Source organism: Agrobacterium sp. rho-13.3 (genome assembly GCF_033957765.2).
Lineage (GTDB): Bacteria > Pseudomonadota > Alphaproteobacteria > Rhizobiales > Rhizobiaceae > Agrobacterium.
In genome coordinates, this window is the sequence record NZ_CP192774.1 from 2,655,687 (window position 1) to 2,771,029 (window position 115,343).

The following is a 115,343-nucleotide window of genomic DNA, read 5'->3' on the forward strand; positions in this document are numbered from 1 at the left end:
ACATCGCGCCAATCACTCCACAGGCGGCAGAAGCACTGGAAAAGCGGCTCCGCTTCGTTTTGTCGCAGGTCCAGTGGGCCTTTGATGACTGGAAGCCGATGCTCGCAAAACTGGACGAAGCCTTCGGGGAGTTGAAGGAGCGTGGCTCCAGCCGTCGCAAAGCGGAACGCAGCGAGGCAGAAGCCTTTCTGGAATGGTTGCGCAACGACAACTTCACCTTCCTCGGCATGCGCGAATATAGCTATTCCGGCAAGGGCAAGGATGCGAAGGTCGAGCGTGGCGAAGGCACCGGACTTGGCATTCTCAGCGATCCCGATGTACGTGTCTTGCGTCTTGGCAAGGATGCCGTGACGACGACGCCGGAAATTCTGGCGTTTCTGGATGGCCCCGACTTTCTGATTGTCACCAAAGCCAATGTGAAATCCACCGTCCACCGCCGCGCCTATATGGATTATATCGGCATCAAGCGTTTCGATGCGGATGGCAATGTCATCGGTGAACTGCGCATCGTCGGCCTGTTTACGGCCACGGCCTATACCCATTCGGTCAAGCGCATCCCGCTTCTGCGCGCCAAGGTGGCCGAGGTGGAGCACCATTTCGGCTTCGACCCAAACAGCCACTCCGGACGCATTTTGCAAAACACGCTGGAATCCTATCCGCGTGACGATCTTTTCCAGATCGAAGAGGATCTTTTGATCCGCTTCATCGAACAGATCATGGAACTCAGCGACCGCCCCCGCGTGCGCGTTCTGCCGCGTATAGACCGTTTTGACCGCTTCGTGTCCGTCATCATTTTCGTGCCGCGTGAGGAATACAATTCTTACGTCCGCGAAAAGATCGGCGACTACCTTGCCCGCGTCTATGACGGGCATATTTCCGCCTATTATCCCGCCTTCCCCGAAGGTGCCGTTGCCCGCGTGCACTTCATCGTCGGTCGCACCAATGGCAAGACGCCACGTGTTGCGCAGGACAAGCTGGAAGATGCCGTCAGCGATATCGCCGCGCGCTGGATCGACCATTTCGTGTCGCTGTCGCAACCCGGCTCCCCGGTTCTGGATGTCGATCAGGCCTATCAGGAAGCGTTTACGCCGGAAGAGGCCATTGGTGATATTGCCGATATCGCTGCCACCGCAGCCGGTGAACCGGTGCGGATAGAGTTCTATCGCACCGCAGATCAGGCAGACGGCGTGTTGTCGCTGAAGATTTTCCACCGTGATGGCCATCTGCCGCTGTCGCGCCGCGTGCCACTGCTCGAAAATCTCGGTTTCAGCGTCATCAGCGAACGCACCTTCGATGTTGGCGTGGTGTCTGGCGATGAAACCCGCACCATCGTTCTGCACGACATGGAGCTCAAGGTTCAGCAGGGTGTGAAGCTTGACCTTGCGGCCAACGGTCCACGGCTCGAGGAGGCATTTCTGGCGGCCTTCGATGGCACGGTGGACAATGACAATTTCAACCGCCTGATCCTTGCGGCTGGCTTGAGCGTTCGCGAAGTCTCCGTGTTGCGTGCCTATGCCCGTTATCTGCGCCAGACGGGCATCGTCTATTCGCAGGAGCATATTTCCGAAACTCTTTATAAATACCCGACCATCGCGACGAAGATTTTCGAGCTTTTTGCTTATGGCTTCGATCCGAAGCTTGGCGAAAAGCCGCGCCTGCGTAAGCTGTCCGATATTCACAAAGCCATTGAGACGGCGCTATCCGGCGTGCCCAATCTGGATGAGGACCGCACGCTACGCCGTTATGTCAACGCGGTGGATTCGACGCTGCGCACCAATTATTTCCAGCGCAATGACGATGGTTCGACCAAGGCCATGCTGGCCTTCAAGTTCGATCCGAAACTTCTTGATGGCCTGCCGGACCCGCGCCCGTTCCGCGAAATCTTCGTGTACGGCACGGAAGTCGAAGGCGTCCATCTGCGCTTTGGCAAGGTCGCCCGTGGCGGGCTTCGCTGGTCGGATCGCGGACAGGATTACCGCACGGAAGTGTTGGGACTGGTCAAAGCCCAGCAGGTCAAGAACGCGGTGATCGTGCCTGTGGGTGCCAAGGGCGGCTTCTTCCCGAAGACCCTGCCGGTTGGCGGCAACCGCGATGAAGTCTTCAACGCGGGCAAGGACGCCTACAAGACCTATATCCGCACCCTGCTTTCTATCACCGACAACATTGTCGGCGATGACATTATTCCGCCCGCAGACACCCTGCGGCTGGATGGCGATGACCCGTATTTCGTCGTCGCCGCCGACAAGGGCACGGCCACGTTCTCCGATACCGCCAATGGTTTGGCGCGCGAAGCAGGCTTCTGGCTGGATGACGCCTTCGCATCTGGAGGCTCTGCCGGTTACGACCATAAAAAAATGGGCATCACCGCTCGCGGCGGCTGGGAAACGGTCAAGCGGCACTTCCGCGAGATCGACACCGACATTCAAACGACGCCTTTCAAGGTGGTCGGCGTGGGTGATATGTCCGGTGACGTTTTCGGCAACGGTATGCTGCTGTCTGAAAAGATCGAACTGATCGCCGCCTTCGACCATCGCGATATTATCATCGATCCAACACCGGATACCGACAAGTCCTTTGCGGAGCGCAAGCGCCTGTTCGATCTGCCGCGTTCCAGCTGGCAGGATTATGATGGTGCTGCCCTTTCCAAAGGCGCGATGATCATTTCCCGCTCGGAAAAGTCCGTAACGCTGACACCGGAAGCGATGGCCGCCATCGGTCTTGATAAGGCCGTGGCAACGCCGTTTGAAATCATGACGGCGATTTTGAAAGCGCCCGTCGATCTTTTGTGGTTCGGCGGCATCGGCACTTACGTCAAGGCCGCGGTGGAAACCAACGCCGAAGTGGGCGACCGCGCCAATGATCCGATCCGCATCAATGCAACGGAGGTTCGTGCCAAGGTCATCGGCGAAGGTGCAAACCTCGGCATCACCCAGAAGGCGCGTATTGCCTATGCGCTGGGGGGCGGACGATGCAATTCGGACGCCATCGACAACTCGGCAGGTGTCAATTCTTCAGACGTCGAGGTCAATATCAAGATCGCACTGGCCTCCCCCGTCAATGACGGACGCCTGACCTTGCCAAAGCGCAACCAGCTTCTGGCCTCCATGACAACAGAAGTGGCGCAACTCGTTCTGCGCAACAACTACCTCCAGTCACTGGCCATTTCGCTGACTGAGCGTCGTGGCACGGAAAACCGCGAGGAACTTGGCCGCCTGATGAGCGCGATGGAAACCGCTGGCCTGTTGAACCGCAAGGTGGAAACCCTACCCAACGACGCGGAATTCAGCGAACGTTACGCCGCCGGAAAGCCGTTGACCCGGCCAGAAATCGGCGTGCTTCTATCTTACGCAAAACTCACGCTGTTCGATACGCTGGTGGCCAGCACCCTGCCGGATGAGCCTTATCTCCAGCATCTTCTGACGGATTATTTCCCAAGCAAGATGCAGAGAGCTTATGCGGCTGACATCACCAACCACCGCCTGCACCGCGAAATCGTTGCGACATCCCTTGCCAACCAGGTGGTCAATCGCGGCGGTCCGGGCTTTGTGCAAAAACTGGTGGATGCCAGCGGTCTGTTGGCTCCGGCTGTCGTCAAGGCAGCGATGATCGTCGAAGATGGCTTTGGCCTGAAACGCCTGTGGAGCGAAATCGACAAGCTGGACGGCCAGATTTCCGGTCAGGTCCAGAACGGACTTTACGCCACTATCGCCCGTATCTTCACAGATGCCACACGGCTTTATCTCCAGACGAGCAGCGTCGCTGCCGGCTCTATGACAGATGAAATCGAGCGTTTGAAAGTGGCGATCAAGACGCTTTCGCCCGCAGCAACGAAGTTCCAGGACGAGATTGGCATCAACGAGATCGACGGCGTGGCACCGGCACTGGTGCGAGAACTCGGCACGCTTTCGCTGCTGGTTTACGTGCCGGAAATCATGCTGATTGCAGAACAGGCAAAAACCACGCTTGCCCGCGCTGCCGAAAGCTACGCCGCAGTGTCCGCAACCTTCCGGGTCGCAAGGCTGCTCGATGCAGGCCAGCGCGTCACGCCTGCGGACCACTATGAGAGCCTTGCCCTGCTGCGCAGTCAGGACCAGATCGCATCGTCCCGCCGCCGCATCGTCATCTCGGCGCTGACGGAACATGCCAAGGAGAAGAACCCGGTGCAGGCGTGGTATGCAGCAGACCGCGTCCGCGTCAACCGCATCGTCTCGGAACTAGGGGGCCTCAGCGATAGCGGCGAGACAAACCTCGCCCGCCTCACGGTTGCCGCCGGTCTGCTTTCGGATATAGTCCAGTCTCGCAACGTCTGATATTCAGGCGCAAGATTTCGTTCTTTCGTCATGCTCGGGCTTGTCCCGAGCATCTACAACGTCTAATTTTTATTGAACGTTGGCAGATCCTCGGGTCAGGCCCGAGGATGACGTGGAGCGAGACCAAGCGCCATTTTCATATCCTTATACCACCGGCCGAAAGGGTGACGAATGGACGCCTCCTCCCCCACGACCGGAGCAACCGTGACAAAACGCGGTATCTGGGGTTGGATGCTGTTCGATTGGGCCGCTCAGCCGTTCTTTACCGTCGTCACCACCTTCATTTTTGGCCCCTACTTCGTTGCTCGACTGACGGCAGACCCGATTTCTGCGCAGACGACGTGGAGCAACGTGGCAACGACATCCTCGCTGATAATAGCTGTTTTCTCGCCCATTCTTGGCTCCATCGCGGATCAATCCGGCTCGCGAAAACCATGGATCGCCTTCTTCGCTGTTATCAAGATCATCAGCCTGTCGATGTTGTGGTTCGCGGCCCCCGGCTCGGCGATCCTTTTGCCCGTCACCTTCATGATTTTGGCGTCGATAGCGGCGGAGTTCTCTATCGTCTTCAATGATTCCATGATGCCGCGATTGACCACTTCTGAAAATGTCGGGCGCATATCCAACACCGCGTGGGGGCTTGGTTATCTCGGCGGCATGGTGGTGTTGATTTTCGTTGTGGTATTTTTGGCCGCAAACCCAAGCACAGGCGTGACGATTATCGGCATTCCTGCGCTATTCGGGCTTGATCCGGCGACGGGTGAAGACGCCCGCATCACCGGCCCGATTTCCGCGCTCTGGTATTTCGTGTTCATCCTGCCGATGTTCTTTTTCACACCGGATGTCAAAAAAGGCCTGCCGCTGGCGAAGGCTGTTCACTCAGGCATATCAGAACTGAAAACGACGCTGAGAGAGCTGAAAAGCCGCCCCATCATCACGCGGTTTCTGATTGCGCGTATGCTCTATCAGGACGGCGTCAACGGCGTTCTGATCCTTGGCGGCGCGTTCGCGGCAGGCATGTTCGGCTGGGGCACGATGGAAATCGGTATCTACGGCATCATCCTCAACATCGTGGCGATTGGCGGCTGCCTGATAGCGGGCCGTCTGGATCAACGCCTCGGCTCACGCACCATGATCCTGATAAGCCTCGCGCTACTCCTCGCCGCCACCGTCGGCATCGTCTCAACACAGAAAGAGTCCACCCTATTTGGGCTGCTTCATCTGCCAGCATCCACCAGCGAAGGACTGTTCTCCACCGCCGCAGAAAAAGCCTATCTCCTTTACGGCGTGCTGATCGGCCTTGCCTTCGGCCCGGTGCAAGCGTCGTCACGCTCCTACCTCGCACGCAACATCACGATAGAAGAGGCCGGACGATATTTCGGCATTTACGCGCTGTCCGGTCGCGCCACCAGTTTCATGGCAACGCTGTCCTTTTCCATCGCCACATACGCAACAGGCTCCGCGCATGTCGGCATGGCCATGCTGACCATATTTCTCGGCGCGGGACTTCTATTGTTACTTCGCGTTCCCGAAAAGGCCGCTTAGAGCATTTCCGCCTTTCTTCGAAACGCGAAAACGCTCTATTTATTTGTTTTAACGCATTATCCGGACGCAAAACCGCTTCGCACTTTGCTGGAAATGCTTAGAGCTGATCGAGTTTGGTCTGAAGCGTGCGCAATTGCGCCTTCAGATCATCGATCTCGGAAGCATCGGGTTTCCTTGCCTCTTTAGGCACTGGCGGCATGGGAAACGGCGTAAACACCTGCATGGCTTGGCGGAAAAGCTCGGTATTGCGCTTCACCTGCTCTTCCATGAAACCGAACGGCGAGGAGAAGTTTTTGACGCTTGAGGCATCTCCAAACGCTTTGCCCATATGCTCTTGCATCTGGCTTTGCTGCTCGGAAAACGCTTTCATGGAATGCTCCAGAAAGGTTGGCACCACCATCTGCATCTGGTCGCCATAATAGGATATCAGCTGTCGCAAAAACGCGGTCGGCAACAGCGTATTGCCGGTTTTGCCTTCCTGCTCCATGATGATCTGCGTTAGAACCGCATGGGTGATGTCCTCGGACGTCTTGGCATCCTGAACCTTGAATTCCTCGCCGCGCTTGACCATTTTCGCCAGATCTTCCAGCGTCACATAGGTGCTGGTGCCGGTGTTATAGAGCCGCCGGTTGGCATATTTCTTGATGATGGTCTCGCCATTGTGTTTTGCCATGCTCGCCTCCTCGCGATCCTGGTATTTTCTTTTTATCAGGTGTTTTTGCTCTTCCCGATTTCAAGTTTATGCTTAAATAAAGCCATCTGACAAATGTTTTGTGCAATGCAGCAGTCAATTTTTTGCGCAGCATTCTCTGAGATTATTGTCGCCACGGCGCGTAATCTGTTTTCCAGTTCTTTTCTCATGATTTCGGTCTTATGTTTTTCGCATAGCCCTATGAGGGAACATGATTTGACTTGATTTCAAAGCTTTGCCAGTCTCCCGCCGCAACACGGGAGATTTCAATGCCTTCATCGTCAATCGTCATCGTCAGCGCTGCGCGCACGGCTGTCGGCTCCTTCAACGGCAGCTTTGCCAACACTTCAGCCCATGAGCTTGGCGCAACGGTCATCAAAGCCGTGCTGGACCGCGCCGGCATTGCCGCAAACGAGGTCGATGAGGTCATTCTGGGTCAGGTTTTGACGGCAGGCGAAGGCCAGAATCCGGCACGACAGGCAGCGATGAAGGCAGGCATTCCGCAAGAAGCCACCGCTTTCGGCATCAACCAGCTTTGCGGCTCCGGCCTTCGCGCCGTGGCACTCGGAATGCAGCAGATTGCCGCCGGCGATGCCTCCATCATCATTGCGGGTGGGCAGGAATCCATGTCCATGGCACCGCACTGCGCCCATTTGCGCGGCGGCGTGAAGATGGGTGACTTCAAGATGGTGGACACCATGTTGAAAGACGGCCTCACCGACGCCTTTTATGGCTATCATATGGGAATAACTGCGGAAAACATCGCCCGCCAATGGCAAATTTCACGTGACGAACAGGACCAGTTCGCCGTCACATCTCAAAACCGCGCAGAGGCCGCGCAGGCCGCTGGCCGTTTTGCCGACGAAATCGTGCCTTTTAACATCAAGGGCCGCAAGGCCGACGTCATTGTCGATACCGATGAATATATTCGCGCTGGCGCCTCGCTCGAAACCATGTCGAAACTGCGCGCCGCCTTCGACAAGGAGGGCACAGTCACCGCCGGTAATGCCTCCGGCCTGAATGATGGTGCAGCCGCCGTGTTGTTGATGACGGAAGCCGAAGCGGCAAAGCGGGGGCTTCAGCCCTTAGCGCGGATTGCCTCTTGGGCGACAGCGGGCGTTGATCCGCAAATCATGGGCACTGGACCCATTCCTGCCTCGCGAAAGGCACTCGCCAAAGCCGGATGGACAACGTCCGCGCTTGATCTCGTTGAGGCAAACGAAGCCTTTGCCGCTCAGTCCTGCGCCGTGGTACGCGATCTTGGTCTTGATCCAGACATCGTAAACGTCAATGGCGGCGCCATCGCCATCGGCCATCCCATCGGCGCATCCGGCGCACGCGTCCTGAATACGCTGTTGTTCGAGATGAAACGCCGCAGTGCAAAAAAAGGCCTCGTCACGCTGTGCATCGGCGGTGGCATGGGTGTCGCCATGTGTATCGAAGGTCTGTAATCGTCCTTCATCATTGAAATGCCATCATGGGAAATCTAAAGGCTTAACGAGATAAAATAAGGAGCCTTCAGATGAGCCGGGTTGCGTTGATAACAGGCGGTACAAGCGGCATAGGCGCGGCCATTGCCAAGGCGTTTCATGCCGCGGGCTACACGGTCGCGGTCAATTACGCCTTCACGGAAGATCGCGCCGAGCAGTTTCAAAACGAAACCGGCATTCCCGCCTATCGATGGGATATTCGTGACTACGATGCCTGTGTTGCTGGCATCGCCGAGGTGGAAAAAGCCTTGGGGCCGATTGAAATTCTGGTCAACAATGCTGGAATTACGCGCGATGCGATGTTTCATAAAATGACGCCACAGCAATGGCGCGATGTCATCGACACCAATCTCACCGGCGCTTTCAACATGACGCACCCCGTTTGGCCGGGCATGCGCGAACGCGGTTTTGGCCGCATCGTCAATATCTCTTCGATCAACGGCCAGAAAGGGCAGGCGGGGCAAACCAACTATTCTGCCGCAAAGGCAGGCGATATCGGCCTCACCAAAGCCCTGGCGCAAGAGGGCGCATCCCGCAATATCACCGTGAATGCCATCTGCCCCGGCTACATCGGCACCGAGATGGTGCGCGCCATTCCAGAGGCCGTGCTCAACGACCGCATCCTGCCGCAGATTCCAGTCGGGCGGCTGGGGGAGCCAGAGGAAATCGCACGCTGCGTGCTGTTTCTTGCCTCCGACGACGCTGGTTTCATTACCGGCTCCACGTTGACGGCCAATGGCGGCCAATATTTTGTTTGAGGTAGAGAGGCTGGCTCACAGCCCTCACGCCGCCGTAAGTCAGTAACATTTTCGTGATCACGTTGCGTTGATTTTGCCACGGTGACAAAAACTTGATTACTTTAGTCTGGCTGCGAATTACGACTAACCAGATGAAAATACGAGGATTTTCGTTAAGTTTAGAATGAGTCTAATATGTGCGATTGTTCAATATTAGATGTTTTTCTTGACAGCCGATGTCCTGTTTTGGTTTAAGAATGAAAACAACGTGTTGCGTCACACAGGCAATGAACCATGCTCGTTTGCAGCTGCAATTACATTACGGATAAAGAGATTCGCGACGTCATCAACGAGATGCTCGACGATGACTGTTGGCAGCTTATCGTGCCTGCCAAAGTGTACCACGCCATGGAAAAACGTGGCCGTTGCTGCGGCTGTTTTCCATCCGTTGTGGAACTGATTATTAAGACCACCGAAGAATATCATGCCCGTCGCCACTCGACGGAAGCCGATGTTTTTGATTTTATGTCACGCCTCAGACAATTGCATGAAGACAACAGGAGAGCGGACATTGAAAGGCGACAAAAGAGTCATCGAGCAGCTTAACGAGGCTTTGTTCCTCGAACTCGGTGCAGTCAACCAGTATTGGCTCCATTACCGGCTTCTGAATGACTGGGGCTACACAAAGCTTGCTAAAAAAGAGCGCGCTGAGTCCATCGAAGAGATGCAGCACGCCGACAAGATCATCGACCGCATCATCTTCCTTGAAGGCCACCCGAACCTTCAGACCGTTGCGCCCTTGCGCATTGGCCAGAACGTCAAGGAAGTGCTGGAAGCGGACCTTGCAGGCGAATATGACGCGCGCGCGGCCTACAAGAAGTCACGCGATATCTGTCATGACGCAGGCGACTACGTTTCGATGAAGCTGTTCGAAACACTGCTCATCGATGAAGAAGGTCACATCGACTTCCTCGAAACACAGCTCGAACTTCTGGGCAATATCGGCGAAAGCAAATATGGCCAGCTCAACGCCGACTCTGCCGACGCTGCTGAATCCGAGTAAGCTTCTCGACATTAAACTGAAAAAGGCGGCATTTATGCCGCCTTTTTGTTGGTTTATTCTCCAGCCAAATGCCGGAACTGCGCCACCACCTGCTCATAAACCCCGCGTTTGAACGGCACGATCAGGTCTGGCAGGCTTTCCATCGATTTCCAGCCCCACTCGTCGAATTCCGCCGTATGGCCGGTAGGAGGCGGGTTGATCTGGATTTCACTTTCCTCACCGTCGAAGCGGAAAGCGAACCAGCGTTGCGTCTGTCCACGGTATTTGCCACGCAGACCGATGCCGATGAGTTGCGGCGGCAGGTCGTAATTGATCCACTCAGGCGCTTCCGCCAGAAGCGTCACGGTCTTCATGCCCGTTTCTTCATACAGCTCACGGATCGCTGCGGGCAGAGGGTTCTCGCCCTTGTCTATGCCACCCTGCGGCATCTGCCACAGTTGCGGAGAGCCATCGAACTCGGAGTTTTCCGCAGAAATACGCCGCCCGGCCCACACCAGTCCTTGCGCATTCAGAACCATAATTCCCACGCAGGGGCGATAGGGAAGATCGTCTGCTTTGATCGTCATCTTGGGAACCTCGTGAATGAAACTGTAGGAGAGGCTTACTGTCCAGCCTTGTCGGACACAAGCGCGGAAACACCGACGATTTCGATGCCGCGGCCTTGCGCTTCCACGGACCATTTCGCAATCGCCTTGATGCTTTCATCGAACGCGGACGCAACGCCGATCGCAGAGCCATTGCGCCGCGCGATCCGCTCCAGATCATCCAGCTTTCGCAAGATGGCGTTTTCGTTGACCTGATCGTCAAGCTGCAAATCTGAAAACCCCGCCGGTGCGGACAGTGCCTTGGCAATCGTTGCGCTTTTGGATTGTGCAGACGAGCCATCGTCAAGGAACAGCAGACCGCGCTTGCCAATATCACGCATGACCGGCTCCAGCGCCTTCTCATCGGCCATCATACGACCACCGAGATAGTTCATGATGCCGGTGTAATTGGTGATTTTCGCCATGGAGCGGTGCAAGCGTTCCAGATTGAGTTTGACCGGATCACCGACCAGCAGCGTATCCGGCCCCGGATTGGTGCCGGGATAACCAAACGGCTCGAACGGCACCTGAAGCAGAATTTCGTGACCCTCGCGGCGGCCTTCCTGCATCCAGCGTTGCAGGCTGTTGCCGCTCGCGGCGAAACCGAGCGTCACCTCTGGCGGAAGGTCGCGAATGGCTTTTTGCGTGCCGGTCTGGCTCAGCCCCAATCCGCCAACGATAATGGCGATGCGCGTTCCTCTGGCACCAGACCATGGGCGCGCATATTGCTCCATCGGTCGTAATCCGTCGGCGCTGACCTTTGGAATTCTGCCGAAAGCATTGTCTTCCAACAGATCTTCATTGGGTTGCGTCGCGACGCGCAAATCCTGCCCATAGGTCTGGCCGCTCATCAAAACGGGGCCGTCGCCATCGCGGGAACGCGGAGAAAACACCGAGACGACGTTGCCGTCGTCCATCGTGTTTCTCTGAACATGGGCACCGGAACGACCGTTTTGCAGAGAAAGTGGGTCGATGGCCGTATCGTTCTTTGCCTGAGCCGATGCAGCCGGATCAGATGCATTATCGCTCAGCACAACATTCGGTGCAGTGGAACTCCGCTCCAGATTGCCGGGAGACAGTGCGGTGTAAACGGAAAACCCGCCAATGCCGCCCACCGCAATCACGGTCAGAACACCAAGCACAGAAAAGCGCCGGAGCGATCCGGCGCTTTTTCTTTTTTGTCGACCCATGAGCGGTTTGCGCAGGTCTGAAGACAATGATCTATCCGTGACTAATGCGAGCCGAAAGAAAGAGCACCGGAATATCCGATGCTCTCAACTCTTACTGCTTGTTGACGACAGCCTTATCGGGATTCGGCGGGAAGGACGGGTCGGTCTTGCTGCCACGCATCAAGTCGAGAGCGTAGTTGAGCTGAAGATCGTCCTTGGCTTCCGGCGGTACATAGGCTGCCGAACCTGAACCTTCATCCGTCTCGCTCTGGCCCTGAATGTGACCACGCAGGCTGGATTCGCCTTCGGCACGCACACGGCCCTGAAGTTCCGGCGGCAGCGGCTGATCGACCTTGATATCCGGTGCGATGCCCGTGCCCTGAATGGACTTGCCCGATGGCGTGTAATAGAGCGCCGTCGTCAAACGAAGCGCACCGGCATCACCCAGCGGAATGATCGTCTGCACGGAGCCCTTACCGAACGAACGCGTACCGACAACCGTTGCGCGACGCAGATCCTGGAGGGCACCGGCCACAATTTCCGAAGCGGAGGCCGAACCACCGTTGACCAGCACGATAACCGGCTTGCCATCGGTCAGATCGCCAGCCGTCGCGTTGAAGCGGCGGGTTTCGTCCGGGTTACGACCACGGGTCGAAACCACTTCTCCACGCTCAAGGAAGGCGTCGGACACATTGATGGCCTGATCCAGCAGACCGCCCGGATTAAGACGCAAATCGAGAACGTAGCCCTTCAACTTGTCGGCAGGCACGTCTTCCTTGATCTTCTTGATCGCTTTTTCCAGATCGTCATAGGTCTTTTCGGTGAAGGAAATCACGCGCAGGTAACCGACATCACCGCCTTCGACGCGGGACTTGACCGCACGAACTGCAATCACGTCACGCACGACCGTGATATCGAGCGGCTTGTCGGCACCCTGACGGATAACAGTCAGCTTGATCGGTGTCTTCACCGCGCCGCGCATCTTTTCGACGGCTTCTTCCAGCTTCAGACCACGAACCGGCTGACCATCGATTTCCGAAATGAAGTCGCCAGCCAGAATACCGGCCTTGGCGGCAGGCGTGTCATCCATGGGCGAGATGACTTTGACCAGCTCGTTTTCCATCGTCACTTCGATACCGAGACCGCCGAATTCACCCTTGGTCTGGGTGCGCATATCATTGGCGTCCTGGGCATTCATGAAGCTCGAATGCGGATCAAGCGACGTCAACATGCCGTTAATGGCATTTTCCACCAGCTTACTGTCGTCCGGCGGCGTCACATATTGAGCACGCACGCGTTCGAACACGTCACCAAAAATCGACAGCTCCTTATACGTCGAAGGACCGGCAGCCTGTGCCGGCATACTGGCCGAGTAGATAACGCTCATCGCTGTGGCACCCATAAGTCCACCGATGATGAGGAGTGAAGCCTTACGAATCATTGCGCGCCCTTCCGGTATTTTTTGCGGTCCACCATGGTTGAGAATCAACTGGTACGCCGTCTTTCCTGAATTCAATGTAAAGTGTTGGTCTGTCAGTTTCCAGCGCCAATGCGGCTGCACTTGCCACTCTTTTTGCGCCCATGGACGCAATGGGTTCGCCAGAGAACACAAACATGCCCTGCCTCGTCCTCACATTGTCCATGCCTGTCAAAACCAGATGATAACCGTCACCGGCATTGAGAATAATCATGCGGCCATAACTGCGAAATTCTCCGGCAAATACCACGAAGCCATCCGCAGGCGCCGTCACCAACGCTTCCGGGCCCGTCGCCACCACCATTCCCTTTGAAAAATGCCCGGTTCCATCGGCATCGCCGAACCTCCGCAGCACATCGCCAGAAACCGGCAGCACCAGTTTACCCTTCAGACTCGAAAACGGATATGCGGGCGCAATGCGGTTTTTATCGGGCATTCCAGCCTCGGTTTGGGCCTGCACCTTGTCCCGTTCCGACTGCGAAAGAGCGGCCATCCGCTCCTCTTCCAGACGCTCCTGCTCCTTGGCATCGCGCACCGAAGAAATCTCGTTTTCGAGCGACGCCACCAGGCCTTCCAGACTGGTCGCTTTGCTCGCAAGTTCTTCAGAACGTTTACGTTCTGCTTCCAGATCGCTCGCCGTCTGCCTGTTGCGTTTCTCGTTTTCGATGCGCAGCAGATCGAGCCGTTTTTCTTCTTCAAGGCTGGAAGTCATCGCCGTCGTCAGCTGCTCTTTTTCGCCTGCGATGGCTTGGCGCACATCGGTCAACTCTTTGAGAGCGGAAACAAGCTTATCCGTCTCGCCGCGAATGCCGGGAACGACGGCGCCGAGAAGAATGGCGCTGCGCACGGATGCCAAGGCATCTTCGGGTGAAACGAGAAGGGCAGGCGGCGGATTGCGCCCCATACGCTGCAAGGCGGCCAGCACTTCTGCCAGCACACCACGGCGTTCTCGCAACGATGCCTTTACCTCATCATCGCGAATACCGAGTTTGGCCAGCCGATCTTCACCATCATTGATCTTGGCTTCCAGATCCTTGCGGCGCTGAGCAGACGCGATCAATTCATCCTTGATCCGGGTCGTATCCAGATTGAGAGCGGCGATGCTCTCCTGCATCTGCCGTGATTTGTCTTCGGAAAGACCGATGCTATCGACCAGTTCCTGCAAATCCTGCCGGTTCTGGTCACGGCGTTTTTCAAGCGCGTCAAGCTCTCCCGGCTGCGCGGGCTGCTGCACGACAGGCGGTGTTGATGGTGGAGCATCTTCCTGCGCGAATGCCGAAAAAGACGGACAGGAAAGCGACATGCAGGCAGCAAGCAGCACGCTCGAAAGAGCCGTCCACCTGTCTCTTCTGCGCGCCTTTGTCATAAGGACTGTCTTTACTGTCAAAAAGATGCGCGACCATACGATGCTTCGCTGCTTCGCGCCAATAGGGACTTGTTGCACCGCGACACAAAGCCGTGTTTTGCGCCCAAAACGAGGCGACCCATCAAACACGATGATAAGGATGACCGGAAAGGATCGTCACCGCCCGATAAAGCTGCTCGGCAATCAAAATCCGCACAAGCTGATGCGGCCAGGTGAGTTTACCGAGACATAAAACGGCCGACGCTTTGTCGTAAAGAGCAGGGTCAAGCCCATCTGCGCCGCCAATGGCAATCACCAGATCGCGCTTGCCGCCATCACGGAGGGTGCCGAACAGATCGGCAAAGGCGGGGCTGTCGAGCGCTTTGCCGCGCTCGTCGAGCAGAATAAGCGCGGCACCATCGGCCAGATGCTTTTCCAGCATGGCCGCTTCCTCGCGCTTGCGCGTTTCAGCGTTGGACGCGCGGCTTTCGGCCACTTCTATTGTGCGTGAAAACTCAAAGCCGATCGCTGGTCCGCTCTTGGCAAAGCGGTCCAGATAACGCGACGCAAGATCTTTTTCAGGGCCGGATTTCAGCCGCCCCACCGCAAAAATTGAAATCCGCATTCACAATTCCATCCGTACCGCAACATATGACCGTTGCGCTCTTATCAGGACAGGCTGCGGATTTCTATGTGGCCGATCCGTCAGATCGGCTTTAGAACCGCATCAATGACGGGTTTCTTCCTCGATATCGGGCGTCGCCCACATCTTTTCGATGTTGTAGAACGCGCGCACTTCGGGACGAAACACGTGGATGATCACATCACCGGCGTCGATCACCACCCAGTCACCCAGCTCAAGGCCTTCGACGCGGGAGTGGCGGAAACCATCATCCTTCATGTCGCTGATGAGGTGTTCGCAGATCGCAGAGACATGTCTGCTGGAGCGCCCGGAAACTACAACCATGTAGTCCGCAAGCGCCGATTTTCCAGTGATGTTCAGGTAAACGATATCTTCTGCTTTTGAGTCCTCGACACTGGCGAGAACGGTTCCGAGGGCACGACGGGCGGCATCAACGCCACTCTCCAGACCCTTTGGGACAGCGCTGAAAGCTCTTCCCTTGGTGTGTACTGTTGTCAGTGGTTTTCCTTTCCGAAAATGACAAAACAGGTACCGCGTGACGCGAATCTGCGCGCCACACGATAAAGTTGGCACCAAAGTGTTAACTTTTCAAGATGTGGGACGGTAACTCTGTCGATATACCCTATGTATGGCAATTGCGCAGTGCGGTAGAACTCAGTGTCGAGCGTGGACCGTGAATAAACACCCATGCTGGAGCGGTCTTTTTCCACAAAACTCCGGCATCTTCTTCATCGATGCGCGCATTGCTGAAAGCCTGCGCCATGGTGGAAGAGAGATAAGCAAGGGTCGCCCCCGGCCTGTCGATCACCGCAATCGGAAAAGTCTCGGCAATCTTGCGCCATTTCTGCCAGCGATGGAAATTGCGCAGATTATCCGCACCCATGACCCAGATGAAATGCACATGCGGATTGCGCGCCTTGATCTTGGCAAGCGTGTTGGCGGTGTAACTCATGCCAAGCGACTGTTCAAACGCAGTCACCTTGATCCGCGGATCGGAAATCAGTTTTTCGCACGCATCGATGCGGGTTTTCAGCGGCGCAAGCTCCGCCTTGCTTTTCAGCGGATTACCGGGCGTCACCATCCACCAAAGCTGATCCAACCCCAGCCGACGCAAGGCAATTTCCGCCACCAGCGCGTGGCCCGCGTGCGGCGGATTGAACGACCCGCCAAACAGGCCAATCACCATGCCGCGCTCTGCGTGCGGCATGGTCAGGTAGCGCCTGTCTAGACCGGGATCGGCAGTCAAATTCAGGTCCGTGTCTGGCCGGTGCCATGCACACGGTATTTGAAGGAAGTCAGTTGTTCCGCGCCCACCGGTCCGCGTGCATGCATTTTGCCGGTGGCGATGCCGATTTCCGCACCCATGCCGAACTCGCCACCGTCGGCAAATTGCGTAGAGGCATTGTGCAACAGAATGGCGGAATCGATTTCATTGAAGAACCGCGCCACGACGTCAGCATCCTCGGCAATCACCGCTTCCGTGTGGTTGGAAGAATATGTGCCGATATGCTCGATCGCACCGGAAATGCCATCCACAACAGCAACCGAAATAATCGCGTCGAGATATTCGGTACGCCAGTCTTCTTCCGTCGCAGCTTTCACGCCATCAACCGCGCTTTGCACGACCGCCGAGCCGCGAACCTCGCAACCAGCCTCGATCAAAATCTTGACCAAAGGCTCCAAATGCGTCGAGACGGCAGCGGCATCCACCAGCAGCGTTTCGGCAGAGCCACAAATACCGGTGCGGCGCATTTTGGCGTTGAGCACAATGTTTTTTGCCATGTCCAGATCGGCAGATTTGTCCACATAGACGTGGCAAATGCCTTCCAGATGCGCGAAAACCGGCACACGCGCTTCTGTTTGCACACGCGCCACAAGGCTTTTGCCGCCGCGAGGAACGATCACATCCACCGTGCCACCAAGCCCGCCCAGAAGACTACCGACAGCTGCACGATCCGTCACCGGCACAAGCTGTATGGCATGTTCTGGAAGCGCTGCAATTTTCAGCCCTTCGACAAGGCAGGCATGAATGGCACGCGATGAATATTGCGAATCCGAGCCGCCACGCAAGATGACGGCATTGCCCGCCTTCAGGCACAAGGCACCTGCGTCCGCCGTCACATTCGGGCGGCTTTCATAAATCACCCCGATCACGCCAAGCGGCGTGCGGACACGCTCTATTTTCAGACCGTTCGGGCGGTCCCATGCGGCGATGACTTCGCCAACAGGATCGGCGAGCGAAGCGACGGACCGAATGCCATCGGCGACGCTTGCAATGCGCGCTTTGTTGAGTGTCAGGCGATCGATGAAGGAGTCCGCAACGCCAGCACGTTCTGCGGCGGCCACATCCTTTGCATTGGCCTCCAGAATCTTCGGCACAGATGCTTCGATGGCGGAGGCCATGGCAAGCAATGCGCGGTTTTTCTGGTCCGGGCTGGCAATGGATAGAGGTCGCGAAGCAGCTTTCGCCTGAGCGCCGATGGTCATCATCAACGCATCGATATCATGGCTCTGCTTCACGGCCTGCTCAGGCATGGACCTCATCCTTTTTTGCACTTTTTACTTTGACGGACACACCCGTCATCACCAGATCATCGCGATGGATCATCGCGGCCCGTCCAACATAACCGAGAATTGCCTCGATCTCGTTGGACTTGTGGCCGTTGATCTGCCGCGCTTCGTCAGCATCATAACCGGCAAGACCACGGGCAACTTCCCGGCCTTCGGCACCGATGATGACAACGGCATCACCGCGACCGAAATTGCCCTTCACCAGTGTCACACCGGCAGGCAGCAGGCTTTTGCCCGCATACAACGCCTTTTCCGCGCCGACATCCACATGCAGTTCTCCGGCGGGCTGCAATTGACCGGCAATCCATGTCTTGCGGGCCGTAACGGGCGTGCCAGACGGTGCAAACCATGAGGAACGCGCACTGTTTTCAATGGCTTTCAGCGGATTGAGCGTCTTGCCGGACGCGATAATCATGCCGCAACCGGCAGCAGTTGCGATTTTGCCCGCATCGATTTTCGTGCGCATACCGCCGCGAGAAAATTCCGATGCCGCCCCACCGGCCATGGCCTCGATCTCAGGCGTAATTTCCGCAATCGTGTCGAGAAACCTGGCGCCCGGATCGAGATGCGGCGGGGCGGTGTAAAGCCCATCAATATCCGAGAGCAGAACCAGAAGGTCCGCACCCGTCATCGTCGCCACACGCGCCGCCAACCGATCATTGTCGCCATAACGAATTTCGGTCGTCGCCACCGTGTCGTTTTCGTTGATGATCGGGATCGCACCGATCTTCAACAATTGATTGATTGTCGCCCGCGCATTGAGATAACGGCGGCGCTCTTCCGTATCGGATAGCGTTAGAAGGATTTGCCCGGCAACGATCTTGTGCTTCGAAAGACTTTCGGACCAGGCCCGTGCCAGCGCAATCTGGCCAACCGCCGCCGCTGCTTGGCTTTCCTCCAGCTTCAATGCGCCCGAGGGCAGATCAAGCACGGCGCGGCCCAGCGAAATTGCTCCGGACGACACCACCTGCACATCGGCACCATTGGCTTTCAGCGCCGCGATATCCTCGCAGATCGCATCCAGCCAATCTGTTTTCAAACCGCTCTTGCGATCCACCAGCAAGGCAGAGCCGATCTTGATGACGATGCGGTTATGTTTGCCGATGGGCTTTCGCGCCAATGTCGCAATCGGCGTCATAGCCGGTCGTCTCCATCCTCGATCACGTCGTCAACCGGCATGGAGCGGTCCGGCATGGCAGTATCGCCACCACGGCTATTATCAACGATAATGTCACGCAGCTGACGAAGGGTTTCGAGCATGCCGATATGGGCAGCAGCAGATAGAAGAAGCGGTGGGCGGCCACACGCCTTCTCCAGTTCCTTCGCCTTCTTCTTCAATTCCTTTTCGTCCAGCACGTCGATCTGAGACAGCGCCACGATTTCAGGCTTGTCGGTCAACCCGCCACCATAGGCACTCAGCTCACGTTTGACGGTCTTGTAAGCCTTACCGACATTCTCTTCCTGCGCCGAAACGAGGTGCAGCAGAACACGGGTGCGCTCAACGTGACCAAGGAAACGGTCGCCAATACCAACGCCCTCATGCGCACCTTCGATCAGGCCGGGAATATCGGCCAGAACGAATTCGCGGCCATCAATGGTCGCCACACCCAGATTGGGGTGCAACGTGGTGAAGGGATAGTTGGCGATTTTCGGACGCGCCCGCGTAACGGTCGCGAGGAACGTGGATTTGCCCGCATTCGGAAGCCCAACCAGACCGGCATCGGCAATCAGCTTCAGGCGAAGCCAGATCATCTTTTCCTCACCCACGAGGCCAGGGTTGGCGTGCGTGGGGGCCTGATTGGTGGAGGATTTGAAATAGGCATTACCGAAGCCGCCATTACCGCCGGCAGCCAGACGGAACCGCTGGCCTTCCTTGGTCAGATCGATAATCAGCGTTTCGTTGTCTTCTTCAAAAATCTGTGTGCCCACGGGTACGCGCAACACCACACTCGCACCTTTTGCGCCGGTACGACCCTGGCCCATACCGTGCTGGCCGATGGTGGCCTTGAAGTGCTGCTGAAAGCGGAAATCGATCAGCGTGTTGAGGCCATTGACCACTTCCACCCAGACGTCACCGCCGCGCCCGCCGTCACCGCCATCCGGGCCACCGAATTCGATGAATTTTTCACGCCGGAAGGAAACGGCACCTGCGCCGCCATCACCAGAGCGAATATAGACTTTTGCTTCATCGAGAAATTTCATCGTCGTGCCGTTCTGTCAGCTTAGTGGCAACACCGGCAAACGCTTTGCGGTCTTGCTTTTAAAAAAAGGATCTACCGCTCCAAATATAGGCGCTCGTCTTCAAGGTCAAAGATTATCGTCACCAGAGAGCCTATAGAACAAGGCCGGTTGCGGTGGAACCGGCCTTGTTTTGATGTTCATCACGGTCGCGGAAGAGAAAATGCCTCTGCAACCAGAACCGTATCGAGATGCGCAACCATGGCGGCCCGCGCCACGGCGTAGATTTCGTGGCAGCCGGTTATGCGAAAACCAAGCTTTTCCTGCACCCGAAGCGAAGCCGGATTGTCGGCAAACACACCGGAATGCAGCTGTTCGCCGGGCATACGCTGGAAGAAACGACCCGCTACAGCGGCAACCGCCTCTGTCATATAGCCTTTGCCCCAATAAAAGCGGTTCAGCCAATAACCGAGGTGCCATTCCCCATGACGGCGTTCAATGGAAACGACACCGATCAAGGTGTCGTCGCCAGTGGTAATGGCAAAATCCCAGCCCGGCAACGTGCCGGAGGTTCTCAGCACAAGCCATTCCAGCGCATCCTGCCTGTGATAAGGCGCGGGCACTCTCGCCAGCATCCGCGTGACCTGAAAATCGCTGAGCGATTCCGCAATGCTTCCGGCATCGCCCAAGCGCTGCGGACGCAGCACAAGACGACGGGTTTCGAGTGTCGGGCAGGGGCCGGGCGGTGCGATGGGGGCGACCGCCGTAGGACGCATCAACTGAGCCGTGCTCATCGCATATCTCCCCAGCTTCTCAGTGATACCCATGTCTTGCGATCCAGCCTGTACCATTCGACCGGAACCATGCCGCCAAGCGCCAAAGAACCAACCATGCCGGAACCCTGAAGCTGGAAACCGCACTTTTGTATGACACGGCGTGACGCGATGTTGGTGACGCGGCACCGCGCATCGATCTGGTCGATGTCACGGGTCCGAAACGCCATGTCGATCAAGGCATGAGCAGCCTCGGTGGTGTATCCCTTGTTCCAGTAGGGTTCGCCCAGCCAATAGCCCATTTCGAGGGTCTTTTCGTCCGCCTGCGGTTCCAGCCCGCAGCAGCCCATAAACTCGCCGTTTTCCATGCGGGTAATCGCATAGACGCACTTGCCAATCTCGCCCACTTTTGCACGTCGCACGAAATCAGCGGCGTCTTTGGCCGTGTAAGGGTGCGGCATACGCGACACCATGGTCGCGATGTTGGCATTGTTGGCAAGATGGGCAAGGGCGTCGATGTCTTCTTCGTGAGGCGCGCGCATAACGAGCCTTGACGATAATAAGACGGGGCAATCGGTCCTTGACCGTTCCGACCTTGGCCGGTCTTCGGGTGACCGTGATTGGTCAGCCCTTATCAATTCGTCTTGCATGGTTCAGTCCCTCCATGAGGTTAAAGAAAAAAGGGGAGTTGGGTGATGCCCCAACTCCCCTTTTTTAAAGACTGAACCTGTTACGTCTCAGCCGGGTCATTGGGACACCGGCTGCATATGACGCTACCGGCTTATTCTGCTGCTTCCGCTTTCGGTGCCACAGACACGTATACGCGGCCATTGGCCTTCGAACGGAAGGACACATTGCCGGCGGTCAGCGCAAAAATCGTGTGGTCTTTGCCGAGGCCGACATTGGCGCCCGGATGCCACTGCGTGCCACGCTGGCGCAGAATAATGTTGCCTGGAATGACGGCTTCGCCGCCGAACTTCTTTACGCCAAGGCGCTTGGAATTCGAATCGCGACCGTTACGCGATGAACCGCCAGCTTTTTTATGTGCCATTGGATTTCTCCTTTAAACCTGGTTTCCCGTGTCGCGCCGATTAGGCAGCAACGATGTCCGTGATACGGACGACGGTGTGATGCTGACGATGACCGCGCGTACGCTTGGAGTTCTGACGACGACGCTTCTTGAAGGCGATGACCTTCTTGCCGCGATTGTGTTCGACAACTTCAGCCTTAACGGTTGCGCCTGCAACGAAAGGTGCGCCGAACTGTGCGTCAGCGCCAACGCCGATCACGAGAACTTCGGTGAATTCTACAGTTGCGCCAGCGTCTGCTTCCAACTTTTCGATAGTCAGAACGTCGTTGGCCGCTACGCGGTACTGCTTACCGCCGGTCTTGATGACTGCGAACATTTTTTATCCTTTCATGTTCGTTCCGGCTCTGCCCGCAAATGCGGTCTGGCCGTCTTTTTATCAGTCGAAGTAGCGGAAATTCTTCGAGACTTTGCCTCTGAAATGTCTGCCAGTGAGCCCCGCTTTTTAAAAGCGAAGGGAATTGAAGACGCAATACGCCACCAATTCGGGTGCGGGATACGCGACAGTCCGGATTATGTCAAGGTGGAAAGCCCCTGAAAAACAGCGCCTGCGTCATGATTCTGAGGCGAATTTGACGCGTGAAGCAATCAGGTCTCGAAATTTCCATCACACATGTTTATATGAGCGCGAAACAAGGAGCAGAAATGGCCCGTATAGACAAGACCGACGATTGGCGGGACCGCCATGCGCCGACAATTTCAGCATTCGAATCTCTGGCCATTGAGGCATACGGGCACCTGCCGGCAGAGTTTCGCGCCCTGACCACGGACCTCATCATCGAAATCTCCGATTTCCCGACCGATGAAGTCTTTGAGGACATGGCGCTGGAAACGCCTTTCGATCTGCTCGGCCTGTTCGAAGGCCGCGGCATTTCGGAGCGTTTCACCATGGAAACCGGCGAGATGACCAACCGCATCACGCTCTACCGCCGCCCCATTCTCGATTATTGGGCCGAAAACGAGGAAACGCTGGGCGATATCATCACCCACGTCCTCATCCACGAAATCGGCCACCATTTCGGTCTGTCCGACGACGACATGGAGCGCATCGAAGAAAGCGCCGACGAAGCAGCAACGGATCGTTGATCCACTGATAAGCTCTGCGTCGTCATGCTCGGGCTTGTCCCGAGCATCTTTTACGTCGAGGTTTTGGAGACGTGATTAGATCCTCGGGACAAGCCCTAGGATGACGCCGATGAGCGTTCCGCCACCTAACAAATCTTACTGCTCACCCAACTTCATATCCGGATGATATTCCTTGCCCTCAACGGTCTTTGTCACCGGCTGGCCGCACTGCATCACACCTGTTGCTGCATTGAACGCATAGGTCGGCGAACCCGCAAGTTCCCAGCCTTTGTTGAGCGCTTCCGTGACGCGATGACAAAACTTTGCATCATCTGGACCGGTGATAAAACGATAGACCTTCATGCCTTTTCTGCCTTTCGTTGGTCGATGATCGCAGCGAGTGCGACAAGCCTTGTCGCTTGGCCAACATGCAGCCGCTCGATCATCCGCCCGTTGGAATTGATGACGTTCAATCCCACAGATTCGGGTTTTGCGAAAGCCGCAATAATCTCGTGTGCCTCTGCCAAAGCATCTTCATCCGGTGCAAAAGCCCGGTTCGCGGGTTCGATTTGGGCGGGATGGATCAGCATCTTGCCATCAAACCCCATGGCGCGACCCTGCGCGCACTCGGCAGTAAAACCATCAAGATCACGAAAATCATTCGATACACTGTCGATGACCTCCAGCCCATAGGCGCGGGCGGCCAGCACGACCTGCATCAGCCATGGCACAAGGTAGGTCCGTCCCGGTTGGGCAGGCACCCGCGTTTCCTTGCGCAGATCATTGAGGCCGATGACAAAACCACCCAGCCGCGCACCGAGCGTATGCGAAGCCTCGGCAATGGCGGCAACGTTCAAAATGCCTTTCGGCGTTTCGATCATCGCCCAGATTTTGAGTGTGTCCGCCGCATCCGCTTCGGCCAACACATCAGCGACATCGTGAATATCGGAGGGCTGCTCCACCTTGGGCAACAGCACCGCATTCGGCTGACACGCGATAACAGCCTTCAGATCATCCCGCCCCACGTTGGTCGAGACAGGATTGATGCGGATCATCGTCTCGCGACCGATCAATGGTGTTTGCGTAAAAAATGTGAGGAGGTTGTCGCGTGCCTCGTCTTTCATCTCCGGTGCGACCGAATCTTCCAGATCAAAAATCACGCCATCGCAATCCAGCGAGCCAAGTTTTGCCAGTGCGCGCAGGTTTATAGCGGGCACTGAAAGCAGCGAACGGCGCGGGCGGACAGTATTATCGACATAAAATTCGGCCATGCCGCACTTGTGTCAAGCTTTTGTGACATTCACAAGCAGATAGGCGGTGGGAATCCTCTTGCAACCACGTTGAAGAAGGCCCACATTCGTCTGGACAGAAAGGTTTTGACCATGCAGGGCATTCGTACATTCTTCATCGCGGCTTCCAGCATCGCACTTCTGGCTCTCGCCGCACTTTTCACCGCATCGTTGACGATTGCGCTGGTTGGCACCTTGGCTGTTATCAGCCTCGCGCGGGTCTTTTCAGCCCGCCTTAAACCCGCTCCGATCCCGGTCAATCCACGCCATCGCCAGACCCATGAAAACATGCGCGTTTGGAACGATGGTCGGGGCACGATCATCGATCTCTGATCCGACAGCGCAGCGCGTTTTGATGGGGCGTACCGCCTTTGCACGGTTCGCCCTTCAAATATGTCCGCTTTTGCGCTATTTGGGCAGAAAGCCAGCGCGATATCGCGCGCCGTTCACAAGATTTCGGAGTGACAGATGGACAAGTTCACCAAGCTGACGGGCGTTGCCGCCCCCATGCCGGTCGTCAATATCGATACCGACATGATCATTCCGAAGGACTATCTCAAAACCATTAAGCGCACTGGTCTCGGCACCGGTCTGTTCGCGGAATCCCGTTATCTGGAAGATGGTTCGCCAAACCCGGATTTCGTCCTGAACAAGCCAGCCTATAAGAACGCGCAAATTCTCGTCGCGGGCGATAATTTCGGCTGCGGGTCTTCGCGCGAACATGCGCCGTGGGCGCTGCTGGATTTTGGCATTCGCTGCGTGATTTCCACCAGCTTTGCCGATATTTTTTACAGCAACTGTTTCAAGAACGGCATCCTGCCCATCGTCGTCAGCCCGGACAATCTGGAAAAGCTGCTGGACGACGCCTCGCGCGGTTCGAATGCCGTTTTGACGGTCGATCTTGAAAATCTGGAAATCAGCGGCCCTGATGGCGGCACGATCACGTTTGAGCTCGACGAGTTCAAGCGCCACTGTATGCTCAATGGGCTGGACGATATCGGCCTGACGCTGGAACATGCGGGTGCCATCGATACATTCGAGAAAAGCAACGCATCGGTTCGTCCCTGGGCTTGATCGTTTTTTAGCACACCTCTTTAAAGCCGATTTGGTGCATAGCCCGTACCAAATCGGCTTTTGCCTTCCTTGAAATACCCAATCTCCAAGGCTAAGAAGCCTGCACCCTGCAAGGCTTGCCGTTGCGGGACACGAATTTTGTCGAAGCGCCCGCCGTTTTAGAAACCAGCTATGGTTTTCCGGCGTGCCAAGGAGGGTTTTCATGACTGTGCGCACGCTTTTCCTGCTCCCCGGTGACGGTATTGGCCCCGAAGCCATGGCGGAAGTCCGCAAGCTGATCGATTATCTGAATAGTGAGAAGGCCGCAGGCTTCAAGACCGAAGAGGGCCTCGTCGGCGGTTGCGCCTATGACGCACATGGCGTGGCGATCTCCGATGCCGACATGGAAAAGGCGATGGCCGCAGATGCGATCCTGTTCGGCTCGGTCGGTGGACCGAAGTGGGATGGTGTTCCCTATGAAGTGCGCCCGGAAGCCGGTCTTTTGCGCCTGCGCAAAGATCTGGAGCTTTTCGCCAACCTTCGCCCCGCCATTTGTTACCCAGCCCTTGCCGCTGCCTCCTCCCTGAAGCATGAGCTGGTGGAAGGCCTCGATATCCTCATCGTTCGCGAATTGACCGGCGGTGTTTATTTCGGCGAGCCGAAGCAGATCATCGATCTCGGCAACGGCCAGAAGCGCGGCATCGATACGCAGATTTATGACACGTTCGAAATCGAACGCATCGCCAGCGTGGCTTTTGAGTTGGCCCGCACCCGTGACAACCGCGTCTGCTCCATGGAAAAGCGCAACGTCATGAAGTCAGGCGTTTTGTGGAACCAGGTCGTTACCGAAACCCATGCGGCGAAGTATAAGGACGTACAACTGGAGCATATGCTGGCGGATGCTGGCGGCATGCAGCTGGTGCGCAAGCCCAAGCAGTTCGACGTCATCGTCACCGACAACCTGTTTGGCGATATGCTGTCTGACGTCGCCGCCATGCTGACCGGCTCTCTCGGCATGTTGCCGTCAGCCTCACTCGGTGCACCCGATGCCAAGACCGGCAAGCGCAAGGCGCTTTATGAGCCTGTGCATGGCTCCGCACCGGATATCGCCGGCAAGGGCATCGCCAACCCGATCGCCATGATCGCCTCTTTCGCCATGTGCCTGCGCTATTCGTTCAACATGGTGGACGACGCCGCAAAGCTGGAAACAGCAATCGCCAACGTTCTGGACAAGGGCATCCGCACCGCCGACATCATGGCGGAAGGCAGCCGTCAGGTCAGCACGTCTGAAATGGGCGATGCGGTTCTGGCAGAGTTCAAGGCGCTTTCGGCGTAAGACACACGCCAACTTTCGTCATGCTCGGGCTTGTCCCGAGGATGACGCGAGGTGGAAGATGACCTTTAATTGCCTGCCGCTTTCGGCATAATCGACGCGGGCTGGACGGCCGGCGTGGCATCGTCATTCGGCAAAAGATGCTCATATCTCTTGTCGGTCAGCGTTTTTAAAAACGCCACAACGGCATCCACCCGCTTGTCATCCATTGCAGGCGCAGACGTCAGTTCCGTCATCGCGATATTGTCGGGCACCTCGGGGGCATCCCACGTCACGCCGGTTTCCGGGTTGATCTGACGGCTCGGCTTTTTGCTTTTGTATTTCACATAAAACAGCACGACCGTGCGCAAATCCTTGAACACGCCATTGTGCATGTAAGGTCCAGTCACAGCGACATTGCGCAATGTCGGCACCTTGAACTTGCCACGTTGGGCCGGATCACCCGCCACAGCCGGGTTTTGCGCCAAACCGAGATCAACCGCATCTGGCTTGGAGCCATTCGCCGCGCGTACCGCCTTGTTCGCCGGAACGCCGATATTGAAATATTTGTGGTTGGTGAAAAGCCCGTCGGAAAGCCCGTTTGCACCCCTGATCTCATGGCAGGTGTTGCAGTTGGTGAACTGTGTGGATGAAATCAACACCCGGCCAAGCTCTTCCTGATCGGTCAGCTTTTCCTCACCGCGCAGGAAGCGGTCATATTTCGAATCGAAGGTCGAAAACTCATCGGAGCGCTCGAAAACGGCCAGCGCCTTGGTCATCGCCGCAAAGGCATCATCGTCTTTTTTGAAAACATCGCCGCCAAATTGCGTGCCAAAAGCGCTCGCATAATCCGGGTTTTCCTTCAGGCGTTTTACGACAGCGGCCTTGTCCGGCATGCCCATTTCTATCGGGTTCAGGGGCGGGCCAGCAGCCTGATCTTCCAGCGCAGATGCACGACCATCCCAGAACTGCCCGCCGATATATTCGCCAGCAGCATTCTTGCCAAACGGCGGTGTGAACTTTGCGTAGGCAGCGCTCGGCGCGTTACGATCTCCCAGCGACGTGCCATCGTCACCCAAGGAAACATCACGCCCCACTTTGTCGCTATCACGCGCATCGGTAAAACCCGCCGCCTGCATGTGGCAGGTGGAACAGGCCATGGTGCGGTTTATCGAAAGGTTGGGGTCGTTAAAAAGTGCGGCACCCAGCTTTTCCAACGTCGCATAATCCTCGCCGCCATGCGCAAACTCCCCCGTGCCAATGCCAGCGGGCAGCAAGGTAAAAGCGCATGCAGCGACAACGCAGAAAAAATGTCTGACCATGGCGAGACGCCGGAATAGATGAAACTGGGGAGCTCTATAGCACTTCGCGAATGCGAAGCACACAAACTTTCGTTGCCCGCTCCACTTTGCCGCAGACCATCACCTTCGAGTTAAATCTCGAAATAATTCTCAAACGATTCCGGGAAATTCTGCCGTGCCAGCCGTTCGTCGATCACCAGCATCGACTGATAGGACAGTGGATCGAAATCCTTGTCCGCAGGCAAAACCTCGCGCCCGAACAGCAGGCTAAGACGCGCCGCATCCAGATTGCCACGCTCGAAGGGCTCACTGCCGAACTGGTGCCACAGCGCATGCATGAACGCGGCATCGATTTTGTGCGTGGCGGAATTGTCGCGGGCGCGGCGAGGGATGAATTTTACAGGCGTGACGCCGCGCGGGTTTGCGCGGCGTATGGTGAATTGTATGCCCGTGCTCGGCATGCCGGATGGAAAACCGCGGTGTTTTGTCATCTCAGGCAGCTTTGCCATACTCTTCTTCCTTATGCTGTGCCGATTTTGTCCTGTGTCTTCGTGTCGAAGTCGGACGCATCGTGGCGTTCGTGCAATTGTTCCGATAGCTCGCCGGTTGCCTTGTTGACCATCCGACCGCGCTTTACCGCAGGACGTTCCGCAATCTCAGCCGCCCAACGTTGAAGATGCTTATAGCTTTTCACGTCAAGGAAAACATCGGCCTTCGGATAAGATTGTCCGCGCGCCAGATTGCCATACCATGGCCAGACGGCAATATCCGCAATCGAATATTCCGAACCGGCAAGATACTGGTTCTCTGCCAGATGGCGGTCCAGCACGTCAAGCTGTCGCTTGGCTTCCATCGCAAAACGGTCGATCGCATATTTGATGTGAATCGGCGCATAAGCGTAAAAATGGCCAAATCCACCGCCCAGATAGGGGCCGGATGCCATCTGCCAGAACAGCCAGTTGATTGCCTCCGTGCGGCCCTTGTGTTCTTTCGGCAAAAACGCACCAAACTTTTCTGCAAGATACAGCAGAATGGAACCGCTTTCGAAAACGCGCGTCGGCTCTGGCGTGGAATGGTCCACCAATGCCGGGATTTTCGAATTCGGGTTGGCCTTGACGAAATCCGAGCCGAATTGCTGACCTTCGCCGATACGGATCAACCACGCATCATATTCTGCACCTGTATGGCCTGCGGCCAGCAGCTCTTCGAGCAGAATGCCAACCTTCTGACCATTGGGTGTTGCCAGCGAATAAAGCTGAAGCGGATGCTTTCCGACAGGCAATTCCTTGTCATGCGTCGGGCCAGCAATCGGGCGGTTGATGTTGGCGAACTGACCGCCATTGCCCTTTTCCCATTCCCAGACGTCGGCTGGTTCGTAACCGGCGGGAAAGTTATTTTCGGGGGATTTCTCGGTCATGAAAATCTGTCCTTGTTCAGTGGATCGGGCGCGAGATACCGGCGCACGCAAAGCAATATAGGTACGCTGTGACGTTTCCTCCACTGCAACATCGAACAGAAGAATGCCGCCAATGAAAAGAACAATCTAACCTTTGGCGATGGCGTGAAAAAACGTACCCGTCACCATGCCGCGCCTGCCACCGGAAGCGCCGAGCGGCTTGCCCTGCCCATCGGCAATGTCCGCAAAGGCCAGATCATGACCCGGATCAATAACGCGCGCGTAATGAAACTCGTGGCCGCGCAAAACATCGCCAGCGCGACCAAGCGGGCCATCTGCGGCAATCTTCGCCTGCCGATACCCAAGGTTCATCTTGCGTTGGGCAAAACTTGTGGCGTGGGAGAGAAGTCCGGTCATTGCGTGCGTCACGCCGTCTGCATCTTCCAGAGCTGCACCCAGCACCATGTAACCACCGCATTCGCCATGCACCGGCTTTGTTTCTGAAAAGCGGGCAAGGCCTGTTTTGAAAGTGTTGGCCATGGCAAGTTGTCCGGCATAAAGCTCAGGGTATCCCCCAGGCAACCAGCACACATCGCAAGACGCATCCGGCGCTTCATCGGCGAGTGGTGAAAACGGCATAATTTCCGCACCGGCCTCATGCCAATGGCGCTGATGGTGCGGATAAAGAAAAGTAAAAGCAGCATCCTGCGCTAGCGCAATACGCTGACCGGGCGGCGCAATCGCCGCTTCCACCGAACCCTGCGGCACATCCACCGGACGCGCTAGCGAGAACAGTGCATCGAGATCGATCGCCTTTTCCATCGCATCGGCAAGTCGTTCGATATGCGCGTCGATTTCGGGGTGTTCGCTGGCCTGCACCAGCCCCAGATGCCGTTCCGGCAGCACCAAAGATGGATCACGCATAACGCAGCCCGCCACCGGCAGACCAATCTTTTCAATCGCCTCGGAGCAGAGCGTACGATGCCTTTCGCTGCCAGCCCGGTTCAGCACCACCGCAGACATCTTTACCGCTGCGTCATAATGGGCAAAACCATGGGCAATGGCCGCCGCCGTCTGTGATTGGCCGGATATATCCAGTACCAGAAGTACCGGAATGCCAAACAGCCGCGCCAGATCAGCCGCCGAACCCGTGCGATTATCCGGCACCACAATGCCATCGAACAGCCCCATGGCGCTTTCGATCAGCACCAGTTCCGCATCACCCGCCTGCTGCGCAAACAAATGCCGCAGCAAATCCGGCTGCATGGCCCAACTGTCGAGATTAAGTCCCGGCGTTCCCGCCGCAAAAGCATGAAAGCCCGGATCGATATAATCCGGTCCTGTTTTAATACCACGAACCTTGATGCCACGCCGCGCAAAAGCCCGCAAAAGCCCGATGGTAACACTCGTCTTGCCGGAGCCGGAACGCGGCGCACCGATGATGATTGCCCGCGCCGTCATACGAATTTTCCCTCAGTCCTCTGCTTGTCACAGGAATCCAACCCGTCCAAGTCCTTGGGCTGAAAAGAGTCTTTCCGCCGCACAGACGCGGTTCGACTGGATTGCTGTGACAAGCACAGGAATGAGGATGGAATGTTTTTCAAAATAAGCGGTCTCGACATTCGCACTGCCTGTTGTTTCCCGATGACGGCCAAACCCGTAACCGCTATAGAAACACGATGGAAACGGATGGAAAAAATCTGCGTCGCGGCTGGACGACCGGCGCTTGCGCCACGGCGGCGACCAAGGCCGCCTGCGCCGCGTTGCTGACCGGTGATTTTCCATACCCCGTCGAGATCGAACTTCCAAGCGGCAAGCGTGTCGGCTTTTCTTTGGCAACCCAGCAAAAAGGCGATGGCTTTGCCCGTGCAGGCGTCATCAAGGATGCAGGCGATGACCCGGACGTGACCCACGGCGCATTGCTGGAAAGCACCGTGCGCCCCGGAAAACCCGGCACCGGCATCACGTTTAAAGCGGGAATCGGTGTCGGCACCGTCACCCGCCCCGGCCTGCCATTGGCCGTGGGAGAACCCGCCATTAACCCTGTGCCGCGCAAAATGATTGAAGCAGCTATCCGCGAAGTAGCAGGCGAAAATGCCGATTTTGAAGTGGAAATTTCCGTGGAAGACGGCGAGAAAATCGCCGAAAAAACCTTAAATGGCAGACTTGGCATTCTCGGCGGCATCTCCATTCTCGGCACCACCGGAATCGTCATCCCGTTTTCCTGCTCGGCATGGATCCACTCCATCTGGCGCGGCATCGATGTCGCCCGCGCCGAAGGCTTGCCGCATCTTCTGGGTGCCACTGGCAATGCCTCGGAAAAAGCCGGACAGGCGCTGCATGGCTTACCGGAAACAGCGCTGATCGACATGGGCGATTTCATCGGCGGCATGTTGAAATATCTGCGCACCCACCCCGTCGAAAGAATCACCGTCGCCGGCGGTGTTGCCAAAATGACCAAGCTGGCGGAAGGCATGTTGGACGTGCATTCCAAACGCGGCCTTGCCGATCTGGATGCCTTGGCAAAGCTGGCGGTAGAAGCGGGCGGCGATGAGTCTTTGGCGAATTTTATCCGTCAGGCCAATACGGTCGCCCACGCCTTCACTATGGCCGGTGAGGCGGGCATACACCTCGGCAACATCGTAGCCCAAAACGCATGGAAAACCGCAGCGGCGGCCCTCAACAAATCAGAGATTTCACTGGAAATTCTGGTGTTCGACCGTGACGGCACACTCAAAGGCCGCGCCGGTTTCACACCGTCCAATCAATCCTCCGCAGTCCCTTGAGGCGAGCGGAAACGCCGCACATAATCCGTGCTGTAAAGCGCGCTTTCACGAAAATCCTCTGACGCCAAACCCTTGCCGACAAAAATCAGCGCCGTGCGCTCCACCGGCTCTTCCGCAAGCTTGGCTTCGATATCGCTGAGCGTCCCGCGAATAACCCGCTCTTCCGGCCATGATGCCCGCACGACTATTGCCACCGGACAATCGGCCCCATAAAGCGGCGTCAAATCTTCCACCACCTTGGCAATGGCATGGATGGCAAGGTGAATGGCAAGCGTAGCGCCCGTTGCGCCAAATGCCTTCAACGTTTCCGTCTCCGGCATTTTCGAAGCGCGGCCCGAAATGCGCGTCAGCACAAGGCTCTGCGCCACCTCCGGCACTGTCAACTCACGGCGCAATGTTGCAGCAGCGGCGGCAAAGGAGGGGACGCCGGGCGTGACGGTATAATCCAGCCCCAGCCGTTCCAGCCGGCGGATTTGCTCACCCATGGCGCTCCAAACCGAAAGATCGCCGGAATGCAGCCGCGCCACATCCTTGCCGTCACGGGCAGCGGCTCCATATTCCGCCTCGATGTCATCCAGCGAAAGCGCTGCCGTATCGACAATCCGCGCACCATCAGGGCAATACGCCAGCAATGCCTTCGGCACCAGCGATCCCGCATAAAGGCAGACCGGGCAGGCCGCGATCAAATCGCGCCCGCGCACCGTGATAAGATCAGCCGCACCCGGACCGGCGCCGATAAAATGAACCGTCATTCTTCGTCTCCAAAAGTGGCAAGCGCCACCGTAATATCGCCCATCACCATACGCGGGGCGACCAGCCTCGAACCTGTTCCCAATGCCGCGAGAGCCGAGGCTTCACTGAGACTAGGCGAACCGGAATGTTTCAGGCTCGTTTCCGATTGGGTGGTCGTGCGCCCGCCCGCATCCTCGAAATCCGCCTGCGCCACCACCACAAAGGCCAAGCCAAGCCGTGTTGCTGCTTCCATCAAACCCGGCTCGTCCGCTTTAATCGGTGCCGTTGCGATGAAATCGATCTTCACACTATGCGCCCGCGAAACCTGCTCCAATGCGGCAATAATCGCATCCGCGCTGGCACCCTTGCGGCATCCTATGCCAGCGACAATCACAGCTTGACCGCCGACTTTATCCAGGCCCATTGCGTCACCGGCATAGCTGGACGCCAGCCCCGCATGTTGCCCACCGGCGAGGCACGCGCAACTTCAAGCCGGATCAACGAACCGCCGAGCTTGTGTTGCGCTGCCAGCAAAACGGCTTCCATTTCCAGCGTCACCGCATTGGCCACCAGCCGCCCGCCGGGTTTCAGCGCCGTTATGGCACCATCCAACACCCCGGCCTCGCTGCCGCCACCGCCAATAAAAATCGCATCCGGCGTCGGCAGACCGTCGAAGGCATCCGGTGCCGCACCAATCACCACCTCCAGCCCCGGCACACCGAAAAGCTCGGCATTGCGGGTGGTGCGTTCGGCCCTTTCCGGATGCTGCTCAATGGCAATCGCCCGAAGGGACGGATGCGCCAGCATCCACTCAATACCGATGGAGCCTGACCCGGCTCCGATATCCCACAGCAATTCACCGTGGCGCGGAGCCAGTGATGACAATGTCACCGCCCGAATTTCCCGCTTGGTGATCTGCCCATCATGCTCGAACAGCGCATCATCCAACCCTTGCGCATAGGGCAGAACACGCGCCTTTTCATCCGCAACAACATCAATTGCCACGACATTCAGCGGGTCGATATACGCAATAGAAAAATCCGCTACGTTACCATGCTGAACCTTTTCACGCGGCCCACCCAAAGCTTCCAGCAGAATAAAATCCGAACGGCCAAACCCTGCTTCCGACAAAAGCTTAGCCAAAAGGGCAGGGGCTTTTTCATCCGATGTCAGCACGATGAGTTTCGCGCCGTGATGCAGATGCGGGCGGATGAGATCGATGGAGCGGCCATGCAGCGATACACACTCCGCATCCTGTAATGCCCAGCCAAGCCGGGAAGCGGCCAACGAAAAGGCGGATGGTGCCGGGTAAGACACAGTTTCTTCCGCCGCCACATGCCGCAGCAACGTTACGCCGACCCCGTAAAAAAATGGATCGCCAGAGGCCAGTACACAAACCTTCCGTCCCCGCAGCGCCATGACATCGGCCATCGCCAGATCAAACGGCACCGGCCAAGGCCGCGCTTCGCCCGTAATTCCATCCACCACCAGCGCCAGATGTCGCTTACCACCGAACACAAACTCAGCCGCTTCGATGGCGCGCCGCGCATTCTCACCAAGCCCGGAAAGCCCGTCCTCACCAATGCCGACGATGGAAAGCCACGGCGCAATCGCCTTTTCGGTGGATGCGCAGTACATTCCGGCATATTTAGAAGCCATGACACGCTCCATACTTATTCTCGGTGGCACGGCGGATGCCCGCCTTCTGGCCGGAAAATTGGCTGACGAATCCGGCTATCGGATGTTGCTGTCCATGGCAGGCCGCACCCGCGATCCCGTTCCGCAACCCGTGCCGATGCGAACCGGCGGTTTTGGTGGCGCCAGCGGCCTTGCCGCTTTCATCACCGAACATGCCTTCGATATTCTGGTGGACGTGACCCACCCTTACGCGGCGAGCATTTCCGCCAACGCCATGAGGGCAGCGGCAATTGCCAACGTGCCGCTGGTGACGCTGGAACGCCCGGCGTGGAAAACACAGGCTGGTGATGACTGGCAAAGCGTTGCCGATGTCGAAAGCGCCGTCAAAGCCCTCGGAACCGAGTGCAAAAACGCATTCCTCGCGCTGGGTCGTCAAGAGCTCCTGCCCTTCGAGGCTGCACCGCAACACAATTACCTTATCCGCAGCGTCGACCCTGTTGAGCCGCCGCTGACCGTTCCCAGTGCGCATTACATTACCGCGCGTGGACCCTTTGCGGTGGAAGACGAAATCAACCTGCTGCGTGAAAACCGCATCGAGTTCATTGTTTCCAAAAACTCCGGTGGCACGGCGGCCTATGCTAAAATCGAAGCGGCGCGGCAGCTTGGCATCACAGTTTTGATGATCGAGCGACCGCCGCTTGCCCGCACCGCCACCGTGCCTGATATCGATGCTGCACTGTCCGCCATTCGTCATCAGCTTTCCCTTTTGGAAGAGCGTGGTGAATAGACGATCGGCTCTTGTCCCTTGCGTTCGATCAGACGTGTTTCGACCGAACCAACGATGATGCAGGTCGCCATATCCGCCATATCGCTTGCGGCATCTGACAGCGGAACGACGCGAATACGCTCATCCACCCGCCCGGCCGCACGCCCAAAAATCACCGGCACCGACCCCGGCAGATGGGCTCGAAGCACATCAAATGCCGTTGCCAACTGGTGCGGGCGCGCCTTGCTGACGGGATTATAAAACGCCATCACGAAACCTGCCTCAGCCGCTGCAATCAGCCGTTTTTCGATCAAGGGCCATGGTTTGAGATTATCCGACAGGGAAATGGCACAAAAGTCATGCCCCAGCGGTGCACCGGCTTTCGCCGCCACCGCCAACATGGCCGTCACGCCCGGAACGACGCAAAAATCGATGTCCCGCCATTCGGCAGGACCGTTTTCAATCGCCTCACAAACAGCTGCTGCCATCGCAAAAACACCGGGGTCGCCACCTGAGACCACACAAACTTTGCCGCCCGCTGCGGCCAACCTCAGTGCCTCCTTGGCACGAGACAACTCTTCACGATTGTCAGACGCGTGGCGGCGTTGATGCGGCTGCAACGAAAGCCTGTCCAAATACGGAATATAACCGAAAAAATCCTCAGCCTCGCGCACGGCATCCAACGCTTCCGGCGTGATCTGCCCCAGATTACCCGGGCCAAGCCCGACAACGGTTAGCCGCCCGCTCACAGCGGGTCTCCGTGACCCGGCCTGTCTTTCCAACCTGGCACCAGCACCAGCGAGAAGTAAGGCGCAGTCGTTTCATCCCGCTCCACCAGCCGCACTGCGTGACCATCTGCCATCGTGCCGCGCTCCACGTAAAGCGCGCTTTCCAGCTTACCCGCTTTTTCCAGCGCACGGCGGATTTTCGGCAGGTTGCGACCAACCTTCATAATCACCGCGCCATCCGTGCCGGAAAGCCGTTCCGTCAGTATGTCTTCACCCAGCGTACCGGGCAGGACGCTCAAAATATCATCCCCCTGCACCAGCGGAAGACCAGCCATGGACCAGCAGCCGGACATGGCCGTAATGCCCGCCACGACCTCTGCCGGATAAGACGGCGCAAGCCGCAAATGCAGGTGCATATAAGAGCCGTAAAACAGCGGATCGCCTTCGGACAGCACTGCGACACTGCGCCCCGCATCCAGATGTACGGCAATGTCCTTCGCCGACTGATCGAAGAAGCCGGCAATCGCACCACGATAATCGTCGCCGTTTTTGTCGCTTTCCACCGTCACAGGGTAGACCAGCGGCATTTCCAGTGTCCCGGGGCGAATGAAGCTTTCCACGATACAACGCCCATTGCCCTTGCTGCCCTTTTTACAAAAGAAAGCAACCACATCGGCATTCTCAATCGCCCGCACAGCTTTTAGCGTCAAAAGCTCAGGATCCCCCGGCCCGGTGCCGACGCCGATCAGCTTTCCCTTCAGCGCTTTTTGTGGAGCAGGATCAAACAGCGCAGCACTCATAGGCCTGCCCTCGCCACGGCATTGATCGCCGCCGCCGTCATCGCAGAGCCACCCAGGCGGCCTTTGACGATGGCATAGGGAATTTTGAGAGGGCTTTCCTCCAGCGCATCTTTGGATTCCCGCGCACCCACAAAACCAACCGGCATACCAATGATAGCCGCAGGTCGGGGTGCGCCGCGTTCCAGCATTTCCAGCAGATAAAACAGCGCGGTCGGCGCATTACCGATGGCCACCACTGCACCATCCAGCTTGTCTGCCCACAGGTCGAGAGCAGCGGCAGAACGTGTATTGCCAATCTGCTTGGCCAAATCAGGCGTGCGCGGATCGCGCAGCGTGCAGATCACCTCGTTACGTGCGGGGAGACGCGCATGAGTCACGCCATGCGCCACCATCTCCGCATCGCAGAGAATGGGCTTTCCCACTGCCAACGCACCGCGTGCAGCGGACACGAAATCCGCCGAAAACCGAAAATGTTGTGCCGCTTCCACCTGCCCGCAAGCATGGATCATACGCATGGCGATGTCGGCCTGCTCAGGCGTGAAAGCAGACAGGTCCGCCTCCTCACGCACCATCGCGAAGGAGCGCTCGTAGATCGCGTTACCATCGCGAATATAGTCGTATTCAGTCATCGGTCATCCTGTCGGAGCGCCGCAACAATCTTTTGCCTGCCAAGACGGTCAAGCAGAGTGCGGGCATTTTCTCCGGGCTTATGTTCTTTTTCATATAAACGAGCAAGTCGCGAAAGCGCAGCCTTTTGCTCCGCAAAGGGCAAAATCACGTCTGGAATGTCTGAGACACGGCCAGAAAAAGTGAAGGCAAGCCCCTCGGCAGTGCCGGAAAACGCAAGTAGCGAAGAGGTGGGGTGCGCGCAGCCCTTGCCGCACCCGGAAAGATGCAGCGTCAATGATCCATCCAGCAAGGCTGCAAATTCTACAGCCGCATGGTTTGCCAAATCCCGCGTGGGTATGAAGGCGGATGCACAAGCGGGTTCCCCCGCGCAGACTGCGATAGAGGAACGCGGGTCGTCAGCGCCAATCACAAAACCGGCTTGCTGTGCGTGAGACAGCAGGGCTTCGCAGGCGCCTTCACGACCAACAAAAAACAGCCCATGGGCCGGTCCCGGCCTCACAGATATTATACCGAGCGCCGACGCCTTACGGCAAAGCGCCGAAAGTGCCTCTGCAGAGATTTGCCCAAACGCCGGTGCAAGCGCGGCGGCGGAGAGATCATCTGTCAGCCTCATAAAACCATAAGGCACTGCCGCCGTTGTAGGCACATCGACATTGCGTTCGATCAACCGATCCCCGCAAATTCCGCACACCGTTTCAAGGTCCAAATCACGCCCCCGCGCATTCGGTCCTTTTTCGGCAAGATGGACAAGTAGTTCGATAACAATAGCGGCAGCATCGCCCGCCCGCAGTACACCGGCCTTTAACGCCTTGGCCTCCGCACCACCCAACATCAATTGCCAGAAATCACCATCAATGGCCTTCAGCCTTATATCGGCGAGCAGATCAAGCATCTGCACATGCCCGCCGCCATCAACGATAACGGACATTTTAGCGGCCAATCGCTCATGCAGATTGAGCGCTGCCGCCGCGTCAGATATCCGGCTCACGATGGCTCGCGTATCCGCAATTGTGGTGTCGTCCAGTCCCGCAAGCGGCGAAGTTTCCACCGCCAGCCCTTGCCGCAAGGGCAGACCAAGCGCTAGAACGTCGACTTCCAGCGCATTAGCACTCTTCACCGTCAGGCCGCGAAACTGCACGCCACCGCGTGCCGTAATATCCAGCAGCCCGTTGCCGTGAAGCGCTGCGAGCGCGCACAGGTTCTGCAAATCCTCCGGTGACATACCATCCGTGAACGCAACACGAGACAGCAGCCCATCGCCCGTTTGCATGGGCGCAGACAAGGCCGGACAAACGCCTCGGCGCGCAAAAGGCTTGATATCCACGAGGTGCGCGCTCATGCGCTTTCCCTCGCCCGTTTCGGGGCGATCAGCATTTCCAGCTCCGCATCCACGGCATTGCGGCGGCTGTGCCAGAGGCCGCGATGGCGGGCAGAGAAAAAACGTTGCGCCATCACTCCTGCCGCTTGCGGGTTTTCCCGCAGAATGAAGTCGCGCACCTCTTCATTGCCAAAATAGGCGTCGTAAAGCGCCTCTATCAGCGAGGATGACACCGCATGGGTGGTTTCCGCAAAGCCGATCAGTCGGTCTACCGTCTCGGCAAATTCCGCAGCACCACGCGGACCATGCCGCATCTGCCCGGCGATAAAGCGTGGATTGATTGCGCGGGCGCGCACCACGCGCGTGATGGCTTGCGCGATGGAGCGGGCGCGTGGGCGGGTCGGGTCTGTCGTGTCCAGTGCCACCACATCCGCCGCCTGGCCAAGAGCCGCCTTGGCCGCTGCAAAACCGCCGATGAAGGCGACATCAGACGAGCCGTCCAGCAGGTCACGGCCCGGATCATCACCGGTATGAACCAGCAATTCGGCCTTTTCCACCTGCGCGGCAAAACCCGGATCGACAAACACACCTAACCCGTCCGCCCCACCAAAAGCGTGGCTTGCGGCGTCGAGATAGGTCTGGCCAAGCTCTTCGCGCTCATCCCAGCGCCCGCTTGCCAGCTTTTCCTCAATGCCCGCGCCATAAGTGCCGGGTGCAGAGCCGAAAATGCGCGCGGGGATATGACCGAGCGTTACGGCCTCTTCAGCCAAGGGGTTATCGCCGGGTGATTCCTCACGCCGCGCGATGGCTTTTGCGGCGGCATCCAGCAGCGCAATCAACGCCGGAAACATATCGCGGAACAGGCCGGAAATGCGGAATGTCACATCCACTCTGGGTCGTCCAAGGGCAGCGGGTGGCAGCACTTCGATGCCGGTAACGCGACCTGTGGCGGGATCGTAGATGGGCCGTGCACCCATCAAATGCAACGCCTGGCCCACATCTTCGCCGCCATTGCGCAGAGATGCCGAACCCCACAGATCAAACACCAGATGTTTCGGCCAATCGCCATGGCTTTGCAGATAATGCCGCAACACCTCTTCGCCCGCCACGCGCCCTAACTCGAAAGCGGTTGGCGTGGGCATGGTGCGCGGATCGGCAGCGTAGAGGTTCCGTCCCGTCGGCAACACATCCAGCCTTCCCCGCGCTGGCGCACCGGAAGGGCCAGCGGCAATGTGCCGCCCATCCAGCGCCGCAAGCAGCGCCGTCGTTTCCGCCGCCGCACTTTGCACCCTCAGCGGATCGACATCGTCCACCGCACAACGGCCAAACACATGCTGGCCATCCTTGATGGCAAAATCCTTGAGATCACACAGAAAAGCGTCGATACGCGACAACGCCGTATCGGCATCGTCCTGCGTCCCCACACCGGCATCCGCCGCCAGCCCGGTTTCCTCCGCCTTGTCAACAATCAGCTTCGCCAGCCGGTCACGACGCCGACGGTCTAGCCCATCTGCCTGCGCATATTCATCGACCAGCTGCTCCAGCGCCATTTGTTCTGGAGAAAGCCCGGCATCCATCAGCACAGGCGGAATATGGCCGATGGTGACAGCAGCGATACGCCGTTTCGCCACCGCCGCCTCCCCGGGATTGGACACGATAAACGGATAGATCACCGGCAGCGAACCGGTGACGATTTCCGGGAAACAGTTTTGAGATAGGGCGACGGTCTTGCCCGGCAACCATTCCAGCGTGCCATGGGCACCGACATGGATAATCGCATGGGCATCAAAACTGCGTCGCATCCATGCGCCAAACGCCAACAGAGCATGGCGCGGCGGCAGGCTGGGGTCGTGATAATCGACACGGCGGCCTTCACTGCGACCGCGATCCGGCGCAAGCGCAACCGTTACGGCTCCGAATCGAGCGGCGCGAAAGCGGAATTGGCCGTCTTGAATGGCGTCGTCGCCTGCCGCATCGCCCCACGTCTCATCCAGTGCCTGATTGGCCGTCTGGGGCAACAAGGTGCGGAATGCTGAATAGGCATCGATTCCAAAACCAGCCGTCTCGGTTTCAACGCAGTCGAGCAAGCCACGCGCCGTTTCGGGAATATTTTTGACCGCATATCCGGCATCCCGCAGATCACGCAGCATTTCCAGCACGCTTTGCGGCACGTCCAGCCCCACCGCATAACCAGTACGCCCCGGTGCAGCGCCGGGATAATCCGGCATCAGAATGACGATCCGCCGTTCAGCAGGCGCAGCCGCTTTCAGTCGAAGAAACGCCGCGATACGCTCCGCAACTTGTTGGACGCGATCTGGTTCTGGCGTATTAACCAGCCCTTGCCCAACAAGCGGATCAGCTTGCTTGAACGAAATAACACCGCCAAGAATTCGTCCATCCAGTTCCGGCAACACCACATGCATGGCGAGATCAGACGGGTTCAGCCCGCGCATATTCTCTGCCCAGCCATCCCGCCGCGTCGTGGCCATGATGACCTGAAAGACCGGCACATGCAGCCGGTCAAACAATGTCTTGCCGCAGTCATCCGTCTGACTGGCAAAGGCGGTTGCCGCGATGATCGCTGCCGGCTTCAAAGGTTGGAGTGTGTCTTCCAGAAACCAGATCGCCTCACCATCCTTCAACCCGCTGACAAAGATTGGCAGCGGCGCCAAATCGCGCGCCTTTAACGCCGCAAACAGCGCATCGATAGGCGCAACATCTGCCGCCAACAGCATGGAGCGATAAAACAGAATCGGCAGGAGAGGGGCGTTTGCGGCAAAACCATCTAGCGCTACCGGCAGATCGACAAAGCCCTCACCTGGACGGTAAAATCCGGCTTTCGGCAGAGGTTCAGGCTTGATGTCCGGCCAAACTTCGCCGCTAGCAAACTGCGCTAGCCCTGCCGAAACACGGCCCATATTGTCCGGCCCGCCCTCGCGGAAGAATGAGAGGATTGCGGAAAGCGTTTCTAGGTCAACCGTGGATGCCGCCTCCAGTTTTTCGTCGCGCTCGCTGCATTCACCGGGCAAGAGCACCAGCTTGATACCGCGCGCCCGCGCCAGTCTGGAAAGCTGATCCACGCCGTAACGCCAGCGATCAGCCCCACCTAGAATCCGGATAAGGATCAGCTTGGCATGTTCCGCCGTCTTTTCGATCCACAGATCGACCGACATCGGGTGGCGAAGCTCTGAGAGATTGGCAGACACCAGCGAAACCAAACCGCCGCTTTTCGACCACCCCCGCTCCAGACCGGCCAGATCACTGGCCGAAAAAGACAGCACCACCACATCTGCCCGTGGCTGGTTGAGATCAACCGGCTCTATCAGGTCGTCCAGCGACGACGATGTGGTGGCGAGAATGTGCATGGATCAGGCAGCCAGCATCCGCTCGATTTTTTCGCGGTTGATGCCCTTTTCACCGATCACCACCAGACGGCTGCGGCGCACTTCACCGGCAGCCCAAGGGCGGTCGAAATAATGATTGACCCGCGAACCGACCGCCTGCACCTGTAAACGCATTGGCTTGGCAGAGACCTCAACAAAACCCTTGATGCGCAGCACGTTTTCAGACGCTGCCGCCTCAGAAATTCGCACCGCCAGCGCATCGGCGTCGGTCACAGCATCCAGCTCCACCACAAAGCTGTCGAACTCATCGTGATCGTGGTCTTCTTCCTCATCATGATGCGTATTGCGGTTGTCGATATCCTCTTCCACCGCAAGGCCAAGGCCGATCAAAACGGCAGGATCGATGACCCCGTTGGATGCCACGATGATTTTCGCCGCCTTTGGAAGATGGGCGTTGATATGCGCCTTGGCACGCTCCAGCCCGGCCGCATCCAGCAGGTCACCCTTGGTCAGAACGATCAGGTCGGCGCAGGCAATCTGGTCTTCGAACACTTCTTCAACCGGATCATCGTGATCCAGTGCCTCGTCATTCTGACGCTGGGCGGCAAGTGCTTCCAGATCATGCGACACCAAGCCTTCGGCCAGTGCCACACCATCGGCAACGGCCACAACGGCATCCACCGTCACGCGACTTTTGATCGCTGGCCATTGGAACGCCTGCACCAGCGGCTTCGGCAGAGCGAGGCCCGATGTTTCGATCAGAATATGCTCGACACGTGGCTCACGGCTCAGAATCTGTTCGATAGCGGGCTGGAAATCATCCGCCACCGTGCAGCAAATGCAGCCATTGGCCAGCTCCACGATGTTTTCTTCCGGGCAGCTTTCAATGCCGCAACCTTTGAGAATATCGCCATCGATGCCGACATCGCCAAACTCGTTGACGATGATGGCAAGCCGCTTGCCCTCAAGCTTTTCCAGAAGGCCGCGCAGCAGCGTGGTTTTGCCAGCGCCCAGAAATCCGGTGATGATGGTGCAGGGAACGCGGTTGAGCGTGGTCATGATGTCTCCTCGGTAAAATGCAAAGGGGGAATGCGGGCAACCATGCCACGCTTTAAAATGTCAGGCCGGCCACGCCAGGGCATCAGGCCATCCGGTGCGGCGGCCAGAAGGCGCGCGCCGGTTAAAAGATCGTCCGCATGGTCCGCGGTCAGCCCGCCAAACACATAGGACCAGCCATCGGCGCTGCGCATCGTGGCGCTGAGGCCGCGCTTGCAATTGGCAAGGCAATTAACGCTGCGCACATCGATGCCCTCTGCCTTGCCAAGCTGAATAGCGGTTTCGGCTAGCAGCGCGCCGGGGCGCGGCTCGGCATTCGGCTCCGCCTCATCCCGACAGCTGCGGCAGACGAAAACGACAACGCCAGAAGCCGTTTTGTCTTGCGCTTTTTCACTGATGCCAGACGATGTCGCTGTAATATCCAAGGGTTCGCTTTCCGCGCCTGCAAATCTTCGGGGTGCGGATATCGAAAAACGCCACGCACAAATGCGCGATCCGCCATTCGATAAGACCGGCTGACCGGAGCACCCCGCCCGGCAGACGTTTTTCCTGAAACGGCAGGTCTCCTGGCTCGCGGTGTGAAGAACGCCTTGCACCACCTTCCCGGACAAATTGTCCAGTGGCTTCACAGTGCAGGCTCACCGCTTACAGTTGCGGGGGCAGCCACGGATTGGTCAAAGTAAAAGACTGAACCGTGTTCCCTCTTAGCTTTTCCCGTTGCCGGAAAAAGACCGTCAGTCCTTAACCCTTATGCCCTGCGGTGCTTTTGTGTCAATGCCGCCCGTCATTGCCGTGCGGGGCGATTTGGCTATAGTCGCCGTCTTGAAAAGCATGCGCCGGGAAGGAATGAGACACCATGACACGCGAGATCAGCGATAGCGAAGCCGAACGCCACCGTGCCAAAATGGTCAACCGCAAGGCCGTGCAAGACGCTGAAGTCTCCGAGAAGACCGTCGAAAAAGGTCTGCTGATGGTCAATACCGGCCCCGGCAAAGGCAAATCCACCGCCGCCTTCGGGCTGGCGCTGCGCATGCTCGGCACCGGCAGGCGCGTCGGCATCGTGCAGTTCATCAAGGGCGCATGGTCCACCGGCGAACAGCAGGCGCTGACCCTTTTCAGCGATAAAATCGAATGGCGTACCATGGGCGAAGGTTTCACGTGGGACACACAAGACTTGAAACGCGATGTCGCAGCGGCCACCAAAGCATGGGAAGAAGCCAAGGTCCTGATGGCCGATGAATCCATCGGTCTGGTTGTTCTCGACGAACTGAATATCGCGCTACGTTATGATTATCTTCCCTTGGAAGAAGTCGTTGAGACCCTGCAAAACCGCCGCCCGAATTTGCATGTCATCGTCACTGGACGCAATGCTAAACAACCGCTTATCGACGCCGCTGATATGGTGACGGAAATGACGCTGGTGAAACATCACTTCAAAGCGGGCGTCAAAGCGCAGTCCGGCATAGAGTTCTAATCCATGACAGCGCGTGTTTTGATGTTTCAGGGAACCGGCTCGGATGTCGGCAAGTCGTTGATGGTGGCGGGGCTGGCTCGCGCTTTCACCCTTCGCGGCTTCTCCGTCATGCCCTTTAAGCCACAGAACATGTCCAACAACGCCGCCGTCACCGCAGATGGCGGGGAAATCGGTAGGGCGCAGGCCTTGCAGGCCCGCGCCGCTGGCGTGCCGCTTTCCGTGCATATGAACCCGGTGCTGCTGAAACCGCAAAGCGAAACCGGTGCGCAGGTGGTGGTGCAGGGCAAGGTCACCGGCAATGCCAAGGCGGCGGATTATCAGCATATGAAAGCGGGGCTGATGCCGCGGGTGCTGGAAAGTTTCGAGCAGCTCAAAGCCAGCGCCGACTTGGTGCTCGTGGAGGGCGCAGGCAGCGCGTCAGAGGTCAATCTCCGCGCCAATGACATCGCCAATATGGGCTTTGCCCGTGCGGCCAACGCACCCGTCATCCTCATCGGCGATATCGATCGCGGCGGCGTCATTGCCAGCCTTGTCGGCACAAAAACGGTTCTGGAACCGGATGATGCGGCGATGATAAAAGGCTTTATCGTCAACCGCTTTCGTGGTGATCCGGCCTTGTTTGATGAGGGTATGCGGATCATCCAAAAAAAAACCGGCTGGAACCCGATCGGCCTTCTGCCACATTTTGCCGATGCTATCAGCTTGCCCGCCGAAGATGCACTTGGTCTGACAGCGCCAGGTCAACGCAAACCCGGCGCAAAAATCCGCATCGCCGTGCTCATCCTGCCGCATATTTCCAACTTCGATGACCTCGACCCGTTAGAGGCAGAACCAGACGTGGAGCTCTTGCGCGTCCGCCCCGGTCAGGCCATTCCGGGTGATTGCTCACTGGTTTTGCTCTGTGGCTCCAAATCCACCATCGCTGACCTAACTACCTTGAAAAATGCCGGTTTTGACACCGACATCAAAGCGCATCTGCGACGTGGTGGACACGTTCTCGGCCTCTGCGGCGGTTATCAGATGCTCGGCAAAACCGTAGCCGACCCGGAGGGTATCGAGGGGACACCTCAAACGGTCGAAGGACTGGGCTTGCTGAATGTCGAGACCGTCCTGACTGGCGATAAACGGCTGGTTTCCGTCACGGGCCAAAGTTTCGACGGAATATCCTTCTCCGGCTATGAAATGCATGTTGGCGTGACCGAGGGCGTGGATACCGACCGCCCGTTTTCCACCATCGGCAACCAGACAGAAGGGGCAATCTCTATGGAAGGCCGCGTTTTCGGCACCTATGTTCACGGCCTGTTTGCAGATGACCACCAGCGCAGCGCTTGGTTGGAGCGGTTGGGTGGCGAAAGCTCAGAACTGAATTATGAAGCGCAGGTCGATACCATCCTGGATCGTTTGGCCGCCCATATGGAGCGCCATCTCGATCTCGCCGCGCTATTGTCTATAGCGCGATAATCAACACAAGGACCCCAAAAAGCCCAATCAGCATCGCATCTGCAATCCGCGCCAATTTCAGTGCTTGGCGAATATCAGCGGCGTTCAAATCCCGCCGTCCGCCTTCGCCCATAAACCGCGCTTCGATCATCTGCCCGCCGTAAGAGCGTGGACCGGCCAGCGCAAATCCCAGCGCCCCTGCCATTGCCGCCTCCGGCCAACCCGCATTGGGCGAACGGTGATGGCGGGCATCGCGAAAAATCGCGCGAAAACCGTTTCGTGGGGAAGCGCCTCTTACAAACAACGCAGCCGTGATGAACAGCAAGCCGGTGAGCCGGGAGGCTGGCAAATTGACCAGATCATCCAGCCGCGCCGAAGCCCAGCCGAAAGCCTCGTGGCGCGCAGAACGATGGCCAATCATGCTGTCTGCCGTGTTGGTCGCCTTGTAACCCGCACCACCGGCCAGCCCCAGAAGCCCGAGCCACAGCGATGGCGCGACGATGCCATCGGAAAAATTCTCCGCCAGACTTTCAATCGCCGCCCGGCACACCGCAGCCTCGTCCAGTCTTTGAGGATCACGTCCGACGATCATCGACACCGCCCTTCGTCCTCCTTCAATGCCGTCACGCTCCAAAGCCAGCGCGACTGCCTCGACATGCTGCTCCAGACTTTTTTGCGCCGGAAGCGATGCGCCCAGTACCGCAACGATCAGCAGGCCCAAAGGCAAAGCCAACAGAATGGATTGCAAAACCCACGCCAACAGCGCAGTCACACCAAGGAAAACCACCAATGCCACCACACCCAAAACCTTGCGGCGTGAAAATGAATCGCCCTCCCGGTTCCATTTTCTGTCAAGCAGGGCGATAAGCGAACCAATCCAGGTCACGGGGTGGCCGATGCGCCGAAACAGCCAGTTGGGATAACCGACAAGGCGTTCGATCAGCAGTGACAGGAAAGCGAGAGCGAAGAACATGGGCGATAGGGTACCAGAAAAAGCGCAACCGGCGATCCGCCATGGCGGCAATCTGGGTCGGGCGCGTCTGCTTTTTCCGCAAGCCCCCGAACCCTGGATCGATCTTTCCACCGGGATCAATCCGCACTCCTACCCGCATTCGCCCATTCCCGCCAGCGTCTTCGCCCGACTGCCGGAACCAGACGCCGTGGAAACGCTGAAAGCCATCGCCGCGACCACCTTTGGCGCACCATCCGCCGCCCTCATCGCAGCATCGCCCGGCACGCAAATGTTGATGCCGTTGCTTGCCCAACTCGCCGTTCAACGCGGTGCAAAACGCTGCGGTGTGCTGTCCCCCGCCTATGCTGAACACGCCCGCACCGCCCGCATGGTGGGACTGCCCGTCACCGAAGTGGCGAATGTCGCTGAACTTTCGGAATATGATTACGCCATCGTCATCAACCCCAACAACCCCGATGGCCGGGTAACGGATCGCAACACATTGCTGTCTCTAGCCGACACCATACGCCAAAAGGGCGGTCTACTCATCGTAGACGAAGCCTTCATAGAAACCGGCTATGCGACCAGCCTCGCAGACGCAACCGCCGTGGGCGGCCTCGTCGTCCTGCGTTCATTCGGAAAATTTTACGGCATGGCCGGCATCCGTCTCGGCTTCGCGCTGGCGCATCCAGATATCGCCACAGACCTCGAATCCCGCCTCGGGCCATGGGCCGTGTCAGGTCCAGCTCTGCACATCGCAACGCAAGCGCTGGCGGACAAGGCTTGGGGTGACGAGATGCGACTCCGGATAAAGGATGAGTCGGAGCAAATGAACAATCTGCTGAGAAATGCCGGGCTTTCTGTTGCTGGTGGCACGTCTCTGTTTACGCTTGTCCGGGATAAGCGAGCGGCAAGCCTGTTCAATCACCTTGCACAACACGGCATTCTCACACGCATTTTTGATGAAAGACCAAACGACATAAGGTTTGGCTTGCCCGCAAACGACGCGGAGTGGATCAGGCTGGGTGTGGCGGTGTCAGAGTTTTAGCGGATCACTCACTCCAAATTTCCCTCATTCCTGTGCTTGTCACAGGAATCTAGCCAGCCCAAGTCTTTGGGCTAAAGGCTCTTCTGTCGCACAGACGCATGCGAATGGATCCCTGTGACAAGCACAGGGATGAGTAAGAGCAGTGTTCCACTCACCCCTTAAACGTATAGGCCTCGATCGACGCCGGCTTCATTTCGATCGAAAATCCCGCCAGCTTCGGCGGCATATAGGCCGCATCGCGAATGTCGCAGGGTTCGATAAAATGCTCGTGCAGATGATCGACATATTCGATCACGCGGCCTTCCTTGGTGCCTGAAACGACCAGATAGTCGATCATCGACAGATGCTGCACATATTCGCAGAGACCTACGCCGCCCGCATGTGGCCAGACAGGCAGGTTATATTTCGCGGCGATCAGCAGCACGGCCAGAACCTCATTCAAACCACCCATGCGGCATGAATCGATCTGCACGACGTCAATCGCGCCTTCGGCAATGAACTGCTTGAACATGATGCGGTTCTGGCACATTTCGCCGGTGGCCACCTTGACCGAACCAATGGCGTTACGGATTTTGCGATGGCCTGCGATGTCGTCCGGGCTGGTCGGCTCTTCGATGAAAAACGGTTTGGCGAAAGCGAGTTTGTTCACCCACTCGATTGCTTGATCCACCTCCCAGACCTGATTGGCGTCGATCATCAGGTAGCGGTCGGGACCGATCACCTCGCGGGCAATCGTCAGACGGCGAATATCGTCTTCCAGATCACGACCAACCTTCATTTTTACATGGTTGAAACCGGCATCGATGGCCTCTTGGCATAAGCGGCGTAGCTTATCGTCGTCATACCCCAACCAACCAGCCGATGTCGTGTAGCAAGCGTAACCGTCCCTCTTCAGAATTTCGAGACGTTCTGTCTTGCCAATTTCGGCTTTTTTCAAAATCGCCAGTGCTTCATTGCGCGTCAGTACATCGGTCAAATAACGATAATCGACAATATCGGCGATGTCCTCCGGGCTCATCTCGGCAACCATCTGCCAGACCGGCTTGCCCGCCTTTTTGGCCAGCAAATCCCAGACAGCATTGACCACGGCACCGGTGGCAAGATGCATCGCACCCTTATCCGGGCCAATCCAGCGCAATTGGCTGTCGCTGGTCAAATGCCGCCAGTATTGGCCGGGGTTTTCCAAAACGGTGGACAGCTCCGTGCCCACCACTAGATGCCGCATCGCCTTGATGGCCATGCAGCAAATGTCATTGCCGCGACCGATGGTGAACGTCAGGCCGTGTCCTTTCAGCCCCGCCTCATCGGTATCGAGAATAACGTAAGCCGCCGAATAATCCGGGTCCGGGTTCATCGCATCCGAGCCATCAAGGCTTTGGGATGTGGGAAAACGCAGGTCGAAAACGCGCAGATCGGTAATTTTGGTCATGGCCGTGTACTCGCGGTCAGAGGTCGTCAATATGTTCAGTCTCGAAGAGGCTCACGCCACCTCGACCATGCCTTTGATGACACCGGCTTTCGGGTCCGTCAGATCGGCAAATTTGGAAGGCACTTCGGCCAACGTCATGCGGTGGGTAATCAGCGCTTCCGGCACCTTGCTGGCGCGCAGCGCCTCCAGCACCCGCTCGAAATCCTCAACCGTGGCATTGCGACTGCCGAGCAGCGTTGTTTCGCGCTTGTGAAACTCAGGATCGTTAAAGCTTATGTCGCTGGCAACGATGGAAACCAAGACATAGGAACCGCCATGGCCGACGAAGGAAAAACCGCGTTCCATGGCTTTCGGATTGCCCGTGGCATCAAACACTGTATCGAAAAAATCACCGCCGGTGATTTCCGAAAGCCTGCCCTTGTCGCCTTCGCCAAGGGCAACGATATTGGAAACGCCAAGCTGATCCTTGCAGAAATTCAGCCGGTCCTCGCGGCTGTCGATCATCGTCACAACACCGCCATTCAACACCGCAAACACGGCTACCGCCATGCCGATGGGTCCAGCCCCGACGATCAATACCTGTTGGCCAGCCTCAACCGCTCCACGCCGCACCGCATGGGCACCGATGGCAAGGAATTCCGTCATGGCCGCTTGATCAAGGCTTAAGCCATCCGCCTTCAGCACGAATTGCTGTGGCACGCTCAGATATTCCACCATGCCGCCATCGCGGTGCACGCCCAACACACCGATGTTGCGGCAGCAATTGCTTTTCCCCTTCAGGCAAGCGCTACATTCGCCGCAGGAGATATAGGGGATGATAGTGACGATATCCCCCTGCGATAGAGTGCTGCCGTCAGGCGCTTCCTCTACAGTCCCGGATAGTTCGTGGCCCATGATGCGCGGATAAGACAGATAGGGTTGATTGCCCGTGAAAATATGCAGATCCGTGCCGCACACGCCGATGCGACGCACGTGCACCAGCACTTCGCCCTCACCACGGCGCGGCTTCGGCAATTGCTTCTGGGAGAGTAGACCGGGTCTGTCGCAATAAATCGCCAGCATCACATCACCTGTCGGAAAGACAATAAAAACGAACGGCATTGCCGCCAAATACCGCCGCATGATCAGCAGCGGGAACGATATCGCGGCAGAAATCCAGCCAGCCCTGATAGTCACCCGCCAACCGCAGCACCGGCCAGTCGCTGCCGAAAATCACGCGGGCAGAGCCGAATAACTCCAGAATCGTCTCAGCATAAGGCCGAACCGACCCCGGCTTCTGATCGCCCCGTTCGGTCAGCAGACCGGACAGCTTGCAGTGCACATTGGCCAGCGCGGCCAGCGCCGCCATGTCCTTGCGCCAGCCGCTGTAATGGCCCGTCGCGATCAAGGGTTTCGCGCCATGGTCAATGACGATGGGAAGGGCGGGATAACGTTTCGCAAAGGCAAGCAGGTGTGGCAAATGTGGTGGCAGCACCAGTGCATCGAACACCACACCATTGTCGATCAGCGCTTCTACGGCAGGCTCCAGCGCCGGATCATCGATCCATGAGTCGTCGGCAATATCCTGTAACATCGGCCGCACGCCCTTGAACGCCGGGTCCGCCGCAAGACGGGCAATCTGCACAGAGGCATGCGCCGCCTTCATATCCACCCAGCCAACCACGCCTTTGATGAAAGCGTTCGTACCCGCCAGCGTCAACATGAAATCTGTGTCAGCAGCGCTTTCCATGGTTTGCACCAGCACCGTGCCGGAAACACCTGCCGCCTGCATCAACGGCAAAAGATCGCCAGGCAGAAAATCCCGGTAAATAGCCTCCAGTGAAGGTGGTGGCCATTGGCCAACACGGTCCTTCAAAAGCCAGAAATGTTGATGCGCGTCGATCAGCATGGTCAGCCCTTGCTCCCCGGCACCGGCGCACCCTCGGCAATCAGACCGCGTTTATGCAGCTCCGCCCAGAATTCGCTCGGAATCTCCTGCTCGAACCATGCGATGTTGGACGAAAGTTGCGCCGCATTCCGCGCACCAGACACCACCGTCACGGATGCGGGGTGGGCCAACGGAAACTGCAACGCTGCCGCCTGCAACGAAACGCCCAGCTGCCCGCAAACATCATGCAAAGCATCGACCTTCGCCAGAATCTCGGCAGGCGCATCGGCGTAGTTGAATTTTCGGTTACCCGCCAGAATGCCGGAATTGAAGGCACCAGCCACAACGATGGCAACGCCCTGTTCCGCGCAGGAATTCATGAAAGACAGGCTTTGCTGTTCCAGCAGCGTATACCGCCCGGCGAGCATTGCCACATCGATATCGAAAACCTCCATCGCATCGCGCACGATTTCCCACTCATTGACGCCCAGCCCCACCGCACCGGTCGAACCCTCATCCCGCAGCTTGGCCAATGCCTTGAACCCGCCGCCGGTGGTCAGTTGCTGCCAATAATGCTGATGCTTGTCCCCATGGGTGAAGGGACCGATATCGTGAATATAAAGAATATCCGGCTTCAGAACACCAAGCCGCTGCTGGCTGGCCTCGAAGGAGCGCAGAATACCGTCATGGGAATAATCGTAGACCGGGCGAAAGGGCAGGGGCGCAATGTATGCGTCTTCCTCTGGCCCCACCGTCTCATCCGGCACCATCAGGCGCCCGACCTTGGTGCTCAGCGTGTAATCTTCGCGCTCGTGTTCCGTTACCATCGTGCCAAGCCGACGCTCGGAGCGGGTGTAACCATAAAACGGCGCAGTATCGAAATAACGCATGCCGTGCTGCCAGGCCGTATCGAAAGCGCCCTTGGATTCCTCATAAGGCGTCAGGCGATAAAGATTGCCCATCTGGGCGCAGCCAAGGCCCATCACGGTTACATCCACATCACGGCGCGGCAGTTTGCGTTTTTCGGAGACTTTCATCACGGCACTTTCGAAAAATTCGGGTTTGGCGTGCATGGGCGCGGCAAGCCGCGACCATCAATATTTTGCCCCGTCACCCCGGACTTGATCCGGGTCCAGCAGCGCCGCGTCTGCAGCGCGGAAGAGTCTCTTGCGATCAAGGAATTGATCGCACTGGATCCCTGATCAAGTCCGGGATGATGGAGAAGGGTGTGAAATTCACACTCAATAAAGAACGTTCTTCGCTTCCGGCTTTTCGATATTGTCCTTTGTCACCACCACAACGCCGGTATCGACGAACTTCTCGACCTTCTCCTTGGCAATCAGCTTGGACACGGTTTGAACGCCGAGTTCACCCATCTGGTAAGACCCCTGCACGACAATGCCGGCCAGCGTGCCGTCCTTTACAAAACCCTGAAGGTCCTGGTTGCCGTCAAAGCCAACGGCAACAACCTTACCGGCCTTACCGGATTGCGCCAGCGCACGGCCAACGCCGATGGCAGTGGGTTCGTTCGCGCCAAAAATGCCCTTGAGATCGGAATTAGCGGCCAAAACGTCGGTTGTCTGGTTCAGCGCCGTCGCCATCTGCGACTGCGAATAATAGGGACCAACGATCTGAAGCTTGGAATTTGCCTTGATGTAATCAGTAAACCCACCCACGCGGCCAATTTCAGATCCGGCACCGGCAACGTAAGACATGACGGCGATCTTGCCTTCCTTGCCCACCTTGGCAATCAACGCCTGTGCAGCCAACTCACCGGCCTTCTTGTTGTCGGTGGCGAGGAAAGACTGGTAATATTGCTCCGCACCCTTGGCGAGTTGCGAGTCGACGATCACCACAGGAATGCGGGCTTCCCAAGCCTTTTTCACAGCAGGAACCAGTGCGTCAGGATCGGATGGCGCCAGAACGATGCCCGCAACCTTACGGTTGACGGCATTTTCCACCATGTTGACCTGATCGGCGATAGCCGATTCAGATGCCGGGCCCTGGAAGGTCAACGTGTTGCCCTTGGAGTCCTTGATGGCCGCATCCGCACCCTTCTGCACGTTCTGCCAGAAGGTCGAGTTTACGGTCTTGACGATAACGGCGATTTCACCGGCCTGAACGGTCGAAACGCTCCACAGCGCGATGGCTGATGTCAAAAGGGCTGTCGTCAGTTTTTTCATGTTATCCTCCATTGTTCCCGCATGGCGATATCTCCTCTTCGCCTGCTGGTATCCCGCGGAAAGGGTCCGCACCCTCCTGTGTTAAAACTCCATCAGCGACGGTTGCGAAGCTGGTCAATCCAGACCGTTCCCAAAATAACCAAGCCGATGATGATCTGCTGTGTGAAGGCCGAAACGCCGTTCATGTTGAGGCCATTGCGCAAAATGCCGATGACGAAAGCACCAATCGCCGTGCCGGAAATCGTACCAACGCCTCCTATCAGCGATGTGCCGCCGATGACCGCACTGGCAATCGCGTCCAACTCATACATCACGCCTTCATTCGGCTGGGCGGTGACAAGGCGAGACATCAGCACGCAGCCGGTCAGGCCAGCCAGAGTTCCAGACAGCACATAGGTAAAATTGGTGACGCGGGCGACATTGACGCCGGAAAGACGCGCCGCCTCCGCATTGGACCCCACCGCATAAATATGGCGGCCCAGCACAGACCGGTTCAGCATGAAGGACACCGCAATCGCGATGACGATCATCAAAATAACCGGGTAAGGAATGCCGGGAAACACCACATTCGGAAAGCCGTCATCGCCAATGGTGATGATGCGAAACAGCGCGCCATTGCCAAGTTCACCGAAGGATTCGCCAAGACCAGACACCGCCCGCGCCCCGGTAATTTGCAAGGCAACACCACGCGCAATCAACATCATGCCCAGCGTGGCGATAAACGGCGGCAACCTGAATTTCGTCACAAGCAGGCCGTTGATCAGCCCGCACAGCGACCCCGTCAGGATGCCGAAAAACATACCCACAGGCACCGGCATACCAAGCTCTTTCACCGCAAGGGCTGCAACAACACCCGCCAGCGCTAGCACCGAACCCACCGAAAGATCGATGCCACCGGTGATGATAACGCAGGTTGCGCCGATGCCCAGCAGTGCGATGGATGTCACCTGAAGCGCAATGGTCATTGCGTTGTTGACGGTGAAAAACGCGCTGCTGGTGGCGGAAAACACCATGGTCAGCACCACAAGGCTGCCCAGTGCTGCAAATTTCTGGATGATGTCCTTCTGCCGGTCGCTAAACGAAAAACGCTTCGGCGCTTCTGCACTATCTGCCATGTCTGTCTCCGCTGCTATAACCGGAGGCATAGCGCATGATTTCTTCCTGATTGGTCTTGGCTGTTTCCAGCACGCCGGTAATCGTTCCTTCGTGGAACACGGCGATACGATCCGTTAGCCCCAGCACTTCCGGCAATTCCGAGCTGATGAGAATGACGCCGATGCCTCTGGCCGCCAGTTCATCCATGATCTTGTAGATCGCAAATTTCGCTCCGACATCGATGCCGCGCGTCGGCTCATCGAAAAACAGAATGCGCGATTGCCGAAACAGCCATTTGCCGATGATGATCTTCTGCTGGTTGCCACCGGACAACAGCCGCACCGTCTGCTTGATAGAGGGCGTGCGAATGTTCAGCAGATCGACGTAATGCTTGGCAACCTCGTCATGCTTCTTGAAATCGATAAGCCCAAAACGCCCGGATACCGCGTCCATATTGGCAAGCGAGGTATTGGCCGCCACTGACATTTTAATCGCAAGGCCATCGCTTTTGCGATCTTCCGAGAGATAGGCAATACCTTGCCCAATCGCATCCTGCGGCGACTTGATGGAAAGTTCGCGCCCCTCAAAACTGATCGTTCCCGCGTCGAAAGCATCCGCGCCAAAGATCGCCCGTGCCACTTCCGTGCGGCCAGCGCCCATCAAGCCGGCAAAGCCCAGAATTTCGCCACGGCGCAGCTCAAAGCTCACATCGTGAAACACACCAGCCCGCGTCAGCCCTTTGACGGAAAAAATAACCTCATCCGTCGGCTTGGACGTCCGTTCCGGAAACTTGTCTTCCAGCGATCGCCCCACCATGCGGGTCACGATGTCATCCACGGTGATCGCCTTGAAATCATCCGTCGAAATATAACGCCCATCACGCAGCACGGTCACGCGATCGACGATCTCGGCCATCTCATCCAGCCGGTGCGAGATGTAAACGACACCAACGCCGGAAGCCTTGAGGTCGCGAATAACCTTGAACAGCAGCCGCGTTTCCTGCTCGGTCAGCGAGGAGGTCGGCTCGTCCATAATCAGAACTTCCGCATCCAGCGACAGCGCCTTGGCAATTTCCACCATCTGACACTGCGCAACAGACAGGCCGCGCACCATCTGGTCGGGGTTCAAGTCCACACCCAGACGATCGAGACAGCGTTTTGCATCGGCCCGTAGCCTCTTGCGATCAACCAGAAACCCCTTGCGTGGCTCGCGCGCCAGATAGATGTTTTCAGCAATGCTCAAATGTGGAACGAGGTTGAGTTCCTGATGAATGATGGCAATGCCCGCCGCTTCCGATTCCAGCGGTGAGGCATATTGAACCTTTTGGCCCTTGTGCAGAATGGTGCCTGACGTCGGCTGGTACACACCGCTGACGATCTTCATCAGCGTGGATTTTCCCGCACCATTTTCGCCGCACACCGCATGAACTTCACCGGCACGCAGGTCGAAATGCACATCGCTCAGCGCTTTAACGCCCGGAAATTCCTTGCTGATATTGTCGAGGCGAAGCAGGACGTTGCCGTGCCCACGCACAGCGTGGCCAGACACAAAATCGTCCTCAATCGTCGACGCGCTATGCGACATCTCAAATCCCTCCCGGTAACGCCCTGACTCCACCCAAAGCGTTGCGAATTGACGAAATGGTTAGGCCGCATTTTTATTTTGGTCAAGCCAATTATCGGAAAGCTCTCAGAAAACGACCCTTACCCGCAACCTTATTCATACTCAGAAATGGTAATAATGTCGTTATATCAATGAAATAAACATTATCTTGCGTCTTTATCCCGTTAGCGATACGGTAAGGCCAAATCTGGAATTTTAAAAAGTTAAGACAGAACGCCCATGAATGGTCAGGCCAAAATCATCGAACCGCGCAGGCTCTATCAACAGATCGCAGATCAGATCCGTGAGCTGATCGAGAGCGGCGAGTTTCTGGCTGGCGCCCGTCTGCCGGCGGAGCGCGAGCTGGCGCAAAAGCTCGGCGTTTCACGACCCTCGTTGCGCGAAGCACTGATCGCGCTGGAAATCGATGGCAGCGTCGAAATCCGAATGGGGTCTGGCGTTTATGTCTCTACAGAGCCGGTTCAATCGCCGATCAGAACCAAATCGCTGGGCGAAAGCCCGTCTGAACTAATGCAGGCGAGGGCGGTGCTGGAGGGCACGACCATATTGCTCGCCGCAAGCCGCATCGACACGACGGCGCTCGAAAACCTGCGTGCCATACTGGATGCCATGCGCAAGGAAATCGAGACAGGCCGCAAGCCGCTGGATCAGGACCGGCAGTTCCACACCACCATTGCCGAACAATCCGGCAACAGCGTTCTGGCTCGGCTGGTTGCCGATCTGTTCGATGAACGCCACAGCCCGATTTCCGCTCAACTGCGCGTCAAATTCGAGGACAAGGACACATGGTTTCTGGCCTTGCAGGAGCATGAAGCCATCCTCACGGCGCTGGAAAACAAGGACGCGCTTTTAGCGCAAGCCGCCATGCACAGCCATCTGGACAGTTCCAGGCGCCGCTGGGTGGAGAACTGATAGAACGATCATTCGGGAGGAGGAGACCCCGTGACTGACAATGCCGAAGCTACCATTCTGTTGAATATCAATGACAATGTGGCCGTCGCCCGCCGGTCCATTCAGCCCGGTAATGCCACCGGGCGCGGCGATCTAAAGGCGGCTGAACTCATCGGGCGCGGCCATAAGGTGGCGTTGAGACCAATCAGAACCGGTGAGGAGGTTCTGAAATACGGTCAAATCATCGGCGTGGCAACGCAGGATATCGATGCGGGCCGCCACGTTCACCTGCACAACCTTGCGATGGTGCCTTCGGAACATGCCCACCAATTCAGCGTCGATATCGAAGAAAAAGGCATGTTGCCGCAGACTGAGCGCCGCACCTTCATGGGCTTTGACCGAGGTACCGGCGGTGTTGGCACCCGCAATTATATCGGCGTCATCGCCTCAGTAAACTGTTCCGCCACCGTGTCGCGCTACATCGCCGATTATTTCAATAAGCAGGGCGGCTTGGAGGGTTTCGACAATGTCGATGGTGTTGTCGCACTGACCCATGGCACCGGCTGCGCGATCAATACCAAGTCGGAAGGCTACCGGCTGCTGATCCGCACCATTCAGGGTTATGCCCGCCACCCGAATTTCGGCGGGATTCTTCTGATCGGCCTTGGCTGTGAAACCAACCAGATCGCGCCAATCCTTGAACATTACAAGATGGAAGAGGGCGAACGGCTTCGCACCATGACCATCCAGCAGCACGGCGGCACCCGCAAAACAATCGAGGCGGCGATTGCCAACATCAAAGAGATGCTGCCCATGGTCAATGCTGCCAGACGCACCGAGCAGCCGCTTTCAGCCTTAAAAGTCGCACTGGAATGCGGCGGGTCAGACGGTTACTCAGGAATCTCCGCCAATCCGGCACTCGGCTACGCCTCCGACCTCATTGTACGCAACGGCGGCACGACCGTGCTTGCGGAAACCCCGGAAATTTACGGTGCCGAACACCTTCTGACGCGCCGCGCCATTACCCCCGCCGTCGCAGAAAAACTCCTGCAACGCATCGACTGGTGGCGCGATTACACAGCCCGCAATGGCGACGAGTTGAACAACAACCCTTCCCATGGCAACAAGCTGGGTGGCCTGACCACCATCCTTGAAAAATCCCTCGGTGCGGTCGCCAAAGGTGGCTCCATGCCGCTCAAAGCCGTTTATGAATTTGCCGAAAAAGTCACCGAATCCGGCTTCGTCTTTATGGACACCCCCGGTTACGACCCGGTCGCGGTCACAGGCCAGGTCGCAGGCGGCTGCAACGTCATCTGTTTCACCACCGGTCGAGGCTCGGTCTCCGGCTTCAAACCGTCGCCCTGCATCAAGATCGCCACCAACTCTGAAATGTATGAACATATGAAAGAGGACATGGACATCAACTGCGGAGAGATCGTGACCGGCGCGGAAACCATCGAAGAATCCGGCGAACGAATTTTCGAACACATCATCGCGGTGGCATCGGGCCACAAGACCGTCAGCGAGATTTACGACTACGGCGACAATGAATTCGTGCCCTGGCAGGTGGGTGCGGTGACGTGATGGGTGGGTCGTGTCTCACGTGAAACATTCCTAGAGCAACTTGGGGACGCGTCCGTTTCCCATTCAATTGACGATGAAAAGATGCGACAAGCGGAATTCAAACCTTTCCGCTTTTCACAGGCCTTTCGCATCCAATGATTAGTTTTCGAGAACGCATCGTCCTCTACGCTCTTTTGACCTCGCTTACCTCTTTCAGCATCGATGCTCTTCTGCCGGGCTTGCGGCAGATCGGCATGGATGTGCAGCCGTCACCACCCCTATCTACTCAGCACATCATATCGCTTTTTATCTTCGGCATGGCGTTCGGTGAATTGTTTCTCGGCCCATTGTCCGATGCGATGGGCCGGAAAAAAGCGCTTGTTCTGGGCCTTTGTGTCTATGCGGTCGGCACCGTCACTGCCATGTTGGCGGGGTCGCTGGAAATGGTCATTCTGGGGCGGTTTTTGCAGGGTGTCGGCGTCGCCGGTCCGAAGATTGCAACGCGGGCGATGATCCGCGACCAGTTCGACGGCGATGCGATGGCCCGCATCATGTCCTTTATGTTTACGCTGTTCATTCTGGTGCCAATGCTGGCGCCCACCTTGGCACAGGGGCTGATTGCCATTGCCGGCTGGCGCAGTATTTTTGTAGCCTATCTGGTCATTGCCGGTATTCTGGGTCTCTGGCTGGTGGTGCGACAACAGGAAACCCTACCGGCACCGAAACGAATTCCGTTTCGTCCGCGCCTACTGCTGTTGAACAGCAAGCGTATCCTGTCGAAACGCAGCGTGGTTCTGCTCATCATGGCCACCGGCATCGTCTTCGGGGCTCAACTTCTTTACCTCAGCACCGCAGCAGATCTGTTTTTCGATGCGTATGGGATAAAAGAAACTTTCCCGTTCTATTTCGCGGTCCTGGCCACCGGAATAGGACTGGCTTCCTTCGTCAATGCAAAGCTCGTTCAGCGGTTCGGCATGGATGCCATGGCCCGCTCCGCATTTGTGGGATTGGCATCGACGGGCTTCCTGATGCTGGTCACATCCATGCTGTGGAGCAGTCAGCTGCCGCTCTTCGCGATGATGGCGTTCGTTTTCGTTGCCTTCTTCACCATCGGTGTCCTTTTCGGCAATCTCAACGCCATGGCAATGCGCTCGCTTGGCCAGGTTGCGGGTCTGGGAGCGTCCTTGATTGCCTCAGGCTCAAGCCTGGTTGCAACACTCTTTGCGATCAGCATAGGCAGCTTTTATGACGGCACGGCCATCAATTTGTCAGCAGGCTTTTTTCTCGCAGGTGTCAGTTCGCTCGCATTGGCGGAACTGGCGGCGCGAAGCGACATATCGCCAGTCGAAGCCATTCGATAATGAAAAAATGGCCCGGAGAAAAAACTCCGGGCCATCAATCACAGAGTCCTAGTGGCGGAAGTGGCGCATACCTGTGAACACCATCGCCACGTTATGTTCGTTCGCCGCATCGATCACGTCCTGATCGCGCATCGAACCGCCCGGCTGGATAACCGCGGTCGCACCAGCGGCAATCGCTGCCAAAAGACCATCTGCAAACGGATAGAATGCCTCAGAGGCAACCGCAGAACCCTTTGTCAGCGGCTCTGAGAGACCCATGGCCTTGGCGGCATCTTCTGCCTTTTGGGCGGCGATACGGGCCGAGTCGATACGGCTCATCTGGCCAGCGCCGATACCGGCGGTTTGTCCGTCCTTGGCGTAAATCACCGCATTGGATTTCACATGCTTGGCGATCTTGAAGGCGAACTTCATGTCTTCCAGTTCCTGCGCCGTCGGTGCGCGCTTGGTGACGACCTTCAGATCAAGGTCTTCGACCATGCCATTGTCACGGCTCTGCACCAGAAGACCACCGGATACGGTCTTGGCCGTAATACCCGGAGCACGGGCGTCGGGCAGACCACCGGCAGACAGCAGCCGCAGGTTGGGCTTGCGGGCCACAATCAGCTTGGCTTCTTCGGTGACATCAGGCGCAATGATGACTTCAGTGAACAGCTGGATGATCTCTTCGGCCGTTTCGGCATCCAGCGTGCGGTTCAGCGCAATCACGCCGCCGAAAGCAGAAACCGGGTCGCAGGCCAGCGCCCGCTTGTAAGCGTCGAGCAAAGTCGTCCCCGTGGCAACGCCGCATGGGTTGGCGTGCTTGATGATAGCAACGGCTGGTGCATTTTCCGGCAGGAATTCGGCAACAAGCTCGTAAGCCGCATCCGTATCGTTGATATTGTTATAGGACAGCTGCTTGCCCTGCAAAAGCGTGGCTGTGGAAACGCCGGGGCGCTGATCGCCTGTCAGGTAAAAACCAGCGCTCTGGTGCGGGTTTTCGCCGTAACGCATCTTTTCTTTCAGCACGCCGCCGATAGCGCGGTAATGCGGCGCTTCGATGGAAAGCGCTTCGGCAAACCAGTTGGAAATCATCGCGTCATAGGCAGCCGTGCGAGCATAGGCCTTCGCCGCAAACTTTTGGCGCAGCGCATAGGTCGTCTGGCCGTCATCGGCCTGCAATGCTTCCAACAACTCCGGGTAATCGCTCGGATCGGTCAGAACGGTCACGTAAGCGTGGTTCTTGGCCGAAGCGCGGATCATTGCCGGGCCACCAATATCGATATTCTCAACCGTCGTCGGATAATCGCCGCCCTTGGCGCGAACGTCCTCGAACGGATAGAGATTGATGATCGACAGATCGATGGCTTCGATACCGTGCGCCCGCATGGCTTCGACATGCTCCGCGTCATCCCGAATGGCCAGAAGTCCGCCATGCACGTTGGGGTGCAATGTCTTGACGCGGCCGTCCATGATTTCCGGGAACTTGGTGATGTCGGATACATCCGTCACCGGCAAACCCGCATCGGCAATCGCCTTCGACGTGCCACCGGTGGACAGCAGCTTCACACCGAGATTGACCAGCGCACCGGCCAGTTCAACGATATCTGTCTTGTCGGAGACAGACAGCAGCGCAGTGCGGATTTTGACCTTGTCAGGAGCGGGGATTTTTTTGGAAACAACAGCCATCGGGACGACTCCGTGATGCGTGGAGGACAGGCCGGAGAGCGATCCATCCGGCGGTTGCCGCCGCGTTAGCACAGCTTGGCACATTAATAAACAGAGGAGGCGCAGGCAGCCCCTTTTCCGATGCGCAGCCCTACAGTTTTCTCTCTATTATCCAGCGGATTTCCGAGGTTTCCGGCACGGTAAACGGAATTTCGATCTGGTGAGAAGGCCGAATGCCGGACGCATCGGCCATAAACACGTCATCCGTTATGACCACCTGCTGGCCCGGCGCAGAAAACAGCCAGCTCGTACCGTCCAACGCCCGCATCATGATCGATTCATCGTCCAGCCGGGAAAGTTCGATCGATGGATGAATGTGAAACCGCGAAACGGCCTCAATAGAAAGTGGGGCGCGTTTTTTATCGCCTTGCGGCGTTAAAACCAGATCGCGGCCTTTGATCTTGCTACCAGCCGCATTTAACTCCAGCTCCCGCGCATGAACGACGCCGAACTCCCTCAGATAACCGTCATGGGATGCCAGCAAAACATCAGCACCCTTCTGATCAGTCTGCCGCTGCACATCCACCTCCGTCACACCCTGCACCACGATGGGGCCGAGAAGCCGGGAACGCGAGACACGCGATGAAGACGTATCGTCAATAGTGACGGTGGAATGCGCCGCCGTGGAGCGGCTGGCGCGTTTAAAATCGACCGTTGCATAGGGCGGGAAACCGGAATTGACGATAAAGCGGTTCCTGACCGATGAAAGCTCGAACGACAGGCAGCCGCAATGCGCCCCTCTGGACAGCTCCATCGAGTGTGGAAATCCCGTATCGACAATCACAACCGTGTCTTCTGCCGAAAGCCGCTGATAGGCGATATCGGGCAGGGCGCGTGAGGGGCGCCCGGATGTTTCATCATAACGCAGCACCGAAACAAGCTCGTTGGCAAGGGTGGCCGTGGAACCATTAAACAGTGCCAGATCACCGTCCTGATGCCGGAAGAAACGAATGGCCGGGAACATCCGGTCGATAGCCGGCACAAGGCCCGGCGGCACATCGTGGCCCAGATTGATATAGCTCTGTCGTAGCGGCAGAAGGTCCAGCAGCAAATCCAGCATGACGCGTGGATTGCGTGAAACATGGCCACCATCCGGCAGAACCTGCCGTTCCAGTTCGCGATCCAGCTTCATGCCATAGCGCGCAATCTTCGATGCACGGTTGGGCAGCGATATTGAGGCAACCGCCAAAGCGATACGAATTTTCAGCCGAATCTCACCATCCGGCGCGTGTTTGGCAATCAGGCTCAGATACCGCACATGATAACAAAGGCTTTTCAGAAAACGGCGGTAAAACAAGGCATCCGCATTCTGTAGAACCACCGGCGAATGTGACAACCAGGCAATCAGCCTCTGTGCTGCTGTTTCCGGCGCCCAGGCGACACCTGAAACCCGGCGTCCATGCAACGCAATCCAGTCCGACACCAAAACCCGCGCGCGGGTGCAGGCCTCATCCGATTTGCTGGCGCGCACATGCCGCAGCCAGCTGAAGGCGTGGAGCCTCTCCTCAAAAGCGGAAGACGGCATTTCTAGCAGAAAAGGCGAGATACCCCCGGTATCCAAAATCCGCCCGGCCAAGGCAATCCGCCCAGATACGAGCTCTTGCGCAACGTAAGGATCAACCGCACGCAAATCCGTTGGCGCAGCAACAAGCCCATTGGGCGTACGGTCCGCAACTTTCAAAAACCGAAGGCGCAGAGGCGCACTGCCGATCATCGTCCGGTTCCAAAGGGTACGTATAAAAAGCCCCGCAACACTGAAGCTGCCGTTCAGGGATCCTACCAAACTGTGTTTCCCGCCGAGCGTAGTCTTGTTATATGTGAGACGTATGGACGCAACATTGCGACTGACAAGCCATTCAATGTTTCATGAAAAACTTCATATTTTGTAAACGATCCAAATACTCTTTCGTCATGCTCGGGCTTGTCCCGGACATCTGCGACGTCTCATATGTCTCAACGTGATGAGATCCTCGGGACAAGCCCGAGAATAACGTCGAGCGGATGGCTGTTATCAGCACAATCCACCGCTTGAAAATAACGCGCTACCTCTTCCGCAGCACAGCAGCGTAAAACCCATCCACCCCACCAAACATATCCGGCGTCGTGCGCAAGTCTCCATCCGCGTTGATGGCGATTTCCAGACCTGGGAAATCCGATGCCAAAGTTGGCACCCGTTCCAGCGAGGGATCGCTGGCCAGCACCTGCGCCACCATCCGCTCACCCTCGGAAGGGTCGAGCGAGCAGTTGGAAAACACAATGGTGCCACCGGATTTCACCAAGGTTACCGCATGGCGAAGCATTTGTTCCTGCAAACCTGCCAGTTTGGCAATATCCTGCTTGTCCTTCGTCCAGCACACATCAGGGTGTTTCCGCAACGTACCCGTAGAAGAACAAGGTGCATCCAGCAACACCGCGTCAAACAGTTCTTCAGGCTGGAATTTCAACATGTTAACCTCAACCGTCTCGGCCTCCAGCTTCAAACGATTCAGATTTTCACGAAGGCGTTTCAACCGGTTGCCAGATTGGTCGAGGGCCGTAACATCTGCGCCCGCCAAAATAAGCTGCGCCGTCTTGCCACCGGGTGCGGCGCAAAGGTCAGCAACGCGTTTTCCTGTCAAATCACCCATGAGGCGCACCGGCATGGAGGCAGAAAAATCCTGAACCCACCATTCGCCGTCGTTAAAGCCCTCAAGCGCTGAAACCGAACCCTCAAACGCATCAAGCCGAACGCTGCCATTCGGCATTACAGTGCCATTGAGCTTTTCGGCCCAGAGATCGGGATTGGATTTCACCGTCACATCGATCACCGAGGGCACAAGCTGCGCTTCGGCCATACGGTTGGCGGCGTCTTTGCCGTAAATCTTCGCAAGGCGGCCATAAAACCAGTCTGGTAGGACCGGAACCTCGCCAATCGCCTGCACAACGCTATCTTTTTCACGTCCAAGACGCCGCAAGATCGCATTGACGAGTTTCACGAAACGCTTGTTGCGCGGGTCGCGATGCGCCTGTTCCACGGCCAGATCAACCGCCGAATGGTCCGGCACATCAAGATACAACATCTGCGCTGCACCCACCACCAGCACATGGTGCAGCGAACGCGCGCCCTGCGGCAATGGGCCATCCAGCAGCATGGCGAGAGCGGCTTCGATGCGGGGTAGGTGCCTGAGCGCACTGTTGACGATGGCGCGCACCAGCGCCCTGTCTGGAAGGCTTAGAGCGCGGTAGGCGGGGTTGCCGTTTTCCGCGTCCAGCATACCATCCAGAGAAGTTTTCTTATCGAGCACCGCAGAGAGAATCTTGACCGCCGCAACGCGTGCCGCAAGACCCGGCTTCCACTCTTCGTTTGAGTAATGTTCATCATTATTTCCACCAGACGGACGGCGTTTTTGATGGTGTGCCGGTTTGGCGGAAGAATTCGATGTCAAGACCAGGGCCCTTTGCGATCATTGTTATTGCCCCAGGGCGAGCCTGCGTTTGGCCCGGTATTGGGAACGGAGCGTGATTTGCGTACCGACTTATCACTTGTCGGCTGATAGGTCGATGCCTGCGGAAACTCCTGCGACATGGCGCGCAGTGCGGCAATGCGGTTGTCCGTATTCGGGTGTGTGGAAAACAGATTGTCCATCCGTTCGCCCGAAAGCGGATTGATGATAAACATATGCGCCGTTGCAGGGTTGCGCTCTGCATCATCATTGTGAATTTGCTTTGCCGCACCTGCAATCTTTTGCAGCGCGGACGCCAGCCAAAGCGGGTTTCCGCAGATTTCTGCACCACGCTTATCCGCGGAATATTCACGTGTCCGGCTGATCGCCATCTGCACAAGCATTGCTGCCAAGGGCGCGACAATCATCGCCACCAGCACACCGATAAAGCCAAGCGGATTATTGTTTTCACGATTGCCGCCAAAGAAGAACGCAAAATTGCCGAGCATGGAGATTGCACCGGCCAATGTGGCGGTAATCGTCATGGTCAGCGTGTCACGGTTTTGGATATGCGCCAGCTCGTGCGCCATCACGCCCGCCACTTCCTGCGGTGTCAGGCTTTCCATTAGCCCACTGGAGGCAGCAACCGCGGCATTCTGCGGATTTCGACCCGTCGCGAAGGCGTTGGGCTGCGGGCTGTCATAAACATAGACCTTGGGCATTGGCAGACCGGCGTTCTGCGACAGATCGCGAATCATGCTGAAAAATTCAGGCGCGTTGCGCTCATCCACCTCCTGCGCATTATATGCCTTCAGCACCATTTTGTCCGAGTTCCAATAGGAAAACAGGTTCATGCCAGCCGCAACCAGCAAGGCAATCATCATGCCGCCTGTGCCGCCAATCAGAAAACCAATGCCCATGAACAAAGCGGTCATGAACGCCAGCAGCATGGCCGTACGCATCAAGTTCATCAGAAATCTCCGTTCTTGGCATCAGTTTCATCAACAAGACTTATCAAGCCGTTTCAACTTCTATAATCTGGTGACTGAGACACGCATTTCAATATCCCGTCATAAGGCCTTGAGACCCATGCAGAACGCGGACAATGACAATAGCGGTGAAACGCCGGTAAAGATTTCACCTGCGGCAGAGCGCGCTTTGAAGGAAGCCGAAGAGCGGCGAAAAAGCGCTCAGGCACTGGAACTTCCACCCGAAATAGGCGGGCGCGATGGGCCCGAGCCGGTACGTTTCGGTGATTACGAGATCAAAGGTCGCGCGATCGACTTTTGAGGTCTTATGCCTCCAAAAAGGGGAATTTAACGAAATTCCCCTTTAGAATCATATATTTATATTATTTCTGTTCCAACAAACGGCACACGGCTTCGAGTTGCTCTAACGTCCGATAATTGATGCGAATGTGGCCACCCGTTCCCTTGTGGTTGATCTTCACATCAAGACCAAGCGCATCTGAAAGTGTACGCTCAAGAGCAACCGTATCGGAATCCTTTTCGTGCTCCTCCTTGCGGGGAAGCATCGGGTTTAGCTGCGTATGGATATCCGCCTGCGCCATCCGTTCTGCATCCCGGACTGAAAGGCCTTTTGATACAATGGTACGAGCAAGATAGGTCGGATCAGATGTAGGCACCAAGGCGCGCGCATGACCGGCAGACAATGTGCCTTCGGCAAGCATATCCCTGACCGCCTCCGGCAGTTTCAACAGACGTAGGCTATTGGCAACATGGCTGCGGCTTTTACCAATGATCTCGCCAAGGTCATTTTGCGTATAGCCATGTTCCGCGATCAACTGATCATAACCCAGGGCTTCTTCCAGTGGATTGAGATCGGAACGTTGCACGTTTTCAACAATGGCCAGCTCAAGAGCCGTGCGATCATCGACATCGCGAACGATCACTGGAACTTCGGTAAAACCAGCGAGTTGCGCTGCGCGCCAGCGACGTTCACCAGCAATAATCTCGTAGCGATTATCAGCAACTGTGCGCACGACAACCGGCTGCACGATGCCGTGCTGGCGAATGGACGAGGCCAGATCCTGAAGCTCGCTCTCGTCAAAATGACGACGCGGGTTGCGGGGGCTGCGGGCAATAAACTCTATCGGAATTGTCCGATCGGCGCTGATGGCGCGCTGCGGCTCACCCACGGGCAGGGGTTGATCCATCTCGCCAATCAACGCTGCAAGACCCCGTCCAAGACGGCGCTTTGAAAGATCATCGCTCATTTTTTACTCCATACAATCTAGCAATGCGTTCAGGCTGCTTTTCGCAGACGCTCACGCTGTATGACTTCGGATGCCAACTGCAAATAGGCTTGGCTTCCCGCACATTTCAAATCGTACAATATGGCTGGCTTGCCATAAGATGGCGCTTCGGAAACACGCACGTTCCGGGGAATAAGGGTGTGGTAAACCTTCTCGCCCAGATGAGTGCGAACGTCCGTCACCACCTGTTGCGCCAAATTGTTGCGCGAGTCGAACATGGTCAAAACGATACCTTGAATATCAAGTGTTGGATTAACCGTCGCCCTGATCTGATTGACCGTGTCCAGCAACTGGCTCAAACCCTCGAGTGCGAAGAATTCGCATTGCAGGGGGACAAGAACAGAGTGCGCTGCGGCCATGGCATTCATAGTCAACAGATTGAAGGATGGCGGGCAGTCCACCAGGATATAGGAATAGGCCAGCGCCTCATGGCTTTGAAGTGCGTTTCTGAGCATGAATACGCGGTTGGTCGCGTTAGCGACTTCCATTTCAAAACCCAGAAGGTCCATCGTCGAGGCAACGATATCGAGATTGGGCACAGCGGTCGGAACGACCACTTCCGCGACGGAATTCGTCCCAACCAGCAAATCATAAGAGGAGAGTTTTCTTTCACGCCGGTCGATGCCCAACCCAGTGCTGGCATTGCCTTGTGGATCGAGATCCACGAGAAGCACCCGTTCCCCGATCGCAGCAAGTGCGGTCGCCAGATTGATCGCGGTCGTTGTTTTGCCAACGCCACCTTTCTGGTTCGCAATCGTAATAATCCGATTTTTTTCAAACATGATGCTGCACCTGACGTGATTAATCAGCTTTTCGATGCAAGATTACTAATTTCAAGAACAACTGAGCTCGCTTCGACGCTGCTTTGATGTTTTAACAGATCGAACTGCCAACGACCACGCGCATTTTGCAGCTCGGTCTCATAATCCCGGCCTTTATTGAGATAAGCATGCAGCTTGGCGTTTTGCTTGGCCCAGGGATGGATATATTCAAGCAAGGAATTGAGATCAGCCAAAGCCCGCGCTGAAATCGCATCGCATGGACCAATGGCTTGCGGGGCAGTTTCGATTCGAATCGGATGAACCGTGCCACGCGCACCAGTTTCTTTCAGCGCAACACGCAGAAATCCCGCTTTTTTATTGTTGCTCTCCACGAGGTTGACCCAGCCATCACCCAGCTCTGCCAGAAAGATGGCTGTGATAACGCCAGGAAAACCACCGCCACTGCCAAGGTCTACCCAGACCTGCGGCTTGGGAGCCATTTGAAAGATTTGAGCGCTGTCAGCCACATGCCGGGACCACAGCTCGCCAAGCGTTGAGGGCGCAACGAGGTTCGTCGTCGCATTCCATTTTTTGAAAAGCGCGACAAAATGTTCAAGCCGCTCCTGTGTTTCACGTGAAACACTCTGGCCGTTTATCTTCATATTGGGACTCGTAAAGGCTGTGCGTGCAACTTCTGAGTTTGCGTATAAGTGCCTTTTTTCACCAAAGCAAGGATCAACGACACAGCCGCAGGCGTCATGCCATCAACACGCGATGCCTGCGCAATATTTGTGGGCTTCGCGGCTTGCAGTTTCTGTTTCAGCTCGTTGGAAAGCCCGGATAGGATCGTGAAATCGAAATCCTCGGGAATTCTACGGTCCTCATCGCGCTTGATGTCGACAATGTCAGCGCTCTGGCGTTGCATATAAACTGCATAACTCGCTTCGATTTCCAGAACTTCCGCGACTTTCGACGTGATATCATTCAATTCAGGCCATAGAGGCTTGAGTGTTTTTAAAGTGATGTCGGGATAAGCCAATAGCTCATAAGCCGAGCGCTTATTTCCATCATGGTTGAGCTTGAGACCTTGCTTGGCCGCCTGTGACGGGCTGATGGACAGTTCCTTCAACTGCACACGGCGCTGGTCAAGATCGGCGGTAAAGGCGGCGAAACGCTTCGCGCGACGAGAACCGACAATACCAGCACCAATACCAACAGGCGTGAGTCGAAGATCGGCATTATCCACCCGTAGGGATAGGCGGTATTCGGCGCGTGACGTGAACATACGGTAGGGTTCGGTGACGCCTTTCGATGTCAGATCATCAATCATGACACCAATATAGGATTCAGTGCGGCTAAAATGCAGAGGATTGCTACCACTGGCGAAGAGAGATGCATTCAGACCCGCGACAAGACCTTGTGCTGCTGCTTCTTCGTAACCCGTTGTGCCATTAATTTGACCCGCGAGAAACAGGCCTGGCACCTTGCGGCATTCCAGCGATGGCCGAAGTTCTCTCGGATCGACATAATCATATTCAATCGCATAACCTGGCTGGAGGATCGTCACCTTTTCCAGACCGGGGATTGTCTGAATGAACATCTGCTGCACGAAAGCGGGCAGAGACGTGGAAATACCGTTCGGATAGATGGTGTTGTCATCTAGGCCTTCCGGTTCCAGAAAAATCTGGTGTCCATCGCGCTCACCGAAACGAACGATCTTGTCCTCGATGGATGGGCAGTAGCGTGGGCCGACGCCTTCGATCTGGCCGGAGTACATGGCGGATAGATGAATGTTGTCCTGAATGATCTTGTGACCAGCAGGCGTCGTGCGCGTCACTCCGCACTCAATCTGCGGATTGGTAATGTGATCGGTCATAAAGGAAAATGGCACCGGATCTTCATCCGCGCCTTGACGCTCTACCGCATCCCAGTCGATGGTTTTTCCGTCTAGACGCGCTGGTGTTCCGGTTTTTAGGCGACCCATATTCAGGCCAGCGCGAGCCAATGTATCCGAAAGGCCAACAGATGGCTTTTCGCCAACCCGGCCAGCCGGAATCTTTTCGGAACCGATATGAATAAGTCCGCGCAGAAATGTACCGCTGGTGAGGACAACAGCACGACATGGAATTCGCCGTCCGTCTGCCGTAATAACTGCGGTAATGATTTCATCTATGATTTCAATATCATAGGCATCGCCCTCGACAATGGTGAGATTATCGATGCTGGTAATTTCGCGCTGCATAGCTTCGCGGTACAGGCGACGGTCGGCCTGTGTACGTGGACCGCGCACGGCTGGGCCTTTTTTTCTGTTGAGCATTCGAAACTGAATGCCACCTGCATCAGCGACGCGCCCCATCAGGCCGTCCAAAGCGTCGATTTCGCGAACCAGATGGCCTTTACCAAGCCCACCGATGGCAGGATTGCAGGACATGACACCAATCGTCTTTTTGTTATGGGTCAGAAGAGCCGTTTTTGCACCATGGCGCGCAGCTGCCGCGGCAGCTTCGCTGCCCGCATGACCACCACCAATTACAACGACATCGTATGTCATTATAAATCTCTCGCTTTTTATCGCGCCGTGGCCTTGGCCAGCGCAGAATGTTTCACGTGAATCATTTACCGATACAAAACTCGGAAAATATGACGCCAAGCAAATCCTCGACATCAACGCGGCCCGTGATCCGTCCCAAAGACGTCGCAGCAAGCCGTAAATATTCCGACCGGATCGCAAGTTCCATTCCTTGCGCATTCAGCGCATCACTAACATAGTTCAGCGTCTCTTCAAGACGTTTCTTATGTCGGGCCCGGACAGGCGCCAAAGTGAGGGATGAGCCGACCCGTTTTTCGATTTCGGATTTAATGATTGACCGGAGTTGTTCGAGACCATAACCCGTCTGGGCTGAGATCAAGAGATCAAAAGCGTTTGCGTCTGCGGAATTCGAGAGATCGGACTTTGTACCAAGCCGTAACACTAGGGCGTCTGACGATTCATCAAGTCGTTGCGGGGGCGAATCGATTTCTGAAAGCAATAAAATTAAATCTGCGGTCTTGGCGGTCTGACGTGCACGACGCACGCCTTCCTGCTCGACAATATCGATCGTTTCACGCAGACCAGCGGTGTCGTAGAGCGTCACAAGATAGCCGTCGATGTTGAGATCAACGCTGAGGACATCTCGGGTGGTTCCGGCGATATCCGTGACAATCGCCACGTCGCGGCCACTCAGCGCGTTCAGAAGACTTGATTTACCGACATTTGGTGCGCCGACCAGCGCGACTTTAAAGCCGTCACGAATGATTTCGGAAGATGAGCCAGCGCCTAGGTGATGTTCTATCTCTCTGCGCAGCGCAAAAACCGTTGTCCAGACCTGCTCGGCCACCGAATCCGGGACATCTTCCTCATCGGAGAAGTCAAGTTCCGCTTCGATAAGGGCGCGGCAGCGGGTTAGTTGTTTTGCCCAGCCGTCATAGAGTTCGGATAGTCTGCCGCTGGTTTGTTCAACCGCCAATCGGCGCTGCATTTCTGTTTCTGCTTTCAGTAAATCGGCAAGGCCTTCGACTTCCAGCAAGTCCATCTTGTTATTATCGAAAGCGCGTTTGGAGAACTCCCCGGCCTCTGCCGGTCGAATACCGGCAATAGCGTCCAATTCTGAGAACACCGCTGCAACTACAGCACGACCGCCATGAACTTGGATTTCCACGCAGTCTTCACCCGTGAAGGAGTGCGGAGCGGGGAACTGAAGAACCAGCGCCTGGTCAATGGTTTCAACGTTTCGTTTACGAATCGTTCTAAGGCCTGCGCTACGGGGCGATGGTAAACGATCGCCAATAAGGGATATTAGTGCCGGTATTGCCAGCGGCCCGCTAAGCCGAATTACGGCAACACCTGCTGGCAGCGATCCGCTTGAAAGGGCGTAGATGGTATCCATGGGCGTAACCTAGAAACGTGCTTCTCAAAAAGAGTTGGCCGCGTCCGTAAAACAAACGCGGCCCAATGTCATATAATGATGAATCTGGCTAAGGAAATCAGGTGTTCATCGAGTCGAAGAAATCGCCATTGTTTTTTGTCTGCTTCAGCTTGTCGATCAGGAACTCGATAGCATCAGTTGTGCCCATCGGCGCAAGAATACGGCGAAGAACGAAGATTTTCTGCAGATCCTGACGCGGAACGAGCAAGTCTTCCTTACGAGTGCCAGACTTGAGAATGTCCATGGCCGGGAAGATACGCTTGTCGGCGACCTTGCGGTCCAGGACGATTTCCGAGTTGCCAGTACCCTTGAACTCTTCGAAGATGACTTCATCCATGCGGCTGCCGGTATCGATCAAGGCCGTCGCGATGATGGTCAGCGAACCGCCTTCTTCAATGTTACGGGCCGCACCGAAGAAACGCTTCGGACGCTGCAAGGCGTTGGCATCCACACCACCGGTCAGAACCTTACCAGAAGAAGGAACAACGGTGTTGTAGGCACGGCCAAGACGGGTGATCGAATCGAGCAGGATAACCACATCGCGGCCATGCTCAACGAGGCGCTTGGCCTTTTCGATGACGATTTCAGCGACCTGAACGTGGCGAACGGCGGGTTCGTCGAAGGTCGAGGACACCACTTCGCCTTTTACCGAGCGCTGCATGTCCGTCACTTCTTCCGGCCGCTCATCGATCAACAGAACGATCAAATAGCATTCTGGATGATTGGCAGTGATAGAGTGGGCGATGTTTTGCAGCAGAACCGTTTTACCGGTGCGCGGCGGCGCGACGATCAGACCGCGCTGGCCTTTGCCTAAAGGTGCCACGAGATCGATCACGCGGGCCGAAAAATCTCTGGATGTTGGAATGTCCAGTTCCATCTTGAAACGCTCATTGGGATAAAGCGGCGTCAGATTGTCGAAGTGGACCTTATGACGGATTTTTTCCGGGTCATCGAAGTTGATAGTGTTGACCTTGAGAAGCGCGAAATACCGTTCGCCTTCCTTGGGTCCACGAATTGGACCTTCGACCGTATCGCCGGTTTTCAGCGAGAAACGGCGGATCTGCGACGGGGAGATATAAATATCATCCGGGCCGGGCAGGTAATTGGCATTGGCGGACCGCAGGAAACCGAAGCCATCCTGAAGAACTTCGACGACGCCTTCGCCGATGATCTCGACGTCCTGACTTGCCAGAACCTTGAGGATTGCAAACATGAGCTCCTGCTTGCGCATCGTGCTCGCATTTTCGACTTCCAGGGATTCGGCAAAAGTCAGCAAATCGGTAGGGGATTTGCTCTTGAGTTCCTGAAGCTTCATTTCAGCCATGAAGAGAAAGACCGTTTTTAAAATATGTGTGTGGGGAAAGGCTTGTTCGCGAATCAGGTACTGTGGGTGGACCGCAGACGGCTGAAAAATTCACATGCCATTGAGATGAGTGATCGGAAAATAGCCGCTCAACCGCAAAGCCGCAAGAGGAAAGCACCAATTCCGAGAAATTTATCGTGATCGCCTCTCAAGCGTATGGTTTCACAACCACAAGTATGACTATCAGGATCATCAGGACGGTTGGAACCTCATTCATCAACCGCCAGTGACGGGCAGACCGGGTGTTTTCATCCCGCGAAAAGCGCTTCGCACTGCGACTGAAGTACACATGCGTGGCAGTGAGCAAAACAACCAGACCGATTTTCGCGTGCAGCCATCCACCGGAAAAGCCATAAACCGACCAAGCCAGATAGAGCCCCAGAACCCACGAAATCATCATCGCCGGGTTCATGATGACCTTGATCAGCCGTTGTTCCATAATCTTGAAGGTTTCGGATTTGTCCGAACCGGGTGCCGCATCCGTGTGATAGATGAACAGGCGCGGCAGGTAGAACAGGCCTGCCATCCATGAGATGACCGCGATGATGTGCAGAGCTTTGATCCAGAGATAGGCGTCAGCCGCATCCACATGCAGCACCAGTGCGATGAAGCCCACAAATGCGGTCAAGGCTACTGCGGCCCGCAAACGCGCTTTACGACCGGCTTGTGCGGATGTCTGGCTATCGTTGCTCATGGCTTCGCCCCGTAAGACCGAACCCGGGACACCAGACGCGCTACATTTTCCGGATCGGCCTGCGGCGTGATGCCGTGGCCAAGGTTGAAAATCAGCGGGCCGTTGCCAAGACAGTCGATGATGGCGTCGATTCCGTCCTGAAGGGATTTCCCACCAGCAATCATCAGCATCGGGTCAAGATTGCCCTGAACCGGACCGTCCTTCTGGAGATCGCGGGCAAAACTCAACGGCACGCTCCAGTCGAGACCGATGGCGTCTGCCTTGGTTTTCTGGCGATAATCCTTGAGCAGAACACCGGCACCCTTCGCAAACGCGATGATTTTGGCGTTCGGGCGGCGGGCGCGAACGGATGAGATGATCCGGGCCACCGGCTTCACCGCATAGGCTTCGAATTCTTTTTCGCCGAGAACACCGGCCCATGAATCGAAAATCTGAACCGCATCTGCGCCGGCATCGAGTTGTGCCACGAGATAATCGGCAGAGACTTCCGCCAGAAAGGCCAGCAGCTTTTCCATCGCTTCCGCTTCCTGATAACCGAACAGGCGGGCAGGGGCCTGATCAGGCGTGCCATGGCCAGCGATCATGTAGGTCGCAACCGTCCAGGGTGCACCACAGAAACCGAGAAGCGTGGTTTTCGAAGGCAGTTCGGCTCGCAGCTTCGAGACTGTTTCAAATACTGGCGCCAGATGCGGAATAACGTTCTCCGTTTTCAGAGCAGAGATCTCCGCGGGATTGATCGGGTCCATCGCTGGACCCTTGCCTTCGGTGAAGGTCACGTTGCGCTTCAAGGCATCGGGGATGACCAGAATATCCGAAAACAGAATGGCTGCATCCAGATCAAACCGCCGAATGGGCTGAAGCGTGACCTCGGTTGCGAGTTTGGGATTGTAACAGAGGTCGAGGAAACCTCCTGCCTCTTTGCGCGTTTCCCGATACTCCGGAAGGTATCGTCCCGCCTGTCTCATCAGCCAGATGGGAGGAGGGCTGAGTGCCTCTCCATTCAAAACCTTCATAACGCTACGCTCAGACATGGCTCTCGCCTTTTCTAAAATAAAATAAAAGAGAATCTTAAGATTTTCTATTTCTTAGAGTCTGTGAGTAGCAAGGATTAAAATCTGTTAGGCGGAAATGCCGCATCTGGCGTGGTTTTAGGAAGAGCGAGGCTTTATATAAGCACGCATCCCAGAGATCGGGGATAATGTTTGAAATAAGGAATATATTTCAAGGAATTATGATCACTTTCGCTTCGCTCTCCCTCTGTGGAAAATTACGGAAGAGTTTTTGAAAGTTCATCTTTCTCCACACAATTCACAGCCGGGCTTTTGGCTGCTACACCGAACCGCTATTTGTGGATAACTCGGCAGTTTTCCCCGACCTCAAGCGGGGCTGTGAGAAATGACCAAACTTGTCCCGGCTTATCAACAGGGAGCGAAAAACAGCGTGGAAAACACAAAAAGCTTCTTCCATCTTCACCTGATTTCTGACTCAACGGGTGAGACTCTCATGTCCGCGGGCAGGGCGGTGTCTGCGCAGTTTCATGCGGCCATGCCGCTGGAACATGTTTATCCGATGATACGCAACCAGAAACAGCTCCAGCAGGTGATCGACAGTATCGATAAAGAACCGGGCATTGTTCTCTATACGATTGTCGATCAGCAACTGGCTGGCTTCCTTGATCTTCAATGCCACGCGATGGGCGTTCCCTGCGTCAACGTGCTGGAACCGGTGATCGGCATTTTCCAGACCTATCTCGGCACGGAATCGCGCCGCCGGGTGGGCGCGCAACATGCGTTGAATGCGGATTATTTCAACCGTATCGAAGCGCTGAATTTTGCGATGGATCACGATGACGGCCAGATGCCGGAAAGTTACGATGATGCCGATGTGGTCCTTATCGGCATTAGTCGCACGTCCAAAACACCGACTAGCATATATCTCGCCAATCGCGGTATCAAGACCGCCAATATTCCTGTGGTGCCTGATGTGCCTTTGCCGGACAGTCTTTATAAAGCCACCAAACCGTTGATCGTCGGGCTTGTGGCAACATCCGACCGCATATCACAGGTGCGCGAAAATCGGGAACTCGGTTCGACCGGCGGATTTGATCGCGGCCAATACATCGACCGGGCAACGATCATGGAAGAGCTGAAATATGCCCGCGCCTTGTGCGCCCGCAACAACTGGCCGCTGATCGATGTCACACGGCGCTCGATTGAAGAGACGGCGGCGGCCATTCTTGCTCTTCGGCAACGGACACGGTAATCCGGCAGTTCTCCTGTTCGGAAACGGTGTTTGCCATGAAACCTGACCTTATCCTCGCCTCGTCAAGCGCATCTCGCCAGATGCTGATGCGCAATGCAGGTTTGAGCTTTTCCGCTGAGCCTGCGGATATCGACGAGCGCGCTATCGATGCGCAGCTTGAAAAGGATGGGTCCACCCCGGACAGGATTGCGGTTGAACTGGCCAAGGCCAAAGCGCTGGCCGTGAGTGCGACGAGACCCGACGCGATTGTACTGGGCTGCGATCAGACGATGTCGCTTGGAACCACAATTTATCACAAGCCGAAGGATATGGCGGAAGCGCATAGCAATCTTATGTCGCTCTCCGGGAAAACCCATCGGCTCAATTGCGGCGCGGCATTGGTGAAAAATGGTGAGGTCTTGTGGGAGATCGTGACGATTGCCGATCTGACCGTTCGTGATCTGAATGCGGAATTTGTGGATCGGCATCTGGAGCGAGTGGGTCCAAAGGTGCTCTCCAGCGTCGGTGCCTACCAATTGGAAGGCGAGGGTATTCAACTCTTCACTGCGATTGAGGGTGACTATTTCACCATATTGGGCCTGCCATTGCTGCAACTCTTAACGAAACTTCGCGACCTGGACCTGATCGATGGCTGATTCACGTGAAACATTAACCAAAAAGGCCTTCGTCGCCGGTCATCCAATCGCGCATTCCCGCTCGCCCATCATTCATGGGCACTGGCTGAAAACATTTGGCATTGACGGTTTTTATCAAGCGGTAGAAGTGGCGCCTGACAATTTCCAGCGTTTTATTGCCGAACTCAAGTCTGGAAATGACGCCGCTTTTATTGGCGGCAACGTCACAATTCCACATAAGGAATCCGCCTACCGATTGGCAGATAGGCCCGATGAAATAGCGGAAGAACTCGGTGCGGCAAACACCGTCTGGCTGGAGGATGGTGTGCTTCATGCCACCAACACAGATGGTTATGGTTTCGTGTCCAACCTCGATGCGCGTCATCCCGGCTGGGATAAGAGGGGCAGTGCCGTGGTGCTGGGTGCTGGCGGCGCAAGCCGGGCGATCATTCAGGCGTTGCGTGATCGTGGCATTGCGGAAATCCATGTCGTCAATCGCACCCTGGAACGGGCGAGGGAACTGAGCGACCGGTTCGGCAAACATGTTTTTGCCCATCCTATGCACGCGCTGCATGAGGTCTCGTCTGGTGCTGGACTGTTCGTGAACACAACGTCTTTGGGCATGGATGGCAGCGATGCGCCAGATATCGACTTTTCGCCACTATCGAGCGATGCTGTCGTCACCGATATTGTGTATGTGCCGCTTAAAACGCCGATCCTGACAATGGCAGAACAGCAGGGTTTTGCGACTGTCGATGGTTTGGGCATGTTGTTGCATCAAGCCAGGCCCGGCTTTGAGAAATGGTTTGGTCAAAAACCGGAAGTGGATGAAGAATTGAGAGCTTTGATCATCGCGGACATGGACAAACATTGATGATCACCATCGGCCTCACAGGATCGATTGGCATGGGCAAGTCCACCACCTCGGCACTGTTTGCCGATGCGGGCGTGGCGACCTGCGATTCTGATGCTGTGGTTCATCAGCTTTATGAGAATGAAGCGGTGCCCCTGATCGAACAGGGCTTTGCGGGCACGACGGACAACGGGCAGGTGAACCGGCAGAAGCTCGGTGAAATCCTGCGTCAGAATCCGGCTAATTTTTCCAAGCTGGAAAAGATCGTGCATCCGCTGGTGCAGCAGAAACAGAACGAGTTTCTGGTAGCGCAGCGCCAGCGCGGCGCGGAATTTGCGCTTCTCGATATACCATTGCTCTATGAAACGGGCGCTGAAAGCCGCGTCGACACCGTGGTCGTTGTCAGTTGTTCGGCAGAAATTCAGAGGCGGCGGGTTTTATCGCGTCCTGGCATGACGGCAGAAAAACTGGATATGATCCTTGCGCGGCAAATGCCGGATCCGGAAAAAAGACAACGTGCCGATTTCGTAATTGATACCGGCCAAGGACTTGAACGGGCTCGTGCTCAGGTGCAGGCGGTGCTTGCCGCGTTGCGGGCGGGTGAAAAAGGAAAGCATGAAAATGCGTGAGATCATATTCGATACGGAAACGACAGGTCTGGAGTCGAAGGTTGATCGTATCATCGAAATCGGTGGTATCGAGTTGATGAACCATTTTCCAACCGGCCGCACCATTCACATCTATATCAATCCCGCCGACCGCAAGGTTCACCCGGACGCATTGGCCGTGCACGGTATTACCGACGATTTTTTGCGGGATAAGCCGAAATTTGCCGACGTGGTGGATGAAATACGCCAGTTTTTTGAAGGCGCACGTTGGGTCGCCCACAATGCCACTTTCGATATGGGCTTTATCAATGCGGAATTTGCCCGGCTCGGGATCGAACCGGTATCGCCGGAATGGGTGACGGATACGCTCTCACTGGCCCGCCGTAAAAACCCGATGGGTCCGAACTCGCTTGACGCGCTGTGCCGCAGATATGGCATCGACAACTCCCACCGCACGAAGCACGGCGCACTGCTCGACTCCGAACTTCTGGCCGAAGTCTATATTGAGATGATAGGCGGCCGCCAGACGGCGCTGGGTTTTGGAAGTGCTGCGAAGTCGCAGGTAACAGAGATAGATGAAGACGATGTGCCGCTTGAAGCTCTGAGCCGAACCAATCCTCTACCGTCCAGACTGGACCCAGAGGCGGCCGCCGCGCATGGGAAACTGGTTCTGGCTATGGGTGATAAGGCGATCTGGAATAAGTATCGGCAGTAGGGATCAAAGGAATTGGGTGATTTTTTAAAAGTCCATCGACCTCTAATCACGTCTCCAAAATTTCAACCTGGCAGATGCTCGCGACAAGCCCGAGCATGACGTTGAGGGTGTAGGGGAGGGATGTCGGTAACGTTGACCGCTTCCAACAAAAATTCCACCCAGAAATAAACCCGGGCTTTTGACCCGGGTTCTTCATCTCATCAATTTTTACGCAAATCAGTTCGGTACGGCCTGAACCTGCGAACGGGCCTGTTCTTCGGCCACGCGCTGCGCAAACATCTGCGAGAAATCGATCGGGTCGATCATCAATGGCGGGAAGCCGCCGTTGCGGGTGACGTCTGCGATGATCTGGCGTGCAAAGGGGAACAGCAGGCGCGGGCACTCGATGAAGAGAACCGGCAGCATATGCTCCTGCGGGAAACCGGTGATGCGGAAAACGCCGCCATAGACCAGTTCGGCTACGAACAGAACCTTGTCGCCATCCTTGGCTTCAGCATTCAGCGTCAAAACCACGTCGAAGTCAGAACCGGAAATCGGGTTCGCATTGACGTTGACATTGATGTTGATGGCTGGCGCGCCTTCGCGGGCCTGAAGCGACTTAGGAGCGCCCGGGTTTTCGAACGACAAGTCCTTTGTGTATTGGGTCAGAATATTCAAAGAAGGGTTGGCACCGCCCTGCGCACCATTTTCACTGGTCATAGTATGTCCTCGCGGATTGAATTTGTGGAAGCCCGTCTATCATCTAGACAATAGGCTTACAACCCTTCGATATGAAGGGTCTTGGCTATGGTTTGGGCAGATTGCGATCATCATTATTAGCGGACCACGGCGAGTTTTTTGGACTGTCGCGGTGAAAATCATCGTCGTCCAGATCAACAACCTTTGAGGATGCATCACTTTGCGGGCCGGGGCGAAAATCCTGTCCATTGCCTCTGCCGTTGAAAGAACCGGCAACGACGATGCGCGGGCCGATGGCGCTCCAGATCAATTTTCTGAAACCCGGAACCAGCAGAACCAAGCCGATGGCATCTGTAATAAAGCCGGGGAGAAACAGCAGGATGCCGGCGATGACGCGCATACCGCCATTGATGATTGCTTCTGCCGGTTCAGCGCCGGTGCGACTGGCGTTTTGAAGATTGCGCACCATGCCAAGACCGCCGGATCTGAGAATGACCAGACCGAGGAAAGAGGTGAACAGGATGAGCGCCAGAGTCAGCCACAATCCCAGCGCCTTGCCGACGATGATAAAACCGGCGATTTCCAGAATGGGGATCAAAAGAATGATGACGGGTAAGAATGAGAAACGCATAATTCCAGCCTTGCGTGTTGTGATTTCGCGCAAATGCCGGTCTTTAAGCATCGGCGATTGCATCTGCACGTTTGAATGATGGGCAGATGCAGACTATATGATGTGTAGAAAATTGAATTTAAATGGCGGTTTCGGTAAAAGATGGGCTCAAGCGACTTTATAACATTGTTTTTTCTCGTGGCGGCAGTGCTGATTTTTCTTCAGCTCCGCAGTGTTCTTGGCCGCCGTACCGGCAATGAAAAGCCCCCGGTTGACCCCTACAGCCCGCGTGATGCGGTAAAATCTCCATCCTCCGATGATAACAAGGTCGTTACCTTGCCGCGTCGTGGCGATGGTGAAGAGGAAAATCAGTTTGCGGAAATCGATGCCGTTGCACCGGCGGGTACTGCGCTGAACGATTCCCTGCGTGAACTGGTCAAGACCGATCCGACATTCCGCCCGAAGGAATTTTTGAACGGTGCGCGTATGGCTTACGAGATGATCGTCACGGCCTTTGCGGACGGTGATCGCAACAGCCTGAAGAACCTGCTGTCCAAGGACGTGTATGAAGGCTTCGATGCGGCCATTACGGACCGCGAAAGCCGTGGTGAAGTGGTCAAGTCCACCTTTGTCGGCACCGAGAAAATCGATATCACCCATGCCAGCATTCGTGACTCCGAAGAGCAGATCACTCTGCGCATTCTCAGCCAGCTGATTTCCGCCACCTACGACAAGGACGGCAAGCTGATCGATGGCGATGCGGAGAATGTATCCGATGTCGACGACATCTGGACCTTCTCGCGTGATATCCGCTCGCGCGATCCAAACTGGAAACTAATTGCAACCGAATCCGAGCAATGAGCACGACCGGGCAGGATTTCGACCTTAGCGAAGTGTCGTTCGATGAACTGCCCGGATGGCAGGCGGATGACCCATCGCAGCTTTTTCCGGCGCTCCGATCCGTCCTCGCTCATTTGCAGGGCAGCAAGCCTTACCGAACCGGCGCGCTTGGGCTGACGGCGGATGATCTGGCGCCGCTGCTGGAAAAGGCAGAAAACTATGAACTGGCGGGCGCAGAGATTGCCCGCCAATTTTTTGAACAGCACTGTCTTCCCTTCAAAATATCAATCGCCTCCGGCAAACAGGGCTTCGTCACCGCCTTTTATGAGCCGGAACTGGAAGTCTCCGCGACGCCAGACGATATCTGGAAATACCCCATCTATCGCCGCCCAGCTGATTTGATCGATCTGGATGACAGCAACAGACCAGCCGATATCGATCCCTATTATGCCTTCGGTTTGAACCGGGATGGCGCGATCAGCACGTATCCCGATAGAGGCGAGATCGACCGCGGCTATCTGGATGGCCGGGGTCTGGAAATTGCCTGGGCCAAATCCAAGGTCGATCTGTTCTTCGTGCATGTGCAGGGCGCCGCACGCCTTCGTTTTGCCGATGGCGCTGTTAAGCGCGTTACTTATGCGGCAAAAGCTGGCCACCAGTTTTCGGCGATAGGACGTCTGCTGCTGGACCGCGGCGAACTCGACCCCACCACCATTTCCATGCAGACCATCCGTGCATGGCTTAACGACCACCCGGAGCAGGTGGATGAGGTGCTGTGGCACAATCGCTCCTATATCTTTTTCCGCGAAGCCGACGTTGAGGGTTTGGAGCTGGGGCCAATTGCTGCCGCCAAGGTTCCGCTGATCGCTGGCCGGTCGCTGGCGGTGGATCGGCTGATCCACACATTCGGATTTCCGTTTTATATCAGCTCGGCAAGTCTGACGCACCTCGATCAAGGTCAACCGTTCGGCAGGCTGATGTTGGCGCTGGACACCGGATCGGCCATCGTCGGACCGGCGCGGGGTGATATTTTTACCGGCTCTGGCGATGAAGCTGGAGAACTGGCTGGCACGGTGCGCAACGTGGCAGATTTTTATATACTGATACCGCGTGGGGCAGCGGAAAGGTATCGGTGATGAAGGGTGGCCGCAAACTCGGCAAGGACGAGCGCATTCTGTGGGGCAAGGTTGCCAAAACGACGCGGTTGATTTCCGGTCGCGTGGAAGATCTGCTTACCTTTGAAGCGCTGGAGGCCGAGGTCGAGATGATGGTGCCGGACGCAAAACCGGCCAAATCCATTCCGCCATTCCCGCAAATGATTATTGAAACCGTATCGCCATCTCAGCCTACCGAGACGGATAAGAAACGTTTTCACAACCCGCTGGAAAAGCCGGTCAAACGCAAGCTGACCCGTGGGCGGTTGCCGCTAGAAGCGCGGATCGATCTGCATGGCATGTTCCAGAGCGAAGCGCATTCCGTGCTTCTCGATTTCCTCATTCGCGCCCATGAGCGCGGCTTGCGGCATGTTCTGGTCATTACCGGCAAGGGGCGCTCCATGGGCAGCGACGGCGCCTTGAAACGGGCCGTGCCGCTGTGGTTTTCCAAGCCTGAATATCGCTATCTCATCTCGTCTTATGAAGACGCCTCGATGAACCATGGCGGAGATGGCGCGCTGTATGTGCGACTGTCCCGGCGGCGAGGAGAAAAAGCATGACGCCTTTTGCCGAAGCCTTGCGGGTTCTGCGCGAAAAAAAGGGTGTGACGCAAAAACAGATGGCCTTGGCTATCGGCGTGTCGCCTGCGTATCTCTCGGCGCTGGAACATGGCAAACGCGGCAAGCCGAGCTTTGATCTTCTCCAGCGCATAGCCGGGTATTTTAACATCATCTGGGACGAGGCGGAGGAGTTGTTCAGCCTCGCGGGTGCATCTGCCCCGCGTGTGGTAGTGGATACGGCCGGTTTGCCGAAAGAATATACGGCTTTTGCCAACGGATTGGCGCGGGACATTCGCAAGCTGTCGCCAACTGTGATAGATGAATTGGCAGCCGTGCTGCAAAAAAGCCGTTCTTGCGATTGAAACCCGCGCTATCCCCTGCTTTGTGCAGGGTTTTGGTGCTTGCGGACTTTGGATATCGGGGCGGAATTTCTATAGTCTCACGTCAGATTAAAAGTGATTCGCTGGCCTGGCTGCTCTATTTAGAGCGTGCTGTGACAGACACATTTGGAAAGAGTGCTTATGACTGAAACTACGTCGAGCGAAAACGCCGCCAGTGCAGCCTATGGAGCCGATTCGATCAAGGTTCTCAAGGGGCTTGATGCGGTTCGCAAACGTCCCGGCATGTATATCGGTGATACCGACGATGGTTCTGGTCTGCACCACATGGTCTATGAGGTGGTGGACAACGCCATCGATGAGGCGCTGGCGGGACATGCCGACCTTGTGACCGTGACGCTGAATGCCGATGGTTCGGTCTCTGTCACCGATAATGGTCGTGGCATTCCGACGGATATTCACACCGGCGAGGGCGTTTCCGCTGCCGAAGTCATCATGACGCAGCTTCACGCGGGCGGCAAATTCGACCAGAACTCCTATAAGGTGTCTGGAGGTCTGCATGGCGTGGGCGTCTCGGTGGTCAACGCGCTTTCGGTCTGGCTGAAACTGCGCATTCGCCGCAATGGCAAAATCCACGAAATCTCCTTCACGCACGGCGTGGCCGATGGCCCGTTGCAGGTGGTTGGCGAGTATGAGGGACGTTCGGGCACGGAAGTCACCTTCCTTGCCAGCACCGAAACCTTCACCATGACCGAATACACCTATGCGACGCTGGAACACCGGTTGCGCGAACTCGCCTTCCTCAATTCCGGCGTCCGCATCTTATTGACCGACAAGCGCCATTCCGACATCAAGCAGGAAGAGATGCTCTATGATGGCGGTCTGGAAGCCTTCGTGCGTTATCTGGACCGGTCTAAGAAGCCGCTGGTGGATAAGCCCGTCTACATCATTGGCGAAAAAGACGGCATCACCGTTGAAGTGGCCATGTGGTGGAACGATAGCTACCACGAGAACATGCTGTGCTTCACCAACAACATTCCGCAGCGCGATGGTGGCACGCATATGGCCGGTTTCCGTGGCGCGCTGACGCGTCAGGTCACGTCCTATGCCGATAGCTCCGGCATCACGAAACGAGAAAAGGTCTCGCTTCAGGGTGAAGACTGCCGCGAAGGTCTGACGGCCGTTCTTTCGGTCAAGGTTCCGGATCCAAAATTCTCGTCGCAGACCAAGGACAAGCTGGTTTCATCCGAAGTGCGCCCGGTTGTTGAAAACCTCGTCAACGAAGCTTTGAGCACATGGTTTGAAGAGCACCCGACCGAGGCAAAAATCCTCGTCGGTAAAGTGGTTGAGGCCGCGATTGCCCGTGAAGCCGCCAGAAAAGCCCGTGAATTGACCCGTCGTAAGGGCGCTCTCGATATTGCATCGCTGCCGGGTAAACTGGCTGACTGCTCCGAGCGTGATCCGGCCAAATCCGAAGTCTTTCTCGTCGAGGGTGACTCGGCTGGCGGTTCTGCCAAGCAGGGTCGTTCGCGAGAAACGCAGGCCATTCTGCCACTGCGCGGTAAAATCCTGAACGTGGAACGCGCCCGTTTCGACAAGATGTTGTCCAGCCAGGAAATCGGCACGCTGATTACCGCGCTCGGCACATCCATCGGCAAGGACGAGTTCAACGCCGACAAGCTGCGCTACCACAAGATCATCATCATGACCGATGCTGACGTGGACGGCGCGCATATTCGCACATTGCTGCTGACGTTCTTCTTCCGCCAGATGCCGGAGCTGATCGAACGCGGCCATCTCTACATTGCCCAGCCACCGCTCTATAAGGTGACGCGCGGCAAGTCCGTGCAGTATCTGAAGGATGAAAAGGCGCTGGAAGAATACCTGATTTCCATGGGTATCGAAGAGGCGTCGTTGACATTGGGCACCGGTGAAGTCCGCGTTGGCGAAGATTTGAGAGGCGTCATCGTCGACGCCTTGAAGCTGCGTTCGCTGATCGACAATCTCCACTCCCGTTACAATCGCTCCGTCGTAGAACAGGCGGCGATTGCTGGCGTGCTGAACCCGGAACTGTCCGCCGATCCAACCAAGGCCGTTTCGACCATTGCCGAAGTGGCGCGTCGTCTGGACATGATTGCCGATGAAACGGAACGCGGCTGGTCTGGTGAAGTGATGCCAGACGGCGGCCTTCGTTTCTCGCGCATGGTGCGCGGCGTAAAGGAAGTGTCGACGCTGGATATGGGCCTGCTCGGTTCATCCGATGTGCGTCATATCGATCAACTCACCTCTCGTATGGGCGATGTCTACACTACCTCGCCAGTGCTTCAGCGCAAGGACGGTACGCTGCCGATTTCCGGCCCGCGCGCTCTGCTCGACGCGATTTTTGCGGCAGGCCGCAAGGGTCTGTCGATGCAGCGTTATAAGGGCTTGGGTGAAATGAATGCCGAGCAGCTGTGGGAAACCACACTGGACGCTAATGTCCGTTCGCTGCTTCAGGTGAGAATTCCTGACGCGACCGATGCCGACAGCCTGTTCGCTCGTTTGATGGGTGATGAGGTGGAACCACGCCGCGATTTCATTCAGGAGAACGCGCTGAATGTGGCCAACCTCGACTTCTGATTTTGATCTCTTGATGGTCGGATAAGACGATTCACGTGAAACGTTATATTAAGAAAAGGCCTGGTGGAGATGATCCGCCAGGCCTTTTGTCTTTGAGGAATTCGGCATCTCTACCCACTCGGCGTCATGCTCGGGCTTGTCCCGAGTATCTGCTACGTCGAAGTTTTGGAGACGTGATTGGATCCTCGGGACAGGCCCGAGGATGACGGAGGAGAGGTTTTCGGGCTTTGTTTTTTACAGCCTCAATCCGCCTTACCCGTAAAACTCCCCTCGAATGCGACCTCTGAAAGCGGCAATCGTGTGCTCGGCACCTCGCGTTCGGCGAGATCATCCGGCAATGTCGACTTGTCGACAATCGTACCAATCGCAACCGCTGCCTCAACCACATAACCGTCCGGTACATTCAGTGTTTCAACGATCTTGTCCTTGAAAATGCCGGCCATACCATGCGCATGGTATCCCAGAAAATGCGACTGCAAGGCAAGCGATAGCCATGCAGCTCCCGCATCGAACGAGTGTGTGCCGGCGGGTTTCTTTTCGCCATCGCTGGAAATATTATAGGTGCGGGACAGGACGAACAGCAGCACGGAAGCGTTTTTAGCCCAGCGCTGGTTGCCTTCCATCAAGAGACCAACAAACTTGTCCCAGTCCGGGCTGCCCTTATGTGCGTAAACGAAGCGCCATGGCTGGTTGTTGGAGGCTGACGGTGCCCAGTGTGCGGCGTCGAGAATGGTCAGAAAATGCTCCTTCGGCATCGATTTACCGTCAAAGGCCCGCGGCGACCAGCGATCCAGAAACAGCGGGTCGATTGGATATTCGGACTGGCGGGAATTGGTGTTGGTCATGTCATCTCCTGAACATTGTTCTGTCTCATGCCAAAGCATACCGCGAAAACGTATGCCGCGTTCTATTTGATCCGCCACAATTGCGAGGATCGTATTTTTGTCTGGCTTGAAGGGTCAAGGGGTGACAAGGATAAATAGTTCGTTCATATATGCATGATCTTGCATGACAACCGGGAGAGAGCCCTATGAAACTGATGCGCGTTGGCCAGCCAGGCAATGAAAAACCAGCCATCCTCGATGCAGACGGCAAGATTCGCGATCTTTCTGCCCATGTGAAGGATATTGGCGGTGAAGCGATCTCGCCGGAGGGTTTGAAAAAAATCGGCGCAATCGATCTCACTACGCTGCCGGTTTTGAGCGAAGATCGCATCGGTGCGTGTGTGGCCGGCACGGGCAAGTTCATCTGCATCGGCCTCAACTTCTCGGATCATGCGGCGGAAACCGGCGCAACAGTGCCGCCGGAACCGGTCATTTTCATGAAAGCCACCTCGGCTATCGTTGGACCAAACGACGATGTTGTCATTCCCCGCACCTCTGAAAAGACCGATTGGGAAGTCGAACTCGGCGTCATCATCGGCAAAACCGCAAAATATGTGTCGGAAGCTGACGCACTGGACTATGTCGCCGGTTACTGCGTATCCCATGATGTGTCCGAGCGTGCTTTCCAGACGGAGCGGGCAGGGCAGTGGACCAAGGGTAAATCCTGCGACACCTTCGGCCCGATCGGCCCATGGCTCGTGACAAAGGATGAAGTTGCTGATCCGCAAAATCTGGGCATGTGGCTGAAGGTCAACGGAGAGAGCATGCAGAACGGCTCCAGCAAAACCATGGTCTATGGTGTTGCCAATGTCGTATCATACCTCAGCCAGTTCATGTCGCTGCATCCGGGCGATGTCATCTCCACCGGCACACCTCCCGGCGTTGGTCTGGGCATGAAACCACCGCGCTTCCTGAAGGCAGGCGATGTTGTGGAACTGGGCATTGAAGGTCTTGGTGTTCAGAAGCAGACCTTTGTTGCTGACGTTTGAGTAATGCGCTGGTGGAGAACCACCAGCCTTTGACCACACTCAACGTCATGCGCGGGCTTATCCCGAGCATCTGCTCCGTCGAAACTTTGGAAACGTTATTGGATCTCGGGACAAGCCCGAGGAGGATGTCGAAGAGGGTTTCGACCGTTATTTCAACCATCACAAAGCGCCACCGGGAAACCGGTGGCGCTTTCCATATTTTGTGCAACTGCGAAAAGATGCTATCCTACCGGAAATGACAAAAAGACTGCGATCAACGACGGGAGGCGTTTATTCGTGTTTTATCAGCTTTATGAAATGAACCATGCGGCCATGGCACCGTTGCGGGCCAGCGCGGACATGATGCGCCAAGCCTGCAACAATCCGCTGAACCCGCTGTCCCACACCGCCTTCGGGCGCAGTCTGGATGCCAGCTTCGAGGTTTTCGAGCGGCTGACGCGGCGTTATGGCAAGCCGGATTTCGGGCTTTCCCAGACGATCATCGACAATCAATCCGTTGCGGTGACAGAAGAAACCGTCTGGTCGAAACCCTTCTGCAATCTCGTCCGGTTCAACCGTGATCTGCCGGCAGAGCGAAAGGCCGACCCCCGCATTCTGCTGGTGTCTCCCATGTCAGGCCATTATGCGACCTTGCTGCGCGGCACGGTTGAGGCACTGCTGCCATCCGCCGAGATTTACGTCACCGACTGGAAAGATGCACGCACGGTGCCGCTGACAGACGGTTCTTTCGATCTCGATGATTACATTTCCTACGTCATCGACATGCTGCACCATATGGGCGAGGGCGTGCATGTTGTTGCCGTCTGCCAGCCATCGGTTCCGGTTCTGGCTGCTGTCGCAGTCATGGAAGCGGATGGCGATACCTTTGCGCCAGCGTCCATGACGTTGATGGGCGGGCCGATCGATACACGCATCAACCCCACCGCCGTCAACGAGATGGCCAAGGGAAAACCGATTGAGTGGTTTCGGGATAATGCCGTGATGCATGTGCCGTGGCCCCAGCCCGGTTTTGGTCGCGCCGTTTATCCTGGCTTCCTCCAACTCTCCGGCTTCATGTCCATGAACCTTGATCGGCATATGACGGCGCATAAGGATTTCTATCTGAACCTCGTCAAGAATGACGGGGACTCTGCGGAAAAACATCGCGAGTTTTACGATGAATATCTGGCCGTGATGGACCTGACGGCGGAGTTTTATCTCCAGACGGTCGAAGCCGTCTTCATCGAACACGCGCTGCCGAGAGGTCAGATGTTGCACAGGGGCAGGGCGGTCGATCCGTCTGCCATTCGCAACACGGCCCTGTTTACGGTGGAGGGTGAGAACGACGATATTTCCGGCGTCGGCCAGACCAAGGCCGCGCATGATATCTGTTTGAACATTCCGACCGAAAACCGGGAGCATTATATGCAGCCGGACGTGGGCCATTACGGCGTTTTCAACGGTTCCCGTTTCCGCCGCGATATCGTGCCGCGAATGGTGCAATTCATGCGCAAACATGAAAGATCGGCGTGAGAGCAGACGGATAGCTTTTTCAATGCCGAATCGCTATGAAAGGCGATGTTTTCGCTTCTCCGAAAGACCCTGAAATCAACACCGCCGGTCAAGAAGGCGCCTGCGCAGCGACTGGTGGACGTCGGCGGTCGTAGTCTGCCGATTACCATTCGCGAAAATCAACGCGCCACCCGCATCACGCTTCGGATTGAGCCGGGCGGCAAAGCGCTGAAAATGACCATTCCTTATGGGCTGCACCACCGCGACGTGGACGATTTTCTAGAGCGTCACAATGGCTGGCTGACAGCCAAGCTATCGAAATTTTCCGACGACGCCAGCGTAGCAGATGGCGGCAAGATTGATATTCGCGGTGTATCACATCGCATTGAACATACCGGAAGTATGCGCGGCCTGACCCATGTTGCGGAAACTGCCGAGGGCGAGTTGGTTCTGCGGGTCAGCGGCCTGCCGGAAAATCTCAGCAAGCGCGTTGCGACATTTTTGAAAAAAGAAGCGCGCGCCGATCTGGAGAGACTGGTTGCCTTCCATGCAAAGGCTGTCGGCAAGCCGGTCCGTTCCATTTCCATGAAAGACACCCGCAGCCGTTGGGGTTCTTGCTCTCATGAGGGCAATTTGAGTTTCTCCTGGAGGATCGTCATGGCACCGGAAAGTGTCATCGATTATTTGGCCGCGCACGAGGTCGCGCATCTGCGCGAGATGAACCACGGCCCGAAATTCTGGGCGCTGTGCGAGAAGCTTTGCCCGGATATGGAAGTGTCTAAAGCCTGGTTGAAATGCAATGGATCGCAACTTCACGCCATCGATTTTGGCTGAACCTTAACGACCTGTCGGTTTTGGATTCACGTGAAACATTTTGTTAAGGCGCACGATTTGCGATTTGGCTCGACTCACGGCTTATTTCATGGCACCTCCCAACCTATGAAACCGGATATCAAGATTTGCGGATTGACATCGCCGGAAGCGATTGAACGCGCCGTTCGTCGTGGCGCGAGCCATATTGGCTTTATTTTCTTTGAAAAAAGCCCGCGCAACATCGAACCCGACATTGCCGGCAAGCTGGCCGATGCCGTGCGCGGCAGCGTCAAGATCGTGGCTGTCACAGTGAATGCGGACAATGACGAGCTTGATGAGATCATCGATCTGCTGAAACCTGACATTCTGCAATTGCACGGCAGCGAAAGCCCGGAGCGGGTGCTGAACGTCAAAGCAATTTACGGTCTGCCGGTCATGAAGGCATTTTCTATTCGCGATGGCGATGATCTTGCCAAGATTGATCCCTATATTGGCATTGCCGACACGTTTTTATTCGATGCCAAACCGCCAGCCGGTTCAGACCTTCCCGGCGGCAATGGTGTTTCCTTCGACTGGACCTTGCTTCGCACCCTTGACGAAGGCGTGGATTACATGCTTTCCGGGGGATTGAACAAAGACAATATTGTCGAGGCCTTGGCTGAAACCGGGGCGAGGGGAATAGATGTATCTTCCGGTGTGGAAAGCGCACCGGGTATCAAGGATCTGGCGATGATCGACGCATTTTTCGATGCGGTTCGGTCGCCAAGGCCGCAGGGAGTTTGAGAGTGAACGAAACGCTGAAACCCAACTCGTTCCGTGCCGGTCCCGATGAGGACGGCCGCTTTGGCATTTACGGAGGTCGCTTCGTTGCCGAAACACTGATGCCGCTTATTCTTGAACTGCAAGCGGAATGGGAAAAGGCGAAGAACGATCCTGAATTCCAGGCTGAGCTGAAATATCTGGGCGCGCATTACACAGGCCGCCCCAGCCCGCTGTATTTTGCCGAACGGCTGACCGAGGAACTTGGCGGCGCGAAGATTTATTTCAAACGCGAAGAGCTGAACCACACCGGTTCGCACAAGATCAACAATTGTCTTGGCCAGATCCTGCTTGCCAAGCGCATGGGCAAGACCCGCATCATTGCTGAAACCGGCGCTGGCCAGCACGGCGTCGCCTCTGCCACCGTTGCGGCCCGCTTCGGCCTGCCTTGTGTCGTCTATATGGGCGCGACCGATGTGGAGCGTCAGGCACCCAACGTGTTCCGCATGAAGCTTCTGGGTGCCGAAGTCGTGCCGGTTACGGCTGGCCACGGCACTCTGAAAGACGCCATGAACGAGGCGCTGCGGGATTGGGTCACCAATGTCGATGACACCTATTATCTGATCGGCACCGCTGCCGGCCCGCATCCTTACCCGGAAATGGTTCGTGATTTTCAGGCCGTGATTGGTGAAGAAGCCAAGGTGCAGATGCTGGAGGCCGAAGGCCGATTGCCGGATCTGGTGATTGCAGCTGTCGGTGGTGGATCGAACGCCATCGGCATTTTCCACCCGTTCCTGGATGACGAAAGCGTCAAGATCGTTGGCGTGGAAGCGGGCGGTAGAGGTCTGTCCGGTGAAGAGCATTGCGCTTCGATTACCGCAGGTTCGCCCGGCGTTCTGCACGGCAACCGCACCTATCTGCTTCAGGATGAGGATGGCCAGATCAAGGAAGGCCATTCCATTTCCGCCGGCCTCGATTATCCCGGCATTGGCCCGGAACATTCATGGCTGAGCGATATCGGTCGTGTCGAATATGTGCCGATCATGGACCATGAAGCGCTGGAAGCATTCCAGACGCTGACCCGTCTTGAAGGCATCATCCCCGCGCTGGAACCGAGCCACGCGCTGGCCGAAGTCATCAAGCGCGCCCCGACAATGGGCAAGGACGAGATCATTCTGATGAACCTGTCCGGTCGCGGCGACAAGGATATTTTCACAGTCGCCAAGCTTCTGGGAATGGGTGAATAATCATGACAGCACGTATGGACAAGCGCTTTGCCGATCTGCGCGCTGAAAATCGCCCGGCTCTGATTACCTATCTGATGGGTGGCGACCCGGATTTTGAGACCTCCCTTAACATCATGAAAGCGCTGCCAGCGGCAGGGTCTGATGTAATCGAACTGGGTATGCCGTTTTCCGACCCCATGGCAGATGGTCCGGCAGTGCAACTGGCTGGCCAACGGGCGTTGAAGGGCGGACAGACGCTGAAGACAACGCTTGCTCTTGCAACGGAATTCCGCAAGCAGGACGACGCCACTCCGATCGTGTTGATGGGATATTACAATCCCATTTATATCTATGGCGTCGAAAAGTTTCTCGACGATGTTTTGGCGTCCGGCATCGATGGACTGATCGTTGTCGATCTTCCGCCTGAGATGGATGATGAGCTTTGCGTTCCGGCTCTGAACCGTGGCATTAATTTCATTCGTCTCGCAACACCGACCACCGACGAAAAGCGTCTGCCTGCGGTTCTCAAAAACACCTCGGGCTTCGTATATTATGTTTCCATGAACGGCATTACCGGTTCGGCCTTGCCGGACCCGTCGACAATCTCCGGTGCGGTTGCGCGTATCAAGGCCCACACGGGCCTGCCGGTCTGCGTCGGTTTCGGTATCAAGACGGCGGATCATGCGCATGCAATCGGTGCGGTTGCCGATGGCGTGGTGGTGGGCTCGGTTATCGTCAACCAGATTGCCGGAAGCCTTACCAAAGACGGCAAAGCCACGAATGATACTGTTCCCTCGGTCACAACGCTGGTAAAGGGACTTTCAACAGGCGTGCGTGCATCACGTCTTGCCGCTGCCGAATAAGTCTCGGTTCAGCGCAGATAGTCAGGAGTATTTGAAGTGAACTGGATCACCAACTACGTACGGCCTCGGATCAACTCCATGCTTGGCCGCCGCGAAACGCCGGAAAACCTATGGATCAAGTGCCCGGAAACGGGGGAAATGGTCTTCCACAAGGATCTGGAAGACAACAAATGGGTCATTCCGGCCTCCGGTTTTCATATGAAGATGCCGGCAAAAGCGCGTCTCGAAGACCTGTTTGATGGCGGCGTTTATGAAGCGCTACAGCAGCCCAAGGTCGCTCAGGACCCGCTGAAGTTTCGCGATTCCAAGAAATATACCGACCGCCTGCGTGACAGCCGTGCCAAGACCGAGCAGGAAGACACGATCCTTGCGGGCGTTGGCAAGTTGCAGGGCCTGAAGATCGTTGCCATCGTTCATGAGTTTCAGTTCATGGGCGGTTCGCTGGGCATTGCGGCCGGTGAAGCCATCGTTAAGGCATTCGAGCGCGCTATTTCCGAGCATTGCCCGGTGGTCATGTTCCCGGCCTCCGGTGGCGCGCGTATGCAGGAAGGCATCTTGTCCCTGATGCAACTGCCGCGCACCACGGTTGCGGTCAACATGCTCAAAGAAGCGGGCATGCCCTATGTCGTCGTGCTGACCAACCCGACAACGGGCGGCGTGACGGCCTCTTACGCCATGCTGGGCGATGTCCACATGGCCGAACCAGGCGCTGAAATCTGCTTTGCAGGCAAGCGCGTCATCGAACAGACGATCCGTGAAAAGCTGCCCGAGGGTTTCCAGACATCGGAATATCTGTTCGATCACGGCATGGTCGATATGGTCATCAGTCGTCATGAAATTCCCGATACGCTGGCAAGCCTTTTGAAAATTATGACGAAGACACCGGCCGGAACATCTTCTAAAATTGTACCGGTGGCTGCTTCGGCCTAACGAGACGGTAGGGGGTAGGTGGTGGATATGACAAACCCGGTAACGAGCGAGGCCGACCGGATCATCGAAAGATTGTTTGGTCTCCACCCAAAAGGCTTTGATCTTTCGCTCGACCGGATCACGCGTCTCCTAGAAAAGCTCGGCGATCCGCATAAAAAATTGCCGCCGGTCATTCATGTGGCCGGCACCAATGGCAAAGGCTCCGTCACGGCGTTCAGCCGTGCTCTGTTGGAGGCCGCTGGACTTGCCGTGCATGTCCACACCTCTCCACACCTCGTCAATTGGTATGAGCGGTATCGCATCGGCATCAGCGGCGAAAAGGGCCGTTATGTCGAAGATGCGGTTCTGGCCAATGCGCTGGAACGGGTCGAGGTTGCTAATGACGGCCAGATGATTACCGTTTTCGAAATCCTGACCGCAGTGACCTTTGTTCTGTTTGCCGAACATCCCGCCGATGTCGCCATTCTGGAAGTTGGGCTGGGTGGGCGTTTCGATGCCACCAATGTCATCACCAACCCCGCTGTTTCGGTGATCATGCCCATTTCGCTCGATCATCAGGCTTATCTGGGCGACAAGGTGGAGCTGATTGCTGCGGAGAAGGCGGGCATCATGAAAGCCGGATCGCCGGTTGTTATCGGCCATCAGGAATATGATGCAGCTCTGGATGTGCTGGTGAACACCGCAGAACGCTTGAAATGCCCCACCGCCATCTACGGGCAGGATTTTTCCGCGCATGAAGAATTCGGGCGCATGGTCTATCAGGATGAATTCAGTCTGGTGGATGCGCCGCTGCCGCGTCTTCCCGGTCGCCACCAACTCGCCAATGCTGCCGCCGCCATTCGCGCCGTAAAGGCTGCTGGTTTTGAAGTGACGGAGCGGATGATCGAAAAGGCGATGGCCTCGGTCGAATGGCCGGGCCGCCTGCAACGCATCACAACGGGCCGCATCGTCGATCTGGCACCTGCCGGCTCCGAAATCTGGATCGATGGCGGCCATAATCCCGGTGCGGGTGAAGTGATTGCCGAAGCCATGGCTGGTTTCGAAGAAAAACAGGCCCGTCCGCTGTTTCTCATTGCGGGAATGATCAATACCAAAGATCAGGTCGGTTATTTCAAAGCGTTTGCCGATATCGCCGAATATGTCTTCACGGTGCCAATCCACGGCACGGATGCCGCGATTGATCCGGTGGTGCTGGCGCACGCTGTGTTCGATGCGGGGCTTGTTGCGGCACCGACATCATCGATTGAAGAGGCGTTGGACGAGCTGGCAAAGCGTCTGGTGCCGGGAAAACCTGCGCCGCGTATTTTGATTGGCGGTTCGCTGTATCTGGCGGGCAATGCTCTGGCGTTGAACGGGACTGTTCCGAAGTAAATTGATAATTGGCGGGTGTCGCAAGCGACTTCCCACCTCTCCTTCGTCATCCTAGGGCTTGTCCCTAGGATCTAATCACGTCTCGAAAATTTCGACGTAGCAGATGCTCGGGACAAGCCCGAGCATGACGTCGAGTGGGTGGTCATCGCTCAAAAAGAAAAAGCCCCGGATCGTTCCGAGGCTTTTCTCATTCTGTATCAACACTCAATCAAGCGGCGCTGGAAATCCAGGCCGAAAGCGCGGTCTTAGGGGCTGCGCCGACCTTGATGTCTGCCACTTCGCCGCCCTTGAACATGGCAAGCGTTGGAATGGAACGAACGCCGAACTGCGCTGCAAGCTCCGGGTTTTCGTCGATGTTAAGCTTGACGACCTTCACCTTGCCAGCAAGTTCGGTGGAGATTTCTTCAAGGCTGGGGGCAATCATCTTGCACGGGCCGCACCATTCAGCCCAGAAATCGACAACGACAGGCTCTACGGAATCAAGAACTTCGGACTGGAAATTCGATGTATCGACTTTAACGGTAGCCATCAGTGGCTCTCCTTTCAGTGACGTCTTGGTCAGTGATTTGTGTTGCCAAGCATGTGATGCTGGCGACGGGTAATTTCAATGCCCGGTATCTCACTTTGTCACGATTGCGGCAAGGGCTGCGGAAAGCGCTTCGTGACTGAGTGTCACGAAGGACGCATTTTCCGTATAGACCAGCGCACAGGTGAAGCTCTTGCCGGGATAAAGCGGTTCCAGAATGCTTTTGTAGATCGCAAGCTGAGCCTTGTGGGCAAAGGGTATCTGTGCGTTATTTTCTGGCGGGATGCGGTTGGTTTTATAATCCACCAGAATGACGCGGTCGCCGTCTACGGCCAGTCGGTCGATACGGCCTGATACGGCGTAATCTCTTCCGCCGAGACGCAAGGTTCCCATGATGGAGATTTCCGCGCGGCTATTGGCGGAGAAGGCGGGCTGAATGGCGGGTTCTGACAGCACGGCCAAGGTCGAGCGGATCAGCTTTTCCCGCTGTTTTTCCGGCCAGAAACGCGCAGCGCGCTGCGCATAGCGGCGGGCGGCATCGGCGCGTTCTTCGGCTGGATAATCGGGTAGGGTTTGCAACATGCGGTGGACGAGTCGACCGCGTTGCAGGGCGAGACCGGATGAGACTTCCTGGTTTTTGAAAAGCGGCGAGGTGACGATCAGGTCTTCCGAGCCATCATCGATAATGGTGCCAGCGCCCGAGGGGCTGAGCGGGCGCGGCAGAACCGGCGGTGGTGGCAGCGGCTGCATGAGGGACAGCGGCAGAACATCTAGCGCAGGCACTGGCGGTGCTTCGACCTTGTTGATGGTCTTGGCTTCGCGGGGCGTGGACTGCCACAACAGACCGTCCCATTCCTCGCCACCCGCTGAAAATGACTGCGGTTTGCAACGGTTTTCATCTGCGGCAAGCGATCTGGAAATCATCGCATGCCAGCAATCAAGGTTTTCTCTGGGGCCGCGATACCCGCAAACGATCAGGTGATCGGCGGCGCGGGTCATCGCCACGTAGAGAAGGCGGCGATATTCCTGTTCTGCCGATAGCTTGAGGCGATCTTCGTCTTTGGACACCAGCGTATTGTCAAAACCCTTGCCGGGCAGCCAGATGGGCAGGGAGGTTTTGTCGGTGTCGACAAAACGCAGCTTTGGCAAATGGCTGTGAATGAAGGCTTTCGAGCCGCCATCAACCAGAAACACGACGGGCGCTTCCAGACCCTTGGAGGCGTGGACGGTCATGATGCGGACTTCGCCGCGCTCCTTGTCCTGCTCGCGCTTGATTTCAGGGGAGTCGGTTTCGAGTACGGAAATAAAGGATTGCAGGCCGGGAAGGCCTGTCTTTTCATGGTCGAGCGCGAAGGACAGAAACTCGTCCATAACGTCACTCGCTTCATTGCCCAGTCGGGCTAGAAACTTTTTGCGGCCTTCATGCAGGGTCAGAACGGCAGCGAAAAAGTCATGGATAGTGAGAGTTTTCGACAGCGTGATGAAGTGCTCAAGACGTTTGCGAGAACTTGCGAAGGGGCTGTCTTCCTGCGCTGCCACGACCTGCAGATGGTGCCAGACGCTGGTGTCTGCGGGTCGCTGTGCGGCAATCTCGAAGATGTCGTCTTCATTGTGGTTGAACAGCGGGCTTTTCAGCAAGGCGGACAGCGAAAGGTCGTCTTCTGGCAGCAAAACGAAACGCCCAAGCGCCAGCAAATCCTGAATCGCAATGTGGTCTGTCAACCTCAAGCGGTCGGCACCGGCAACCGGAATGTTCTTGCGCTGTTTGAGTTCTCGCGTCAGCGCATTGACGAAAGCGTGGCGTTTTCGGACCAGAACAAGAATGTCGCCCGCCTCAATGGTGCGTTCCACTCCCCCCGCAACAACAGTCTCGTTGCCGATCATTTGGGCGATACGGGCGGCAATGCGCCGGGCGACGATGGCCGGCGGGGCGCTTTCCCGCAATGCATCGAAGGGTGCGGTCCAGTCTTCATCGTTCTCGACGGGTTCTGCGGCAATCATGTTCCATAGTTCAACCGTACCGGCCTGACCGTGGCGGTTGGAGCGATGCTCCACGGGTTCTTTCTCAGCGCTCAGTCCGTCGGCATTTTCGGGAATGGAAAACACCTGATCGACAGCAGCAAGAACGTCTGCCGTGGAGCGGAAGGAGAGTGGGAGGCGCACGGCGTTGAAGTTCTGTTCTACTGAGGTAACGCGGCGCTGCGTTTCCTTGCTTTCCTGCGAGAACCGTTCCGGCCTTGCGCCCTGAAATGAATAGATCGACTGCTTCTCGTCACCAACGGCAAACACGGTGCGCCGTCCCATGCGGGCCGTGTCGCCATGAAAAAAGTCGGCAGCGAGTGACTGGATGATCGACCATTGTACCGGGCTGGTGTCCTGCGCTTCATCCACCAGAATATGGTCGATGCCCTGATCCAGCTTATAATGCACCCAAGCACCTGCGGTATCGCGGTTCAGCAGGTTGGCGGCGCGTTCAATCAGATCTTCGAAATCAAGCTGGCTGCGTTGCTTCTTCAAATCTTCGAAGTCACCGATCAACCGCTCTGCCAAGGTCAGCGCGTGTTTGGTCGCTTCCAACATGCGAATGGTCCGGTAGCGATCACGGCAGGTCACAACGTGGGCGCGGGCCAGTGTCAGATCATCCGTCAGATCGGGTGCAGCTTTCTGCATGGCCTTGTTGATGACGAAAGTGTCGGATTTCGGTGCGCCTTGCGCGGTGAGAAGCGCTGCCTCGATGAAGTCTACACGTTGGAAAACGTCTGTCGTGCGTTTGGCTTCGCGCAGCGCATAGGCCACATCATTGGTGCGGGAGCCGCCGATTTCATCCGAAAGCGTGAGGTAGGTTTCCAGTGACAGACCGGAAAGACCGGGCAGGGGCCAGTAAGCTGCCGCTGCCGTTTCGTCCGTTTCATCCGCGCCGATTCCCGCTTTTTCGCGCAATGCGGCATTGATGCCGCCCGTTTTGGTCTGTTCGAGAAAAGTTCTGATACCACTGCGGTTGGCAACGATAGCGCTCAAAAGAGCTTCGAGGCCTGTCTCATCTGCGATGTCGAGAACATAGGCCAGCGCGTGCGCCAACGGCTGGTCTTCCTCCATCGAAACGGCAGTGAGAAGTGTGCGGCGGGCCTCGGCCAAAAGCGTGCTTGCGGCACGGTCATCCAGCACCGAGAAACGCCCGGCGACATTGGCCTCCAGCGGAAACTGGTGGAGCAAAGCTTCGCAGAAGGCGTGGATGGTCTGGATTTTCAGGCCACCGGGTGTTTCCAGCGCCTTGGCAAACAGCCGTCGTGCTTCTTTCAGCTTGATGGCATCGGGAACGCGGCCTTCGATTTTGGTGATGTGATCACTCAAATCCGCGTCGGATAGGGTGGCCCAGTCGGCCAGCCGGTCAAACACGCGGCTCGACATTTCAGAGGCTGCCGCCTTGGTGTAGGTCAGGCAGAGGATGGCGGATGGGCGGCACCCGGCCAGCAAAAGGCGGATGACGCGTTGCGTCAAAACGTGGGTTTTTCCGGACCCGGCATTGGCAGACACCCATGCGGAGCTGGTGGGGTCAGAGGCGCGCGTTTGCTGCGCGCTTGTCCAGTCGATCCAGCTTTTCGGATCATCCTGCCGTGGTCCGTGTTCTGCCGCGTGTTCTGCGATATTATTCAGCATCGCCATCTCCCGGTTCTGCTGTGGACCATTCCGCTACGCGGGCAAGGTGGTCGTACTCTGCGCCATAGGCCTGCTGCTCTTCAGGAATCAGCCGCGAAACGAAGCCGTTCTTGCCTTCCCGCAGCAAAATAACAAACTTGCTGAGCTGATCGATGGAATCGACCGCCAATTCCGCTGCCGATTTCGGCGTCGTTTTGGCTGTCGCCTTGGCATGTTCGTTATTGATCGTATCCGTGCCGAAGCGTTCGCCGGGTCTGAGGCGAACATAGATCAGGTCTTCCGGCACCGGTGTTCCGGTATCACGAAAGGCACCGCGCATCAGGGCTGCGGCTTCCAGCGCCAATTGCGGGTCAAGCAGGGAGCGCGCCTGTTTGACGGAGGGTGAAAGGCCGGTTTTGTAGTCGATGATATCGGCGGTGCCGGAGGTTCTGATATCGATGCGGTCGGCAACGCCGGTCAGGCGAATGCCCGCTTCGGGAATGTCCTGTCCCGCCCGCGCTTCGATGTGGCTGCGCTTCACGAGGGGTCGCCGTGTGGCTTCCCATTTCAGGAATTCGCGGGCAACTGCCTCAAACCGCGGCCTCCACACCACGTCGATATGCGGCGGCAGATTTTCCGCGTCGAAACAGGTGTGTAGCACGCGGAACATGGCTTCTTCGGAAGCGGGCGTACCGGCAACATGCTCTTCGCGAGAGTAAAGCTCTATGATGCGGTGGTAGAGCGTTCCACGATCCGATGCGCCGGGATCGCGGTTGAACTCATCCAAGGGATCAAGCTTCAAAATGCGCCGCGCATAGATGGAGTAGGGGTCGCGCCGCAGCTTGCCGACTTCGCTGAAGGAGTAACTTTTCGGCTGTAAATCCGCAGGCGGTGTGGGGGCGGGGCGTTTGGCAGGTTGCTGGTTTTCGCCATCATCCAGCATGGTTGCCCAATGGCGGTAGGTCGCGCCGCGTGCCTTCAATGTCTCGGCAAAGCCTTCTCCGCCTAGGGCGAGAAGACGTTGTAACCAGCGGGAGGCGACAGCGGGCGTGGAACCTTGGCGAAGCGCGCGGCTGTAAAATATTTGTCGCGTGCCATTTGCCATTTCGAAATCATGTGCCAACTGACCGATGCGCCGCTCCGGTGGCTCCAGGCCCATGGCGGTTTTCATGTTGCGCGACAGGAACGGGTTGTTGGCGGTCTGGCCGGGCCAGATGCCTTCGTTCAACCCGCCGATGATGACGGTGTCGACGGCTTGAAGACGGGCTTCCAGCGCTCCGAAAATGAACACGCGCGGATGGCGCATGGCGCGGGGCTTGATGGATTCGCCGGCAACCAGTGCTGCGATGATATCGATCCATTGCGGGCCGTCGGCTTCCAGCACGCTGCCGCAATCCATCAATTCCGCCAGAAGGCCAGAGAGCTTTTCGCCCGCTTCACCGGACCAGAGGTTTTTCAGATCGCCATGTTCATTGATGCAGATGGCTTCGATAACCCTGCCGGTTCGCTCGGCCCAATCGGCCAGCGTCAGGCGTGCCGTCAACCGTCCACTCACCACATCGCGACGAATGAAGGCAGCGTCCAGTGGTTCGATGGCGGTTTTGATGCGGCCCGCGAGATCGGCAGCGGCAAGTTCTGTTCCCTCGGCAAGCGCTTTGCGCCATTGCGGCGAATGCCGGTCATGGGCGTGGAGGGCAAGTTGCTGGTGAAGCAGGGTTTCGAGCGTGTCCAGCGTCGTTTCGGTTTTACCGCCGCGCAGTGCCAGAAGCTCCAGACCGGCAACGGCCTGTGTGACCTGTTCTTCGCCAAGACCGAGGCGCGTCAGCGGATGTTTGAGCAGGGACATGACAGTGACGGGATCACCGGGGCGCAAAATGGCTTCAAGTGCCAACTGCAACAGGCCCGCTTGCGGGGTGGCAGACAGTGGCGTACCGGCGGAATCATCGGCCTCAATGCCAAATCGGGCAAGCTCCGTTGCCACGCGGCGCGCAAGGCCGCGATCCGGCGTGATCAATGCCGCTTGCGACTGGATGCCAGCGCCGGGCTTTTCGAGTGCTAAACGAAGCGCAATGGCGATGGCCGTTGCCTCTTCGCGCTCATTAGCGGCTTCGATGATGGCTGCGGAGACGAATGCGTCTTCGAAATAGGCTGCGCTTTTGTCAGCGCGCCATTCGTTCCATTCGCTGGTGGCTTTGGCAGGGGCGAGGGCGGTGGAAAAGATTGCGGCGCGTTGGCGAAGATCGGCATCGGCCGCACCAATCTGTTCAACATCATCGCGCAGCACGCCAAGCTTTTGCAGCAGCACGAACAGGCCGTATTGCGAATGGGTGCGGCTGGAAGGATCATCCGGCGTTTCGTTGATCGCCTGCCACTGATCTTCCGGCATATCGACATCAAGACCGGGCAGAAGGACGGTGCCTTGCGGCAGGGATGCGACAGCTGCTATAAGATCGGCCGCTGCCGGAATGGAGCCGGTGGAGCCTGCAACGATGATCGGGTCGCCCAATCCAGTAGTCTGGCCGATCTTTGTCAGGCGCTCAGCTTCCGCCCGCAAAATCGCGTTGCGATGCCGCCCGGCGGAGGATTTGTTGAGTTCGTCGAGCCGGGCAGGCCAGAAGATGCTGGCGATTTTGAGGAAATCGGCGGTCAGTTGCCACCACTGCGCATGGTCGGCAGTGTCGAGCTTGCCCAGCGCATCCCAATCACAATCTTCCGTGTCCATGGCATCGATGACTTCACCCAGCGCCCGCGCCAGCCAGATGGCATCGGCTGGGCTTGCCGGGGCGACGAGTGGAGAATCGGAATGCACGGCGCGGATGGCATCCGGCAGGCTGTTGCGCCACGCCAGAATAAGGCGGGCGAGTTCGATCAGCCGTGCGGTGCTGGAAATCGGCGGCGCAAGATCGATGGTCGCTGGCGTTTCGATATCGAAAAAACCACTATCGTCATCGGTTTCGCCCAAGGGCCGGATAACCGGAAGAATGGCAGATTTCCCACCCAGCAAATCCACGAATTCAGAGCGCAAAACACGGGCCGACCGGCGGGTCGGTACATAGATGGTGACTTTGGCCAATGACAGCGGATCAGACGGATCGTAGCGAAAAGACGGCGTCAACCTGCCATCACAAAGGCTTTCCGCCAGCGTTTTGAGAAATGGCGTTCCGGGGGCGATGGTCAGAATACGCTTGGCATGCGCCAATGGATGATCTCACTTTGCTGTAGAGCGTTTCAGGCTTAAATGGTTTCGCACTGCCGGGCATATGTCCGTCAGCGTCAAAGACAATTGGCTCGACCGTACCCTAGGGTATGCCCTTCGCCAATTGCCTTTGCCCTGCCGAAAATCTGCCCGGCAGTGCGCACCCATTTAAGCCTGAAACGCTCTCGATGCGATGGTTTGTTCCGCATCTTCTATAGCATCCGGCGTGCCGACGGTAATCCATTCGCCATCAAGAGAAAGACCAAAAAGCCGGTTTTGCGCAATGGCTCGGTCGAAATAGATATTCAAATTGAAGGCGTCGTCGGGAGCGTCATCCAGCAGGCGGGTGTCCATGGCAATCGCACCGGCATACACCACCGGGCGTGGTTCGCCTTCATTGTAGCGTGTCAGGTGGCCATCATCGGCGAGGTTGAAATCCTTTTTGCCATTGTGGCCGGTGGTGTGGTCTATATCCACGCAGAGCAGTGCCATATCCATGTTTTCAGCATCGAAGAGAGCGGCAAGCTTTTGCAGATTGGTGGCTTTGCCCGGTGTTTCGCCGATCCAGAACAGGTCGGCATTCATCACGAGAACGGGGCCTGATGGCAGCAGTTTCAGGCCTTTGGCAAGGCCGCCGCCGGAATTCATCAATTGCGCCTGCTCATCCGAAATCAGAATTTCGGCATCTTTGCGGGTGGCAAGATGGGCTAGCATCTGGTCGGCGTGGTGATGTACATTGACGACGATGGTTTCGACACCGGCTGCAACCAAAACGTCCAGCACGTAGTCGATCATCGGCCTGCCCGCGATCTTCACCAGGGGTTTGGGGGTCGTGTCGGTGATGGGCCGCATTCTGGTGCCTAGACCTGCGGCCAGCACCATCGCATGTTTGATTGTCATGGAGACACTTCATCTTCAGTTGATGTCTATTGCCGCATCCGCAAACCAGTCGCGCAACGGCGTCAGGTCTGGATGCGCGAGGGCGGCGCGCAGATAGGAGAAGGTGCGGGGCATATGTTTCATATAGTCCGGCTTGCCATCGCGTTTGAGCAAACGCACCCAGATGCCCACCAGCTTGCAATTGCGCTGTGCGGCCATGATGGCAAAGGCCTTGAGGAAAGATTTCTCATCGAAGACCGGGTTTTGACGGCGGATGTTGAGATAATGCTCCATCAACCGCGCCTGTAGTTCCGGTGAAATCGTCACGCGGGCGTCCTGTACGATGGAGGCGAGATCATAGGCTTTCGGGCCGATCATTGCGTCCTGAAAATCGATGATGCCGACTTGGCCGATGCCGGATTTGTCGCTCTGCCAGATGATGTTGGGCGAATGGAAATCGCGCAGCAACAGACCGGTTTCCGCATCATCCAGCTTTGCGATCAATTGATCCCAGACGGCATAATAGCTTTGTTTGGCATTTTCATCCGTTTCGCCACCGCGCACATGCGGAAGATACCAGTCGACCAGCAAGGATGTTTCGATCTTCATCGCGTCGGGATCGAAGGACGCCACGGTGTAGGTCGTGCCGTTCGGAAGGGCAATCAGGCCCGGAGCCGGGGTCTCATGCAGGGCGGCAAGACAGGCGACGCTTTGCAGATAACGCGCTTCGATGGGGTTGCCATCGGCATCCAGCACACCGTCACGACCCATATCTTCCAGCAGCAGAATGCCGTTTTCGAGGTCTTGCGCCAGAATGGCTGGCGTCGAAAAACCATGCTCCGTCAGGTAGCTGCCGATGGCCACGAAGGGCGGAACGTCGCGGGCGAGGTGCACGATTTCGGCGTAGGTCTTGCCGTCCTTGATAACGGGACCACGCGGTGGCGGCTGCCAGTCCATCAACAGATATTGGCTGTAATCGTCACGCACCAGTTCATAGGTGCGATAGGCGGCATCGCCGCTGAAATATCGCCGCGAGACGTTTGTTTTGCCGTGGTTTTCCAGAAATTCACGAATGGCGAAAACGCGCTGAAGACGCGCCATTTGTTTGGGCGGCGCATCGATGGTCGCGACACGGCCTTCGCCTTCATGGGTCAGACGAAGGGTAATAGTGCTGTCGTTCGGCAGATCGCGGGCAGCAATTTCCGGCCACTCCACAAGGCAAACGCCGTCGGACAGCATCTCGTCTATGCCAAGCTCATCCAGTTCAGACACGTCGGACAGCCGGTAAAGATCGAGATGCGCGACGGGGAAGCGCAGCGCATAGGCCTGAACGATGGTAAAGGTGGGGCTTGGGACTTCGAGATCAGCATCGTCGGCAATCGCGCGGATCAGTGCGCGGGCTAGTGTCGATTTACCGGCTCCGAGATCACCGACCAACGCAATACAATCACCCGGTTTGACGGTCAGCGCCAGCTCCTCGCCAAGCCGGATTGTTTCTGCTTCACCAGCGAGGACAATGGAAAGAGGCATTGACGTTTCGCTCATTCAGCGGCGATGGAATGCGGGTGTGCGCCGGATGGAATGCGGCAGCTGACGACCGTGCCTTCACCGGGGCGGCTGTCTATGGTGACATTTCCGTGGTGCAGGCTGACGAAGCTTTCCACGATGGACAGACCAAGGCCTGCACCGGTGCGGCGACCGCCATTGCCGTGGGTTTCAAAACGGTCGAACACGGTTTTCAGCATGTCTTCCGGTATGCCCGGACCCTGATCTGCCACGGAGAAGACGAAATCGCCTTCGCTGCGCTGGCAGGTGAGGGTGACGGCTGAGCCTTCCGGTGCAAAATTGGCTGCATTGGTCAAAAGCTTGATAAGAATTTGCTTCAAACGCTGGTGGTCGGCAACGATAGCACCGAGATGGGCGGGCGCGACGATATCCAACAACACGCCGCTTTCCTGCAAGCGATCCGTAATCTGCACCGAAACATCGTCCAGAAGCGTGTTCAGATCGTTTTCGGTGTAGTTGAGGTGCATGATGCCCGCATCCACGGTCGCCAGATCGAGAATGTCGTTGACGATGGTGAGCAGGACCGATGACGATGTGGAGATGTGGTCGAGATATTCCGATTGACGGTCGTTGAGATCGCCCATGCCGGGGGTTTTCAGCAGATCGGTAAAGCCGATAATGTTGGTCAACGGCGAACGCAGCTCATAGGAGACGTGCTGGACGAAATCGTTTTTCAGCTCGTCCGCCTTGCGCAGCGCCTCGTTCTTTTCCTTCAAGGCCCGCTCTGCCCGCACACTGTCCGTCATGTTGACGAAGGTCAGCATGGTCTGTGAATCCGGCAAAGGAATGATGGCATAATCCAGCACAAGGCCGGACAGAAGTTCAAGCGTGCCCTGCTTCGAAAGGCGCTCATCATCGAAACTGGTAATGAACTGGCTGAATGCGCGCCATCCATCCGGCTTCTCATAGGACTGTGCGCAGACTTCTTCGATTGAGCGAATGTGTTTGCCAGCTTCCGCTTCGTCAGCCGTGATGGCCCAGAGCGCCCGGAAGGCCGGGTTCGACAGGCGAATGCGCCCATCGGCTCCGAAAACGGCAACGCCTTCCGCAAGGTGATCGATGGTTTCGCCCTGAACCTTGACCAGCGTGTTGTAGCGCATTTGCAGATCGACCTGTTCGGTCAGGTTCTCGAACACCCATGTCGCGCCACCCTGCGGATGCGCGGTGGCGATGACGCGCAGCGTCTGGCCGTTGGGCAGGTGCCAGAGATCGGTAATCGTATCGGGAGAACGGTAAACGGAAAGGGCGGTTTCTTTCCAGCTCTTCCAGTTCAACTGTTCCGGCAATTTGCCATCGGAGCGCAGGCGATCCAGAACCTCGGAATTATCCGGCTTGGATTCCAGCAGCACCAGATCAAGACCCCACAGGGTCACAAAAGCCTGATTGTAAAATTGCAGCCGCTGCCGTCCGTCAAAGATTGCGACCGGCGTTGCCAGATGATCCAAGGTTTCGGCATGGCTTTTAAGCGTGCGCTTCAGTTCTTCGCGCACTGTTTCGGCTTCTGTTGCGTCGATGGCAATACCGGCGGAACCGCCTGGCGTTTTGATATCGACGACATCGAAGAAGGTGCGGTTGCCGGAAACGACCGTGGAGATACGATCATGATAAGGCGATTCCGGCGTGGCACTGGCGCGGATTTTCTGGCGCGTCACAGTGTTCAGCAGCTCGCGCTGTTCCGCAATGGCCTGATCCGGGTTCAGCGCGTCGACGCCCTTGGCATAGGCATGGTTGACCCATGACAGGGCACCATCCGAATTGCGTCGCCAGACCGGCTGCTCCAAGGAATCAAGCAAATCCTGAAATGTCGAAATCGAAGTCACAAGGCGTTCGCGCTCGACCTTCAATTCGGCAAGCTCGGCGCGCAAATTGTTAAGCGCCACGAAACGCGCAAACGCCTTACCACCGGACACACGGCCCTGAACTTCGATGACTTCGCCGCGCTGGGTCTCAACCGTCAGGTCAAAACTCTGGGCATGGCTGCGCAGTTTTTCGATGGCTTTTTCCAGTGGACCAGCAGAGGCCGGGCGAAGCCAGCGACCAAAGGCCAGAAAATCATGATCGGCATGGGGAACGCCGGTTTCAGGCGGAAGTTGGCCGATGAATTCCGGGCGCTCGCCAGCACTTTCCCACACCACGATGCGGCGGGATTTATCGGAAATCAGGGCTTCGTATTTGGAAATCTTGCGGTTGGCTTCGGACAAGGCCGTCCGGTACTCGCTGGTCTCCGCTTCGATATTGCCGCGCTGGCGAACAAGCCAGACAATGGAAAACAGCGTAGCGGAGACGATGCCGATGAACAGCGAATAGGTGATCGTTTCAGATGAGGAGAACAGGCGCTCGCCCGTTTCCAGAGCAGTGACCTGTTGTGCCTGTGCAACGGCGGAAAAACCGCTCAACACCGTGCCCGCCATCAGGGCGGAAAAGGCTACAGCCTTGTTGCGAACGAAGCCCACAGCACCTCCGAATGAGGTCTGCAAGCGCTTTCGTGCGGGCGCGTCACAGCTGCCCGGCTCAACCTCGTCTATTGCCCGCGTTTGCGGGGCTGAATTTTCTACCGTCATCCCCGGTCTGTCTCCGTCCTATTTGCCGCATCTTTGACAAGACATCCCATTTCCGCGTGGCCGCGCAATTGAACTATGGCCATGCGAATCAAGTCTTGTGACAATACCGCCTTCGGAAATAACCGGGAAGGGTAGGGGCCAAAAAGAAATCGCGGACTTTGTCAAGTCCGCGATGTCCATATGTAGTGCTTTATGTGTGGATATTAACTATGAAATCAATATCTGTAGTGTTCTGCCTTGAATGGGCCGGTCTTGGACACGCCGATATAATCTGCCTGAAGGTCAGAAAGTTCTGTCAGCTTCACGCCCAGCTTCTCGAGATGCAGGCGCGCAACCTTCTCGTCGAGGTGCTTTGGCAGCACATAAACGTCGTTCTTGTATTCGCCCTGCTTGGTGAACAGTTCGATCTGGCCAAGAACCTGGTTTGTGAAGGAGGCAGACATCACGAAAGATGGGTGGCCCGTGGCGTTGCCGAGGTTGAGCAGACGGCCTTCCGACAGAAGGATCATGCGGTTGCCCTTGGCGAACTCGATGAGGTCGACCTGTGGCTTCACGTTGGTCCATTTCAGGTTCTTGAGTGCAGCAACCTGAATTTCGTTGTCGAAGTGGCCGATGTTACCAACAATGGCCATGTCCTTCATCTCGCGCATATGCTCGATGCGGATAACGTCTTTGTTGCCGGTGGTGGTGATGAAGATGTCGGCAGACGCAACCACGTCTTCCAGACGAACGACTTCAAAACCGTCCATAGCAGCCTGAAGGGCGCAGATTGGGTCGATTTCGGTGACCTTCACACGGGCGCCAGCACCCTGCAACGAAGCGGCAGAACCCTTGCCTACATCGCCGTAACCGCAGACGACAGCGACCTTGCCAGCCATCATAACGTCTGTTGCGCGGCGAATGCCGTCGACCAGCGATTCCTTGCAGCCGTACTTGTTGTCGAACTTCGACTTGGTCACACTGTCATTGACGTTGATCGCAGGGAAAGGCAGCAGGCCCTTCTTGCTAAGGTCGTACAGGCGGTGAACGCCCGTTGTTGTTTCTTCGGTCACACCCTTGATGGCGTCGCGCTGCTTTGTGAACCAGCCCGGAGAAGCGGCAAGGCGCTTCTTGATCTGCGCGATGAGGATTTCTTCTTCCTCGGAATCAGGCTTGGACAGAACATCCTCGCCGGCTTCGGCGCGTGCGCCGAGCAGGATGTACATGGTGGCATCGCCGCCATCATCGAGGATCATGTTGGAAACGCCGCCATCGGCCCACTGGAAAATCTTGTCGGTATATTCCCAATATTCCGTCAGGCTTTCACCCTTGACGGCGAAAACTGGGATGCCGGTTGCGGCAATGGCCGCTGCCGCGTGGTCCTGCGTGGAGAAAATGTTGCAGGATGCCCAGCGAATGTCGGCGCCCAGTTCCTTCAGTGTCTCGATGAGAACCGCTGTCTGAATGGTCATGTGCAGCGAACCGGAGATGCGTGCGCCCTTCAAAGGCTTTGTGGTGCCGAATTCTTCGCGGCAGGACATAAGGCCCGGCATTTCGGTTTCGGCAATGTCGAGTTCCTTGCGGCCGTAGGCTGCAAGGTTGATGTCGGCGACGATGTAGTCTTGTGCGCTCATGGATGTCTCCTGCTTGGATGGGCAGGGAACAAGCCGCTGCCTGGAAATTCAGGCTGCGGTTTAGCAGGATGAGATCGATCTGGCAATAATGATATAAAGAAGTCTTTATGTCTTTATATGGTGTGGTTGCTAGACTTCTTCACCAAAGCGGTCTGCCACCAAGGCTTCCAGCGCGGCAAGCGCTTCTTCGGCCTGATTGCCGCTGGCCTCGACAAACACCGTGCAGCCGGGGCTGGCTGCCAGCATCATCAGACCCATGATCGATGTGCCGCCAACCGTCATGCCATCTTTGGAAACGGTGATTGCCGCGTCGAAGCCATCCACCATCTGCACGAATTTTGCGGATGCACGGGCATGGAGGCCGCGTTTGTTGACGATCAGCAATTCCCGCGAAAGAGGCGACATCGGTTGGTCTTCTTTTTATTTGCCGCTGAGAACGCGGCTGGCGACGTTGATATATTTTCTGCCAGCATCCGAGGCCTCCTGCAAGGCCTTCTCCATGTTATCTTCGCTGCGAATGCCCGCAAGCTTGATGAGCATGGGAAGATTGACACCTGCGATGACCTCGACATTGCCGCTGCTCATCACAGAAATTGCCAGATTGGACGGCGTGCCGCCGAACATATCAGTCAGAATAATGACACCGTTGCCGTCATTGGCGCGCGTCACGGCATCCAGAATATCCTGCCGGCGCTGATCCATGTCATCTTCGGGACCGATACAGACTGTCTCGATCAATTTCTGAGGACCGACCACATGCTCTACAGCATGTTGAAACTCCTCAGCCAGCTTGCCATGGGTGACAAGCACTAGTCCGATCATGAAATGCTCCCTTGCACACGCACCTTGACTGCCGACTATCGCAATGCCGCAATTATGTCTATCGGTGGGGGCGTATCTTGATGAGGAAAATACGAAGCGCAAGCCCCAAATTGCCGGTTTTCCGTTCACATTCCCTTGGTAACGAAAAGATTTTGTGCAAGTGCAGCAAATTTTCCATAGGGCATGATGCTGTCACGCGGAATACGCAGCAGCGGCAATTGCCCACCTCCGGGCAATTCCAGAATCTCGTTTTCAGGCGGCAGCCGCGGATTTTCCGGCGATGCCAGGCTGGTGATCGCATAATGCATGGCGGCTGAGGCCACACTTTTGATGGAAATAATGCCGCTGCCGCGCAGTTCCAGAAGCCCTTCTATCGTGTCTGGACGCTCAGCGATTACAAGACCATCGCGATATGTCATGAACACCTGATCGTCCGCAACGAGGGCCGTTTCCAGACCACACCGTTCAGCCTCCGTCATGACACTGAACGCAAGTTCGCTTTTTCCGCTGCCGGATGGCCCGACGAACAGCAGGCCGGTTTGCCCGACGACGACAGCCGTTGCGTGAAAATTGGTTTTCTCAGCGCTCATGGGTCTGGGCTGCGGGAAGTGAAAGGGTGAAGCGTGCACCTGATATAACGCCGTATTTATCGATCATGTTTTCCGCCTTCAGACTGCCACCATGGGCTTCGGCAATCTGGCGGCTGATGGACAGGCCAAGGCCGGAGTTCTGGCCGAAACCTTCGCTGGCGGGACGGTCGGTATAAAAACGTTCGAAAATCCGGTCGATGTCTTCCGCCTGAATACCGGGGCCGTTGTCTTCGATGCGGATCAGGCAACGGTCCTTCTGGCGCATCAGATGCACGAAAATCCGTCCGCCATCCTGCGACACGAAGGAACGGGCATTTTCGATAAGGTTGGTGACGATCTGGCCGATACGCAGATCGTGACCGTTGACAATATAACTGACCTTGACGCCTGGTTTGTGATCGACGGCGAAATCAATCGTGACGCTCTTTTTCTTGGCGCTGATCTGGCGCGAAATATCCACCAGACTGCTGGCCAGGATTTCGAGGTCGACCGGTGATGCGTCAACACGCGCCAACTCGGCATCAAGGCGGGAGGCATCGGAAATATCGCTGATCAGACGATCTAGACGGCGCACATCGTGGAAGATGATTTCGGTCAGCCGCTGTTTGGATTCTTCGGTTTTGGCACGCGGCAGCGTTTCCACTGCGCTGCGGAGCGAGGTCAGCGGGTTTTTAAGTTCATGGCTGACATCGGCAGCAAAGCTTTCAATGGCGTCGATGCGATCGTAGAGCGCATTGGTCATCTCACGAAGGGCGATGGACAGATTGCCGATTTCATCCTGACGCGCCGAGAAATCCGGGATTTCCTCACGCGCTTTCGCCCCGCGCCGCACGCGAATGGCGGCAGCGGAAAGGCGCCTCAGTGGCGTGGCTATCGTGGAGGACAACAGCAGCGACAGCACAATATTGACCAGCGTGGCAATGCCGAAGACGCGCATGATGGCGAGGCGTTCCGCATGGACGATCTTATCAATGTCGCCCGCCTGCGTGGACAACAGCAGCACGCCGAGCACGGCGCGGAAACGCTGCACCGGCACGGCAACGGAAACGATCAGCTCGCCTTTTTCGGTCACGCGCACCACGGCACCGCGCACACCGGTCAGCGCATTCATGACTTCCGGGTAGATCGAACCGTCACCGCCGGGTGTTTCGCGGTACAGCGGCAGGCTGCTGGGTTGCAACATGCGGTTAAACAGGCTTGCGGACCATTCGCCCCATGTCTGAATTTCCGGCGTCACCGGCGGCAGGTCGTAGCGCAGCACCTGACCACGGGAATAGAGATGGCGCGAATCCAGCAACAGGCTTGCGTCGGCATCAAACAGCCGGGCGCGGGTGCGGGTCGGCGAAATCAGCCGCCGCAGCACGGGTGCGACCCGTTCCGGGTTGATCGGGAAGCTGAGGTCTTCGTCATTCGGCACAGGCGTGATGCTCTGTCCGGCCTGCAATTCCAACAGCTTTTCAGGATTGATGGTGATGGAGTTGGTATCCACCGAGGCCGACGCGGAAATAGCACCAGCAATGATTTCACCCTGCGTCAAAAGGCTTTCGACGCGGGCATCGATCAGTCCCTCGCGGAATTGGTTGAGGTATAAAATACCGCCCACCAGAACCACGGTCGCCGCGACGTTAAAAAACAGAATGCGGCGCGTCAGGCTGGAAAAGACCGCATTGCCGAAAATGCGCCGAACAATTGTCAAGGGATGAATACGATACCGCCGTCCGCTTTCACGGTCGTCGGTATCGGCATGATCCGATACGCTATCCTGCGCTTTGTTTAACAACTGCGTTCCCCAGCGCCGCGGCTTTTCGCGGCGTTATCCTGTGTCGCCTTTATTTCAGGCTGCTTCGCGGAAGCGATATCCTACACCGTACAGCGTTTCAATCATATCGAAGTCATTATCGACCAGCTTGAACTTCTTGCGAAGACGCTTGATGTGGCTGTCGATGGTGCGGTCATCGACGTAAACCTGCTCGTCATAGGCCGCATCCATCAGGGCATCACGGCTTTTGACAACGCCGGGGCGCTGCGCCAGCGAGTGCAGAATAAGGAATTCCGTGACCGTCAGCGTCACAGGTTCACCCTTCCAGGTGCAAGTGTGGCGTTCCTGATCCATGGCAAGCTGGCCGCGCTCCAATGTGCGGGCCTGCTGATCTGCCGTTGGCTTCAACGGGCTTGCACCGGGAACGGCAGCATCGCGGCTGGAGGCGCGTCGCAGAATAGCCTTCACACGCTCGACCAAAAGGCGCTGCGAAAACGGCTTGGTGATGAAATCATCGGCGCCCATTTTCAGGCCGAACAATTCGTCGATTTCCTCGTCCTTAGAGGTTAGGAAGATCACCGGAATATCCGACTTCTGGCGCAGGCGACGCAACAATTCCATACCGTCCATGCGTGGCATCTTGATATCAAAGATGGCCAGATGCGGCGGGCGCGCCACCAGCCCGTCGAGGGCGGACGCTCCATCGGTGTACGTTTCGACCTTATAACCTTCTGCTTCCAGCGCGATCGACACCGAAGTCAAAATATTCCGGTCGTCATCCACAAGCGCAATCGTCTGCATATTCAGGCTCTCCATCGTCATTCATCATACTCCCGACATCCACCCCCCGCCCGAGGTTGTGCGCCGTGAGCACTTGTCTTGAGTATAAAGGTGGAACAAATTGTGGCAAACTCCAAATCCGGGGTTCGCGGTTAATCTTTGGGAGTAATTTTCGTGGATCGGGAAAATGCCGGTTTTAATCACGAGTTAAACCGATTTAAAATGAAATAAAATCTTTTAAATCGATTAATATATTGAATTTATTGAATTATTTAAAACGACGCCCTTGTCTTTTCGTAAAGTCCAGATTAATTTCCGTGAAAATATCAACGGCTTTGTCTTTAGAAAAAGGAATGCGCCCGTGAAGGAACTTGGAGTACATAATCCTGAAAACGGACTGTCGGCACTCGGTCTGGCTGGCGTTTCTGTGGTTCATTACAATCTCATAGAGGCCGAACTGTACGAACAGGCGATCCGCAACGGCGAGGCAGACGTTACTGCCGACGGCGCGTTGCGTGCGGTCACTGGTCAACACACGGGCCGTTCGCCCAAGGATAAATTCGTGGTGCGCGATGGATCCACGGAAGACACGATCTGGTGGGACAACAACAAGCCGCTGTCGCCTGAGTATTTCGACATTCTCCATAAGGACATGCTGGCGCACGCCGCAGGCAAGACGCTTTATGTGCAGGATTTGATCGGCGGTGCCGATGAAGACAACGCTCTGCCAACCCGCGTCGTCACTGAACTTGCCTGGCACGGCCTGTTCATTCGCAACCTGCTGATCCGTCCCAAGCGCGAAACGCTGGCAACCTTCAAACAGAAGCTGACCATCATCAATCTACCAAGCTTCAAGGCCGATCCAGCCCGCCATGGTGTGCGCTCGGAAACCGTGATTGCCTGCGATCTCACCAAGGGTCTGGTGCTGATCGGCGGCACCTCATATGCCGGTGAAAACAAGAAGTCGGTCTTTACCGTTCTGAACTACCTGCTGCCAGCAAGCGGCGTGATGCCGATGCACTGCTCCGCCAATGTCGGTCCCGATGGTGACGCTGCCGTATTCTTCGGCCTGTCCGGCACCGGCAAGACCACGCTCTCTGCCGATCCTGCCCGCACGCTGATCGGTGATGACGAGCATGGTTGGGGTGAAGACGGCATATTCAACTTCGAAGGCGGCTGCTACGCCAAGGCCATCAAGCTTTCCGCCGAAGCAGAGCCAGAAATCTATGCCGCGACACGCCGTTTCGGCACGGTTTTGGAAAATGTCGTTCTCGATGACAACCGCGTGCCGGATTTCAACGATAATTCGCTGACGGAAAATACCCGCAGCGCCTATCCGCTGCACTTCATTCCGAATGCATCGGAAACGGGCCTTGCCGGTCATCCCAAGACCATCATCATGCTGACGGCAGATGCCTTCGGTGTTCTGCCTCCGATTGCCCGGTTGACGCCGGAACAGGCCATGTACCACTTCCTGTCCGGTTATACGGCCAAGGTTGCTGGCACGGAAAAGGGCGTGACCGAACCGGAAGCAACCTTCTCGACCTGCTTCGGCGCACCCTTCATGCCGCGCCACCCGGCAGAATACGGCAACCTTTTGCGTGATCTGATCGGCAAGCATGGCGTGGATTGCTGGCTGGTCAACACCGGCTGGACCGGCGGTGCCTACGGCATCGGCAAGCGCATGCCCATCAAGGCAACCCGCGCTCTGTTGACTGCTGCCCTGACCGGCGAATTGAAGAACGCCCAGTTCCGCACTGACGCAAACTTCGGTTTTGCAGTGCCAACCTCGCTCGAAGGTATCGACAAGGGCATTCTCGACCCACGCTCGACTTGGGCAGATGGTGCCGCTTACGACGCACAGGCCAAGAAGTTGGTGTCCATGTTCGTCACGAACTTCACCAAGTTCGAAGACCATGTGGACAGCACGGTCCGCAACGCAGCACCGGGATTGTTGGCTGCTGCTGAATAAGCAGCTGGCAGCTGAAAGTTTGGAGTCACTTGAAACCCGGCCTAGTGCCGGGTTTTTTCATGAGTTGGAGGGCGCTTTTTACATTCCCCAACGTCATTCTCGGGCTTGTCCCGAGGATCTACTGAACCCCTAAATCAAACCTGTGCAGATCCTCGGCTCGAGGATGACGTCGAGTGTGAGGTTGACGTTCGCGCATAGCCCGGATTTGACCATTCCATTCAGCCCGCAACAGTTTTCATTCTCATCAATCTGTGGCATCACCGCCACCGGAGAATGATC

Annotated in this window: 105 protein-coding genes and 1 riboswitch (1 of these 106 only partly in view); of the genes, 38 read left to right on the top strand and 67 right to left on the bottom strand. The window is 56.6% G+C overall.

Translation table 11 applies throughout. The features are described 5' to 3' along the window. Nucleotides 1-4,310 carry the 3' portion of an NAD-glutamate dehydrogenase gene (locus RMR16_RS12890; RefSeq protein ID WP_320201107.1) on the top strand. Its footprint begins 454 nt before the window's first position, so only the last 4,310 of its 4,764 coding nucleotides appear in the window; its start codon lies off the left edge, out of view; it ends in the stop codon at nt 4,308-4,310. A gap of 171 nt (nt 4,311-4,481) precedes the next feature. Continuing rightward, nucleotides 4,482-5,855 carry an MFS transporter gene (locus tag RMR16_RS12895; protein ID WP_320201106.1) on the top strand — a complete coding sequence of 458 codons (1,374 nt, stop codon included), beginning with the start codon at nt 4,482-4,484 and terminating at the stop codon, nt 5,853-5,855. Nucleotides 5,856-5,952: 97 nt separating this feature from the next. On the opposite strand, the gene phaR is transcribed toward RMR16_RS12895, so the two are convergent. Both phaR and RMR16_RS12905 read right to left on the bottom strand, forming a co-directional pair. After that, nucleotides 5,953-6,528, bottom strand: a complete 576-nt coding sequence (gene phaR / locus RMR16_RS12900; RefSeq protein ID WP_320201105.1) for a polyhydroxyalkanoate synthesis repressor PhaR — start codon at nt 6,526-6,528, stop codon at nt 5,953-5,955. A gap of 35 nt (nt 6,529-6,563) precedes the next feature. Next, nucleotides 6,564-6,716, bottom strand: a complete 153-nt coding sequence (locus RMR16_RS12905; RefSeq protein ID WP_320201104.1) for a hypothetical protein — start codon at nt 6,714-6,716, stop codon at nt 6,564-6,566. 99 nt (nt 6,717-6,815) lie between these two features. Between RMR16_RS12905 and RMR16_RS12910 the strand changes: the two genes are divergently transcribed. The 4 genes from RMR16_RS12910 to bfr all read left to right on the top strand — a co-directional run bounded on the left by RMR16_RS12910 (nt 6,816) and on the right by bfr (nt 9,836). After that, on the top strand, nt 6,816-7,997 hold the full coding sequence (locus RMR16_RS12910; protein WP_320201103.1) for an acetyl-CoA C-acetyltransferase: 1,182 nt from the start codon (nt 6,816-6,818) through the stop codon (nt 7,995-7,997). Between the two features lie 71 nt (nt 7,998-8,068). Next, on the top strand, nt 8,069-8,794 hold the full coding sequence (gene phbB / locus RMR16_RS12915; RefSeq protein ID WP_320201102.1) for an acetoacetyl-CoA reductase: 726 nt from the start codon (nt 8,069-8,071) through the stop codon (nt 8,792-8,794). Nucleotides 8,795-9,067: 273 nt separating this feature from the next. Beyond that, entirely contained in the window at nt 9,068-9,379 is a 312-nt protein-coding gene (locus tag RMR16_RS12920; protein ID WP_320201101.1) for a (2Fe-2S)-binding protein, read from the top strand. Then, nucleotides 9,345-9,836, top strand: coding sequence for a bacterioferritin (gene bfr, locus RMR16_RS12925; RefSeq protein WP_320201100.1), 492 nt, complete (start codon nt 9,345-9,347; stop codon nt 9,834-9,836). Before RMR16_RS12920 ends, bfr begins: the two co-directional genes overlap by 35 nt. 53 nt (nt 9,837-9,889) lie before the next feature. Here bfr and RMR16_RS12930 read toward each other — a convergent pair whose 3' ends face one another. The 14 genes from RMR16_RS12930 to rplU all read right to left on the bottom strand — a co-directional run bounded on the left by RMR16_RS12930 (nt 9,890) and on the right by rplU (nt 21,982). Next, nucleotides 9,890-10,402 carry an RNA pyrophosphohydrolase gene (locus RMR16_RS12930; RefSeq protein WP_320201099.1) on the bottom strand — a complete coding sequence of 171 codons (513 nt, stop codon included), beginning with the start codon at nt 10,400-10,402 and terminating at the stop codon, nt 9,890-9,892. 35 nt (nt 10,403-10,437) lie between these two features. Beyond that, nucleotides 10,438-11,637: a divergent polysaccharide deacetylase family protein gene (locus tag RMR16_RS12935; RefSeq protein WP_320201098.1), complete on the bottom strand. Its 1,200-nt coding sequence runs from the start codon at nt 11,635-11,637 to the stop codon at nt 10,438-10,440. A gap of 64 nt (nt 11,638-11,701) precedes the next feature. After that, on the bottom strand, nt 11,702-13,030 hold the full coding sequence (locus RMR16_RS12940) for a S41 family peptidase (protein ID WP_320201097.1): 1,329 nt from the start codon (nt 13,028-13,030) through the stop codon (nt 11,702-11,704). Further along, nucleotides 13,020-14,432, bottom strand: coding sequence for a murein hydrolase activator EnvC family protein (locus RMR16_RS12945; RefSeq protein ID WP_320201096.1), 1,413 nt, complete (start codon nt 14,430-14,432; stop codon nt 13,020-13,022). The genes RMR16_RS12940 and RMR16_RS12945 overlap by 11 nt, the downstream gene beginning before the upstream one ends. A gap of 121 nt (nt 14,433-14,553) precedes the next feature. Next, nucleotides 14,554-15,036, bottom strand: coding sequence for a 23S rRNA (pseudouridine(1915)-N(3))-methyltransferase RlmH (gene rlmH / locus RMR16_RS12950; RefSeq protein ID WP_320201095.1), 483 nt, complete (start codon nt 15,034-15,036; stop codon nt 14,554-14,556). A gap of 102 nt (nt 15,037-15,138) precedes the next feature. Beyond that, nucleotides 15,139-15,582 carry a ribosome silencing factor gene (gene rsfS / locus RMR16_RS12955; RefSeq protein ID WP_320201176.1) on the bottom strand — a complete coding sequence of 148 codons (444 nt, stop codon included), beginning with the start codon at nt 15,580-15,582 and terminating at the stop codon, nt 15,139-15,141. A gap of 94 nt (nt 15,583-15,676) precedes the next feature. Next, on the bottom strand, nt 15,677-16,261 hold the full coding sequence (locus tag RMR16_RS12960) for a nicotinate-nucleotide adenylyltransferase (RefSeq protein ID WP_320201175.1): 585 nt from the start codon (nt 16,259-16,261) through the stop codon (nt 15,677-15,679). A 41-nt stretch (nt 16,262-16,302) separates the two neighbouring features. Beyond that, nucleotides 16,303-17,589 carry a glutamate-5-semialdehyde dehydrogenase gene (locus RMR16_RS12965; RefSeq protein WP_320201094.1) on the bottom strand — a complete coding sequence of 429 codons (1,287 nt, stop codon included), beginning with the start codon at nt 17,587-17,589 and terminating at the stop codon, nt 16,303-16,305. Further along, the gene (proB, locus tag RMR16_RS12970) at nt 17,582-18,763 is read right to left on the bottom strand and encodes a glutamate 5-kinase (protein ID WP_320201093.1); all 1,182 of its coding nucleotides are present in this window, start codon (nt 18,761-18,763) and stop codon (nt 17,582-17,584) included. The genes RMR16_RS12965 and proB overlap by 8 nt, the downstream gene beginning before the upstream one ends. Continuing rightward, nucleotides 18,760-19,827 carry a GTPase ObgE gene (gene obgE / locus RMR16_RS12975; RefSeq protein ID WP_320201092.1) on the bottom strand — a complete coding sequence of 356 codons (1,068 nt, stop codon included), beginning with the start codon at nt 19,825-19,827 and terminating at the stop codon, nt 18,760-18,762. The genes proB and obgE overlap by 4 nt, the downstream gene beginning before the upstream one ends. A gap of 179 nt (nt 19,828-20,006) precedes the next feature. Continuing rightward, nucleotides 20,007-20,597 (bottom strand): GNAT family N-acetyltransferase, encoded by a 591-nt coding sequence (locus tag RMR16_RS12980; protein WP_320201091.1) that lies wholly within the window; start codon nt 20,595-20,597, stop codon nt 20,007-20,009. Further along, nucleotides 20,594-21,226: a GNAT family N-acetyltransferase gene (locus tag RMR16_RS12985; RefSeq protein WP_320201090.1), complete on the bottom strand. Its 633-nt coding sequence runs from the start codon at nt 21,224-21,226 to the stop codon at nt 20,594-20,596. Before RMR16_RS12985 ends, RMR16_RS12980 begins: the two co-directional genes overlap by 4 nt. Before the next feature lie 131 nt (nt 21,227-21,357). Continuing rightward, nucleotides 21,358-21,627, bottom strand: a complete 270-nt coding sequence (rpmA, locus tag RMR16_RS12990) for a 50S ribosomal protein L27 (RefSeq protein WP_042620032.1) — start codon at nt 21,625-21,627, stop codon at nt 21,358-21,360. A gap of 40 nt (nt 21,628-21,667) precedes the next feature. Continuing rightward, complete coding sequence (gene rplU / locus RMR16_RS12995; RefSeq protein ID WP_045230876.1) at nt 21,668-21,982, bottom strand: 50S ribosomal protein L21; 315 nt, start codon at nt 21,980-21,982, stop codon at nt 21,668-21,670. Between the two features lie 326 nt (nt 21,983-22,308). Between rplU and RMR16_RS13000 the strand changes: the two genes are divergently transcribed. Beyond that, the gene (locus RMR16_RS13000; RefSeq protein ID WP_320201089.1) at nt 22,309-22,749 is read left to right on the top strand and encodes a metallopeptidase family protein; all 441 of its coding nucleotides are present in this window, start codon (nt 22,309-22,311) and stop codon (nt 22,747-22,749) included. Nucleotides 22,750-22,884: 135 nt separating this feature from the next. Here RMR16_RS13000 and RMR16_RS13005 read toward each other — a convergent pair whose 3' ends face one another. Continuing rightward, nucleotides 22,885-23,091, bottom strand: coding sequence for a DUF1737 domain-containing protein (locus tag RMR16_RS13005; RefSeq protein ID WP_320201088.1), 207 nt, complete (start codon nt 23,089-23,091; stop codon nt 22,885-22,887). After that, nucleotides 23,088-23,999: an HpcH/HpaI aldolase/citrate lyase family protein gene (locus tag RMR16_RS13010; RefSeq protein ID WP_320201087.1), complete on the bottom strand. Its 912-nt coding sequence runs from the start codon at nt 23,997-23,999 to the stop codon at nt 23,088-23,090. Before RMR16_RS13010 ends, RMR16_RS13005 begins: the two co-directional genes overlap by 4 nt. Before the next feature lie 111 nt (nt 24,000-24,110). Here RMR16_RS13010 and RMR16_RS13015 point away from each other — a divergent pair, with 111 nt between their 5' ends. The 3 genes from RMR16_RS13015 (at nt 24,111) to leuB (ending at nt 26,406) form a co-directional block, all read left to right on the top strand. Beyond that, on the top strand, nt 24,111-24,350 hold the full coding sequence (locus RMR16_RS13015) for a hypothetical protein (protein ID WP_320201174.1): 240 nt from the start codon (nt 24,111-24,113) through the stop codon (nt 24,348-24,350). A 135-nt stretch (nt 24,351-24,485) separates the two neighbouring features. After that, nucleotides 24,486-25,091: a 3-isopropylmalate dehydratase small subunit gene (leuD, locus tag RMR16_RS13020; protein ID WP_320201086.1), complete on the top strand. Its 606-nt coding sequence runs from the start codon at nt 24,486-24,488 to the stop codon at nt 25,089-25,091. A 202-nt stretch (nt 25,092-25,293) separates the two neighbouring features. Then, nucleotides 25,294-26,406, top strand: coding sequence for a 3-isopropylmalate dehydrogenase (gene leuB / locus RMR16_RS13025; RefSeq protein WP_320201085.1), 1,113 nt, complete (start codon nt 25,294-25,296; stop codon nt 26,404-26,406). Between the two features lie 65 nt (nt 26,407-26,471). Here the strand turns inward: leuB and RMR16_RS13030 are convergent, their stop codons facing one another. The 4 genes from RMR16_RS13030 to RMR16_RS13045 form a co-directional block, all read right to left on the bottom strand. Beyond that, complete coding sequence (locus tag RMR16_RS13030; protein ID WP_320201084.1) at nt 26,472-27,704, bottom strand: cytochrome-c peroxidase; 1,233 nt, start codon at nt 27,702-27,704, stop codon at nt 26,472-26,474. A gap of 110 nt (nt 27,705-27,814) precedes the next feature. Then, nucleotides 27,815-28,192: a hypothetical protein gene (locus RMR16_RS13035; RefSeq protein ID WP_320201083.1), complete on the bottom strand. Its 378-nt coding sequence runs from the start codon at nt 28,190-28,192 to the stop codon at nt 27,815-27,817. A gap of 11 nt (nt 28,193-28,203) precedes the next feature. Further along, nucleotides 28,204-29,100, bottom strand: a complete 897-nt coding sequence (gene yghU, locus RMR16_RS13040; RefSeq protein WP_320201082.1) for a glutathione-dependent disulfide-bond oxidoreductase — start codon at nt 29,098-29,100, stop codon at nt 28,204-28,206. A 126-nt stretch (nt 29,101-29,226) separates the two neighbouring features. Continuing rightward, nucleotides 29,227-30,540, bottom strand: a complete 1,314-nt coding sequence (locus RMR16_RS13045; protein ID WP_320201081.1) for a cobyrinate a,c-diamide synthase — start codon at nt 30,538-30,540, stop codon at nt 29,227-29,229. Nucleotides 30,541-30,758: 218 nt separating this feature from the next. On the opposite strand from RMR16_RS13045, the gene RMR16_RS13050 reads away from it, so the two are divergent. Further along, the gene (locus RMR16_RS13050; protein WP_320201080.1) at nt 30,759-31,865 is read left to right on the top strand and encodes a cobalt-precorrin-5B (C(1))-methyltransferase; all 1,107 of its coding nucleotides are present in this window, start codon (nt 30,759-30,761) and stop codon (nt 31,863-31,865) included. On the opposite strand, the gene cobM is transcribed toward RMR16_RS13050, so the two are convergent. The 3 genes from cobM to cbiE are packed head-to-tail and all read right to left on the bottom strand — an operon-like array spanning nt 31,844 to nt 34,256. Then, entirely contained in the window at nt 31,844-32,617 is a 774-nt protein-coding gene (gene cobM / locus RMR16_RS13055) for a precorrin-4 C(11)-methyltransferase (protein WP_320201079.1), read from the bottom strand. The genes RMR16_RS13050 and cobM overlap by 22 nt on opposite strands. Then, a complete protein-coding gene (locus RMR16_RS13060) occupies nt 32,614-33,021 on the bottom strand; it encodes a cobalamin biosynthesis protein (RefSeq protein WP_320201078.1) in 408 nt (135 codons plus the stop codon). The genes cobM and RMR16_RS13060 overlap by 4 nt, the downstream gene beginning before the upstream one ends. Beyond that, nucleotides 32,988-34,256: a precorrin-6y C5,15-methyltransferase (decarboxylating) subunit CbiE gene (cbiE, locus tag RMR16_RS13065; RefSeq protein WP_320201077.1), complete on the bottom strand. Its 1,269-nt coding sequence runs from the start codon at nt 34,254-34,256 to the stop codon at nt 32,988-32,990. Before cbiE ends, RMR16_RS13060 begins: the two co-directional genes overlap by 34 nt. Between cbiE and RMR16_RS13070 the strand changes: the two genes are divergently transcribed. Further along, the gene (locus RMR16_RS13070) at nt 34,255-35,022 is read left to right on the top strand and encodes a cobalt-precorrin-6A reductase (RefSeq protein WP_320201076.1); all 768 of its coding nucleotides are present in this window, start codon (nt 34,255-34,257) and stop codon (nt 35,020-35,022) included. The genes cbiE and RMR16_RS13070 overlap by 2 nt on opposite strands. On the opposite strand, the gene RMR16_RS13075 is transcribed toward RMR16_RS13070, so the two are convergent. From RMR16_RS13075 to RMR16_RS13105, 7 genes are read right to left on the bottom strand one after another with little or no spacing between them, the layout of a single operon-like run. After that, nucleotides 34,989-35,750: a precorrin-3B C(17)-methyltransferase gene (locus RMR16_RS13075; protein WP_320201075.1), complete on the bottom strand. Its 762-nt coding sequence runs from the start codon at nt 35,748-35,750 to the stop codon at nt 34,989-34,991. The two genes, RMR16_RS13070 and RMR16_RS13075, sit on opposite strands and share 34 nt — an antisense overlap. Then, nucleotides 35,747-36,529 carry a precorrin-2 C(20)-methyltransferase gene (locus tag RMR16_RS13080; protein WP_320201074.1) on the bottom strand — a complete coding sequence of 261 codons (783 nt, stop codon included), beginning with the start codon at nt 36,527-36,529 and terminating at the stop codon, nt 35,747-35,749. The genes RMR16_RS13075 and RMR16_RS13080 overlap by 4 nt, the downstream gene beginning before the upstream one ends. After that, a complete protein-coding gene (locus tag RMR16_RS13085) occupies nt 36,526-37,158 on the bottom strand; it encodes a precorrin-8X methylmutase (protein WP_320201073.1) in 633 nt (210 codons plus the stop codon). Before RMR16_RS13085 ends, RMR16_RS13080 begins: the two co-directional genes overlap by 4 nt. Beyond that, nucleotides 37,155-38,498 (bottom strand): precorrin-3B synthase, encoded by a 1,344-nt coding sequence (gene cobG, locus RMR16_RS13090; protein WP_320201072.1) that lies wholly within the window; start codon nt 38,496-38,498, stop codon nt 37,155-37,157. The genes RMR16_RS13085 and cobG overlap by 4 nt, the downstream gene beginning before the upstream one ends. Next, nucleotides 38,495-41,842, bottom strand: a complete 3,348-nt coding sequence (gene cobN / locus RMR16_RS13095) for a cobaltochelatase subunit CobN (RefSeq protein ID WP_320201071.1) — start codon at nt 41,840-41,842, stop codon at nt 38,495-38,497. Before cobN ends, cobG begins: the two co-directional genes overlap by 4 nt. 3 nt (nt 41,843-41,845) lie before the next feature. Beyond that, complete coding sequence (cobW, locus tag RMR16_RS13100) at nt 41,846-42,883, bottom strand: cobalamin biosynthesis protein CobW (RefSeq protein ID WP_320201173.1); 1,038 nt, start codon at nt 42,881-42,883, stop codon at nt 41,846-41,848. Next, nucleotides 42,877-43,302, bottom strand: a complete 426-nt coding sequence (locus RMR16_RS13105) for a DUF1636 family protein (RefSeq protein WP_320201070.1) — start codon at nt 43,300-43,302, stop codon at nt 42,877-42,879. Before RMR16_RS13105 ends, cobW begins: the two co-directional genes overlap by 7 nt. Nucleotides 43,303-43,416: 114 nt before the next feature. Continuing rightward, nucleotides 43,417-43,628, bottom strand: a riboswitch (cobalamin riboswitch). A gap of 105 nt (nt 43,629-43,733) precedes the next feature. On the opposite strand from RMR16_RS13105, the gene cobO reads away from it, so the two are divergent. Further along, the gene (gene cobO, locus RMR16_RS13110) at nt 43,734-44,351 is read left to right on the top strand and encodes a cob(I)yrinic acid a,c-diamide adenosyltransferase (RefSeq protein WP_320201069.1); all 618 of its coding nucleotides are present in this window, start codon (nt 43,734-43,736) and stop codon (nt 44,349-44,351) included. Nucleotides 44,352-44,354: 3 nt separating this feature from the next. Beyond that, nucleotides 44,355-45,812 (top strand): cobyric acid synthase, encoded by a 1,458-nt coding sequence (locus RMR16_RS13115; RefSeq protein ID WP_320201068.1) that lies wholly within the window; start codon nt 44,355-44,357, stop codon nt 45,810-45,812. On the opposite strand, the gene cbiB is transcribed toward RMR16_RS13115, so the two are convergent. Continuing rightward, entirely contained in the window at nt 45,799-46,764 is a 966-nt protein-coding gene (gene cbiB / locus RMR16_RS13120; RefSeq protein WP_320201067.1) for an adenosylcobinamide-phosphate synthase CbiB, read from the bottom strand. The genes RMR16_RS13115 and cbiB overlap by 14 nt on opposite strands. Here cbiB and cobD point away from each other — a divergent pair. Then, nucleotides 46,763-47,791: a threonine-phosphate decarboxylase CobD gene (cobD, locus tag RMR16_RS13125; RefSeq protein WP_320201066.1), complete on the top strand. Its 1,029-nt coding sequence runs from the start codon at nt 46,763-46,765 to the stop codon at nt 47,789-47,791. The genes cbiB and cobD overlap by 2 nt on opposite strands. Nucleotides 47,792-47,942: 151 nt before the next feature. Here cobD and RMR16_RS13130 read toward each other — a convergent pair whose 3' ends face one another. From RMR16_RS13130 to RMR16_RS13160, 7 genes are all read right to left on the bottom strand, one after another. Further along, nucleotides 47,943-49,220 (bottom strand): L-fuconate dehydratase, encoded by a 1,278-nt coding sequence (locus tag RMR16_RS13130; RefSeq protein WP_320201065.1) that lies wholly within the window; start codon nt 49,218-49,220, stop codon nt 47,943-47,945. 51 nt (nt 49,221-49,271) lie between these two features. Continuing rightward, complete coding sequence (locus RMR16_RS13135; RefSeq protein WP_320201064.1) at nt 49,272-50,282, bottom strand: zinc-binding alcohol dehydrogenase family protein; 1,011 nt, start codon at nt 50,280-50,282, stop codon at nt 49,272-49,274. Between the two features lie 4 nt (nt 50,283-50,286). Next, a complete protein-coding gene (locus RMR16_RS13140) occupies nt 50,287-51,108 on the bottom strand; it encodes an amidohydrolase family protein (protein WP_320201063.1) in 822 nt (273 codons plus the stop codon). Nucleotides 51,109-51,110: 2 nt separating this feature from the next. Beyond that, complete coding sequence (locus RMR16_RS13145; protein ID WP_320201172.1) at nt 51,111-52,124, bottom strand: aldo/keto reductase; 1,014 nt, start codon at nt 52,122-52,124, stop codon at nt 51,111-51,113. Nucleotides 52,125-52,328: 204 nt separating this feature from the next. Then, nucleotides 52,329-53,270 carry an ABC transporter substrate-binding protein gene (locus RMR16_RS13150; protein WP_320201062.1) on the bottom strand — a complete coding sequence of 314 codons (942 nt, stop codon included), beginning with the start codon at nt 53,268-53,270 and terminating at the stop codon, nt 52,329-52,331. A gap of 92 nt (nt 53,271-53,362) precedes the next feature. Further along, nucleotides 53,363-54,385 carry an ABC transporter permease gene (locus RMR16_RS13155; protein ID WP_320201061.1) on the bottom strand — a complete coding sequence of 341 codons (1,023 nt, stop codon included), beginning with the start codon at nt 54,383-54,385 and terminating at the stop codon, nt 53,363-53,365. Beyond that, nucleotides 54,375-55,949, bottom strand: a complete 1,575-nt coding sequence (locus RMR16_RS13160; protein WP_320201060.1) for a sugar ABC transporter ATP-binding protein — start codon at nt 55,947-55,949, stop codon at nt 54,375-54,377. Before RMR16_RS13160 ends, RMR16_RS13155 begins: the two co-directional genes overlap by 11 nt. Nucleotides 55,950-56,207: 258 nt before the next feature. Between RMR16_RS13160 and RMR16_RS13165 the strand changes: the two genes are divergently transcribed. The 3 genes from RMR16_RS13165 (at nt 56,208) to RMR16_RS13175 (ending at nt 59,803) form a co-directional block, all read left to right on the top strand. Continuing rightward, the gene (locus RMR16_RS13165) at nt 56,208-56,900 is read left to right on the top strand and encodes a FadR/GntR family transcriptional regulator (RefSeq protein ID WP_320201059.1); all 693 of its coding nucleotides are present in this window, start codon (nt 56,208-56,210) and stop codon (nt 56,898-56,900) included. Nucleotides 56,901-56,930: 30 nt separating this feature from the next. After that, complete coding sequence (locus RMR16_RS13170) at nt 56,931-58,463, top strand: UxaA family hydrolase (RefSeq protein WP_320201058.1); 1,533 nt, start codon at nt 56,931-56,933, stop codon at nt 58,461-58,463. 134 nt (nt 58,464-58,597) lie between these two features. Further along, nucleotides 58,598-59,803: a multidrug effflux MFS transporter gene (locus tag RMR16_RS13175; protein WP_320201057.1), complete on the top strand. Its 1,206-nt coding sequence runs from the start codon at nt 58,598-58,600 to the stop codon at nt 59,801-59,803. 48 nt (nt 59,804-59,851) lie between these two features. On the opposite strand, the gene purH is transcribed toward RMR16_RS13175, so the two are convergent. From purH to htpX, 4 genes are all read right to left on the bottom strand, one after another. Beyond that, on the bottom strand, nt 59,852-61,468 hold the full coding sequence (purH, locus tag RMR16_RS13180) for a bifunctional phosphoribosylaminoimidazolecarboxamide formyltransferase/IMP cyclohydrolase (RefSeq protein WP_320201056.1): 1,617 nt from the start codon (nt 61,466-61,468) through the stop codon (nt 59,852-59,854). Nucleotides 61,469-61,598: 130 nt separating this feature from the next. Further along, on the bottom strand, nt 61,599-63,221 hold the full coding sequence (locus RMR16_RS13185) for a heparinase II/III family protein (RefSeq protein ID WP_320201055.1): 1,623 nt from the start codon (nt 63,219-63,221) through the stop codon (nt 61,599-61,601). A gap of 328 nt (nt 63,222-63,549) precedes the next feature. Next, entirely contained in the window at nt 63,550-64,938 is a 1,389-nt protein-coding gene (locus RMR16_RS13190; RefSeq protein ID WP_320201171.1) for an RsmB/NOP family class I SAM-dependent RNA methyltransferase, read from the bottom strand. Then, a complete protein-coding gene (gene htpX, locus RMR16_RS13195; RefSeq protein WP_320201054.1) occupies nt 64,929-65,900 on the bottom strand; it encodes a zinc metalloprotease HtpX in 972 nt (323 codons plus the stop codon). Before htpX ends, RMR16_RS13190 begins: the two co-directional genes overlap by 10 nt. A 118-nt stretch (nt 65,901-66,018) precedes the next feature. On the opposite strand from htpX, the gene RMR16_RS13200 reads away from it, so the two are divergent. Then, on the top strand, nt 66,019-66,219 hold the full coding sequence (locus RMR16_RS13200) for a DUF1674 domain-containing protein (protein ID WP_320201053.1): 201 nt from the start codon (nt 66,019-66,021) through the stop codon (nt 66,217-66,219). A 61-nt stretch (nt 66,220-66,280) separates the two neighbouring features. Here the strand turns inward: RMR16_RS13200 and RMR16_RS13205 are convergent, their stop codons facing one another. From RMR16_RS13205 to hemE, 8 genes are all read right to left on the bottom strand, one after another. After that, the gene (locus RMR16_RS13205) at nt 66,281-67,165 is read right to left on the bottom strand and encodes a ParB/RepB/Spo0J family partition protein (RefSeq protein ID WP_320201052.1); all 885 of its coding nucleotides are present in this window, start codon (nt 67,163-67,165) and stop codon (nt 66,281-66,283) included. A 29-nt stretch (nt 67,166-67,194) separates the two neighbouring features. Then, complete coding sequence (locus tag RMR16_RS13210; protein ID WP_320201170.1) at nt 67,195-67,989, bottom strand: ParA family protein; 795 nt, start codon at nt 67,987-67,989, stop codon at nt 67,195-67,197. A 20-nt stretch (nt 67,990-68,009) separates the two neighbouring features. Continuing rightward, on the bottom strand, nt 68,010-68,627 hold the full coding sequence (rsmG, locus tag RMR16_RS13215; protein WP_320201051.1) for a 16S rRNA (guanine(527)-N(7))-methyltransferase RsmG: 618 nt from the start codon (nt 68,625-68,627) through the stop codon (nt 68,010-68,012). Beyond that, nucleotides 68,624-70,516, bottom strand: a complete 1,893-nt coding sequence (gene mnmG, locus RMR16_RS13220) for a tRNA uridine-5-carboxymethylaminomethyl(34) synthesis enzyme MnmG (RefSeq protein WP_320201050.1) — start codon at nt 70,514-70,516, stop codon at nt 68,624-68,626. Before mnmG ends, rsmG begins: the two co-directional genes overlap by 4 nt. Nucleotides 70,517-70,577: 61 nt before the next feature. Further along, nucleotides 70,578-71,891: a tRNA uridine-5-carboxymethylaminomethyl(34) synthesis GTPase MnmE gene (gene mnmE, locus RMR16_RS13225; RefSeq protein ID WP_320201049.1), complete on the bottom strand. Its 1,314-nt coding sequence runs from the start codon at nt 71,889-71,891 to the stop codon at nt 70,578-70,580. A gap of 97 nt (nt 71,892-71,988) precedes the next feature. Next, nucleotides 71,989-73,254, bottom strand: a complete 1,266-nt coding sequence (gene rho / locus RMR16_RS13230) for a transcription termination factor Rho (RefSeq protein WP_320201048.1) — start codon at nt 73,252-73,254, stop codon at nt 71,989-71,991. A 187-nt stretch (nt 73,255-73,441) separates the two neighbouring features. After that, complete coding sequence (hemJ, locus tag RMR16_RS13235; protein ID WP_320201047.1) at nt 73,442-73,987, bottom strand: protoporphyrinogen oxidase HemJ; 546 nt, start codon at nt 73,985-73,987, stop codon at nt 73,442-73,444. Then, entirely contained in the window at nt 73,984-75,018 is a 1,035-nt protein-coding gene (gene hemE / locus RMR16_RS13240) for a uroporphyrinogen decarboxylase (protein ID WP_320201046.1), read from the bottom strand. Before hemE ends, hemJ begins: the two co-directional genes overlap by 4 nt. Nucleotides 75,019-75,427: 409 nt before the next feature. Here hemE and RMR16_RS13245 point away from each other — a divergent pair, with 409 nt between their 5' ends. Genes RMR16_RS13245 through dnaQ form a run of 5 tightly spaced genes read left to right on the top strand, consistent with a single transcriptional unit; the run spans nt 75,428 to nt 79,039 of the window. Further along, nucleotides 75,428-76,249, top strand: coding sequence for a pyruvate, water dikinase regulatory protein (locus RMR16_RS13245; protein ID WP_320201169.1), 822 nt, complete (start codon nt 75,428-75,430; stop codon nt 76,247-76,249). Between the two features lie 35 nt (nt 76,250-76,284). Further along, a complete protein-coding gene (locus RMR16_RS13250) occupies nt 76,285-76,884 on the top strand; it encodes a Maf-like protein (RefSeq protein ID WP_320201045.1) in 600 nt (199 codons plus the stop codon). Beyond that, a complete protein-coding gene (locus RMR16_RS13255) occupies nt 76,877-77,737 on the top strand; it encodes a shikimate dehydrogenase (protein WP_320201044.1) in 861 nt (286 codons plus the stop codon). Before RMR16_RS13250 ends, RMR16_RS13255 begins: the two co-directional genes overlap by 8 nt. Continuing rightward, nucleotides 77,737-78,345, top strand: a complete 609-nt coding sequence (gene coaE, locus RMR16_RS13260) for a dephospho-CoA kinase (RefSeq protein WP_320201043.1) — start codon at nt 77,737-77,739, stop codon at nt 78,343-78,345. Before RMR16_RS13255 ends, coaE begins: the two co-directional genes overlap by 1 nt. Then, nucleotides 78,338-79,039, top strand: a complete 702-nt coding sequence (gene dnaQ / locus RMR16_RS13265; protein ID WP_320201042.1) for a DNA polymerase III subunit epsilon — start codon at nt 78,338-78,340, stop codon at nt 79,037-79,039. The genes coaE and dnaQ overlap by 8 nt, the downstream gene beginning before the upstream one ends. Before the next feature lie 216 nt (nt 79,040-79,255). Here dnaQ and secB read toward each other — a convergent pair whose 3' ends face one another. Further along, entirely contained in the window at nt 79,256-79,738 is a 483-nt protein-coding gene (gene secB, locus RMR16_RS13270; protein ID WP_320201041.1) for a protein-export chaperone SecB, read from the bottom strand. A gap of 85 nt (nt 79,739-79,823) precedes the next feature. Next, nucleotides 79,824-80,348, bottom strand: a complete 525-nt coding sequence (locus tag RMR16_RS13275; RefSeq protein WP_320201040.1) for an FxsA family protein — start codon at nt 80,346-80,348, stop codon at nt 79,824-79,826. 141 nt (nt 80,349-80,489) lie between these two features. Between RMR16_RS13275 and RMR16_RS13280 the strand changes: the two genes are divergently transcribed. The 5 genes from RMR16_RS13280 (at nt 80,490) to gyrB (ending at nt 85,838) form a co-directional block, all read left to right on the top strand. Further along, entirely contained in the window at nt 80,490-81,188 is a 699-nt protein-coding gene (locus tag RMR16_RS13280) for a Tim44/TimA family putative adaptor protein (RefSeq protein ID WP_320201039.1), read from the top strand. Further along, a complete protein-coding gene (gene mltA, locus RMR16_RS13285) occupies nt 81,185-82,303 on the top strand; it encodes a murein transglycosylase A (RefSeq protein ID WP_320201038.1) in 1,119 nt (372 codons plus the stop codon). Before RMR16_RS13280 ends, mltA begins: the two co-directional genes overlap by 4 nt. Then, nucleotides 82,303-82,881, top strand: coding sequence for a Smr/MutS family protein (locus RMR16_RS13290; protein WP_320201168.1), 579 nt, complete (start codon nt 82,303-82,305; stop codon nt 82,879-82,881). Before mltA ends, RMR16_RS13290 begins: the two co-directional genes overlap by 1 nt. Then, the gene (locus tag RMR16_RS13295; protein ID WP_320201037.1) at nt 82,878-83,243 is read left to right on the top strand and encodes a helix-turn-helix domain-containing protein; all 366 of its coding nucleotides are present in this window, start codon (nt 82,878-82,880) and stop codon (nt 83,241-83,243) included. Before RMR16_RS13290 ends, RMR16_RS13295 begins: the two co-directional genes overlap by 4 nt. Before the next feature lie 159 nt (nt 83,244-83,402). Then, nucleotides 83,403-85,838, top strand: a complete 2,436-nt coding sequence (gene gyrB / locus RMR16_RS13300) for a DNA topoisomerase (ATP-hydrolyzing) subunit B (RefSeq protein ID WP_320201036.1) — start codon at nt 83,403-83,405, stop codon at nt 85,836-85,838. Between the two features lie 242 nt (nt 85,839-86,080). Here the strand turns inward: gyrB and RMR16_RS13305 are convergent, their stop codons facing one another. After that, the gene (locus RMR16_RS13305) at nt 86,081-86,683 is read right to left on the bottom strand and encodes a nitroreductase family protein (RefSeq protein ID WP_320201035.1); all 603 of its coding nucleotides are present in this window, start codon (nt 86,681-86,683) and stop codon (nt 86,081-86,083) included. A 185-nt stretch (nt 86,684-86,868) separates the two neighbouring features. Between RMR16_RS13305 and RMR16_RS13310 the strand changes: the two genes are divergently transcribed. From RMR16_RS13310 to RMR16_RS13345, 8 genes are all read left to right on the top strand, one after another. Then, nucleotides 86,869-87,711, top strand: coding sequence for a fumarylacetoacetate hydrolase family protein (locus RMR16_RS13310; protein WP_320201034.1), 843 nt, complete (start codon nt 86,869-86,871; stop codon nt 87,709-87,711). Between the two features lie 276 nt (nt 87,712-87,987). Then, nucleotides 87,988-89,223 carry a polyhydroxyalkanoate depolymerase gene (locus RMR16_RS13315; protein ID WP_320201033.1) on the top strand — a complete coding sequence of 412 codons (1,236 nt, stop codon included), beginning with the start codon at nt 87,988-87,990 and terminating at the stop codon, nt 89,221-89,223. 45 nt (nt 89,224-89,268) lie between these two features. After that, nucleotides 89,269-90,036 carry a M48 family metallopeptidase gene (locus RMR16_RS13320; protein ID WP_320201032.1) on the top strand — a complete coding sequence of 256 codons (768 nt, stop codon included), beginning with the start codon at nt 89,269-89,271 and terminating at the stop codon, nt 90,034-90,036. A gap of 105 nt (nt 90,037-90,141) precedes the next feature. After that, nucleotides 90,142-90,798 (top strand): phosphoribosylanthranilate isomerase, encoded by a 657-nt coding sequence (locus RMR16_RS13325; protein WP_320201031.1) that lies wholly within the window; start codon nt 90,142-90,144, stop codon nt 90,796-90,798. Nucleotides 90,799-90,800: 2 nt separating this feature from the next. Next, nucleotides 90,801-92,021 carry a tryptophan synthase subunit beta gene (gene trpB / locus RMR16_RS13330; RefSeq protein ID WP_320201030.1) on the top strand — a complete coding sequence of 407 codons (1,221 nt, stop codon included), beginning with the start codon at nt 90,801-90,803 and terminating at the stop codon, nt 92,019-92,021. A 2-nt stretch (nt 92,022-92,023) separates the two neighbouring features. Next, nucleotides 92,024-92,863, top strand: a complete 840-nt coding sequence (gene trpA, locus RMR16_RS13335) for a tryptophan synthase subunit alpha (RefSeq protein WP_320201029.1) — start codon at nt 92,024-92,026, stop codon at nt 92,861-92,863. Nucleotides 92,864-92,899: 36 nt separating this feature from the next. Beyond that, nucleotides 92,900-93,793: an acetyl-CoA carboxylase, carboxyltransferase subunit beta gene (gene accD, locus RMR16_RS13340; protein ID WP_320201028.1), complete on the top strand. Its 894-nt coding sequence runs from the start codon at nt 92,900-92,902 to the stop codon at nt 93,791-93,793. Between the two features lie 27 nt (nt 93,794-93,820). Then, nucleotides 93,821-95,164, top strand: a complete 1,344-nt coding sequence (locus RMR16_RS13345) for a bifunctional folylpolyglutamate synthase/dihydrofolate synthase (protein WP_320201027.1) — start codon at nt 93,821-93,823, stop codon at nt 95,162-95,164. Between the two features lie 208 nt (nt 95,165-95,372). Here the strand turns inward: RMR16_RS13345 and trxA are convergent, their stop codons facing one another. The 12 genes from trxA to chvI all read right to left on the bottom strand — a co-directional run bounded on the left by trxA (nt 95,373) and on the right by chvI (nt 113,113). Further along, complete coding sequence (gene trxA, locus RMR16_RS13350; protein WP_320201026.1) at nt 95,373-95,693, bottom strand: thioredoxin; 321 nt, start codon at nt 95,691-95,693, stop codon at nt 95,373-95,375. Between the two features lie 90 nt (nt 95,694-95,783). Next, entirely contained in the window at nt 95,784-99,347 is a 3,564-nt protein-coding gene (addA, locus tag RMR16_RS13355) for a double-strand break repair helicase AddA (RefSeq protein ID WP_320201025.1), read from the bottom strand. Continuing rightward, entirely contained in the window at nt 99,337-102,525 is a 3,189-nt protein-coding gene (addB, locus tag RMR16_RS13360) for a double-strand break repair protein AddB (protein ID WP_320201024.1), read from the bottom strand. Before addB ends, addA begins: the two co-directional genes overlap by 11 nt. Before the next feature lie 165 nt (nt 102,526-102,690). Further along, on the bottom strand, nt 102,691-103,422 hold the full coding sequence (locus RMR16_RS13365; protein ID WP_320201023.1) for a nucleotidyltransferase family protein: 732 nt from the start codon (nt 103,420-103,422) through the stop codon (nt 102,691-102,693). Nucleotides 103,423-103,437: 15 nt separating this feature from the next. Continuing rightward, nucleotides 103,438-104,946, bottom strand: a complete 1,509-nt coding sequence (tsaE, locus tag RMR16_RS13370; protein WP_320201022.1) for a tRNA (adenosine(37)-N6)-threonylcarbamoyltransferase complex ATPase subunit type 1 TsaE — start codon at nt 104,944-104,946, stop codon at nt 103,438-103,440. Next, nucleotides 104,943-107,378, bottom strand: a complete 2,436-nt coding sequence (locus tag RMR16_RS13375) for a sensor histidine kinase (protein ID WP_320201167.1) — start codon at nt 107,376-107,378, stop codon at nt 104,943-104,945. The genes tsaE and RMR16_RS13375 overlap by 4 nt, the downstream gene beginning before the upstream one ends. A gap of 365 nt (nt 107,379-107,743) precedes the next feature. After that, nucleotides 107,744-109,141, bottom strand: a complete 1,398-nt coding sequence (gene ahcY, locus RMR16_RS13380; protein WP_320201021.1) for an adenosylhomocysteinase — start codon at nt 109,139-109,141, stop codon at nt 107,744-107,746. Between the two features lie 129 nt (nt 109,142-109,270). Next, nucleotides 109,271-109,546: an HPr family phosphocarrier protein gene (locus RMR16_RS13385; protein ID WP_320201020.1), complete on the bottom strand. Its 276-nt coding sequence runs from the start codon at nt 109,544-109,546 to the stop codon at nt 109,271-109,273. 15 nt (nt 109,547-109,561) lie between these two features. Next, the gene (locus RMR16_RS13390) at nt 109,562-109,963 is read right to left on the bottom strand and encodes a PTS sugar transporter subunit IIA (RefSeq protein WP_320201019.1); all 402 of its coding nucleotides are present in this window, start codon (nt 109,961-109,963) and stop codon (nt 109,562-109,564) included. 125 nt (nt 109,964-110,088) lie between these two features. Beyond that, nucleotides 110,089-110,553, bottom strand: coding sequence for an HPr kinase/phosphorylase (locus RMR16_RS13395; RefSeq protein WP_320201018.1), 465 nt, complete (start codon nt 110,551-110,553; stop codon nt 110,089-110,091). Beyond that, nucleotides 110,543-112,333: a sensor histidine kinase gene (locus RMR16_RS13400; protein WP_320201017.1), complete on the bottom strand. Its 1,791-nt coding sequence runs from the start codon at nt 112,331-112,333 to the stop codon at nt 110,543-110,545. Before RMR16_RS13400 ends, RMR16_RS13395 begins: the two co-directional genes overlap by 11 nt. 54 nt (nt 112,334-112,387) lie before the next feature. Next, complete coding sequence (chvI, locus tag RMR16_RS13405; RefSeq protein ID WP_320201166.1) at nt 112,388-113,113, bottom strand: two-component system response regulator ChvI; 726 nt, start codon at nt 113,111-113,113, stop codon at nt 112,388-112,390. 340 nt (nt 113,114-113,453) lie between these two features. Between chvI and RMR16_RS13410 the strand changes: the two genes are divergently transcribed. Further along, on the top strand, nt 113,454-115,064 hold the full coding sequence (locus RMR16_RS13410) for a phosphoenolpyruvate carboxykinase (protein ID WP_320201016.1): 1,611 nt from the start codon (nt 113,454-113,456) through the stop codon (nt 115,062-115,064). The last annotated feature ends 279 nt before the right edge of the window (nt 115,065-115,343 follow it).

What these genes read in the sequence shown, in the direction of transcription:
- RMR16_RS12895 (WP_320201106.1), top strand. Translation starts at nt 4,482, where the DNA reads ATGGACGCCTCCTCCCCCACGACCGGAGCAACCGTGACAAAACGCGGT.
- phaR (WP_320201105.1), bottom strand. Translation starts at nt 6,528, where the DNA reads ATGGCAAAACACAATGGCGAGACCATCATCAAGAAATATGCCAACCGG.
- RMR16_RS12905 (WP_320201104.1), bottom strand. Translation starts at nt 6,716, where the DNA reads ATGAGAAAAGAACTGGAAAACAGATTACGCGCCGTGGCGACAATAATC.
- RMR16_RS12910 (WP_320201103.1), top strand. Translation starts at nt 6,816, where the DNA reads ATGCCTTCATCGTCAATCGTCATCGTCAGCGCTGCGCGCACGGCTGTC.
- phbB (WP_320201102.1), top strand. Translation starts at nt 8,069, where the DNA reads ATGAGCCGGGTTGCGTTGATAACAGGCGGTACAAGCGGCATAGGCGCG.
- RMR16_RS12920 (WP_320201101.1), top strand. Translation starts at nt 9,068, where the DNA reads ATGCTCGTTTGCAGCTGCAATTACATTACGGATAAAGAGATTCGCGAC.
- RMR16_RS12930 (WP_320201099.1), bottom strand. Translation starts at nt 10,402, where the DNA reads ATGACGATCAAAGCAGACGATCTTCCCTATCGCCCCTGCGTGGGAATT.
- RMR16_RS12940 (WP_320201097.1), bottom strand. Translation starts at nt 13,030, where the DNA reads ATGATTCGTAAGGCTTCACTCCTCATCATCGGTGGACTTATGGGTGCC.
- RMR16_RS12945 (WP_320201096.1), bottom strand. Translation starts at nt 14,432, where the DNA reads ATGACAAAGGCGCGCAGAAGAGACAGGTGGACGGCTCTTTCGAGCGTG.
- rlmH (WP_320201095.1), bottom strand. Translation starts at nt 15,036, where the DNA reads ATGCGGATTTCAATTTTTGCGGTGGGGCGGCTGAAATCCGGCCCTGAA.
- RMR16_RS12960 (WP_320201175.1), bottom strand. Translation starts at nt 16,261, where the DNA reads ATGCCGCACGCAGAGCGCGGCATGGTGATTGGCCTGTTTGGCGGGTCG.
- RMR16_RS12965 (WP_320201094.1), bottom strand. Translation starts at nt 17,589, where the DNA reads ATGCCTGAGCAGGCCGTGAAGCAGAGCCATGATATCGATGCGTTGATG.
- proB (WP_320201093.1), bottom strand. Translation starts at nt 18,763, where the DNA reads ATGACGCCGATTGCGACATTGGCGCGAAAGCCCATCGGCAAACATAAC.
- obgE (WP_320201092.1), bottom strand. Translation starts at nt 19,827, where the DNA reads ATGAAATTTCTCGATGAAGCAAAAGTCTATATTCGCTCTGGTGATGGC.
- RMR16_RS12980 (WP_320201091.1), bottom strand. Translation starts at nt 20,597, where the DNA reads ATGAGCACGGCTCAGTTGATGCGTCCTACGGCGGTCGCCCCCATCGCA.
- RMR16_RS12985 (WP_320201090.1), bottom strand. Translation starts at nt 21,226, where the DNA reads ATGCAAGACGAATTGATAAGGGCTGACCAATCACGGTCACCCGAAGAC.
- rpmA (WP_042620032.1), bottom strand. Translation starts at nt 21,627, where the DNA reads ATGGCACATAAAAAAGCTGGCGGTTCATCGCGTAACGGTCGCGATTCG.
- rplU (WP_045230876.1), bottom strand. Translation starts at nt 21,982, where the DNA reads ATGTTCGCAGTCATCAAGACCGGCGGTAAGCAGTACCGCGTAGCGGCC.
- RMR16_RS13000 (WP_320201089.1), top strand. Translation starts at nt 22,309, where the DNA reads ATGGCCCGTATAGACAAGACCGACGATTGGCGGGACCGCCATGCGCCG.
- RMR16_RS13005 (WP_320201088.1), bottom strand. Translation starts at nt 23,091, where the DNA reads ATGAAGGTCTATCGTTTTATCACCGGTCCAGATGATGCAAAGTTTTGT.
- RMR16_RS13010 (WP_320201087.1), bottom strand. Translation starts at nt 23,999, where the DNA reads ATGGCCGAATTTTATGTCGATAATACTGTCCGCCCGCGCCGTTCGCTG.
- RMR16_RS13015 (WP_320201174.1), top strand. Translation starts at nt 24,111, where the DNA reads ATGCAGGGCATTCGTACATTCTTCATCGCGGCTTCCAGCATCGCACTT.
- leuD (WP_320201086.1), top strand. Translation starts at nt 24,486, where the DNA reads ATGGACAAGTTCACCAAGCTGACGGGCGTTGCCGCCCCCATGCCGGTC.
- leuB (WP_320201085.1), top strand. Translation starts at nt 25,294, where the DNA reads ATGACTGTGCGCACGCTTTTCCTGCTCCCCGGTGACGGTATTGGCCCC.
- RMR16_RS13030 (WP_320201084.1), bottom strand. Translation starts at nt 27,704, where the DNA reads ATGGTCAGACATTTTTTCTGCGTTGTCGCTGCATGCGCTTTTACCTTG.
- RMR16_RS13035 (WP_320201083.1), bottom strand. Translation starts at nt 28,192, where the DNA reads ATGGCAAAGCTGCCTGAGATGACAAAACACCGCGGTTTTCCATCCGGC.
- yghU (WP_320201082.1), bottom strand. Translation starts at nt 29,100, where the DNA reads ATGACCGAGAAATCCCCCGAAAATAACTTTCCCGCCGGTTACGAACCA.
- RMR16_RS13045 (WP_320201081.1), bottom strand. Translation starts at nt 30,540, where the DNA reads ATGACGGCGCGGGCAATCATCATCGGTGCGCCGCGTTCCGGCTCCGGC.
- RMR16_RS13050 (WP_320201080.1), top strand. Translation starts at nt 30,759, where the DNA reads ATGGAAACGGATGGAAAAAATCTGCGTCGCGGCTGGACGACCGGCGCT.
- cobM (WP_320201079.1), bottom strand. Translation starts at nt 32,617, where the DNA reads ATGACGGTTCATTTTATCGGCGCCGGTCCGGGTGCGGCTGATCTTATC.
- RMR16_RS13060 (WP_320201078.1), bottom strand. Translation starts at nt 33,021, where the DNA reads ATGGGCCTGGATAAAGTCGGCGGTCAAGCTGTGATTGTCGCTGGCATA.
- RMR16_RS13070 (WP_320201076.1), top strand. Translation starts at nt 34,255, where the DNA reads ATGACACGCTCCATACTTATTCTCGGTGGCACGGCGGATGCCCGCCTT.
- cbiE (WP_320201077.1), bottom strand. Translation starts at nt 34,256, where the DNA reads ATGGCTTCTAAATATGCCGGAATGTACTGCGCATCCACCGAAAAGGCG.
- RMR16_RS13080 (WP_320201074.1), bottom strand. Translation starts at nt 36,529, where the DNA reads ATGAGTGCTGCGCTGTTTGATCCTGCTCCACAAAAAGCGCTGAAGGGA.
- RMR16_RS13085 (WP_320201073.1), bottom strand. Translation starts at nt 37,158, where the DNA reads ATGACTGAATACGACTATATTCGCGATGGTAACGCGATCTACGAGCGC.
- cobG (WP_320201072.1), bottom strand. Translation starts at nt 38,498, where the DNA reads ATGAGCGCGCACCTCGTGGATATCAAGCCTTTTGCGCGCCGAGGCGTT.
- cobN (WP_320201071.1), bottom strand. Translation starts at nt 41,842, where the DNA reads ATGCACATTCTCGCCACCACATCGTCGTCGCTGGACGACCTGATAGAG.
- cobO (WP_320201069.1), top strand. Translation starts at nt 43,734, where the DNA reads ATGACACGCGAGATCAGCGATAGCGAAGCCGAACGCCACCGTGCCAAA.
- RMR16_RS13115 (WP_320201068.1), top strand. Translation starts at nt 44,355, where the DNA reads ATGACAGCGCGTGTTTTGATGTTTCAGGGAACCGGCTCGGATGTCGGC.
- cobD (WP_320201066.1), top strand. Translation starts at nt 46,763, where the DNA reads ATGGGCGATAGGGTACCAGAAAAAGCGCAACCGGCGATCCGCCATGGC.
- cbiB (WP_320201067.1), bottom strand. Translation starts at nt 46,764, where the DNA reads ATGTTCTTCGCTCTCGCTTTCCTGTCACTGCTGATCGAACGCCTTGTC.
- RMR16_RS13130 (WP_320201065.1), bottom strand. Translation starts at nt 49,220, where the DNA reads ATGACCAAAATTACCGATCTGCGCGTTTTCGACCTGCGTTTTCCCACA.
- RMR16_RS13135 (WP_320201064.1), bottom strand. Translation starts at nt 50,282, where the DNA reads ATGCTGGCGATTTATTGCGACAGACCCGGTCTACTCTCCCAGAAGCAA.
- RMR16_RS13140 (WP_320201063.1), bottom strand. Translation starts at nt 51,108, where the DNA reads ATGCTGATCGACGCGCATCAACATTTCTGGCTTTTGAAGGACCGTGTT.
- RMR16_RS13145 (WP_320201172.1), bottom strand. Translation starts at nt 52,124, where the DNA reads ATGAAAGTCTCCGAAAAACGCAAACTGCCGCGCCGTGATGTGGATGTA.
- RMR16_RS13150 (WP_320201062.1), bottom strand. Translation starts at nt 53,270, where the DNA reads ATGAAAAAACTGACGACAGCCCTTTTGACATCAGCCATCGCGCTGTGG.
- RMR16_RS13155 (WP_320201061.1), bottom strand. Translation starts at nt 54,385, where the DNA reads ATGGCAGATAGTGCAGAAGCGCCGAAGCGTTTTTCGTTTAGCGACCGG.
- RMR16_RS13160 (WP_320201060.1), bottom strand. Translation starts at nt 55,949, where the DNA reads ATGTCGCATAGCGCGTCGACGATTGAGGACGATTTTGTGTCTGGCCAC.
- RMR16_RS13165 (WP_320201059.1), top strand. Translation starts at nt 56,208, where the DNA reads ATGAATGGTCAGGCCAAAATCATCGAACCGCGCAGGCTCTATCAACAG.
- RMR16_RS13175 (WP_320201057.1), top strand. Translation starts at nt 58,598, where the DNA reads ATGATTAGTTTTCGAGAACGCATCGTCCTCTACGCTCTTTTGACCTCG.
- purH (WP_320201056.1), bottom strand. Translation starts at nt 61,468, where the DNA reads ATGGCTGTTGTTTCCAAAAAAATCCCCGCTCCTGACAAGGTCAAAATC.
- RMR16_RS13185 (WP_320201055.1), bottom strand. Translation starts at nt 63,221, where the DNA reads ATGATCGGCAGTGCGCCTCTGCGCCTTCGGTTTTTGAAAGTTGCGGAC.
- htpX (WP_320201054.1), bottom strand. Translation starts at nt 65,900, where the DNA reads ATGAACTTGATGCGTACGGCCATGCTGCTGGCGTTCATGACCGCTTTG.
- RMR16_RS13200 (WP_320201053.1), top strand. Translation starts at nt 66,019, where the DNA reads ATGCAGAACGCGGACAATGACAATAGCGGTGAAACGCCGGTAAAGATT.
- RMR16_RS13205 (WP_320201052.1), bottom strand. Translation starts at nt 67,165, where the DNA reads ATGAGCGATGATCTTTCAAAGCGCCGTCTTGGACGGGGTCTTGCAGCG.
- rsmG (WP_320201051.1), bottom strand. Translation starts at nt 68,627, where the DNA reads ATGAAGATAAACGGCCAGAGTGTTTCACGTGAAACACAGGAGCGGCTT.
- mnmG (WP_320201050.1), bottom strand. Translation starts at nt 70,516, where the DNA reads ATGACATACGATGTCGTTGTAATTGGTGGTGGTCATGCGGGCAGCGAA.
- mnmE (WP_320201049.1), bottom strand. Translation starts at nt 71,891, where the DNA reads ATGGATACCATCTACGCCCTTTCAAGCGGATCGCTGCCAGCAGGTGTT.
- rho (WP_320201048.1), bottom strand. Translation starts at nt 73,254, where the DNA reads ATGGCTGAAATGAAGCTTCAGGAACTCAAGAGCAAATCCCCTACCGAT.
- hemJ (WP_320201047.1), bottom strand. Translation starts at nt 73,987, where the DNA reads ATGAGCAACGATAGCCAGACATCCGCACAAGCCGGTCGTAAAGCGCGT.
- hemE (WP_320201046.1), bottom strand. Translation starts at nt 75,018, where the DNA reads ATGTCTGAGCGTAGCGTTATGAAGGTTTTGAATGGAGAGGCACTCAGC.
- RMR16_RS13250 (WP_320201045.1), top strand. Translation starts at nt 76,285, where the DNA reads ATGAAACCTGACCTTATCCTCGCCTCGTCAAGCGCATCTCGCCAGATG.
- RMR16_RS13255 (WP_320201044.1), top strand. Translation starts at nt 76,877, where the DNA reads ATGGCTGATTCACGTGAAACATTAACCAAAAAGGCCTTCGTCGCCGGT.
- coaE (WP_320201043.1), top strand. Translation starts at nt 77,737, where the DNA reads ATGATCACCATCGGCCTCACAGGATCGATTGGCATGGGCAAGTCCACC.
- dnaQ (WP_320201042.1), top strand. Translation starts at nt 78,338, where the DNA reads ATGCGTGAGATCATATTCGATACGGAAACGACAGGTCTGGAGTCGAAG.
- secB (WP_320201041.1), bottom strand. Translation starts at nt 79,738, where the DNA reads ATGACCAGTGAAAATGGTGCGCAGGGCGGTGCCAACCCTTCTTTGAAT.
- RMR16_RS13275 (WP_320201040.1), bottom strand. Translation starts at nt 80,348, where the DNA reads ATGCGTTTCTCATTCTTACCCGTCATCATTCTTTTGATCCCCATTCTG.
- RMR16_RS13280 (WP_320201039.1), top strand. Translation starts at nt 80,490, where the DNA reads ATGGGCTCAAGCGACTTTATAACATTGTTTTTTCTCGTGGCGGCAGTG.
- mltA (WP_320201038.1), top strand. Translation starts at nt 81,185, where the DNA reads ATGAGCACGACCGGGCAGGATTTCGACCTTAGCGAAGTGTCGTTCGAT.
- RMR16_RS13290 (WP_320201168.1), top strand. Translation starts at nt 82,303, where the DNA reads ATGAAGGGTGGCCGCAAACTCGGCAAGGACGAGCGCATTCTGTGGGGC.
- RMR16_RS13295 (WP_320201037.1), top strand. Translation starts at nt 82,878, where the DNA reads ATGACGCCTTTTGCCGAAGCCTTGCGGGTTCTGCGCGAAAAAAAGGGT.
- gyrB (WP_320201036.1), top strand. Translation starts at nt 83,403, where the DNA reads ATGACTGAAACTACGTCGAGCGAAAACGCCGCCAGTGCAGCCTATGGA.
- RMR16_RS13305 (WP_320201035.1), bottom strand. Translation starts at nt 86,683, where the DNA reads ATGACCAACACCAATTCCCGCCAGTCCGAATATCCAATCGACCCGCTG.
- RMR16_RS13310 (WP_320201034.1), top strand. Translation starts at nt 86,869, where the DNA reads ATGAAACTGATGCGCGTTGGCCAGCCAGGCAATGAAAAACCAGCCATC.
- RMR16_RS13320 (WP_320201032.1), top strand. Translation starts at nt 89,269, where the DNA reads ATGTTTTCGCTTCTCCGAAAGACCCTGAAATCAACACCGCCGGTCAAG.
- RMR16_RS13325 (WP_320201031.1), top strand. Translation starts at nt 90,142, where the DNA reads ATGAAACCGGATATCAAGATTTGCGGATTGACATCGCCGGAAGCGATT.
- trpA (WP_320201029.1), top strand. Translation starts at nt 92,024, where the DNA reads ATGACAGCACGTATGGACAAGCGCTTTGCCGATCTGCGCGCTGAAAAT.
- RMR16_RS13345 (WP_320201027.1), top strand. Translation starts at nt 93,821, where the DNA reads ATGACAAACCCGGTAACGAGCGAGGCCGACCGGATCATCGAAAGATTG.
- trxA (WP_320201026.1), bottom strand. Translation starts at nt 95,693, where the DNA reads ATGGCTACCGTTAAAGTCGATACATCGAATTTCCAGTCCGAAGTTCTT.
- addA (WP_320201025.1), bottom strand. Translation starts at nt 99,347, where the DNA reads ATGCTGAATAATATCGCAGAACACGCGGCAGAACACGGACCACGGCAG.
- RMR16_RS13365 (WP_320201023.1), bottom strand. Translation starts at nt 103,422, where the DNA reads ATGACAATCAAACATGCGATGGTGCTGGCCGCAGGTCTAGGCACCAGA.
- tsaE (WP_320201022.1), bottom strand. Translation starts at nt 104,946, where the DNA reads ATGAGCGAAACGTCAATGCCTCTTTCCATTGTCCTCGCTGGTGAAGCA.
- RMR16_RS13375 (WP_320201167.1), bottom strand. Translation starts at nt 107,378, where the DNA reads ATGGCGGGCACGGTGTTGAGCGGTTTTTCCGCCGTTGCACAGGCACAA.
- ahcY (WP_320201021.1), bottom strand. Translation starts at nt 109,141, where the DNA reads ATGAGCGCACAAGACTACATCGTCGCCGACATCAACCTTGCAGCCTAC.
- RMR16_RS13385 (WP_320201020.1), bottom strand. Translation starts at nt 109,546, where the DNA reads ATGTCGCCTCTTTCGCGGGAATTGCTGATCGTCAACAAACGCGGCCTC.
- RMR16_RS13390 (WP_320201019.1), bottom strand. Translation starts at nt 109,963, where the DNA reads ATGATCGGACTAGTGCTTGTCACCCATGGCAAGCTGGCTGAGGAGTTT.
- RMR16_RS13395 (WP_320201018.1), bottom strand. Translation starts at nt 110,553, where the DNA reads ATGAGCGCTGAGAAAACCAATTTTCACGCAACGGCTGTCGTCGTCGGG.
- chvI (WP_320201166.1), bottom strand. Translation starts at nt 113,113, where the DNA reads ATGCAGACGATTGCGCTTGTGGATGACGACCGGAATATTTTGACTTCG.